The organism is Butyrivibrio hungatei NK4A153 (assembly GCF_000424465.1).
Classification (GTDB): Bacteria; Bacillota; Clostridia; order Lachnospirales; family Lachnospiraceae; genus Butyrivibrio; species Butyrivibrio hungatei_A.
Map to the genome: position 1 here is coordinate 1 of NZ_AUJY01000012.1, position 115,343 is coordinate 115,343.

A 115,343-nucleotide genomic window follows, 5' to 3' on the forward strand; every position below is an offset into this window, starting at 1 on the left:
CTCAATAGAGTACTTGGCACCGCAAGAGGGACAGAAACGAGAATGACATCGAAAAGGAACAAACTTAAAATTCCCGCATTTGGGGCAACCATACATGGCCCCGCCAAATGAAGGGTCACCACAGTTGATCATCTTGTCTATGTTTTCCATGACAGATGATCGTGGATGAAGAGTATATTGAACTTCTTCGTAATGGTCGATGAATAATTCTTGTAGAGTATTACGCTTCATAAAACTATTATGAAAGATTTATGGCAAAAAACAACCCCACCCCTCATGATTGAGGGGCAGGGGAGTTGAAGTGCCATAGGCACTTTTTTATGGATATAGAAATGATTAAGCTACTTTGCTTTCATTGCTTTTTTTCTCAGACTTCTGCTTGAGAAGAGTCTTTGCAGAAATAACTGCAAGTACAACTGAGAGTACTACGAGAAGCACAGCGATAAGTGCCTGAATAAGTGCCCAAACATCTGCAGATCCTGATGTGTAAGCTGTAAGCTTAGCAGTGATTGTCTGAATGAGTGAGCAGATTGTAACAGCAAGCATGAATACCATAGGAATGTAGAACATCTTATTGTTCTTACCTACAGCACCGAGCCATGTGCAAACTGCAAGAAGACCGATAGCTGCAAGAAGCTGGTTAGCTGCACCGAACAATGGCCAAATCTTGGTGTAACCTGTCATACCAAGTGCAACACCGAGTACAACTGTGATTGCTGTAGCAACATAAGGATTTGCAAGAACCTTCTTGTAACCTGTTGCATCTTTTGCTGTCTGTCCCTGCTCAAGGAAGAATTCCTGGAACATGTATCTTGCAAGACGAGTAGCGGTATCAAGAGATGTGAGACAGAAAACTGAAACCGCAAGGATGAGCATCTGGTACATAATGTCTTTTGCACCGGGAGCGAATGATCCGATCATTGCTGAAAGTCCGCCGGCAAATACCTGAGTAGGGCTTGCGTATGTTCCGTCTGAAGCAGCTGCCCAAACAAAGCCAACTGCAAGAAGAGAGATAACTGCAACTACACACTCGATAAGCATTGAACCGTAAGCTACAGGCTTAGCGTCTTTTTCATTATCAAGCTGCTTAGCTGTTGTTCCTGATGAAACAAGTGAGTGGAAACCTGAAATAGCACCGCAAGCGATTGTAACAAAGAGGGCAGGAAAAGCAGTACCTGTTGTAAATACGCCTGTTCCCTTAAGAGCTGCATCGCCCATAGCCGGAATCTGGAATGAACCGTTACCTGTAACAACAGCTCCAAGAACTGCGATGACACCTGCTCCAATCATGAAGTAAAGAAGGAAAGAGCTGAGGTAATCTCTTGGCTGTAACAAGATCCAAACAGGAGTAACGGATGCGATCAAAATATATACACCGATAACCCACATCCATGCATTGTAAGAAAGTGCGATAGGATGGAAGTTAAGACCGATGGCAACAACTGCAACGATTCCAAGACATCCGAAAACAGAAGCAACTCCGATGGGAGCATTCTTTCTGTAAACGAAGAATCCAAATACCATCGCAAGAAGGATGAAAAGGATTGAGATCATAGCGGTTGACTGATTAGCTGCAAGTGTAGGTCCTTCAACTGCTGCGCCTGTTGATGTTGTAACACCGAATGTGCTTGCAACAATTGAGCTGAAAGCAGCAACGACCAAAAGAAGAGTAAGGTAGCCAAATGTGATAAAGAGTCTCTTAGCTTTTTTGCCCATTGAATCATCGATGATCTCACCGATTGACTGACCCTTGTGACGAAGTGAAGCGAAGAGAGCACCAAAATCATGTACTCCTCCAAAGAAAATGCCTCCGATGATTACCCATAATAAAACGGGAATCCATCCGAAAACGGCTGCCTGAATAGGTCCGTTGATAGGGCCTGCTCCGGCGATTGATGAAAAGTGGTGACCCATGAGAACAGGTGCTTTGGCAGGAACATAGTCGATACCATCTTCGAGCTCATGCGCAGGTGTTTTCTGTGAAGGGTCAATTCCCCATTGCTTTGCGAGCCAGCTGCCGTAAAATACATATCCGGCAGCAAGAAGCGCAATGCTTACTAAAAGTATTACTGCTGCATTCATAACAATTCCTCCATTTTTTTGTATATATCAAAGAGCAGAGATTTTAGCTCTTTGCCGACGTAATTGGTAAAGACCTCCTTGGTGTCCATGGTCGCAACGGCGAGTCTTGCTTCGCTGTGACCTCTGAAGTTAAGAAGATATCCCTTATCAAAATGAAATTTCTTAATCAGTTTTTTTGTCTGAGGATCGGGAGCAGAATCGCATAACACAACAAAAGTAATGTAAGAGATCATGTGATCCTTTTCGGGATACTTATCATTCTTGCGGACAAATTCAGGTTCTATCTTTTGAATGATCAGCTCTTTTATCTCATCAATTTTTTCCGGTGAAAAAGAATTCTCTTTTATAAAAAAAACATGTTCAAAAGTTTTGACAGCCCAAAGCTGAGCTTCTTTTCTAAGAACATATTTCTCACTCATCGAATGAAAAAAGGCATAGGCAGGGAAAAGGATTTCACCAAATTTATAGTTTTCTGTGACATCGAAATTTGCCTGATACCGGCGTAGAAGTTCTTGCAAATATGCGTCGGATGATACCATTGAAGTCACCTTACAAGTAAAAATTTCTTATTGATAATAAAGACCATATATACTTTATCACTTTGACGCGGTGTTGCAAAGAGGAAAATGCACTTTATTACAGTAAATAATATATAGAAGAAACAGAATGAAAATAATTGAAAATACGACAAAGATAATGCAGAAGCGTTGATAAAGACAAACTAATATGAAACCAATCTGCAATATAATGTATAATAAATTGGGAAAGAAAGTAGACGAAGGGAGACAAAATATGCCTTTTATAAATTCAAAAATAAGCATAACAATTTCAAAGGAACAGGAGACAAAGTTAAAGACAGAACTTGGAAAAGCAATAGAGCTCATTCCGGGAAAGAGTGAGAACTGGCTTATGACAGGGTTCGAAGACGGGTATCATTTGTACTTTAGAGGAGACAATTCTCTGCCTACAGCATTCGTTGAAGTAATGATATTTGGAAAAGCAAATCCGGATGCGTTTGAAAAGCTCACAGAAAAGATAACAGAAATCTTTGGTGATGTGCTCGATATTAAACCGGACCATATCTATATAAAATATACACCCGCAGATCAGTGGGGATGGAATGGAAGTAATTTCTGATATTGTCATATCATTTTTTCTACAAAAAATCTGTATGAAAAATAAGTCTGGAGGGAAGCAATGGAGAACAGACCTGTTGGAAGAAAAAAGAATGTCACTGAAGGAGGTTCCGGAGTACACAAAAGAGGCGAGGGACTCGGAACCGGTCCTGTAGGTAATAGCAGTGGGTATTCATCGGGATCCGGACCGTCGGAAAACGGCGGTGGAATGAAGCGCTCAGGGAGAGGGGTAAATCCACTCTTTATGATAATAGTGCTTTTGTTCCTGGCCGGAGGCGGTGGACTTTCGACTATGTTGGGAGGCGGACAGACTGATATATCGCCCGCAACTCAAACACCTGCAAATACCGCACAGAATTCACAGACTTCACAGGGCGGAAATTCAGGGGCAGCCGGATCGATTCTTGGCCAGCTTTTTGGTGGCTACGGTTCATACACAGGATCGGGAGCAAATTCGGCAACCTGGAGTGACACTCCAAACACAGGAAATCTTAACACAAGTGTGGACAGCAGAGCACGTGAAAAAAGGACTGTAATTAAGGGGAACGGACAGGATAATATCACGATTATGGTCTACATGTGCGGAGCAGATCTTGAGTCCCGAAACGGAATGGCTTCAAGGGACATTCAGGAGATGATGAAAGCAGACATTGGTGATAAGATAAATCTCCTTGTTTATACAGGCGGCTGTAAGCAGTGGCAGAACAATGTAATTTCCAATGCCACAAATCAGATATATCAGATAAAGGATGGTAAGCTTAATCCTCTTGTGAATAACGTAGGTAACTTACCTATGACAAAAGCAGAGACTTTGTCGGACTATATCAAGTGGTCTGCAAAGAACTTTCCTGCGGACAGATATGAGCTTATTTTTTGGGACCACGGCGGTGGGTCTACAGGTGGATACGGATACGATGAAAAATTCCAGACCGCAGGAGCCATGTCTTTGGCAGGAATTAATAAGGCACTTAAAGACGGCGGAGTGACGTTCGATTTTGTCGGCTTTGACACATGTCTTATGGCGACTGTTGAGAACGCCCTTGTAGTGTCTAATTACGCGGATTATCTCGTGGCATCCGAAGAGACAGAACCGGGAGTCGGTTGGTACTACACAGACTGGCTTACAGAACTTGGAAAAAATACATCGATGGAGACGATAAATATCGGAAAGAATATTATCGACTCTTTTACAAGCACATGTGCGCAGACTTGTCCGGGTCAAAAAACAACACTTTCAATAACAGATCTTGCGGAGATTTCGCAGACAGTTCCGACAGAGCTTGCCGACTTCTCAAAAAGCACCTCTGAAATGATAAATAGTGACAACTATAAAACGGTTTCAAATGCGAGAGGAAATACAAGAGAATTTGCGGCTTCTTCAAAGATAGATCAGGTCGATCTTGTGGACTTTGCAAACAGGGTTGGAACAGATGATGCAAAAGAACTTGTGGCGACCTTAAAAAGCGCAATAAAATACAACAAAACAAGCTCAAATATGACCAACTCGTACGGGCTTTCCATCTACTTCCCTTATAAGAAAACACATAAGGTAGATTCGATGGTAAATACCTATGAAGATATCGGCATGGATAAAGAGTATGCAAAGTGCATTCAGAACTTTGCTTCTATGGAGGTTGCGGGACAGGTTGCAGCGGGTGGTTCACAGACACCTTTACCATCCATTTTTGGAGAGCTTTCCGGAAGCGGAAATTCGGATGCTTCTGCGGAGATGATAACACAGCTTCTTACGACCTTCCTTTCAAGTGACTTTAGCAGCGTGTCGGGACTTAATTCTTCCAACACAGCATTCCTCGGTAAAAGTCTTGATGTGGAAAAGGCAGCAAAATACATTGCTTCTAACAGGTTTGATGAGTCCGCTCTTATGTGGACAAAAAATACTGCCGGAGAAGACGTTATAAGCCTGTCAGAAGACCAGTGGAAAATGGTACATGAACTCGACCTGAATATGTTCTATGATGACGGTGAGGGATACATAGACCTTGGAATGGATAATGTTTTCGACTTTGATGAGAGTGGAAATTTGAGGTCGCAGAACGACAAGACCTGGCTTGCAATTGACGGCAATGTTGTAGCCTACTATGTGGTAGACGTTCAGGTAACTGAAGAAAGCTATGCAATAACAGGCAGAGTTCCGTGTCTTTTAAATGGACAAAAAGCGAATCTCATTCTCGTGTTTGATTCGGACAATGAAGACGGGTATGTTGCTGGTGTTTGCTATGACTACGTTGAAGGCGAGACAGAGACCATAGCAAAGAACCTCACAGAATTGCAGGCGGGAGATGAGATTGATTTTACCTGTGATTTCTACGGATATGACAGGGCTTTCAAGAAGGCTTATTTACTGGGAGAAAAATACACAGTAAAAGGGGCAATGTCCGATATGAAAATAAGCAATGTTCCCGTAGGTGACGGAGCGGTTCTTGAGACATATTGTTTCACAGATATTTACGGACAAAAATATTGGACAGAATCACTTAAACATTGATGTAATAATACGCTCTTAAAAATGAACGATACAGAGTAAATTTGAAGGTTGATTTAAGAGTTGTTTTCGAGAAAAAATACGGATAAAAAACAGAGTAAAAATCGGGATAAATTTCGGGGTGATTTTTAGATTTGTAAAAATCGCGAAAAACTGCACCGTTAGTGGGCTTCAGCATTTTTGACGATAAGAAATTCACCACAAAAACCGGGGATAAAAAGCAGGTGCGTTTTAAGCCTTTTTTTACCCTGTTATCCGATAACAAATTACACAGATAAAAAGCAAAAGATTATTCAGAGAATAAACTCAAAACCATAAACACATTACAACGGGAGTTATAAATGCACGACATACTTACAACTTTGTGTTACATCGAATGCGGTGACAGATATCTTATGCTCCACAGAGTCTCCAAAAAGAACGACATCAGCAAAGACAAATGGCTCGGAGTCGGAGGGCACTTTGAAGAGGATGAAAGTCCCGAAGAATGTATGCACAGAGAGATACTTGAAGAGACAGGTTATGACATACCAAAAGAGGAGCTTAATTTCAGAGGACTTGTGACCTTTGTTTCCGGCAAAGGAGACTACGAGCTTATGTCCCTCTTTACCGCACCTGCTCCAAACGAAGAGCCGAGTGACTGTGATGAAGGAAAACTTGAATGGATAAAAAAGAGTGAAGTTTACGGACTCAATCTATGGGAAGGAGACAAGATATTTTTTAAACTCTTGGAAGAGAGAAAAGACTTCTTTTCACTGAAGCTTGTTTACGACGGAAAAGACAACCTGACAGAGGCTGTTCTTGACGGAAAGAAAATGGATCATAAGGAATATCTGAGAAATATAAAATGAACGAAGAAAAATCACGCGATTATCTTGCGGGAAGAGCAAAGGATCTTGCTACAAGAGCTTACATGAATAATTTTGTCACTCACACGGACTTCTTGTCCGTATCCGAGCAGGCGCTTTTTTACAACATACTTGCGAGTGAAAAAATACCTGCAAATGTACACGAATATCATGGTGCGCATTTCGTTATGTACGGAGGTAATAAAGACGCTGAAAGAGCGATGGTATGTTTCCTCCCAGATTACATGGATGAAGCGAGCTTTATAATGGCGGAGCAGGAAGAGCCTTCTGTTCTTGCCTGTGTGAGAATAAAACCGGTGAATGCAAAATTCGCCGATAATCTCAGTCACAGAGACTATCTCGGAGCGGTCATGAATCTTGGAATAGAAAGAGATCAGATCGGAGATATCTTTGCAGGAGAAAATGAAGCGTATCTTTATGCCACTTGTGACATCGCAGAAATGATATGCAAAGAACTTATTAGAATTAAGCATACTTCCGTGAAGTGCGAAACAGTAAAATCTTCCGAGTGCAACATCGAACCCAAATTCGAAGAAATCGGAGGCACGGTTGCATCGGAGAGAATAGATGCAATTCTTTCTTTTGTTTATCACCTTTCTAGATCGGAAGCGCAGAGGCTTATTGAAGTGGAGTCTGTATACATAGACGGACGCACTGCATATAGCGGCGGATATGACCTCAAAGAAGGAGCCAGAGTTTCGGTAAGAGGACACGGCAAATTTATTTATCTCGGAACAGAGAATACGACCAGAAAAGGCAGACTGTTTATAAAAGTAAAAATTTTTGTATAATGGAGCCTGACAGGAAGGCGATTTTTTATGGGTAATTACATTGTATTTGACCTTGAGTGGAATCAGGGTGAAGCGCCTGTTACAATAGACGGTAAAACTCTTTCATTCGAAATAGTTGAAATAGGCGCTGTGAAATTAAATGAGAAAAGGGTTAAGATAGGCGAGTTTTCAAAACTGATAAAACCTAAGGTTCACAAGCAGATGCACAAGATAACGGGAAAGCTTATTCATCTGTCTATGGAAGACCTTGAAAACGGAGAAGATTTTTGTGATGCGGCAAAAGAGTTTTTGGAATGGTGCGGAGAGGATCCAAAATTCTGCAGTTGGGGACCTCTTGATCTTACAGAATTTCAGAGGAATTTAGACTTCTTTGGAATGCCGCTTTTATCGGACAGACCACTTGCATTTTATGATGTACAAAAACTCTATAGTCTTGCGTTTGATGACGGACGTACCAGAAAGGCACTTTCATCGGCTGTAGAAGAGCTGGGACTTAATACGGATAATCCGTTCCACAGAGCACTGGGGGATGCGGAGTACACGGCAAGGATTTTTCAGAGGTTTAAAGAAAGAGTTCTTGAGAGGATATCTTTTGACACCTATGTAACACCTAAGACCAAGAAGCAGGAAATCAAGATTGTTTTTGACAACTATGAAAAATATATTTCAAGGGAATTTGATACCAAAGAAGATATCCTTGAAAATATGGAGATAATGAGCACCAAGTGCTATATATGTCATAAGAACATAAGACGTAAGATAAAATGGTTTTCTCCAAACGGCAAACATTACTATGCAGTTGCATGTTGTGACAAGCATGGTTTTATGAAGGCAAAAGTCAGGATAAAAAAAGCTGAGAACGGAAGACTATATGTTGTCAAAACTTGCAGGTTCATTTCACCTGAAGAAGTTGAGACCATGAAACAAAGACAGAGGAAGGTAAAAAAAAGGCAGACCCCATAATATAATGGGTTCTGCTTTTTTCAGCTTTTTGTTAATGCATCAATATTGTAATTGCTATTAGAATTCCATAGTATCCATTCGTCATAACCGGCGTCATATACGGCTTGGATTTGCGCTCGTATTTCTTTTCCCTCATATTTTATATGTCCTTTTACCCAGGTTGCGGTGAACGCTTGAAGCCATGGCCGAATAACAGCATGATTATTATTTGAAATTGGCTTTAAGATTTCATTAGATTTTTCAAGTGCTTTATTAACCGTATCGTAAGGATGGGCATCGGGAACATCTAATTTAAATTCTCCGTCTGCATAATGAGATGGATAGATCATTGGACAGATGATATCTAAATTGGAGACAAGATTTACATAATCCTGGCCGACGTGTTTTGAGTCTTTGTTACTATTGATTATTGTTCCAAAAACATCAGCTGATACAGGAATGTTATGTTTATGCCCCTCTTCAGTTACTTTGGCTAAGAACTCAGTGATATAATTTCTACGGGCATCATCATCATCTGAAACGAGATCATATAAGGCATCATCAGCTTTTTGTCCAACCGGAAATCTAACATAATCAAGTTGCACTTCATCAAAACCGAGAGCACAACAACTGTTCACAAGGCTAATAATATAATTCCACACTTCTTCTTTACATGGGTTCACCCAAGCATTCCCATTGGCATCAGTTATAGGTGTATTGTCAGAAGATGTAAGAGCAAGCTCAGGATGAGCTTTTGCCAATATAGGATCTTTGAAACAAGCTATTCTTGCAATTACATATATATCATTTTCTTTTAACTTTTTTAAAAGTGCACTAATGTCTTTTATGTAGGCAATGCCGGAGTTCATTTCTATGACATTTTCATTATCCATTTTAAAGGTAATGTTTCCATTGTCATCTTTAACATCAAGAACAATTGTATTTAGTTCTGTTTCGTTTATAAGACTAATGATATCGTCAAGCTTATCTGTTCCGGCTGTTGGACCTGTGACATATATGCCTTTTACCTTTAAATGATTTTCTTTCCACACATCCATGTTATCAGCTGATTCTTCTATAACAGGTGTTTCCGGTTTAATCTCATCCGTATTTTTTGTATGAGTATCTTTTTGTGATTTGGAATTAAAAAAGATAAACAAACCGAAGCAGATAATTGCGATAACTATAACAGCTACAATAATATATATTTTTTTATACCGGATATGTCCTTTATTAAATTCTCGCTTTCTCCTGTTGTATCTAATTCGGTCGCTTCTGCTATGGAATGTTCTGTTAGCTGCAATCCTTGTTGCAACAGACGCGACTAAGGTCATTAGAACAACAAAGACTCCGGCACACATAATAAGTATCTTTACATTGATAAAAATCGAATGATACGCATTGGCTAATTGTGAGGGTGTTCCGTTCTGTTCAAAGTAGCATACATGGGCGTTTCCTATAGGGATACCTTTGTAGCTGTATATAACCTTTGCAAGAGCATTGCCTGCCTTAGCCTGTTCTTCAGGAGTAAAATCATATGAGATCTCAAAGTCGGTATCTTCAACAGATGCATTGACGGGAAGAATAACATAATCTTTTGGATTAAGATTAAGGATTGTTCCCGATTTACCAAACACATCATTATCTGACTCAAAGAAAAGAGAATCATCCGGCATATATCTTTTGTCCACATCAGCAACTTTCTCAGCACGGAAATTATTGAAGCCGTAATTGAAAAGTGTAACTGTATCATTGAACTGTTCCGGTGACTCATCTTTAAGTACAACACAGATAAGTCTCATACCGTCTCTTTCCGCGCATGTAACAAGAGTTTCACGGGCAAGATCTGTATAACCTGTTTTACCTCCAACGATGCCGTCATATTTAATCTCACCGTTTATAAGCTTATGCTTGTTGTGGACAGGGAATTCATCAGGCTGTGTTTCTGTTGCGGTAAAATGGTAGTTTGGAGTATTTCCGACTTTACATAACAGATCGTTACTAAAGAATTCTCTGGCGATAAGTGCAAGGTCATAGGCGCTGGTATAGTGATCGTCAGCTTGAATACCGTTGGTGTTTGAAAAGTGAGTATTCTTACATCCAAGTTCTTTTGCCCGGGAATTCATCATATCAACAAATTTGTCTATGCTTCCGCCTACATGTTCAGCGACCGCATTGGCAACTTCGTTTGCACTTCCAACCATAATTCCGAAAAGAGCTTCTTCAAGAGAAATTGATTCACCTTCATCTATTCCGAGATTAGATCCGTCTCTTGGAACACTAAAGACAGCATCGTGAGAGAAAACAACCTGCTCATCCAATTTGGCATTCTCCACAGCAAGAAGACAAGTCATAATTTTTGTCGTACTTGCGGGATAGAGTTTCTCATCGATATTTTTCGAATAGAGAATAGTCTTCGTATTCGCATCCATCAAAATGGCAGCTTCTGCCGGTATGACAGGTCCTTCGGGCCATCCTTGTATGGAATTACTTTGAATCGGAGCTTCTTTTTGCTTAAGTGCCTCTTCGGTGGGATCGCCTGTTTCTGCGTGGACTGCTGTTTGCAACATAAAAAAAGCTGCAAAAAACATTGAGAATGAAGCAGCGATACATCTTATTCTGTTTTTATTATGGAAGTCATTAAAAAAGTTCATAGTATGTAAATAATACAATACTTCCCATTCAAGGGCAAATGTTGTAAAATTCTTTATAAAGGATAGGTGGAATTTAAAAAATGCGATTACGTAATATAGCGGGTTCGAGAGAAGTTATTGCTGAGAGTAAGTACACTGTTAAGGACCCTGAGCAGAAAAAAGGACTTTGGAAAAAAGAAATATTTGGAAACGATAATGAGATTCATATCGAGATAGGAATGGGCAAGGGTCGTTTCATCATGGATATGGCGGCGCTTCATCCTAATATTAATTATGTAGGAATAGAAAAATATTCGAGCGTACTTCTTCGTGCGATACAGAAGCAGGAAGAGTTGCAACTTCCAAATGTTATCTTTATAAGAATGGATGCGGAAGATATTACGGAAGTATTTGATGAATCAGAAGTTGGTAGAATTTATTTGAACTTTTCAGATCCTTGGCCAAAGGACAGACATGCCAAAAGGCGACTTCCTTCCCGCGAGTTTCTGAAGCGATATGATAAAATATTAAAAGAGGACGGCGTTGTGGAATTTAAGACTGATAATGAAGGCCTTTTCACATTCGCACGCGATGAGGTAGAGCCTGCAGGATGGAATATTGATGCCATTACATACGACCTTCATAATGATGAAGTCATGAACGAAGGAAATGTGATGACTGAATATGAGGAAAAGTTTTCGTCACTTGGAAATCCGATTTTTAAGTACGTGATCAGTAGAAAGGGGGACTAACCTATGGACTACACGCTAAACAGTCAGAACTTCGAAGAAGAAGTTTTGAAAAGTAACTTGCCGGTGCTTGTTGATTTTGCAGCAGACTGGTGCGGACCATGTAAGATGATGTCACCTGTTATAGACGAACTTGCAGAGGAATACGAAGGAGAGCTCAAGGTCGGAAAGATAAATGTTGACCAGGCACCCGACATAGCTCAGAAGTACAATGTAATGTCCATTCCGATGTTCGCTTTATTCAAGAATGGAGAGCTTACTGAGACAGCAATAGGAGCTCAGAACAAGACAAAATTACAGTCTATAATCGATAAAGTGCTGGCTTAACAGTCAGCACCTTTTTAAAGAGGAGATTAAGGTTTTGCCAAAGATTACAAACTTTGAAAATTATAGGAAGAGAGATGACTACGATACATACGATCCGGACGAGAGATATTATACGGGCGATATGTATGAAGACATGCAGGATTATGACAAGCATGACTACGATAGCCGTGATTATGATGGTCAGGCTTATGATGAACAGGACTATGACGGGCATGAGGATGATCAGCAGGATTACGAAGGTCAGAATTACGGACAGAGTAACCATGATGATCAGCGTGATTATGATGACCATAACGATCATGCCAATAATCAGGACAATGTCGGTCAGACTCAGGATATACCACAGGTAAACACCGTATCTGAGAATAATCAGCATGAGGATGCGGGTGATATCGAGATTGCCGATCCCTATAATTTTTTCAATGCGGAAGAGCGCGAGGCATATTTCCGCCAAAGAGAGCAAACTGACGGACAACCTGAAGACCCTGATATGCAAAGAAGAGAGCGCGCAGATAATCGTGATGACAGTCGAATCCCAAGAAGAGACGACGATCGTCCTATGCGCCGAGATGATGGATATCCGCCGAGAAGAGATGATGATCGCGCAATGCGCCGTGATGACGGATACCCGCCGAGAAGAGATGACGAGCGTCCCATGCGTCGTGATGATGGATATCCGCCGAGAAGAGATGATGATCGCCCCATGCGTCGTGATGATGGATACCCGCCGAGAAGAGATGAGGAACGTTCTATGCGCCGAGATGATGGATACCCGCCAAGAAGAGGTGATGATCGCCCTATGCGTCGTGATGATGGATACCCGCCAAGAAGAGATGATGGCCGTCTAAGATATCGCGATGATGAATATGCACCAAGAAGAGATGATCGTTCGAGACGTCGTGATGACGAATATATGCCGAGAAGAGACGATCGTCCGAGACGCCGTGACGAGAGAGATGATTATCGTGATGATGATCGCTATCGCCGTCGTGGAAGAGATTATTACGAAGATGAATATGATGAAGATTATTATGATGATAACGGAATCGATGAGCAGACAAAGCTCTTGATGGTAAGAATCGCTTCTGTTGTTACCGGAATAATTATTCTCATGTGTCTTGTGTTTATTGTAAAGGCGAAGCTTATTAATAAGGTAGCTTCTCCTGATTCTGAAAAAACAGCTACGGAATCGCAGAAAGATAAAGATGGCGATGACGATAGTGAGGATGATAACGGGGGTGGAAAAGGTGATATTGATATCCCCGAAGGATATACGGAGACAAATGATAAAGTTGTTGTAAATTATGAGTTCCTGAATCTCAGATCTTCGCCAAGCACGAGCAGTGATATCGTTACTAAGGCAAAAGACGGAGATGAACTTAAGAGAATTGCAGTAAGCAATGACGGATCATGGGCACTTATTAATTATAAAGGTAAGGCAGTGTACGCATCTATGGATTATCTAAGCGAGAATCCTTGAGTGAAGCCAAGAGTAGAATTTATCCATTGCTTCCGATAGAGAACTTTCCGAACGTGAAAAAGTATCAGCGTGGGTGAGAATTTCATCGGAAGTGGTATCCTTGGCATAGTCTGCGATTTTTTGGGCAGAACTTGCCTCCAGCAGACGATAATCCATATTTACCAGAAGATTGTTGTGCAGGGCACTGACACAGGTATACAGAGAAGGATATTTTTTCTGTATAAGAGAGAATTCATCAAGTATCTGTTCTCTGCTCTGTAGACAAAAGAGAATATAAACAGACTCAACTACTTCATGAGGTTCAATTTCTTCCTGATAGGAGTTGTCTTCATAGTCATCTCTTGTTGCGTAATATTCGCAAATCTCCTGAACCAAGGCACCGACTTTTGAGTTGTCGTACAATTTCTGAAGTTCGTCAATTTTTTTATCATTCATAATTAAAGTATAGCATATACAGAGGAAATCAAAAATGAAGATCGGTATTTTTGATTCCGGGATAGGTGGGCTTTCTGTGCTTCATGAAGCCTATCATTACCTTCCGGAGCAAAATTACATATTTTACGCTGATACAGAGCATGTACCGTATGGATTAAAAACCCCGGAGCAGATCCTTAGTTATTCGATCGGCATCACGGAGTTTTTGCTTGAAAGGGGAGCGGAAGCGATAGTAGTAGCTTGTAATACCGCAACCAGCGTAGCAATTAAGGAACTTAGGAAAAGATACAGCATTCCTATCTTGGGAATGGAACCGGCTGTAAAGCCCGCTGTTGAGGGAACGGATAAGAAGCGTATTATGGTAATCGCGACCCCCGTGACCATTAGAGAAGATAAGTTAAAAGACCTTCTGCACAGAGTAGATGAACATCACAGAGTAGACCTTCTGCCGATGCCAAGGCTCGTTGAGTTTGCGGAAAGAGCTGAGTTTGATTCGGAAGAGGTCCTTGATTATATAAAGAAACAGTTTGAACCATATAATATGGAAGAATATTGTGCACTTGTACTTGGATGTACGCACTTTAACTACTTTAAACCTGCGTACAGACAGATTTTTGGTGATGAGACCCTTCTTATTGATGGAAATCACGGTACAGTAAAGCATTTAGCTGAGGTTCTCGGAATAGAATTATCTAAGGCACCAGATAATGTAGTTATTTTTGATGATGTACACAAGATGTTGGAACAATCGAAAACAGAATATTTTTATTCCGGAAAACCGATAACGAGTGAGACAGAGCTTGAACATTTGAAAATACTACATAATCGGTTAGAAAATGTAAGAAAAAAATAATAATTCTCCTTCTTGTTTTTTACTAGATAAAGTATTATCATAGTTATGCGACCACAATATATTGTTATTCGATTAGAAAACATCGTGATTGCGAAAACAGTTTTTTTGTAAAATAAAAGAAGGGGGTTCTTATGAAGATCATTAAGAGAAGCGGTAAAGAAGTTGCATTTGATGGCAATAAGATTCTTGCGGCTATTGAGAAGGCAAATAACGAAGTTACCGACGAGAAGAAATTAACCGCAGGCCAGATCAGCGACATCGAAAGAAGCGTGGAGAATCAGTGCGCATCTCTTACTCGTGCAGCAAGCGTTGAGGAAATCCAGGATATGGTTGAGGATGGACTCATGAAATCAGGCAAGTACGAGGTTGCCAGAAAATACATTACATACCGCTATAAACATGCTCTTGTCAGAAAGTCTAACACGACTGATGAGCAGATTATGTCTCTTATTGAGTGCAATAACGAGGAAGTTAAGCAGGAAAACTCCAATAAGAATCCTACAGTAAATAGCGTACAGAGAGATTACATGGCCGGTGAGGTTAGTAAGGACATTACCAGAAGATTTCTTTTGCCCGAAGACGTGGTAAGAGCGCATGAGGCAGGACTTATCCATTTCCATGATTCTGATTATTTCGCACAGCATATGCATAACTGTTGCCTTGTAAATCTGGAGGATATGCTTCAGAACGGAACAGTTATTTCAGAGACAATGATAGAACGTCCCAAGAGCTTCTCTACAGCATGCAACATCGCAACACAGGCGATCGCGCAGATTGCAAGCTCACAGTACGGCGGACAGAGTATCACACTTTCACACCTTGTTCCTTTTGTTGATGTCAGCAGACAGAAATTCCGTAAGGAAGTTGCTCTCGAGTTCGAGACAGCCGGAATGAAGATCAACAAGAAGCAGGTAAATGACATCGCAGAGATGCGTGTAAAAAAAGAAGTAGAGAGAGGATGTCAGGTAATCCAGTATCAGGTCATCACACTTATGACCACAAACGGACAGGCACCTTTCATAACAGTTTATATGTATCTTGATGAAGTTCCCGAAGGACAGACAAGAGAAGACCTTGCCATGGTCATCGAGGAAATGCTCAAGCAGCGTATCACCGGAGTTAAGAACGAAAAGGGACAGCTTATCACACCTGCATTCCCTAAGCTTATCTACGTTCTTGACGAGGACAACATCCATGAGGATTCCAAGTACTGGTATCTCACAGAGCTTGCTGCCAAGTGTACAGCAAAGAGACTCGTTCCCGACTACATCTCAGCTAAGAAGATGAAGGAACTTAAGGGCGGAGACGTTTATCCTTGCATGGGATGCAGAAGTTTCCTTACTCCCGACAACGAGAATGTTCCCGAAGGATTGTGCAACAAGGGCAACAAGGCTCATGCGCAGAACTACAAAGAGGGCGATCACAAATACTACGGAAGATTCAATCAAGGCGTTGTTACAATCAACCTTGTAGACGTAGCATGTACATCAAATAAGGATGAGAAAAAGTTCTGGGAGATAATGGAAGAGAGAACAGAACTCTGTAAGAGAGCACTCATGTGCAGACATGAGAGACTTCTCGGAACACCTTCCGATGTAGCTCCTATTCTTTGGCAGAACGGTGCACTTGCAAGACTTCAGAAGGGTGAGACAATCGATAATCTTCTCTTTGGAAACTATTCGACAATATCACTCGGATATGCAGGTCTTTGCGAATGTACAAGATATATGAAGGGCGTTTCCCATACAGATGCTAAGGGAAAAGACTTCGCATTAAAAGTAATGCAGTTCCTCAACGACAAGTGTGCTAAGTGGAGAGCTGAGACAAATATTTCATTCAGCCTTTACGGAACACCTCTTGAGTCAACAACATATAAATTTGCAAAATGTCTGCAGAAGCGTTTTGGAATTATTCCTGACGTTACAGACAAAAACTACATTACAAACAGCTATCATGTTCATGTTACTGAGCAGATCGATGCATTTACAAAGCTTAAGTTTGAGTCCGAGTTCCAGGCACTTTCGCCCGGCGGAGCAATAAGCTATGTAGAAGTACCTGATATGAATAGCAATATTGAAGCGGTTATTTCAGTAATGAAATATATATATGAAAACATCATGTATGCTGAGCTCAATACCAAATCAGATTTCTGTCAATGCTGCGGTTATGATGGGGAGATCAAGATTGTTACAGATACAGACGGAAAGCTTATTTGGGAGTGCCCTAATTGCGGTAACAGAGACCAGAACAAGATGAATGTAGCAAGACGTACCTGCGGTTATATCGGAACACAGTTCTGGAACCAGGGACGTACACAGGAGATCAAAGAAAGAGTGCTCCATATGGCGACACCTAAGCTTTGATTGGTTACTGATTTAGACCTACTATGTAAAAGCCGGGAGAATTATCCCGGCTTTTATTACAGTCTGGGAGATTTTTTAAGAAAGGCGAGAAATGAATTACGGACAGATATATTACAGTGATGTAGCAAACGGAATAGGATGCAGAACCTCATTTTTTGTGAGTGGATGCACACATCATTGCAAAGGTTGTTTCAATGAAATGACATGGGACTTTAATTACGGACAGAAATATACAAAAGAAGTGGAATATGAGATTGTTGAATCTCTCAAGCCAAGCTATATCGACGGCCTCACAATTCTCGGAGGAGAGCCTATGGAAATAGCCAACCAGAAAGAGATAAGACCGCTCCTTGAGCGGATAAAAAAAGAAGTTCCCAAGGCGACTATCTGGATCTATTCCGGATACACTTTGGAAGAGCTTACAGACACTGAAAACAAGAGATGTCACGGGGATGACACCGATGCCATTCTTTCCATGACAGATATACTCGTTGATGGAGAGTTTGAACTTGATAAAAAAGATCTGATGCTCAGGTTCAGAGGATCGTCCAATCAGAGAGTTATCGATATGAAGGAAACGCTGAAAGCGGGAAAAATAGTGCTTTCCAAGTATAATGACAGAGACTGCTCAAGGATCTAGATGTACAAAAAATCGAAAAAACCAGTGCAACTTTTGCAATGTTCGCCACAATGTAAGCACTTACAATACAAAAATTTTTGATATATTATAATTAACGTGAGCAGTACTTATTGAACGCGAAAGCCGTTACGGCTATGAGGAGGCAGCTATGAGAGACGAGAGATTTGATCTTCTAACTTTTGGAGAGATTATGCTTCGTCTTTCGCCGCCAAATTATGAGCGTATGACACGCGGAGATGTTTTTGACAAAAGAGCCGGCGGCTCTGAACTCAATGTAGCATCAGGCGTAGCGCTTTTGGGACTCCGTACAGGAGTCATTTCAAGACTTCCACAGAACGCACTCGGAACTTTTATTAAGAACCGAATCCGTTTCGAGGGTGTATCGGATGATTATCTTATCTATGATGAGTCACCTGAGGCAAGACTTGGAATATATTACTACGAAAACGGTGCTGCACCACGCAAACCATCCATAGTCTACGACAGAATGAATTCTTCAATAACAAGAATTTCTTTGTCAGAGATTCCTGAGAGTGTGTATACATCTACAAGAATGTTTCATACAAGCGGAATTTCACTTGCACTTAATAAGAACACTTGTGAAGTTGCAACTGAGATGATAAAGAGATTCAAGGAAGGTGGCGCCAAGGTATCATTTGATTGTAACTACCGTGCCAACCTTTGGAGCGAAGAAGACGCCAGAACTGCAATAAAGAAGATCCTCCCTTATGTAAATATTCTTTTTGTGTCGGAGGAAACATCCCGACGCATGATGCAGAAAGATGGCGAGCTCTTCGATATAATGAAGAGCTATACTGAGGAATATCCTGTCGAAGTAGTTTGCACAACTCAACGACAGGTTATAAGCCCCAGAAAGCACAACTTTACGTCTACCATATATGACGCCAAGAACGACCGGTTTTATACCGAGGCGCCATATGCGGATATAGATGTAATAGACAGGATTGGTTCCGGCGATGCTTATGTATCCGGTGTATTATACGGAATGCTTAAGTACGATGATGTTCAGAAGGCGCTTGAATACGGTAATGCAACCTCAAGTGTCAAGAATACTATTCCGGGAGACCTTCCCGCAAGCGATCTCAAAGAGATTGACGGCATCATCAGAAATCATAATGCCGGAGGTCCTACAAGCGAGCTTAATCGCTGAGGACAAATGAATTTGCCGATTTACGTTCGCCATAACGTATTTCCTTTATAAAACCTCTACAGCAGGAGCAATCCTGCGGAAAAGACCGGACCCACCGGTCTTTTTGCTTTAGGGAACTTTTATAGGGAAAACACTATGAAAAGTTCCCTAAAACATACGTACCCTTGACAATCCCGCGAAATGTTAATAAAATCATCTTTAAATAATACGACGTTGAAGAGGAATAGTAACTGCGTAAGCGTTTCAGAGAGAGAACCGTTGGTGTGAGGTTTTTACGTATAAACAGCGAACCTACCTTGGAGTCCTGTATGAAAATACAGCGTTTCCCGCGTTAAGGGTTAAATTGAGTGAGACCACAGCAGAGTATGCTGGGTTTAAATAGGGTGGTACCGCCGAGAATCTTCGGTCCCTGTTAGGGGATTTGAGGGTTCTTTTTTATATCATAGAAAAATCCTTTCTGATAAAAAAGCGTCTCTCAAAGTTCCCGGAAACACTTAATTGCAAAAAAGGAGAAAAGAAATGGCTGACAACAAGAAACTCGTATCAGAGATCACATCTATGGATGAAGATTTCACACAATGGTATACCGATGTGTGTATCAAAGCCGATCTCGTAAGTTATTCCAATATTAAGGGATGTATGGTAATCAAACCTGCGGGATATGCAATCTGGGAGCTCATTCAGAAACACCTTGATGCAAGATTCAAGGCAACAGGAGTACAGAACGCATACCTTCCCATGTTTATCCCTGAGTCACTTCTTCAGAAGGAGAAGGACCACGTAGAAGGCTTCGCACCTGAAGTTGCGTGGGTAACACACGGCGGACTCGAGCCTCTTACAGAGAGATACTGCGTACGTCCTACATCAGAGACACTTTTCTGTGATTATTACAGAGGAGAGATCCACTCATACAAAGACCTCCCCCAGGTGCTCAACCAGTGGTGCAGCGTTGTTCGTTGGGAAAAAGAAACAAGACCTTTCCTTAGAAGCAGGGAATTCCTCTGGCAGGAAGGCCACACAGCACACGCTACATTTGAAGAGGCAGAAGAGCGTACACAGCAGATGCTTAACGTATACGCTGACTTCCTTGAGAACGACATGGCTATTCCTGTTATTAAAGGACAGAAGACAGATAAAGAAAAATTTGCCGGAGCAGAGGCTACATACACAGTTGAGGCACTTATGCATGACGGAAGAGCTCTTCAGAGCGCAACCAGCCACAACTTTGGTGATGGATTTGCCAAGGCATTCGAAATCCAGTATGCGGGCAAAGATAACAAACTCCACTATGTAAATCAGACTTCATGGGGACTTACAACACGTACTATCGGAGCTATGATCATGGTACACGGCGACAACTCAGGACTTGTTGTTCCTCCTAAGATTGCTCCTATCCAGGTTGTTGTAATTCCTATCCAGCAGAAGAAAGAAGGCGTTCTTGACGTAGCTTACGATATCGCTAAGAGCCTTTCAGATTACAGAGTAAAGACAGACGATACAGACAGAACACCCGGATTCAAGTTCGCAGAGCAGGAGATGAGAGGAATCCCTGTACGTGTAGAGATTGGACCTAAGGACCTCGAGGCAGGAAAGTGCGTACTTGTAAGAAGAGATACAAGAGAAAAGATTGAGTGCGCTATCTCTGAAGTATCTGCAAAAGTCGGTGAGCTCCTCGATCAGATCCAGAAAGATATGTTCGCAAGGGCAAAGAAGCACCTTGAAGAGCATACATTTGTTGCTCACAACAAAGAAGAGTTCGCTGAGAACTTCAAGGAGACAAAGGGCTTCGTAAAGGCTATGTGGTGCGGAGACCGCGAGTGCGAAGACAAGATAAAGGAAGAATTCAACGTAACAAGCCGTTGTATACCTTTCGAGCAGGAAAACATCTCAGATGTATGTCCTATCTGCGGTAAGCCTGCTAAGAAGATGGTTTACTGGGGAAGAGCATATTGATAAATCTTTTTATCAAGTAAAAAATGATAATAGAGCGGGCGCGAGAAATCTAATTAATTTCTCGCGCCCGTTATTATTAACGCAAAAGCTAATTACTGCTCATTTAAATATGTCTGAATTCGGTTATTGATAACATCCGCAACTTCTTCGGCTGATTTCTGTCCCTCGAAGAATGCGGCAGTTTCTTCAGTAACGAAGGAATCAATCTTTGAATCAAGCCTGTGTATTGCCTTGCATGAAAGAATGCTGTCGTAGAGCTTTTGAGCTTCATCTGCGGGAAGTGGATCCAATTTTACCTCGTGAAAATTGACATACACTGTAGCGTCTTCTTCAGATTCGGCAGGTTCTGTAGCTTTTTTCAAATAAGATTCAAAAAGAGCCTTATCTGAAGGAAAAGTAGAACCGTCATTAATAGAGGGATTAGTACAATAACTTTTTATAAATTCCAGTGCACCCTCCGGGCATTTTGAAGATGCGCTAACACATAACTGGTTGTAAGGAGTTATCATTGTTGTGGTTTCGCCGCTATTGTTAGGGAAACCTACTAATGAGACCTTATCCTTTAATTCATACTGCTCTATGTCTGTAAAAGAGTTAAATCCATATACATCCTGATTACAAAGTATGCCGTTACTGTTGACGGACGGAAGCTCATCAGCGACCTCAACTTCTTCATTATCTGACGTAGCAGGTTTTTTCTTGCCGCTGTTTAACTTTTTGGCATATTCAAGAATCTCTATAAATTCAGGGCATTTAAGATTACATTTCTTGTTATTCCAATCGATGAACTTATCACCTGCTGTCTGAATACTTGTATTAATGAACTTATTTCCATCCATTGAATCTTTGAGATTCAAGTCGTCATACTCTTTTAACGAAAGAGATGTCTTACCACCTGCGGCACTTTCCTTCATTAGAAGAGTATTGTATACGAACGAAGGATAAACAGAATACACCTTGTCGCCTGTTTTCATCATCTCATATATATTAGGGAGAATTTCTACATCGCCCAGCGCTCCGCCTTTATCAAAAGCAGATGAAAGATCCATCAGTACGCCTTTATTTGCATAACTGTCAATGTTCGGAGCAAAATAATATGAAAAGCAGAAGATATCGGGAGCTTTTCCTGCGAGAATATCCTGATTAAATGCCTGCAGAATATCATCAAGCTCATCTTCAGGGTAGGAGTCAGAATAATCAATGACTTTTACCTTATATTTATCACTGGATTTGTTGAATACGTTTACTGCCATGGTTACATCAGCTGTGAAGCAGGCGCCACCCAAAGTGAGCATTGTTTTATCCGGTACATCTGCGGGATCAACTTTAGTTAAAGTAGAAAAATGGATATTTGAATTGAAATCAAGTGTTTCAGCAAATAATTCCTTATCATTTATTGCAATCCAGCCTAAAAAGTTCAGTCTGTCTATGCACGAATCATCAAGATCAAGCAGTTTGGTCATTTTATCGGATTCATAGTCGTAGCCGTATATTCCGTTATAATCTTGTGCATAAAGATCATATCCTTCACCGCTCTGATATGAGTAGTGTCTTTCAGCGCAGGCCTTACTCGTTTCGCCAAAAGTTTTATTATCAAGATCAACCTTAGCTAATATAGGGACATCTTCAGAAGATGCTCCTTCGATAAAGAACTGATCCTTTGAGCCTTTATATAGGAAAAAAGCATCTGAATCAAAGTTTTTCTGAGCATCCTCTAACTTTATTAAAATTGTAGAGTCAGCCTGATCGCTAAATGTTTCGATGCCGCGTGAAGTATTAAGAACAAGTCCGTATTTATCGCTACAGTACATATCATAGATTTCAAAATCAAGTGTTTTACTTAGGACTTCATTTCCGGTATTATCAAACTTCTTAAGACAAGATTCATTCGTATAGTAATAAGTATAGAGATTTCCGTCTTTATCCGAAGTGCAAATGATATCAGAGATCTCTTTTCCATCTAGTGGAAGGTCAAAAGATTGCGCGTCAGAACCATCCTTGTTGACAAAGAGATACTTGAATTTGGCGTCTTTACCCAAAGTAACGGCTCTTACCTTGCCTTCGATGTAGTCAAGATACTCAACATAATCGTCTTTATTGAGGATGCCTTCATAATCGGTTTGCTTAAAAATATAGTCTTTAGGCATAGTCTGAGAGTCACTTAACATAGTAGACACTTCGGGATTTAGCGGATCAGTTATCTTCCTCTCGGTATCTTTCTTGCCACAGCCTGTTACTGCGGTGGCAAGAAGGGTAAAAGAGAGAATGGAGCATATAGTTTTATTTAGTAGAGGTATTTTTTTAATCATGTTGTGGTTCTCCAAATTTGCGAAGCTTGAAGGGAGAGTAAAAAAGAACATCATCTTCTTCTGGAATTGTAATAATCTAAGTTATAGTAATAGATTACATATACTTTGTCGTCCATGGTGTCGAAGCTGAGAACATAGTTATCAAATTTATAATCATAAAAATAGCCGTTACCGGTTTTAGAGGTAGGTTCGCCGTAAGCAGAAGTAAGTTCTTTTAATGAATTACCAACGCAGATTCCTTTTGATGTTTTAGCGTTTGGTCCCATAAGACTAATCTGTCCTACAGATTCTTTGCCGTTATCAGTAAATGTAACTATAGTAAAATCAGAATCGCTGCCGTTCACATCATAGTCATATAGCTTTGAACCGGTATCTATTTCTACAGGAGTATCCGGAACAATGGTTCCTACAGCGTTTATCTTATCCAGTGTAGTCGGAAGATCATCAAGGATAGAAAATGTTTCGTCTTTATATGTAAATGAATCATCAGTTGAAGCAGTAGCAGTGTCAGCTGCTTCTGAAGAGTCTGCAGAAGCGCTGTCTGAGCTTGTATCTGCGGTTGCTTCGTTGTTGGTATCGCCGGATGTATTTGATTCTGAATCTGTATTAACTTCTGCAACAGAAGCAGCATCTGAAGATGAAGTATCTGTAGAAGCTGCGCCACATCCCATAAGAGCGAGCATCATTGTAGCCGCGAGTAAAATTGCTGTTGTTGTTTTCTTTTTCATAGGTCTCTCCTTTTTATTAGTGCAATGACAATGTCATAATGTCATCTGTGTTAATTGAATTAATACACTTATAACATGGGGGTAATTGCTGTCAACCGCAGGAGCAAAATAATTATTTTTTAGATAAAAAACATCAAGAATATAGAAAAGACGGGACTTCATGAGGAAGGCCCGTCTTAGAGTAAGGCTATATTGTAATACTTATAATGATTTGAATTTCTGCGTTGTATCGTTTAGTTGCTCGGTGATCTCATTATTTTCATTGATAGCTTCAGAAATCTTTTTAATTCCTCCGACGATTTCAGATGAGCTTTCGGCAGAAGATGTGATGGCAATAGAGCTTTCTTTTATGGATTCGGTTATCATTCTTACTGATTCGACCATCTCCTGCATGATCTGGTTGAGGTGAGAAGCTTTATCATCAAATGCGGCGAAGGAATCGCTCATGATATCCGCGGTGTGCTCATATTTTTCACCTGTTTCTACGAAGTCATCATAATCACCGAGTACTGTTCCGTTGATGTAATCAAGCGTGGACTGGGCGTTGTCTGCAAGTCTTCGAACCGCTTCTGTAACTTCTGCACTTATATCCTGGATATTTGCAGCAGTTCGTCTACTGTTTTCGGCGAGGGTGCTTATCTCTGTTGCTACTACGGAGAATCCTTTACCCGCTTCGCCTGCACGTGCGGCCTCAATCGAAGCATTGAGTGCGAGGAGATTAGTGTGTTTTGCTATATCCAAGATGACATTTGTAAGTTCATTGATCTGACTAACCTTCTCAGAATCCTGTACGGATTTACTGAGTACTTCGGATAGCTGTGATACGTGGTCGCCTGCGGCAATCTTTTTCTGATTTACGCGGTCTTTAACTTCATTGGCTTCCTGCTTAATGGTAACGGCGGTCTCGGATCCCGAAAGGGCCTGTTCTGTGATTTCCTGAGCGGCTGCCTTAACATCTTCAACGCGGTCATTGATGGATGAGACTGTTCCTGCAACCGTCTCCATATTTGCCGAGAGTTCTTCAAGGGCTGCAGAAGTGTTGGTCACGTTGTCATCCGCCATGCGAAGCTGTGAAACAACCTTTTCGGACGAACTTGTAAGGACGAGCGATCCGTTTTTTACATCCTTCATAATTCCCTGAAGTGTTTCAATGAAGTGGTTGATACCTACTGTGATGTAAAGAAGCTCGGATTTTGTTTTTGTCTTTATTCTTGCCGTGAGGTCGCCGTTTCCGCCTTCAATGTTGGTGATCATTGTGTTGACTTCGCCGCTGATGCGCTCAATCTTTTTGACAATGTTCTTATAACTTATAAGGAAGTTGAATGTGATAAGCAGCAGCATCGCAAGTATGCCTGCAATGCCGAAATAACTACCTTTTTTGAACAAGAAGTTCATTGTATCGGTGGTCTCTTTTGAGGATTTTGCAATGGCATTATCAAGGGCTTTTGACGAATGGAAGATGGCAATCTTCTGGATCTCGGCTTTGTCAAAAAGGATATTGTAAGCGGATTCCTTGTCTCCGGCATCACTTTTTTCAATAGCCGAGTCTATAAGTGTTGTAAGCCTCTGATACTGGGCTGTGATCTCTTCAAGTTGTGCGGTTGCTTCCTCGTCATTATACTGGGAAAAATTACTTTTTAGTGTTTCTATGTCAGCCGTGATGTCCTGTTTGGCTACGTTTATCTGGGGTAAAAGAGCCGTCTGTGTTTCAACGGCATTTGCAGATATGTAACCTGTTGTCTGGTCATAGAGGTTCATGACATCGGATTTTAACTTGGCTTCATGCGTTGAAAGATCCATCATCGAGTCAAACATGTTGATACTGCTTGTTGTAGATGTTTTCATGGCAGACATGACCATGTACATTACAATAAAGAATGATATGAGCATCAGCAAGTTCAAGGCAGATAACTGGAACACAATGGAATCTTTCTTTTTGATAACTACCTTAGTATTGTCCTTCATGTTTCTACCTCCTCCTTAAAGTGTCTCATACCATTTGGTTGCAATAGATTTGATCTCTTCCATGAACCCCTTGGCGTCAAGCTCGCCGGATGCATATTTTTGGAAGGCAAAAGAAAGACCTCTCTGTCCAAGTCCTGAAGGCATGTCCATCCAGTGCCAGTTCGAAGTTTTGCCGGAAGAGATATATTCAGAGATCACAGAAGCAAAAGGATCTGAGGCTACGAAGGTACAATCGGTGAACGGGCTTACGAATCCGGCTTCTTCAACGAGAATCTTCTGTGCGGATGACTCTGAGCACCATTCAAGGAATGCTTTGGCAGCTTCCACCTGACCTTCTTTGGGTATAGCCCACCAAGACGGTGCGCTTGTAAGTATTGTGTCCATGCCATCCTGAAATGCATATGGGATCATTCCGACTTTGAAGTTTCCCGCAGAAGCATATTCGCTTGCGTTGTCGCCGGTCATTGCTGCGCCGATCCATGAGCCCTGAGTGATAAATGCATATTTGCCTGAAGCAAAGTTTTTTACCTGATCGGCATATTCTCCTGTAGTTTTCAAATCGGGATCGGAGTATTCATTAAAAAGACCTATCATCGCGGCATAGTCCATGAATCTGGACTCATCGAGTTTGCCGCCGTCGTTAAGAAGGTCGATGTATGTTGTATCGGATCTGTCGAGGCCTGAGTCGATGTATGCGCCAAAGATGTGGTTACCCGCTGACCAGCCGAGGTTTTCAGCTTCGGTAAAATAGCCTATAACAGCTCTCAGTCCAAGTTCATCTTTTTTGGCATCTATTGTTTCAAAAGCAGATCTCATCGACGCGGGGCCTGTTATGGAAGAAGGATCGACTCCGCATTTAGAGAGGATATCTGCGTTATATGCAAGCCCGATTGCTTCTGTTGTGAAGGGAAAGCCAAGTGTGCCGTACTTGGAATCTACGAATTCAGCATCAGTACGGCTGACCCAGTTCTGATCGCTCAGATCGACAAGAAGTCCCTCCCAGTTTGAAAAACCGGAGGCTTCGCAAGAGATAATATCCGGCATCTGATCAGACAGATAGTAACCCTTTATCATTGCCTGAACATCTGCGCCTGCATCAACTCCCATAACTTCCACAGTTATTCCTGTTTCCTGAGTGTATTTGGAAGCAAGAGTTTCCATCTGTGTTGCGACTTCACTCTTTGTATTTAGGAGGGTGATTTTTTCGACGGGAGTGGCTTCTGAAACTTCAGATTCAGTCGAAGTTTTTTTACCGCATCCGGTTAAAACATTGTTTATTGCCAACAACGAGATTAAAAAGGCGATAAAAAGTTTTTTCATACAGACCTCTTTTCTTGATGACAGATATTAATGTTTACGATATTTCATAATATTATTATCCAATAAATAGATGTAGAAGTGATAAAAAATTTATGAAATTTTCATAATATTACAAAAGACCCGCGGAAAACCGCGAGTCTTTATCGATAAAAGCTATATTACCTTGTTTTTCCAATCTCTGCGTAGTGCTTGCGCTTTGCATCGTACATCTTCTTGTCGGCAAGCATGAATACCGAATGGACATCCTGTTCCTCTGTTTCGGAACGGAAAGCATATCCGTAAGATACGCTGTGGTTTACGTCAGGATCTTCTTCGTCAAGTTCCAGGAGAAGATCGTCTAACTTTTTAAGAAGGGCATCAAGTTCTTCGCGGCGTATACTGTCGAATATGGCGAGGAATTCGTCACCACCTGTTCTGAAGCAGTCGCCTTTTCTGCTAAATACCTTGGAAAGCGCATCCGCAAAGCTCTTGATAAGCTTATCTCCGGCGGGGTGACCGTCGTTATCGTTAACCTGTTTCAGACCGTTAAGGTCAAGGCTGACGATACAGTAGTCAAGATCGGAGCGTTCAAGGTCGTTGAGCTTCATATCACAGCTTGCTCTGTTGGGAAGTCGTGTAAGCGCATCCTCGTAGGCAAGTTGTGTAAGAGATGCATATTCTTTTCGCTGAGCATAGAACTTTGTCATGAATACAAAGTGGTTAAGCAGCTGCGTTACTACGAAGAACAGTGCGGCCGAAGGAATCAGGAATCTCATTATAAAGCTGTCTCTGCAGTCGACATTCTTGTTCAACATGTCGAAAAAGACAAGCAGCATAAAGCTCAAACTTACGAATGTGATACCAAACATGATGATCTGCGTTGAAGGATTCCGTGTTTTGCTCCTAAGGTCCTTTATGTTGTACATGATCAGCGCAAGGAACGACAGCGTTGACAATATGTAGTAAGGCATCAGGAAATGATGTATGTGCACTTTGTTCAATAAGTGAAGAACAATAAAAAGTATGCTGAATGCCAGTGTCGCAAAGCCAAGTACTGCGATGACCGAATAAACATTTTGCTTGTGCAGGTTGTATATAAGCAGATATATGCACGGGACAAGCAGGTATAGCGATATATAACTTAGGAACGTGGTCATTTCCTTGGTAATAAGGAACGTTGTGCAGTCAAATGTTGTTAAGAGCCAGAGGCCCAAAAGTATTACGATAAGCGAGCATATAATCTGTGTAAATACGCCCGAAGATCTCATGTACAGGACAAGTGAGATCAATAGGAAAATGTGTCCGAAAACGATAAGGAACATTCCCGTTAGGAGCGGATATGCCGCAGTATACAAAAGGAATCTGTATATATCGTCGTAGTTACCCAGAAGCGGGGTAATGATATTGATCTTCGTATCATTTTCAACTACGTATAGATCGATTGACAGTTTTTTTCCTTCAAAATCTCTTTTCAGAGGAATAATGTTGTAGCCTGTTCCAATGAAGGAGCCGTCTGTACGGGCATCCAGGTTCTCTTTTGCAATGGTATAACCGTCAAGAAATACTTCGTAAGCGCAGTGCTGGGTCTTAAATACAAGATAAGGGAACGGCGCATTGTTCTTAGTAAGAGGACTCGGCCTTGTCAGTGTTATCTTGTCTCCTCGTGAGAAGGTAAGACCAAGCTGGTCACTTAAGTTTGATATATCTGTGTTTAAGTACTGCTGGTTCTTATAAGTAATTACCCATCCTTTTTGAAGTTTGAACTGCGGATACCAGGGTACGACCTTGAGGAATGTGGTAAATACAAATGATATAAGCGCAATAAAAAAGATTGATGAAAGGGCGAAGGTGATATGTTTACGCATTGGCATTCACCTCCTCCATCTCGTGTTCCATTTCTTTACGTCCGTGATGTTCTTTTTTCATTTCATACATTCTTGAATCTGCGAGCATATATACTTCGTTTGAAGATGCGTTCGGAACCTCGTAGCTGTATGCGTAGCCGTAAGAAGCACTATACTGGAAGACCTGCTCCTTAAGGTTCCAGTCGGACATAAGAGAGTGGAATTCGTGTATTCTCTTGGTACAGCTTGATGCATGTTCGCCAAGCATTATAACGACAAATTCGTCTCCACCCATACGACCGATGAGGTTTGCATCCCAGAAGCAATCTGTCAAAATTGTTGCAAAGCCGGTAAGCAAGCGGTCGCCTTCGTGGTGACCGTATGTATCGTTGACCATTTTCAGCTTGTTCAGGTCGATACTGATGATTACATATATACTGCGATCCTGAGAGATAACATTCATTACCTGTTCGCAACGGGCTCTGTTTGAAAGACCCGTCAGAGGATCGGTGTAAGCGAAATCAGACAATCTCTCCTGCAGTGAAGAAATCTTGCTACTGTAGATACTGTAGAACATGTAACTGATAAGCAGGCAGGAGACGAAGATAACGGCGCCAAAAGTAAATCCGTTACCGTAGTTCTGGGAATATCCGCGGTTGCTTGAATACTTATGGATGTTGAACATAGCTATATCTATGGAGGAAGATATAATGAATGTCACAACACCTATGAGGAAGAACATATCTGAATTGAGATTTCTGTTCTGTGAGTTTCGGAAATGCTTTCTGTTTTTTACCAGAATTACCAGAACCATAATGGTCTCGCTGACAATGTAACCCTGAATAAAGGCTGTCATAGCAGAAAAACGCTTGATCGTAGACAAGTGCAGAATTGTCATTCCGGCGAAAAGAAGGAAATCAAATATTACAAGGAGTTTCAAGAATCTCTTGAGTTTGCCCCTGAATATTGAAATGAAATAGCCCAAAATAGAGATAGGCATACAAATAAACGATGAATATTCGCAAAACGAGTTAGTCATCGGGTTATTTATAAGCATATCGATGAAATCAAATCTGGCAACAATGTATGTTCCGAATAGGAGTGAAGTAAGCCCGCTGAAAAATAGTCGGGATTCCTTATTGTGATACAAGAACATATAAGGAGAAATGACTATAAGAACAAGCCCGAGCACTACAAGGAATACTCCGGCAAACAAATTAATTGTATTACTTAAAAGATGATAGGATAATATATCAACACTTGAACCTATAACAAAAGGAGACAGCGAAGAAAATGATGCTTCTCTTGTGCCGATGAAGGTGATCGTGATTTCCTCTTCAGAATAGCCTTTTACAATAGGAACGTGATTGTATCTGTTTGGAACTTCTGTGGTCTGGCTGTACAAATCTCTACCGTAAGTGTATATTTGCCAGTTTTCAAGCTTATCGGCTTTCTTGGAACGCTCGGCATAATGACGAATATTAACATCAACGATGCTGTGCATCGAATAAAAGTAGAGGCATAACGAATCATCACGAATCGGAGGAAGTACTCTGGTCAAAGAAAACGTATCGCCTTCATTGATAACAGGTACTTGTACGTCGTTAAGATTCTTGTTTGTAGCTATTTCTTTGCCGTTATAAGTAACGGTCCAACCATCATCTATCGGTATTAACTCTGAGGTATATTGGTAGGAAGAATCAATAATTTTCACAAATGAAAATATGCCCACCAAGATAAGCAGTAAGAAGCCTACTGCTATCAAATTGTTGTTAATTCTAAATTTCATTCTGATTCCCTCATAATTTCATATATTAAGTATATATCGAGATTGAGAAAATTCCTAGAGTATTATTCACATTTGATATTCTTTGGGCTATTATGAAGGTATGATTATTAAACTACCGGAAAATGCAAAAAAGATATTGGATACCATGCATAAAGCTGGTTTTGAAGCATATGTTGTCGGAGGATGTGTAAGAGATGCGCTTCTTTCAAGAGAACCGGGTGACTGGGACATAACAACAAATGCTTTGCCTGAAGATATAAAAAAGCTTTTTAAACGAACGGTCGATACGGGAATTGAACACGGAACGGTCACCGTTTTGATGGATAAAGAGGGATATGAAGTCACAACGTACAGAATAGACGGAAAGTACGAAGATAACAGACATCCAAGTGAAGTGACATTTACAAAGAGTCTCACCGAAGATATGAGACGCCGTGACTTTACCATAAATGCCATGGCTTATAACGAGGAAGAAGGGCTTATAGACAGGTTCGGAGGAATCGAAGATCTTGAGAATAAGCTGATAAGATGCGTTGGAGAGCCTGCAGAGAGGTTTTCCGAAGATGCACTTCGCATAATGAGAGCCGTCAGGTTTTCGGCCCAGCTTGATTATGATATAGAAGAGAAGACAAAAGAGGCAATAAAAGAGCTTGCGTCTACGCTTTCCAAGATAAGCGCAGAGAGAATCCAGACTGAGCTTGTAAAGCTTCTTGTTTCCGACCATCCGGAAAAAGCGCAGGTTATGTACGAACTTGGAATCACTAAGGTGATACTTCCCGAATTTGATGCGTGCATGGAGACTTCTCAGGATAATCCCCATCATATGTACAACGTCGGAGAGCACATTATCAAGTCGCTCGGATATGTGAGAAACGATAAAGTTTTAAGGCTGACAATGTTTTTGCATGATATAGCGAAGCCTTTGACGATAACAACGGATGAAGAAGGCGTTAACCATTTCCATGGCCATGCACAGCTTGGCGAGAAGATGGCACATGACATTTTCAGACGCCTTAAGTTTGACAGAAACACCATGGACAGGGTGTGCAACCTTATTAAGTACCACGATGACAGGTTCCCCGCTACCGCAAAGAATGTGCGAAGAACCATGAACAGAGTGGGAGAGGATGAGTTTCCTTTTCTTCTTGATGTGAAATATGCGGATACAATGGCTCAGAGCGAGTATTACCGCGAAGAAAAGCTCAAGAATATTGAGGATTCAAGAGCTCTTTATGAGAATATAAAAAAGGAAGGCGAGTGCGTGAGCCTTAAGAAGCTTGCGGTTAACGGCAAAGACCTTATCGCTCTGGGAGTGACTCCCGGAAAGCAGATAGGAGAAGTGCTCGGAGCTATGCTTGAAGACGTCATTGACGAGCCTTCGCACAATACTAAAGAATATCTGCTGGATTCTGAGCAGTTAAAAAAATTCTTTTAAAAGATCATGTATGAGGGGATGAACATGAGAATAATCATGAGATCTGTAAGAGCATTTACGGCAGTGTTTCTTGCGGCCGTTTTTACCTGCGTATACAGCGCAGATGTAAGTGCCGCCGTAAAAAATGAAAAGAAGAGCGTATCGCTTATCGGAAAATACGATTCTTCCGACACTGCTTCGATTCGCTCCATAGATTCGGAAAATAAGGAAATCAGATTCAGAAATCATTCTACGGGAAAGACGTATACCCTTAAATATGACAATACAAGCATGATGTACGACTTAAGGGGAACGCCCATGTCGGCGAGACTCTTAGAAGAAGGTCAGATTGTTGATGTCAATTTCCTTAAGAGCAGCAAGCATATCACTTCGCTTAAGGTATCGGATGAAGCGTGGACTATTGATGATACGCGTAGTCACGAACTTGTAAGGGGAGACGGAACCGCAAGAATACTGGGAGAAACTTACAAGCTTGATTCAAGAACGCTGATACTTGCGGACGGAGCGCCTGCCATAGCAGAAAATGTACTTACGACCGACAATATCAAGGCATACGGAATTGGAAAAGAGGTATACAGCGTTGTTGTTACAAGCGGACACGGTTATGTCAGCCTGTCATCCGACACTGTTGATGAACACAGTCTTGTCGGAGCATGGCTTGAGCTTGATAATGACGTTATTTACAAGATTTCTCCCAATATGCTCTTAAGTGCGCCCGAGGGCGATTATAATCTGCAGATCATCGGAAACGGAGCAGAGTATAAAACAAATGTTACAATAAACAGGAACCGGGAAACCGTCATTGATACGAGAAATGTCAAGATAACCAAGCCAAAAGAGGGACTTGTGTCATTTGAGGTAACTCCCGCAGATGCCGAGATTTACATCGACGGGGAGCAGGTTTTTGCCGATACTTCAAAGTCAGTAAGCTACGGTTACCACAATCTCAAGGTAATGGCCGAAGGATATATCACACAGAACAAGTATCTTAAGGTGGGTACGCCTAAATCTGTGGTAAAGATAGAACTTGAGCCTGATTCTGATAATGCGGATTCATCAAACAGCTCATCATCGGACAGTTCGTCTTTTTCTTCATCATATGATAAGACAAATAAGTCAACGAGCGCTGTTTCTGTTGCGTCACTTCCGGGAAAGAGCTCTGCCGCAACATCGGCTTCAAGCATAACCGACAAGGACAAGACGAAGAACCAGAAGAACAAGGTTATCGAAGGTTATAAGGTTTATGTGGATTCGCCTGAGGGAGCGGAGCTGTTTTTTGACGGAAATTATATTGGTGTAGTGCCGACCAGCCTTAAAAAGGTTTCAGGAAATCATGAGATAATACTTAGGAAAAATGGTTATAATACGAAGAGCCTTCGTGTAAACATAGACGCGGATGAGTCGGATGTGTCATATAACCTGGGTGAGATGGCAAAAGTGAAGGAGGATACTGAGACTAAGCCTAAGTCTGAAGAGAGCCCCACAGCCGCTTCGACTGAAAAACAGGCAGAGAATCCGTCTAAGGCAGCATCCGAATCTACAACGCATGACTTAGGTAAGAAGGAGACTCCTTCTTCATCGGAAAAGTCCGATACATCCGCAGCCACAGAGAAAACGACTGCAACCGCGCACTATGCAAGCACGGCTTCTTCCGAGGAAGATGAAAGTCCGTCAAAAAAGTCAACAGCAGACGCAGCTAATAAGAGTTCGACAAAAGAAGATGAGACAACGTCTGTAAATAAGAAAGACTCTGATAATAAAGACGGTAAAAAAGCCGGTGACAACAAAGATAAGACAGGGAAAGATAAAAATAACAACAGTGATGCGGCAAATACCGCATCAGGAGAGGAATAAATGAGATTAGATAAGTATTTAAAAGTAACAAGATTGATAAAAAGACGCACAGTAGCGAATGAAGCCTGCGATGCGGGAAGAGTTCAGATAAACGGAAGACCTGCAAAGGCTTCTGCCGATGTAAAAGTCGGAGATAAGATAACCATCGGATTTGGTAATAAAGATGTGAATGTCGAAGTGCTTGATGTGCGGGAAACAATACACAAAGAAGACGTAACAGAGCTATATCGCTACATTTGACAGGCTTTTATAGCATGTATTAAAATAAAAATATATAAAAGCATTTGAAGAGGTGCGATATGGCGACAAAAGCACGCTACAAAAGGCGTAGTTTTCAAAATAAAGCGGGCATCGCGCTCGCGTCGTGTGTGGTTATAATTCTTGCGACTGTTGTGTCCATAAAGAGCATCAGTCTTTTTGAGAAGGTTAATGAGTATGAGGAGAAGGAAGCTTACCTCAATGCCCAGATCGATGCCGAGGTTGCAAGGGGCAAGGAAATAGCCGAATTTGAAAGATATACCCAGACACGAAAATATATAGAAGAAACCGCTAAGGATAAACTTGGACTGGTTTATCCCGGTGAGATTGTTTTTAAAATTGAGGACAGGTAATTTGTTATTATTTTGCGGAGCACAGCGCAGACAATGATACGGGTACGTATAGGTCTGCGCTTTAATTTTTCAATATGAACAGATTCGAAAACACCGTACTAAACTATATAAGAGCCAATAAAATGGCAGTTTCCGGAGAAAAGATCCTTGTGGGATTTTCGGGAGGAGCGGATTCTGTCGCACTTTTGCTGGTTTTGTATAAGTTAAGAGAGCTCCTTGGCATCGGGCTTGTTGCGGTCCATGTGAATCACGGGATCAGGGAAGAAGCGGGAAAAGACGCAGAGTTTACCCGTAGCTTCTGTGAAGAACGGGGAATACGTTATTATCTGGTGGAAGAGGATGTCCCCGGAATTGCAAGAGAAAATAAGCTGACCGAAGAAGAAGCGGGACGGAATGTAAGATACGAGGCTTTTCGCAAGATAGCTGAGAAAGAGGGCGCCGTTAAGATTGCGGTTGCACATCACAGAAACGACGTGGCAGAGACACTTCTTTTAAATCTCCTTCGAGGAACGGGGCTTCATGGTGCGGGTGCCATACGTGCCGTTAGGGATAATGTGATAAGGCCCTTATTGTGCGTTACGAGACAGGAAATTGAGGAGTATCTTGCGGGAGAAGGAATATCTTTTTGCCACGATGCTACCAACGACGAGAGTATCCATACGAGGAACAAGGTCAGAAACGAGCTTATTCCTTATATGACCGATAATATAAATGCAGAGGCGGTAAAGCATCTGTGCAGAGCAGCGTCTGATTTTGCCCTCGCGGATGACTTTATATGTAAGGTCACGGGAGAGCTTTTTGACAAGGCTTGTACCTTTGACGGAAAAAGTGTCAGAATAGAGTTGAAGGTTCTTAAGAGCGTAGATCTTTTTATCCAAAAGAACGTGATCTTAAGGTGTTTCGAGATGCTTACACCAAACAGGAAAGACATAACGGCAAGTCACGTTGATGCGGTGACGGATATCATGGTATCGGAAAGCGGGACGGCGTATGTCGACCTTCCGTACGGGCTTGTCGCAAAGAGAGAGTACGACATACTTACTCTTTCGAAGAAAGTGGTGGAAAGCCTTGATAATTCGCTTGTTATAGATTTTTTTGACCGGGTAAAAAAAGACGGTGAGGCAGGTTATGACATTCCGGGACTTGGAAGGATGGAGGCAAGCGTCAGAGAGTTTGTAAAAGGCTCAAGTATTCCGCGCGGTACGTATACTAAATGGTTCGATTGTGATAGAATACAAGCAGCCGTTTTTAGATGCAGAAGACCCGATGATTATATATTTATTGAGACGGGAAGCGGCATTCATAAGAAAAAGCTGTCGAAGTTCATGACAGATGTCAAAATTCCTATAGACAGAAGAGACAGTATCTATGTAATGGCTGACGGAGACCATGTTTTGTGGGTTCCGGGGTACAGAATAAGTGCTAATACCAAGGTGAGTGAAGATACAAAAAGTATTTTGGCTATAAATTTTTTGGATGGAGGAAATTACTGTGGCTGAATCAGTTCGCGTTTTATTGACAGAAGATGAAGTTGACAAGAGGATAAAGGAGCTTGGGGAAGCAATCAGCAGAGATTATCAGGGTGAGACAGTGCACCTTGTATGTGTTTTAAAGGGCGGAGTGTTCTTTATGTGTGAGCTTGCAAAGCGTATCACAGTCCCTGTTACGATGGATTTCATGTCAGCATCAAGCTATGGCAGTTCAACTAAGTCAAGCGGTGTAGTTAAGATTGTAAAGGATCTTGATGAACCTCTTAAGGACAGACATGTTATTATAGTAGAGGATATTGTTGATTCGGGAAGAACGTTGTCTTATCTTATCAAGATGCTCGGCGACAGAGAGCCTGCAAGCATCAAGCTTTGCACACTCCTTGATAAGCCTGAGCGCAGAGTTACAGATGTAAAGGTGGACTATACGGGATTTAATATTCCCGATGAGTTTGTTGTAGGATACGGACTTGACTACGATCAGAGATATCGTAACCTTCCGTATATCGGAGTAGTAGAATTTAATTGATAAAGGCGTCATAAAAAAGCTTCCGAAAGGGGAACATAAGCAATTGAACCGGAATAAAAGTTTTAATTCAATTTTTCTATTTGTAGTAGTATTACTTGTTTGCGTGATATTCATCGAATATGGCAAGAGTTTTATTTCAAGCCAGTCAGGCGCATATTCCATGAATGAATTTGAGCGCGATCTTAATGCAGATACAGTCGCATATGTAATGATCATGCCCAATTCCGAGACACCTACAGGTTCTGTAAGAGTAAGCTTCAACAACGCGGCAGATGATGTGACATTCTACACAACTGATGTGACCAAGGTTGAGAGCATTTGTACAGAAAAGGGTGTTAAGACAGAGGTAAAAGACATTCCGTCTGAGAATGTACTTATAAATGGAATCATTCCCGTTATAGTGGGACTTATCGTAATGGTATTCGTTTTCTCGATGTTTAGCAATATGCAGGCGAGCAGTTCGGGAAACAGCCGAATGATGAACTTTGGAAAGAGCAGAGCCAAATTATCCACAGGTGATGAAAACAAGGTCAAGCTTAATGATGTAGCGGGACTTAAGGAAGAAAAAGAGCAGCTTGCTGAGATAATCGAATTCTTGAAGGATCCAGGCAAATTCACGGCTGTCGGAGCCAGAATTCCCAAGGGTGTTCTACTTGAAGGTGCACCCGGAACAGGTAAGACACTCCTTGCAAGAGCCGTTGCAGGTGAAGCGGGCGTTCCGTTCTTTAGTATTTCAGGTTCCGATTTCGTAGAAATGTTCGTTGGTGTAGGTGCATCCAGAGTAAGAGATCTTTTTACCGAGGCTAAGAAGAATGCGCCTTGCATAATCTTTATTGATGAGATTGATGCGGTTGCAAGACGCCGCGGTACAGGTATGGGCGGAGGACACGACGAGAGAGAGCAGACACTTAACCAGATGCTTGTCGAGATGGACGGCTTTGGTGTGAATGAGGGTATTATCGTAATGGCTGCCACAAACAGAGTAGATATCCTCGATCCTGCCATATTAAGACCCGGACGATTTGACAGAAAGATTACGGTAACAAGACCTGACATTGGTGAAAGAGAGGCAATCCTTAAGGTTCATGCACATAATAAGCCTCTCGGAAGCGATGTGGATCTTAAGCAGCTTGCTCAGACAACTGCCGGATTTACAGGCGCAGATCTTGAGAACCTTCTTAATGAAGCAGCTATAAATGCGGCGGTAGACAGCAGGAAGTTTATTACTCCCGCTGATATAAACAGAGCGTTTACTCAGGTTGGAATCGGAACTGAGAAGCACAGTAAGATCATTTCCGAGAAGGAAAAGAAGATAACGGCTTATCACGAGACAGGTCATGCGATCCTGTTCCACCTTCTTCCGGATGTAGGCCCTGTGCATACAATATCTATCATTCCTACAGGACTTGGCGCAGCAGGCTATACAATGCCTCTTCCCGAGAATGATGATATGTTCCTTACAAAGAACAAGATGCTTCAGGAGATCATGGTATCTCTCGGTGGAAGAATCGCAGAAGAGATCATCTTCGGTGATATTACAACAGGTGCATCAAGCGACATCAGAAAAGCTACACAGGAAGCCAGAAGCATGGTTACCAAGTACGGAATGTCAGAGACCATCGGTGTTGTAAACTACGATGATAATGAAGAAGACGTATTTATCGGCTATGATATATCTCATTCAAAGAAGCACAGTGAGCTTATGTCAGGCGAGATTGATAAAGAAGTAAAGACCATAATAGACAAGTGTTACGCAAAGGCAAAAGAGATTATTCTTAAGTATGAGGACATTCTGCACAGCAGTTCAGCACTCCTCATAGAAAAGGAGAAGATCGGAAGAGAAGAATTTGAAGCATTATTCGAAGGTCACAACGTTGATATCGATTATGCATTAGAAATCTGATTGTGAAAATTGCACAAAAACTCATAGCTGTTTTTGATAAATTTGTGAAGTGTTAGTCTTTACGCGGGTTTGGGTGGGTGTTAGTATAATATGCGTAACCCCCCAATACATTATATAGTTTTTTGCTATACCCCATAAGAAAGAAATACCTTCTCTTAGAAAAGACAGCTATGCTGTCTTTTTTGCTTTATATACGAATATTTCGGAGTCTACGCGGCCTAAATGTGCGCGAATATGACCGGTGGGAATGACTTATGAATGAGAGAGCGTTTTTCCATGATATGACCTTAGACTACCTAAGGCCTGCGGAACCGGACAAAAACAGAAAGGTAGATATACGATTCAGATGCAGGAGGGCTGAGGCATCTGAAATTATTCTCGTGTGGAAAGGCGAAAGACATCCCATGACATGTTCGGAGACATCGGGAGAGTTTGATTATTACGATGCATCCGTAAATGTAGGTGAAGAGCCTACGAGTTATTTTTTTGAAATCGAAGGAATGGACGGTAGCTTTTTTTACTATGATAAGAGAGGCGCCGTTACCAATATAATGGAAAGCATGAATTTCAAGGTATATCCCGGCCTGTCAACGCCCAAATGGGCCAAGGGTGCGGTGATATATCAGATATTCGTGGAAAGATTCTGTAACGGAGACAAGGATAACGACGTTGTTTCCGGTGAATATTCTTATAACGGAAGAAACGTGCTGAAAGTAGGTGAGTGGGAAAGATACCCCGATCCTCAGTATGATTTCGGAGAGTTCTATGGCGGCGATCTTAAGGGCGTTATGGATAAGCTTGATTATCTCAAGGATCTTGGGATAGATGCGATCTATTTTAACCCGCTGTTTGTATCGCCTTCCTGTCACAAGTATGATACCCAGGATTATGATCATATAGATCCTCATTTCGGCAAGATTGTTGAGGATGGTGGAAGCGTGCTTGGAAATAATGAGCATGATAACACAAAAGCAACCAAATATATCAAGCGTGTTACCGATCAAAAGAACCTTGAAGCGAGTGATAAGCTATTTGCAGAGCTGGTAAGCGAAGCGCATAAACGCGGTATCAAGGTTATATTGGACGGTGTGTTCAATCACTGCGGTTCATTTAATAAGTGGATGGACAGAGAGAGGATTTACGAGAACAGCAAGGGATATGAGCCGGGCGCCTATGTTTCTAAGGACAGTCCTTATCATGATTTCTTTGCTTTTACGAGAGATGCCTGGCCATATAATCCGCACTATGACGGCTGGTGGGGATATGATACGCTTCCCAAGCTAAATTACGAGGGCTCTAAGAAGCTTGAAGAATATATATTAAACATTGGAAGAAAGTGGGTTTCACCTCCGTATAACGCAGACGGATGGAGACTTGACGTTGCGGCCGATCTTGGACACTCGCAGGAATATAATCATTATTTCTGGAAGAGGTTTAGAGAAGAGGTAAAAAAAGCAAATCCTAAGGCGATAATCCTCGCTGAGCAGTATGGCCCCGCTGCGAGCTGGCTTATGGGCGATGAGTGGGATACGGTTATGAACTATGATGCTTTCATGGATCCTGTAACATGGTTCCTTACGGGAATGGACAAGCACAGCGATGAGTTTAAGCCGACGCGTATAGGAAATGCCAGGGAGTTTTTTGATACGATGTTATATATAGGAGGCGAGAATTTCACTATGCCTTCCTTGTATACGGCAATGAATGAGCTGTCCAATCACGACCACTCGAGATTCCTTACAAGGACGAGCCAAAAGGTCGGAAGGAGCAGCACGCTTATGGCGTCTTCGGCAAATACAGGAATAAGTAAGCCTGTAATGCGCGAAGCGGTGATGATCCAGATGACATGGCCCGGTGCGCCGACGATATACTACGGTGATGAGGTCGGCCTTTGCGGATTTACGGACCCCGATAACAGGAGAACTTATCCGTGGGGCAAAGAAGACCTTGAGATGCTTGAATATCACAAGAAGATGATAAAAATTCACAAGAAGCATAAGGAATTCTCGGAAGGTTCGATAAGAGAAATGTACGCAGACTTTAATTTCCTTGCATACGGAAGATTTAACAGGACAGCGGCATCTATTGTTGTGATAAACAACAATGAATATGAGGTTACCAAAGAAATCGATGTTATGCCCATAGGAATTCCGAAGGAAGCGCTTCTTACACAGCTTATGCTTACCGACGGAAAGGGATTTATCGATAAACCAAGCAATATGAGGGTAAAAGACGGTATTCTTACGGTTACGGTATCGAGAAAATCGGGACTGATCCTTAGGTACGACAGCACCGCACCTTCGTCATCAGAAGGATTCTGGGCTGACAACTTCATCAGCTTTGAATGATTGTGAAATGATTAACTTTATTTTTTAGGAAGGTAAGTATATAATAGATTTAGTCGTTCAATAAGGCGTGGGGATAATGTAGCGCCTACAAAAATATAATGTAAGGGAGATAAACTATGTTAGTATCCGCAAAAGACATGCTTGTAAAAGCAAAAGAAGGTCACTACGCAGTAGGCCAGTTTAACATCAATAACCTTGAGTGGACAAAGTCTATCCTGTTAACAGCTCAGGAGCTTAATTCTCCTGTTATCCTTGGTGTATCTGAGGGCGCAGGTAAGTACATGACAGGATTTGAGACAGTATCAGCAATGGTTAAGGCAATGGATAAGTGCCTTGGAATTACAGTTCCCGTTGCGCTTCACTTAGATCATGGTACATACGACGGATGTTATAAGTGCGTTGAGGCCGGATTCACATCAATCATGTTTGATGGCTCACATTATGATATCGAGGAGAACGTTGCTAAGACAACAGAGCTTGTAAACGTTGCTCATCATCTCGGACTTTCTATCGAGGCAGAAGTTGGTTCAATCGGTGGAGAGGAAGACGGAGTAGTTGGAATGGGTGAGTGTGCAGATCCCAACGAGTGTAAGAGAATCGCTGATCTTGGCGTAGATATGCTTGCTGCAGGTATCGGTAACATTCATGGTAAATATCCTGAAGGATGGCCGGGACTTAGATTCGACGTTCTCGATGCTATCCAGCAGAAGACAGGAGCAATGCCTCTCGTTCTTCACGGTGGTACAGGAATTCCTGCAGAAATGATCAAGAAGGCTATCTCACTTGGTGTATCAAAGATCAACGTTAACACAGAGTGCCAGCTTTCATTCGCAGAAGCAACACGTAAATATGTTGAAGCAGGTAAAGATCTTGAAGGTAAGGGATTTGACCCTCGTAAGCTTCTTGCTCCCGGTGCTGATGCTATCAAGGCTACAGTTAAGGAGAAGATGGAGCTCTTCGGATCAGTTGGAAAGGCTTGATCGTTTATTTCCGTGGGCAACTTATAAAATTAACGAGGCGAAGCCGTTTGGCTTCGCCTTTTTATCAACTACAGAGGTGAAAATATGCATAACGAACTTACAAAAAAAGATATAGAGGACATGGAAGCGGAGATTGAACACCGCAAAGTTGTTGTGAGAAAGGAACTTCTTGAGCATGTAAAGGAAGCTCGTGCACAGGGCGATCTTTCTGAGAACTTCGAGTATTACGCAGCCAAGAAAGCCAAGAACCAGAATGAGAGCAGAATCAGATTCCTTGAGAGAATGATCAAGACCGCTAAAGTAATTGATGACGACAGCAAAGAAGATCAGGTCGGAATGAACAAGTCGGTTACGGTTGTTCTTGACGAAGATAAGAGCGAAGAAACGTATAAAATAGTTACAACAATGCGACAGAATTCTCTTAAGGGACTTATCAGCATCGAGTCCCCGCTTGGAAAACAATTACTTGGACATAAAGTAGGAGACCATGTTACTATTAAAGTAAGTGAAGAATATAGTTACGGTGTAACGATAACAAAAATAGAAAATACAGGATTAACTGATAACGACAAAATAAGAGATTTCTAATCGGTATTTCCGAGATGGAGGTATTATGCACGCATTTCAACCGGTAAAACCTGAAGATATCGAAGAGGGTGCGTACAGTTTTGTTGGACAGAAGATAATTATTACCTGTAAGAATGGCGAAAAAATAAATGCAGTCTCCGCTCCTTGGGGCGGAGTGGGATACGTATGGAATAAAAGAGTCACTTTCATATTTGTTCGCGCAAACAGATATACAAGAGAGTGCATTGATAAATCAGGGGAATATTCCATAAGCTTTGTGGATCAGGAGGCTTATCGCGGAGTTCTTAAATACCTTGGAATGGTATCGGGAAGAGATGAGGATAAGATTGCCGGATCCAGGCTTAACGTCAATAGCTATGAAGGAATACCTTTTATTGATGAAGCCAATGAGGTAATACCCTGCAAAGTTTTATATGCGCATCCCTTTGATGAGAGCAGTTTTATTGATAAGAGTATAATCCGCGACCTGCATCTTGATAATGATCGGTACATTATGTATGTGGGTGAGGTACAGACGATATTGTTGAAATAACAGATCAGGCTATCTTATGAGGAATATATGAAGAACGTCAAAATGCTAAGGCTCTTTTTAGACATATTCATTTCTGTCACGGTTACGATGTCTTTTTTGTGCAGTTGTGCAGAAGTATCTGATAATGCACAACAGGTTGTTCTTGCGCCAAAAGAGGAGAATACCCGTAAAGAAATACGTATTGCTACGTGGTACGAGGATTCTTATATCACAAATTTCAAAGCCTATCTGGCTGAAAGATTTCCCAAATATGATTTTGAATATACGTATGTACAGCGAACCAACTATGAGTCTGTGATCGATTCACAGATTTCTTATGATGGTGCGGCCGATATCATCTTTGTAACAGAAAATATGGCCAAAAGATACGCAAGAGGCGGATATCTTGTGCCTCTTACAAAGATGGTCAACGGATTTGACGAAGAAGCACTCGATAAATTCAAATATATGGATGAATATTATGCGATTCCGGGTGTCAGCGCGTATGAATGTTTTTATATAAACAAAGATTATTTTGAAAAGTTCAGTTTTAAACCGCCTTCAGAATATATGGATTTCTATGATATGTGCGCAACAATACGAAAGCACGGAATGAAACCGTTGTCATCCGGATTAAAGGATAAAGAAGGCCTTGCAAGCAGTGCAATGGCAATAATGCAGGCGTCTTACTTCAGAACTCCTGAAGGTGAAGACTTTGGAGAAAGACTCGGGCAGGGAAAAGCCTCTTTTTACGAAGAGGTATATCCGCACATGGAAATGTGGTACAAGATGATCGAGGATGAGATCTTTACCAAAGACATGTGTCTTATGGATAAAAAGGCGGCGATAAAAGAGTTTGCGGATGGTAAGACAGTTCTTTTATCCGGTGGACCTGAGGATTATAACCAGATATACAAAGAAAATCCTTCAATAAATCTGGGGACGATAGCGTTCGGCGGAAAGGATGACGGAACGGAACTTTTGACGGGCGGATGCGAATATGGTTTTGCGGTGGTAAACGACGGCGATAATGTCAGTGATGTAGTGGAGGTTGCAAGGTCTTTAACCACGCTTATGGGACAGAAGGCAATCTGGAAAGATTCGCCGGGCAGCAAAACCTATCTTAAGAATGTCAAATTTGATTCGCCGCATGAGTTCGACAATTTACAAGATGCGCTTGAGAACAATCTTTATTTGCCCTATACGGGATGGGGATATTACAGCAGAGAGATTTCTGTTGAGCTTGAAAATGAGTTCCAGCAGGTGTTGCTTGGAAGGGAAAATCTTGAAGATGCTTTTAAGAGGATAGACGAGAAGGTTAAAGCGATCGTTGAAGGCAACTGATGTCTAGAGGAAAAAGTATGGACGGCTTACTTAAACTTTTAAAACTAAGAAGCATAAAGCATAAGCTTAAAGCTATTTTTGCCATGCTTGTAGTACTGCCTATTATTATCATCGGTATTTATGCATATGTGGTTTCCAAGAGCAATGTTACGGAGCTTACGAAAGCATCTATGCAGGGAAGTGCCGAGGTAATATTTAATGGCATAGAAACGGGGGTAAAAAGAGAGACTGATGTAATCAAGTTTTTTTCATATGAGGAAGCATTCAGAGGCGCCCTCGATCATGCAGATGCAGATCCATACACTCTTTCAGCCGAGATGACGGAAACAATCGAGCCGCTTATATGGTATTACATCGGAAGTGACAACGACATTGAAGAAATACATATCTATTCGGAAAAGATAAAGGAGGATAGGATAGGCGAATTCTTAAGTTATCCCGAAGATGAAGAAGTAAAAAAGTGGTATGAGATGTGCAAAAGTGAAAACGGAAGCATATGGGTTATGAACGGAAAGGGAGATGTGTATATCATAAAATCTCTCCTTGATGCGGCGACCACTTCCAAGATGATCGGAATGATAACTTTAAAGGTGGATAAAAAGAGATTTTTTTCAGCTACCACGAGTACAAGGTATATGGACAACGGACTTGCAATCGTTGATTCATCAAATAAGATAGTCACCAAAAAGGAACTTAGAAGCAGTGAACTGGACAGAAAAGTAATAGAAGATATTTTGGAAGGTAAATATGCAGAACTTGACGGGTTTAAGTCGACAGATGATTACCTGATAATCAAGGCCGGAGAAATGAATAACGGCTGGAAGCTTTATTATTATATCGACAGCAGGGAAATGCTTGCGGATGAGATCACGATTCTTTTGGGTGACCTTATCATAGCCATTACAATCCTCGTACTTGGGTTTGTTATAGCATCGCAGATGGCAAATCGTCTGTGCTCAAGAATTGAAGGACTGAATATCATTGCCGAAGACATAAAACGAGGCGACTTTGAAGTGGCCATTGTCGATGAGGAAAAAGACGAGATAGGACAGCTGTATGATGCGATGATAAGTATGGCTGCCCAGCTTAAGGCAATGGTTGATGAGATTAAGAGAAGGAACGAGAGGGAGTTGTTCCTTAAGGAAAATGATATCCATTACAGAGACTGGTTATTTGATTTCGTGGTTGAAAAAAACAACGATATTCTCGCGATTGTAAATGCCAAGAGTTTTGGTGTTGAATTTCTTACAGCCAATGCTGCGGATATTTTGGGTATTCCTTCAAAGGAACTTTTTAAGGATATAAGAAACATAAATATCGTGCAAAAACCCGGCAAAGATGACAGACTTAGTACGATATTTGAAAGGTGTGCCCAAACAGGTAAAGATGAGATCGTGGATGAGATAAAGCTGCATAACTTTATTCTCAATACGGACCTGTATTACAGAGGCGCTGTAGCCTGCACAATAGATGACAGCGGAAGAAGACTTGCGATAGCCCTGTATGACAGGACACAGGAGATGGAGAGAAACCATCAGCTTCAAGAGGCATTTAACGCGGCAGAAGCGGCTAACAAAGCGAAGACAAATTTCCTTGCAAATATGTCGCATGATTTCAGGACTCCTATGAATGCGATAACAGGCTTTACGCTTCTTATCGAAAAGCACTCGGATGAGCCCGAAAAAGTAAGGGAATATTCCAGAAAGATAAGCCTTGCGTCAAGGAGTTTGTTGGCTCTACTTAATGAAGTACTTGATATGAGTAAGATCGAGAGCGGAACGACTACACTTGATATCAAGGAAATGGCGATGGGAATACTCCTTGAAGAGATCAACTCAGTAATAGGATATCAGGCCAAGACAAAAAGGCAGAAATATATCGTTAATACAGAAGGACTTGAGCACGATGTATTTTTGGGTGACAAGCAGAGAATTAATGAGATCCTCATGAATATACTCAGCAATGCCATTAAGTATACAGGTGAGGGAGGAAGAATCGAGTTTACTATAATCGAGTCTGAATCGGCATCGGAAGGTTTTAGGGATCTGACCTTTATCGTAAAGGATAACGGCATAGGAATGAAGGCTGAGTACAAGGAGAAGATTTTCGAGGCTTTTTCAAGAGAAGAAAGTCATGTAAATAAAGAGATTCAGGGAACCGGCCTTGGAATGGCGATAACGAGAAATCTTGTAGAGCTTATGGGAGGCACTATAAGAGTAGAAAGTGAGGAAGGAAAAGGAAGTATTTTTACAGTCAATTTGAGGCTTCAGGCTGTGGATGAAGCAGACGTTGATTTCTGGAAGTGTCACGGCATAAGAAGGATTCTTTTTATCGACAGCAAACACAGTGAGTGTGAACAGCTTGCGGAGAAACTTAATATCGACGGTGTTGATGTGATGGAAGCGCCAACGGGATTTGGAGCACTTCATCTTATAGATGTCTGCCAGGCTGAGGATACACCTGTAGACCTTGTTCTTGTGGACCAGAAAGTACAGAATATGACGGCACCTGAAATTGTAAAGAATATCAGGGCAAAAGATAAGTCAAAATCAGCGACAACTTTGATCATAGTTATGGCGGATGATTTTGAGTCTATCGAAGACGAGGCAAAAGAGGCAGGGGCAAATGATCTTTTGCAGAAGCCACTCTTTATATCAAGTCTCAAGCAGTCGCTAAATGACATTGAAAAGAGGATAACGGAAGAAAAATATGAAGAGACGGAGAATCCGCTTAAAGGAATGAAATTCCTTGCTGTGGAAGACAATGATATCAACGCGGATATTCTGACAGAGCTTCTGGCTATGGAAGGAGCATCGGTTATAAGGTGCGTAAACGGACAGGATGCGGTAGAGAAAGTAAAGAGTTCAAAGGAAGGCGATTTTGACATGATCCTGATGGATATTCAGATGCCTGTTATGAACGGATACGAAGCGACTATCCTGATACGTGGCCTAAAGGACGAATGGGCGCAGAAAATACCGATAATTGCCATGACTGCAAACGCATATGCCGACGACATCCAAAAGAGTTATGATTCGGGAATGAATGCACACATTTCAAAACCTATAGATATAAGGGTTGTCGAAAAGACAATAATGGAGTTTAAAAAAGCGTGAAATTATGAGAAAATAGGGAGTACAGAGGCATACTGTAGTCCCTGTTTTTATATCATTGCAAATTATCTTTTTGAGAGGAGAGGCTTATATGAATGGCATAAAAAAAGTAATTGATGATATTTTCTGGATTGGAGGAAGTGACAGAAGACTTGCAAGATTTGAGAATATTTTTCCGATTCCCGAAGGCGTTTCATACAACAGCTATTTTATTGACGATGAGAAGACGGCAGTTTTTGACACTGCTGATATAACAATTTCAGACCAATATCTTGAGAATCTTAAGACAGTTATTTCGGGTAAAAAATTGGACTATCTTGTGGTACTTCATATGGAGCCCGATCACTGTTCTCTTATAAACACTGTAGTTACGATGTTTCCTGAGGTTACAGTGGTCAGCTCGAGCAAATCTTTTGAGTTTATGAAGCAGTTTTTTCCCGAGTCTGAAAACTATAAAAAATTGGAAGTAAAAGAGGGGGATGAACTCTCAACAGGAAAGCATACATTCAAATTTGTTGCTGCTCCCATGGTTCATTGGCCCGAGGTATTGATGGCATATGATGTTACATCGAAAGCTCTTTTCGCTGCAGATGCATTCGGTACATTCGGAGCACTCGATGGCGGACTGTTTGCGGATGAGTATGATTATGAGAACGATTTCCTTAATTCCGCAAGAAGATATTACGCGAACATTGTAGGTAAGTATGGCATGCCGGTTCAGACAGTTCTTAAGAAGGCGGCAGGACTTGATATTAAGTTGATACTTTCACTTCACGGTCCCGTATGGAGAGAAAATATAGGCTGGCTTCTCGATAAATATCAGAAGTGGAGCACATATACGGCAGAGACGGATGATATCGCAGTTGTTTACGGAAGTCTTTACGGACATACAGCGAGCGCTGCAGAGGCCGTTGCAGCTTCTGTAAGAGAAAAGACAGGAAAGAACGTTAAAGTATATGACGTTTCAGGTACAGATGTGTCATATCTTATAGGCGAAGTTTGGAGATGCAGTAAGATAGTTCTTATCTGTCCTACATATAACGGCGGAATCTATCCTCCGATGGAAGCGTTCATAAACGATATGATCGCGCTTGGAGTTCAGAACAGGATATTTGCCCTCGGACAGAACGGAACATGGGCACCTGTTACGGTTAAGCTCATGACAGATAAACTTGCAACACTTAAGAATGTCAAAATACTTGAACAGAATCTGACTATTAAGAGTGCTCTTTCTGCAGGTGATACGGATGCAGTTCAGGCATTTGCCGATGCTGTTGCAAATTCAAGCTTTTAAGTATAAACTCAAAAAAGAAATTTAATATTAGAAATATCGTAATACGATGTGGAGGAAGGTTGTGAAAAGAAGTAATACTTTTAAGATGATCATCGGTATCATAATGACAGCGGGAGCGGTTCTTGGTGCAGCTGGTACATATGATACTTTAAACGGGGAAAACGGCAGTGTTGCAGAAGCTGCAGGAAGAGTAGTAAGTATTGATTCATGTACTATTTCCGGAGACAGTGTTGTTGTTAATGTTTCTGCAAGCAGTTTGCCGGGATCTGATGACGGCAAATATTATCTTTATGCAGATGAGGTTTATCAGGACGGCGTAACAGGTAATGTTGTGGCAACAACAGAGAAGGGTAAGAGTGCTACTTTTAAGTTTGACCTTGCACTTGGAACAAAAGAGTCAAATCTTTCCAAGAAATTCCTTGTTGCTGTAAAGAGTGGCGGATCAATGGTTCAGGTGAGTGATGAACACTATATCACAAATCCCGAAGCAATCGCATCCAAAACGGTCGGAAGAAACGACCATGGTATGAAGGGTATTCTTCCAAATGATGCGGACGCTGCGACATTTAAGGATCTCGGCGTAGCACAGATGGTATATAACCTCTACATGGGTGATATAGTAGGACCTTCAACAAACGGAGCTTATCCTACAACTGAGTTTGCATATGACGGAAAGACATATCAGTTTAATACGGCTGCACTTCAGCAGTATGACGGCTTTGTAAGATGGTGTTCGATCAATAACTTCCAGCTTACTCTTACTATTTTGAATAATAAGACAGCTGCAGGGGCAGATCTTATACATCCTCTTTCAAGAGATGAGCATGTATGTCCCGGATATGCAATGAATACCAAAGAGGATGAAGGTACACAGCACCTTAAGGCTATCGCAGCATTCCTTGCGCAGAGATATTCAGGCGGACAGTTTGGAACTGTTGATAACTGGGTAATCGGAAACGAGATAAATGCCAGAACAGAATGGTACTACATGGACTCAACAAATCTTGAGCTCAACGTAAGTGAGTATGTAAAGGCATTTAGAATATTCTACAACGGTATCAAGAGTGTAAATGCGAACGCAAGAGTATATAACTCTATCGATCAGGAGTGGAACAGAAAGTCAAATCCGGGATGTTTCCTTGCAAAAGAATATCTTGATAGATTTAACTATTATATGAGGCGTGAAGGAAACGTTGACTGGTCACTTTCGGTACATCCTTACAATGCACCTTTGTTTGACCCTTACGCTTGGAAGCAGCAGTCCCAGTATGTAAGCACATCTCTTGGTACACCATATATTACGATTGAGAATATCTATCTTCTTACAGATTATATGAACCGTGAGGAGATGCTTAATCCTGCAGGAAATGTAAGGCAGATCTCACTTTCTGAGATTGGTTATACTTCAAGCTTTGGCGAGGACGCACAGCTTGCGTCAATCGTATATGCATATACGATGGCTCAGAGCAATCCATATATCACAAGCTTTATCCTGTTCAGAGAGACAGATGATGCGCATGAAATGGAGAGCCATATAGCTCAGGGACTTAAAAACCTTGACGGAAGCAAGAAACAGTCTTATGATGCTTACAAGTATATGGATACAAAAGAGGCAGGAACTTACAAGGCAAAAGCATCCAAGATAATCGGACAGGATGTAGATGCTTTGGTGGCAAACAGAACATTTATGAGCAGAAACGGTTGGTTTTTGAACGACTGAGATTAACAATAGACTGAATTAGACTCGACACATCCGTAAGGATGTGTCGTTTACTATAAGTATGGAGTATTATTTATGAGCAAAGATCTTTTGGGAAGCCTTTATGGTGATTTCTTTTCTACACCTGTTTCCATGCCTTCAGCAGGGAAAGAAAACGTTAAGAAAGAAGATAGCGCTAAAGAGGCCGTTAGTGATAAGATTGTGGAAGATAAAGTCGATGCTATGAAAAATGCGCAGAATGCGCTTGATGAAGCAAAGGCTCTTTTTGCTGCTGACGGAAACCTTAATTCTTCGGAAGAAAAGAAGGATGAGGAACCTGAAGAAGATCCCATGGAGGCGCTTGAGAAACTCATAGGCCTTGGCTCCATAAAGGATGATGTAAAAGAACTCACCGCTTTTGTTAAGGTTCAGAAAGCAAGGCAGGAGCAGGGACTTAAATCTGTACCTGTTTCACTACACCTGGTATTTACGGGGAATCCGGGAACAGGAAAGACAACCGTTGCGAGAATAATCGCAAAGATTTATAAGCAGATAGGAGTTCTTTCAAAAGGACAGCTCGTTGAGGTGGACAGATCGGGACTTGTTGCGGGATATGTCGGACAGACTGCGATCAAGACTACCGAGCAGATAAAAAAAGCTATGGGCGGAGTCCTCTTTATCGACGAGGCATATGCACTTTCCCAGAAGGATGATGCTTTTGGACAGGAAGCCATAGATACCATACTTAAGGCAATGGAAGATAACAGAAAAGACTTTGTTGTGATAGTTGCGGGCTACACAGAGCCTATGAAGAAATTCATAGAAAGTAATCCGGGATTAAAGTCGAGATTCAACAAATATATCGAGTTCCCCGATTATTCGGTGGACGAACTTGAAGAAATATTTTACATGAACTGCAATAAATATGATTACAAGGTAGAAGAGGACGTTAAGCACCAGATCAGGGCACTTATAACTTCCAGAAAGATGGGAAGTATAGACAATTTCGCCAATGCCAGAGAGATAAGAAATCTTTTCGAAGAGATCATCACCAATCAGGCAAAGCGTGTATCCACTCTCGAAGCACCTTCAAATGAAGATATGATGACGATATGCCTTGACGATCTTAAGGAACTTAGCGGGTTAGAGAAGAAAGAGGCTGAAGAGTAACAAGGTATTGAAAAATAGTAATATGACTGATATAATCAGATTTGCTGTCAGATTTTTTTCAGGCAGCACTACGGAATGTGGCTCAGTTTGGTAGAGCGCTGCGTTCGGGACGCAGAGGCCGCAGGTTCGAATCCTGTCATTCCGACTCAGTATTTTCAAGGGTTTGCAGATTTGCAACCCCTTATTTTTTTATCTCAGTTCTAACTTTTTTCTAACTTTTTCTATTTATTTATCATAATGCAATAAAGGAGGCGCATCCCTATGAGACTTGAGCTAAGCCAAAACATCAAGAAGTACCGAAAAGAAATGAGCCTTACACAGGAAGAACTAGCTGAAACTTTTGGAGTTACAGTCGGTGCGGTATCAAAATGGGAAAGCGGAAGCACAGTTCCGGATATAATGACGATGATGGAACTTGCAGACTTTTTTAATGTTTCTATGGACGTTCTTTTGGGATATAATCTTTCCTCCAAAAGTATTGATGATATTTATCATAGACTATGCAACTTGACCACGGAACAAAAATTAGATGAGGCTGTCTTAGAAGCAGAAAAGGCTTTAGTCCGCTATCCCGCTTGTTTTAAGATAATCATGGCCTGTGCGACTTTGTATAATGTCCTCTTTATCAACGGCGGAAAAGAAGACGATGCCAAACATGCGGTGCAGCTTTATGAGCGAGCACTGAAATACTTCTCACAAAATGACAATTTGAGCGTCACTGAAGTTTCGATAAGAATGGATATCGCAAGATTAAAGAGTTTTAATGATACAGATGGCGCGTTGATCGAGTTTAACAAGATAAATCATATGGGAATAGCGGATATAGAAAGTGCGCGTTTGTTGTTTTCAAAGGGGGAGACTGAGGAAGCACTGGCCAGATGTACAAAAGCAATGCTTTATAATCTCATGAGAGAACATGACATAGCACTTAATATGTCTTCCATAGTTGCATCCCGAGGAACGAAAAAGGATTTTAAAGAAGCATATGACATTCTTGACAGAGGAATTGCATACATTGAATCTGCCGAAAACGGTAATATTTGCTATGCTACTAAACTAAAAATCAATCTTCTCATAATTAAAGCCATGACTCTGTGCCTTCTAAAAGAACATGATTCTATGAAAAGGCTTATCGATGAAGCCGGTGCGCTTGCAAAGAGATATGATGCAGATCCGAATAATGCATTTCATAACGGCATGAAATTTTGGCATGCAAAAGAGGATTTTACGCCGTATGGATTTGATGATCTGGGATCTTCTGCAATAGAAACTATTGAACTGTTATTTGCCGATACTCCCGAATTATATCCGGCAAAAGAAACAAAAGAGTATAAGGAAGCAAAGAAATATTGGCATAACGAAGCCAAAGAATATTGGCACAGTATTAAGGAACAATAACGGGTAAAAACTGACGATTTATTGATAAAATTGCCCTCTTGTAGTATTATATAGTCTGCAGGGGGTGTTTTTTCTGTCTTTTTTGAAAAAATGCATCTAAATGATAGTGTCTTTTTTTGTAGAAAGGGAGGACCTAGGATGAATTTGGAAGGAACAGAAAGAATAGACAATTTATGTAGGCGACTACGAAGAGCGAATTTAATAGCATTTATATTTACTTTTATTATTATCGCTGCAGTATTCACAGGAAGTTTTTTGTATAAAAAAACTGAACATAAGATCAAGAGCGTAAAGATCAATTACGCAACAGAACAGGAAATTCAGGACATTATAGGTTTTGAGGAATATGAAGACGGAAAATGGTTTAAGGGAAACCTTAAATATGACCATTCCGAAGATCTTGACTACGGTATGAAGTTTGCAAACTATACCGGGGTCTTGTATGAGACTAAATGATAAAAGCTGGGAGTTTTCGCTCCTAGCTTTTTCTATGCACTAAATATCGTTATAATAGTAATATAGGTCGAGTCGCAGGAGGTGTGCACTATGAATGAATCGGCGCAGAAGTTAAAGGACAGCATAGAAAAGAGAATAGTCGGAAAAGGTGATGTGATCGAGAAAATCATAATCGCACTTTTGGCAGGAGGCCATGTTCTTTTGGAGGATGTGCCGGGAGTTGGTAAGACGACGCTTGCAAAGGCGCTTGCGGATTCCGTGTCGCTTTCTTTTGCAAGGATTCAGTGTACTCCTGATACGATGCCGTCAGATATAACGGGTATTTCAATCTACGATTCGAAAAAAGGAGAATTCTCTGTGATGCCGGGACCTGTTGTGAGCAATATTGTCCTTGCGGATGAGATTAACAGAACCTCGCCAAAGACGCAGTCGGCTCTCTTGGAAGTAATGGAAGAGCACAGGGTTACTATAGACGGTAAACCTATTGATGTTCCGCAGCCGTTTATGGTAATAGGAACGCAGAATCCCGTGGATATGGCGGGAACGTATCCGCTTCCCGAAGCTCAACTTGACCGTTTCATGATCAAATTGTCGGTGGGATATCCTGATACGAAAGCATCGGAAGATATGGCGGAGAGATTTCTTTTGGGGCAGCTCCATGAAGAGACTGAATCCGTTCTTTCGGGAAAAGATATCCTGGATATGAGAAAAGACGTAGCTTCGGTCGCTGTAAAAGATAATCTTCGAAGCTATGCGGTAAATATTACAGATGCGACCAGAAATAAGCCGGAGATTGCAGTAGGTGCTTCGCCGAGAGCTCTTTTGTCCATGTTAAGATGCGCTCAGGCCAAAGCATACCTTGCGGGAAGAGATTATTGCATCCCTGAAGATATCGCAGATGCGGCTAAACTTACACTTCCTCACAGACTGATACTTACGAAAGAAGCAAGGCTCAGCCATATAACGAGCGAAGATCTGATCAAGACCATTCTTGGAAAAGTAATCGTACCATGAAGATAACAATTAATAAAAAAGGACTGATCATCTATCTTACAGCACTTGTAGCCGGCATAATATTTGCAAGTTTTTATGGCGGTCCTGTTGCTTATGCGCCACTTTTTGCGCTTCTTTTGATCATTCCTGTTTCGGTAATATATATTGTCTTAAATTATGCCTTTCTGAGAGTCTATCAGGAGGTCGAAGTCCACAAGCTCACCAAAGGTGAGGATCACAAGTACCGCACGCTTATCGAAAATGCGGGGGTTCTTCCTATTCACAATATGGAGATCGGCACATTCAAAAGCCGGTGTAATCTCTATGAAATTCCGGATAAAACAAAGCTTTCACTTGATATTCATGAGAAAAAAGAGTTGTTTTCGGGCATTAATTGCCTTTTTGCGGGAGTTTATGATGTCGGAATCGAGAATGTATCTTTTACAGATCCGTTTCATATTATTTCCGCTAGATTTAATATTCCGTATTCATTTAGGGCTGTTGTAAAGCCGAGGATAACTGAGATTGCAGGGAAGGCGCTGGACCTTGAGAACCTGTACAGCAGCCGCGGGCGTAAGAGTGAGAGGATTCTTGAAGACATTCCGGGAAATGACATACGTCCGTATATAAAAGGCGACAGTCTTTCGTCTGTTAACTGGAAAGCCTCAGCCAAGGCTTCAAAGCTGATGGTCAGAGTTCCTGACAAGATGGAAAAAAGAACGTTGTCTATCCTGATGAATGCCGATAATACGCCTGAACGTGAGCAGGATACGGATTTTCTCATAAAGCGTGATTATTTCCTTGAGTTTGTGGTTTCGGCGGCATGGCTGTTTGGAAATCAGGGAATTCCCGTGACAATCGTATATCCCGCAGGAACGGTAAGAGAGAAGCTTGTTGATTCGAGAGAGAGTTTCATGGATTTTTATAACGCGGTTTCAGACGGCGTGTTCTATTCATCGGATTTGGAATATACAAAAATCTGTGATCTGGCAAAAGCTTGCAGGAGTAATAAAAATGACAGAGAAACATGGATTGTTATCACTGAAAATCCCGGGGCGGGAGAAAATTTTATCAGTATTTGCGACTGAGGCGGTATGTACACTATTTGCCTTTTCTTTTGCTGCGGTTTTTTCAGAAATCATCAGAGGGGGTATGGGTGATAATGCATTTGCCGGAGACGTTTCTTTCCCATTTTGGGCGATAGTTTTCTTTATGTTGTTTACAGGACTTTACTATATATTCCGCCTCTTTGTTTCGGGAATTGCTTCGGCTGTCCTTTCAGCTGTTCCAGCTTTTTTCTTATTCTTTTTGTTAAAAGATTTATCGGCCATTCCGGTTCTTCTGCCTTCGATGGTCTTTGGCGTGGTTCTGAGGCTGGCGATTCATTTTATACCAAGTAGGGAAAAGAAACTTCTATATGCGGTTATTTTGTTGGATATTGTTGTAATTGGGCTTTTTATTGGAAAGAGTAGCTTTACGGGAGAAAATTTAGCAGAGAAAGTTATGTGCATATGCCTTGCAGCGCTGACACTTTCGGCTGTTCAGACTTTTTTCTTCGAAAAGAACAAGGCTTCGTTTCCAATTTATTATTTCCTGATCATTGCGATGGTTACGTTGATATTTCCTATGAAAAAAGAGCCTATAGACTGGAATAAAGTTGTTGATCTGGGTCAGAGGTTTGTCTACAGGATTGAAAGTATTGCTTCTGATGTATCTTACCGCTTTGCGTCTACTTTTGGAGATAGTTATACGGCAGGCTACAGTTCTTTTACCTCAACCGGAAAAAAGATCACAGAGGGCGAAAGAACGCAGCTTATTATCGAGTCTATAGACGCGCCTTATTATACATATTTGGATGAGGAGACGGGGAAAAATACAAAGCTTAGAAAGACGCTGTATCTTGCGGGCGGAATAGGAACAGATAAGGCGCAGTTTGCCGAATTTATAGCTTTTTTGTATGCAAATGGGACAGACAGGGAAAGGGCGCTGACGTTTACTGAAGTTTCGAACATTGACCTTGAGTATGCTTATATAGACACAAAGGATGTGATAGTGCCGTCGAGAGCGCTACTGGTGACCGAGGGCGAGAAAAAAGTTCGGGAAGGCGTCAGCGAAAAAGCTCACAGAAAGGGATATAGAATAAGTGTAAAGTATCTGGATATAGACTACGCAAGTCCTGAGCTTACCTCGATGTTAAAAGATGCGCCCACAGAACTTCCAAAGCTCACATATGATGAAGTATGCGACTATGTTAGTGGGCTATGGGGAATACAATTTACCGAGATGATGAGCCGTGATGAGTATGAGGAGGCTTTGGCTGAGATTGGGAACGGCGCAAAAAGCGAGTATCTGGACGTGACGGGAGTCACCCCGGAACTTAAGGAGCTTGCGGATAAGGTTACTTCAGGAGCTGAATCAGACTATGATAAATGCAGGTTTTTGGAGGAATATCTCAGACAGTATCCGTACAGCAAGGATGCAGTCGGAGGATATAATTCCGAATCAAATATGAGTACGGCGGAGGGAATGGCGGATATCGCGGAGAGATTTCTTTTTGATACGAAAAAAGGATATTGTGTCCACTATACATCTTCCATGATAATGTTACTGCGACTTTCGGGGATTCCTGCAAGGGCAGCAAGCGGATTTAGATATGCATTTCCTTTTGACAGGAAAGATAAATATGAAGTCAGTTCAAGGTGCGCACATGTCTGGCCTGAGGCTTATATTGAGAATGTTGGATGGATTCCGTTTGAGCCGACAGGGGCTTATTACGCTTTATCAGCTACTTCCTGGCATAGGAGCGGAGTTAATGCGGATGATGGATGGACTGCAGAATATCATGGCGGAATCAATCCGTATGATTCGTCAAAAATTCCTGCTCATGGTGATGAAGAGGGAGAAGATGAGAAAGTCTCCGCACTTTTGGCATTTAAGGTTTTTCTACCGACTGTAATCTTTACCGCGGCCATTATAATCATATTGGCTCTTGGAGTATATTTGATAAAGATTTTGCGCTACAGATACGCAACTCCCGGGCAAAAACTTTTTTACGATGTTGAACAGATAAAAAAGAGCCTTCTAAAGCGCTCGGGAGGAGCACTCACAGACAAGGGACTGTTGTTTGAGTTTACGGAAGCTGCACCCGAGGATATTCGGGAGGAACTTGGCAAAGTGTTTGATGTCTTTTACCGAGTGGTATACGGAAACGGGGATGGCACAGAGCCAACGGCTGAAGAAAATGAGCTTGCTTTTGAAATGCGAAAAAAATTAATGCGATAGAGTTTGGGGCTACAAAATAGATATATTGAGGGATAGTCAAACTTTTATATGGCTTGATTATCCCTTTAAAATAAAAAAAATAAATTTTTTGCGCACATTTATCATGCGGCTTACGTCTAACATTATAGAAGGGAGGATGTGAGACGATTTCCATGGAAATAGAACAGTATTATGACAAGATATATCGATATTGCTACTTTAAAGTACATAACAAAGCACTGGCAGAAGACCTGACGCAGGAAACATTCTTACGATTCCTCGGCGCAGATTGCGAATACCCTGACAGATACTTATATACAATCGCAAGAAATCTGTGTATAGATGAGTATCGGAAAAATAGGCCAGAGCTGACAAATTTTGAGGATTGCACAGAAGAATTGTGGATTCAGAACGGATTTGAAAATACGATTGTGGATAAGTTGTCAGTGAAGCAGGCGCTCGATGAACTGTCTGATGAAGACAGGGAATTATTGATACTCAGATATGTAAATGACGAGCCTATGTCCGAGATATGTAAAGTTACCGGATTATCAAGGTTTGCGGTCTATAGAAGGTTAAAAGAGGCAAAGAGCAGGTTATCAACGCTCTTGGAAAGGGGAAACGATGAGAGATTCAGAGATGAAAAGCTTGCTGAAGAATTACTGTGAGGCTCCCGACAATATGAAAAAAGATGCGTTTATCCGCAGTATCAGAAAAAAGCAGCAATTTGAGAAAGTTGGTTTTATTAATATGCTTGCACTGCAGGCCCGTTATATACGCAAAAGAGTTTGGATAGTCTCAATCCTTATTCTGGCATGGGCGATATTTAGTATTGGCGGCCTGGAAAGTGAAAAAGTAGAAATGATAGCTAAGATAATGCCATTTTTTGCTTGCTTTGGTCTGGTCGAGGTATGCAGGGCAAAGATGCATGATATGTCAGAACTTGAAGGAACAACTCGTTTTTCCGCAAAGGGAGCATATTTTGCCAAGATGGCTGTAATTGCGATGGCACATTTTTTTACAATAATATTACTCGCAGTCTTTACGCCGGGAGCGCATGAGAAAGGGTGTCTTATAGTTATGGCAAGGCTGCTTATCCCGTATGTTGTCACAAGTATCCTTTCGATGGAGGCAGAAAGACATTGCAGAAGTTGGGGAAAAGATAATGAGAACATTCATATCGCGATTCCCTTTGGTGTTGCTTTGGCGGTATTTTGCGTGCGAGAGCTTATATACAATATGCACGTGACAGACAGTACGGATGCATCCAAAGTGATGGCATTGCTGCTCGTAGTATTGGTATTTCAGACAATTGAAGTGAAAAAGACAGTTAAGTTGGAGGAGCTTATATGGAATTAAAGATAGACAGGCTTACAAAGCAATATGAAAACAAAATTGCGGTAGACAGGATGAGTCTAAACCTTGAAAAAGGTGTAACCGGACTTCTTGGCGCAAACGGCGCAGGTAAGACAACGCTTATGCGTATGATGGTAGGATTGCTGTCACCGACAAGCGGAGAAATAACTTATGACGGTATTCCTGTCAGATCAGAGGAATTCAGAAATTTACTGGGATATTTGCCACAGGATTTTGGATATTATCCTGAGTTTTCGGGAAAAGATTTTTTGATGTATTTCTGCGCGCTGAAAGGACTCAATAAGAAAGCTGCGAAAGCAAGGACGTCAGAGCTTTTAAAGCTTGTAGGGCTTGAGGATGTTGCAGGCAAAAAGGTCAAAAATTATTCCGGAGGAATGAAACAACGCTTAGGAATAGCGCAGGCGCTTATAAATCGCCCGGAAGTGCTTGTTTTGGATGAGCCCACGGCAGGGCTTGATCCCAAGGAGAGAGTGAGATTTAGGGAGCTTATTGAGAAGCTTGGAGATGAGGCGATAGTTCTTTTGTCCACGCATATTGTATCTGATATTGAGCACATAGCTGACAGGATAGTTATGATGAATGAAGGACAGATAGTATGGCAGGGAACATGGAAAGAAGAGGATGGAAGTTTAGAGGATTTTTACCTGAATACATTTAAGCAATAAGACCGGAGGATAATTATGGAAAAAAGACATTGTTTTGGGATGCTGTACAAATATGAGCTTTTAAAAATATTGAAGAATAAAGTTGCGCTGGTAACATTTATTGTTGCGTTCTGCTTTGCATTTATTCAAGGTGAATTTGAAGTGAGTGGCAATATTACTCCGAAGGATTTGGAAAAGTACCAAGAGATTGATGATAGGGCTGTCGATCAGAGCTTATTGAATGAGTTAAAGGAAATATCCGATGATGCCGGAAATATTCAAGATGAAAACAGAAAAGGGTATGAGCAATTATCAGCTTGGATGGAGGAAACTATCGGTTACAGAGCACCGATAAAAGAACTTGATATTGATACGGTATATTCGAAAAGAGAGAAGAACATACAAGAAGGCTATGACGCCATGCGCCTTACGCAGGGAGAAATCGGCTTCTGGGCAAATAAGGAAAAAGAGGTTAATAAGCCGTTTTTGTTCCATGAGACTATCAGATCGGGCGGTATACTTGAAGGAACTACAAATTATATGTTACTTATGGCAATAATTATTGGTGCAAGTCTTTCGATGATTTTTGCATCAGAAACTCAGAGAAAAACCGATCCTATGCTTAGAGTGGCAATAAACGGGAATAAAGAGCTTTATTTTGCCAAGATACTTGCAGGAATGAGTTATATTTTCGGATGTATCATTGTCTTGCTTATTACTTTCTATGCGTATGCCGCGTGCAGGTGGGGAATTACAGGGATGGATTGCATGGTACAGTCATATTGTCCTCTTGCGCGAATTGATATGACCATAGGTGAACTGCTTGTAATTATATTAATGCTTCTTTTCTGCGGAATACTACTTATTTCATCATTTGCGCTTTTTTTATCAAATGTCACAAGAAATGGCGTAGCTACGATGACAATAGTTATTGGTTCATTTATAGGTTTGTTAGTGGCTACGCTTCATGTGCCGTTAAAGTTAAGAGTGTTATCGCAAATCCTGTATATGTTGCCCGGAACGATGGTATCTTCATCGATTCTGTACGACTATAGGTTGATAAGAATCGGAAAGTACTTTATGTCTTACCAGATCGCACCGATTGTGTATATCTTGTTTTCGATTGCATTTATTGTTGCAGGATATGTATTTTATGATAAGTATGAGATAAAGAGTAATTAAAACTATAGAAAAAGAGAAGGGATAATCAAGTGTTTAGATGGCTTGATTATCCCTTTAACAATATTATCGTACTTCTAATTTCCAGATATTGTCAGGAAATTCGGTAGCTTCAATATCATGTTTTGAAATCTTTTTAAGATGTGTAATGATCATGTTTCGCTTATCTTCCGAATCGCAGTGAAGAAAGACGGGTTTCTGGCTGATAAGTGCGGTCATTGGATTATCAAAACCATGTTCACGCGCAGAATGTAACGCTGTAGGTGATGGCAATACCCAGTTTCCGGCGTAGCATGAATTGCTGAATAAATTATTCCATTTTGCATAAGTGAGCGATGCGGGATTATTTGTTACATAAAAATCAGTCAAAATATAGAAATTTTCCGGATTTTCAGCAAATGTTTCCAAACGTCCGGATATATCCGCTTCATGTTCAACAATATGCTTGTCCTTGACGTATCTCCATTGGTATGTCATACCTACTGAATAAGCTCCGAAAAGTATCACCGCAATACAGATAAACAAAGCACGAGTCTTTTTCGACGGTACGCGGCTAATGTCTTGCTGAGCTTTGGACAGATAGAATCCGGAAAGGAATACCGCCGATAAAAATACTCCTATTTCAACTCTCCACATATATCTGTTAATGCAGGCAAAGTACCAATACATCATTACTACACAGCCTAAAATACCTAATCCGAATAATTTATCGGGATAGTTTTTTCTAAGCAGAAAAAATACAATGAAAATCCAGGTAAGGAATACGGGACCTAAGCTTTCGAAAGGATTTCGGGTGGGAATATTAAATAAGTTAATGAATGTCTGCTTTATAATGTCGACACTAAGTCTGATTTTGCAATTGTTGAAGGGCTGTTCAATAGAATATACCTTTTTGAGCCAGGAAATATCGTAAAAATCAGTATCACCAAATAACCAATTGCCGTAAAGCGCAATATCATTTTCATCAGTATTGATTGAATCATATTCTGGGGGATTGTGCGTGTAATCCAGACACATATAATCGCGCAGATTAACGCTTGCCTGATCATATTCCCAGTATTCTTTCCATTCGGGATGAAGTGCCCTAAAGGAGTGCTCGGAAACCAATAGAATAATAATTCCAAGTACAAGCGCAATTACCGGTTTTATAATGACTTTAAATTTTGGAAGATTCTGCTGTTTGTAATTCGCTAAATAGAACACTGTTATAAATACTGCGAAAAAAGGGAGTGCCATTAACATACACTTAAAGCGTTCCGAGGTTCCATATACAAAGAGCAATGCGCCCCATATCCAATGCAGATTCTCTTTGCATATCGAATGAAATATGATGATAAAGCCGGATATAATCCACAATGAAGCGGATTTGGTGTACTGCACCGCGATATAGTAGTCTCTCGCAAGTATGATATTTATAAAGACGGTTATTGCTTCAGCTAAAAAGAGATCGAATTTTTCAAGACATATGCTGCAAGATGCAGATATAGAAATTACACTGAGGCCGACCATGATCCAATAATACCAATTGATCTGCGGGAGTATCATATTTAGAAGATAAGCAGGTACTCCATAGAGTATATTGCTGTATGGCATATAGAAGTTGAAGATATCTCCGAATGCCCCGGCGCTGATAAGATTTCTAAAAGTATCATCATTTCCGGCGTAGTCAAGGCAACCGCCCATAATGCTGAAACCACACATTATTACTGTTGTAATGAAAATTAAGAGAGACTTATGCTTTGAGAATTGCGATTTCATTTTTTTCTCCATGATATTTGAATAATGTATTTAGAAGAATTAGAGATAGCGCCACCATGTAAGATGGCGCCATTTTTATTGTTTTTGTTCCAAGAGATTATCATTATCAATGTTATCAATGTTGTATTTTTCAAACCATTCGGCTCTGGGAATGGATCTGCAACTGTTTTTCCCGTAGAAAGCTGAAGTCATATAGCTATTTATGTTTTCAGGGTCTGAAAATACAGGCATATGCATAAGAGGACCCTGCTCAAAGTTTATTTCGGGTACAACGACATCAGTGACTGTGGGATCTTCCATAAGTTGTTTTTGCAATCTCATTTGATTCCTGAAATCATCGGCTTGTCCGGAAAGATAATAGTCAAGGCAGATATAATCGGTATATTCTTTTACGCCGTGCCTTCCAAGAACCATAATAAACATGATGGCAATTACGCTTAATATTGTTCCGATTGTTTCGGCATATTCCGGAAGTCGGAACTTGATACTCTTTACTGTATAAGCCCAGCCGCACAGATATATGACTATAGCGATCATACATGAAAAGCATATCCACAAGTTAAAGTTCATATAGCCTGAAGACGGTGTGTTGCCGGTATACATTCTGGGAGCATAGACGCTCGCATTTAGAAGGAACAGTGTTATAACGAATAACAGCGGATGTGCAAATACATGATTGTTTATATTAAATCTGTTTTGTTTAAAAAACGCACATGTAATAAGCACTACTATAATAAGAGCAATGAGAATAAAGCTCTTTTCCGCAAAGAAGTATGTTGCGGCATCTTGTACTGAAAAAACTATACTGCTAACTATTGTTGCGATTAAACCACCGGCAGGTTCAGCACCTTCAGCTAAATCTGCGGCTGCCCTGTTTGCATTTCCGGGAGCAATCATGCTGATTCCAAGACCAATTAATTCCAAAACATAAGGAATGATCAAGAAAAGATCTTTTTTATCGCTTCTATTCTCTATCATGTATTTGACGAGCAAAAGAATAATCCCTGACAAGAAAACCAGGAGAGAAGCAGGATATGTAGCGCCTCCCAATAAGGTATATCCAAGCGAGATCCATATCAGATCTGATAGTTTGTTAAGTGTTAAAAATCGATCTGTAAGAGCAATCGTGACAAGCGATAAGCAGAATGGCATGCAGTAATGTATACAGCCAACCCACCAGAAAAATGCTGCTTTCTGTGAAGGAACCAACTGGAAACTGAAAAGAAGGAAGATTGCAGCAACCATTAACCAATAAAAGCCGTCAATTTTCCATTTTACTTTTAAGAAATAATAAGAAAAATAGCATACTGCAGCAATCTGCATGATCATAAAAATATATGGAACAATTACGTATGCGCTGTCGGAAAAGACTTCCGGATGAAGGCAAAAGGCAAAGACATCAAACCAAGTTCCCTGCCAATTGTGCCATATGTCTACTGTGGTTTTACATGCAGCAGAAACGGCTGCCAACACGGAACCGGTAGAAAGATATGCCAAGTGAGGACCCGAGCCATAGTTATAATCGTCTCCTGATGCACAGTCATATCCTGCAATAATGCATATTGGAATAATAGAAATGAAAAAAAATGAGATGAGTAGGGACAATACAAATTTCTGATGCTTGTAGATCCAATTAAACATAGTTTCCTCACTGTAATTACGTGCACAACTATTTTGATAAAAAAGAGCAAAAAAATTCCCCGAAACCTATTCGGGGTTCTTAGAGCGATAGACGGGGCTCGAACCCGCGGTCTCGACCTTGGCAAGGTCGCGCGTTACCAACTACGCCACTATCGCATTTACGTGGTCATCACAACTGTGACAACGAATTGATTTTAGAATAAATTTACTACATTGTCAACATGTATTTGCAAAAATGTGGTATATTATCTTGCGTTGATAGAATTTTAATTATGTAAATATAGAGAGGACATAGATTTGGATATAAAAATTTCTGATGCCAAGGCATTTCTGAAAAAAGGACAGGGTCGAGAGCTTAAGGCAGGAGGACTCTGGGTTTACGATAATGAAATAGACAGAGTGGAAGGCTCTTTTGATAACGGAGACATTATAGAACTTCATGATTTTGACGGTTATTTCATGGGATATGGTTTTATCAATACTGTATCTAAGATCAGAGTCAGAATGATGTCCAGAAAGAAGGATCATCCGATTACCAAGGAGCTTATAGAAAAGAGAATTCGTGATGCCTGGGAATATAGAAAGGCTGTTATGGCAACAAATGAGCCTATTGAGCAGCTCTCTTGCAGACTTATTTTTGGAGAAGCAGATTTCTTACCCGGAATTACGATTGATAAGTTCTCGGATGTTCTTGTAATTGAGTCACTTGCTCTTGGAACGGACAGAATGAAAGAGCTTATTATCGATCTTTGTAAAAAGGTTCTTCTTGAAGACGGAGTTAAGATCCGTGGCGTTTACGAGCGAAGCGATGCAAAGGTTAGAGAACTCGAGGGGCTTGAGAGAGTTAAGGGATTTATCGGAGATCCCTTCGATACAAAAGTTATCATTACCGAGAATGGGGTCAAGTATTACGTTGATGTTGAAAATGGCCAGAAGACAGGATTTTTCCTTGATCAGAAGAATAACAGAAAAGCCATAGCTTCTTTTTGTAAGGGTAAAAAGGTGCTGGACTGCTTCACACATACAGGCTCATTTGCGCTTAACTGCGCCGCAAACGGAGCGGAGTCGGTTCTTGGTGTCGATGCATCAGATCTTGGATGCAAGCAGGCTGAAGAAAACGCTGAGCTCAACGGACTTGAGAATATAGCGAAATTCCAATGTGCCGACGTATTTGAACTTCTTCCCGACCTTGAGAAAAAAGGCGAAAAGTTTGATGTTGTTATTCTCGATCCTCCGGCATTTACAAAGTCCAGAGCTTCAGTTAAGAAAGCAACAACAGGATATAAAGAGATCAATATGCGCGGAATGAAGCTTGTTAAAGACGGTGGATATCTCGCAACATGCTCTTGTTCACACTTTATGGATGAGGAACTTTTCCTCAAAACAATTCAGGATGCAGCAAGAGATGCGCACAAGAGGCTCAAGCAGGTTGAATTCAGGCAACAGGCGGCAGACCATCCGATTCTTGTAGGCGGAGCTGCGTCATATTACCTTAAATTCGTAATATATCAGGTTTGTGATGAGATGTAATAAGAATAATTATTTTCTGTTGACATATTTTTCTGATTGGTATAACATTACTATTGCTGTCGCGCAAGCGACTTTAAATATAAGCGATAGTGGCGTAGTTGGTAACGCGCGACCTTGCCAAGGTCGAGACCGCGGGTTCGAGCCCCGTCTATCGCTCTTAAAACCTCAGATTTGATCATCTGAGGTTTTTTTCATACTTGTAAATCAGAATGGTCATCACCGGTTTACATATCACTACTTCCTACTGCCTTTGACGCGCTGAAGTATTATTTTGGCATTGCGAAAAAGTTTTCATTGACATTTGCCCATTAATCTCGATTATAATTACTATATGAGATTGTATACATGTATAAGGTATATAGGAGGAATTATCCATGAAGAAAAAGTTATTATCAATCGTGCTTGCTTCAGCACTTACGCTTAGCATGATTGGTTGCGGAAGTTCTGCAGTAAGCGGCGTGTCAGAGCAGAATGACACTACTTCAAATGAAACAGATCCGGCTGATTCAAAAAAAAGTGCGGAAGGGAATCTCAATGTTATGATTGAGACACCTGTTGAATCGCTTGATCCTCAGCAGGCTACAGACGGTACATCTTTTGAAGTTATCGCTGACTATACAGATGGCCTTATGCAGATGGATGCAGACGGAAAGGCAGTAAATGCTCTTGCTGATAGGGTAGATATTTCGGAAGATGGTCTTACCTATACCTTCCATATCCGCAATGATGCAAACTGGAGTAATGGACGTCCTGTAACTGCAGCAGACTTCGTATTTGCTTGGCAGAGAGCAGTTGATCCCGAAGTTGCTTCTGAGTATTCATATATGCTCAGTGATATCGGACAGATTGTAAATGCCCAGGAAATCATAGATGGAACAAAGGATAAGCATGAGCTTGGTGTAAAAGCAGTTGATGAAAAGACTCTTGAAGTTAAGCTTAATGTACCTGTAAGCTATTTCCTCAGTCTTATGTATTTCCCGACATTCTATCCGGTAAACCAGACGTTCTTTGAGAGCTGTGCAGATACATATGCAACGAGCCCCGAGACAACTCTTTCAAATGGAGCATTCATCCTTGATGAGTACCAGCCGGCAGCAACAACGATTCGTCTTATCAAGAACCCTGACTACTATGATTCAGACAAAGTTAAACTTGTGGCTCTTAACTATCAGGTAATTCAGGATTCACAGCAGGCTCTTATGAGTTACCAGAGCGGAGATCTTGATACTACTCTTGTTAACGGTGAGCAGGTTGATCAGGTAAAAGACGATCCTTCATATAAGGCAATCGGTGCAGGATATCTCTGGTACATCAGCCCTAACATGAAAGAAGTAAAGGAACTTCAGAATAAAAATATTCGTTATGCCATCACAATGGCACTTAACCGTGAAGCAATTACAACAGATGTTCTTAAGGATGGTTCAGCTCCTACTTATACGGCAGTCCCTATGGACTTTGCAACCGGCCCTGACGGATCGGATTTCTCAGCCAATCAGGAGAAGTTCAAAGATGTTTGCAGATATGATGCAGATGCAGCCGTAGAATATTGGAACAATGGACTTGAAGAACTTGGCGAAAAAGAAATTACTGTAACAATGATTCACGATGCAGACGATGCTCCAATCAAGGTGGCACAGGTTGTTAAGGAACAGCTTGAGACAACTCTTCCGGGACTTACTGTTGAACTTCAGCAGATGCCCAAGAAGGAAAGGGTTCAGCGTATGCAGGAAGGTGATTTTGAACTTGGTCTTACACGTTGGGGACCTGACTACGCAGATCCTATGACATACCTCGGAATGTGGGTAACAAAGAATGCCAACAACTATGGCTTCTGGAGCAATTCTGAATACGATGAGATCATTGCTGATTGTACAACAGGTTCGACAGCAATGGATCCAAAAGCACGTTGGACAGCACTATATAGGGCAGAAAAGCTTGTAATGGATGAAGCGGTTATTTTCCCGCTTTATACACAGTGCAATGCAGAGCTTATTTCAACAAACGTAAGTGGTATTGAATTCCACCCTGTAGCACTTAACAGAGTTTACAAGAATGCAGAAAAGAAATAATTAAATAAATTAAAATTATGGCGAGAGGAAGAGTAGTGTTTTTTCTACTTTTCATCTCGTTTTAATCTTTTGGGGTAGCTATGAAAAAATATGTATTAAAACGAGTGATCACAGCAATCTTTACATTGCTGGCAATTACACTGATTCTTTTTATACTGATGCAGCTTATGCCGGGCTCACCGTTTAATGATGAGAAGCTGAATGAATCTCAAAAAGCTGCGTTGTACGCCAAATATGGACTGGATAAACCGATTGTCATTCAGTTTTTTCATTATGTTGTCAATATGTTCAAAGGAGACCTTGGAGTCAGCTACAAGATTTCCAAGAATACCCCTATCACACAGCTGATCGCATCCAGACTTCCGATTTCTATCGGCGTTGGATTTGCTGCAGTATTTATAGGGGCAATAATTGGCCTTTTATTGGGACTTCTTGCGGCGTTCAAAAGAGATACCGCTTGGGATACGTTTGCAACAGTAATCTCAGTTATCGGCGTATCGGTTCCGTCATATGTTTTTGCACTGGCACTTTCTTATCAGTTCGGATTTAAGCTGGACTGGTTCCCTATGCTCTATTCGGCAAAGGATGTTGTTCGTTCAAGTGTATTACCTTCAGTATCACTTTCCATGTTTACTATGGCTTCAATTGCAAGATTCACGAGAGCAGAAATGATTGAAGTTTTGGGCTCGGATTATATGCTTCTTGCTGAATCCAAGGGACTTTCGGGAAATAAGCTTGTGTTTTCACATGCTCTCAGAAATGCCCTTATTCCTATTATTACAGTATTGGCGCCACTTGTTGTTGATCTTATGACAGGTTCGCTTGTTGTTGAAAAAATCTTTTCTATACCAGGAGTAGGTTCATTGTTAGTAAACGCAATCCAGTCTAATGACTATAACGTTGTTATAGCTCTTAGCTTTATATATTCAGCTATGTACATCGGCATCATGCTTGTTGTAGATATTCTCTACGGCGTGATAGATCCCAGAATTCGTGTGGCAAAGGAGGGAGACTGATATGGCAGAAGCAACTTTTGATAAGGCAAACTCCTATGTCCCTGTAGAAGCGGATTTCAGATTAAAAGGAAAAACAGCGGATGATTATGTTGATACAAATTTTGCGTCGCAGAATTTTTGGAAAGAAGTAGTAGCAAGATTTTGGCGTAAGAAGAGCGCTGTTATAGGTCTTGTCTTTGTTCTTATTATTTCATTTTTTGCCTTTATAGGTCCTGTGATGAATGAATATACATATTCGGGACAGAACTTAGAGAATAAGAATCTTGCACCGAGAATACCGATCATTGAGTACACAGGCTTTTTTGACGGACATGAAAATATCAAGACTACATCAGGCACCAAGACAGTGAACTATTACTTTGAAAAAAAGTTGCCTGATACATTTTACTGGTTTGGAAGCGATAACTTTGGCAGAGATATCTGGACCAGAACATGGTCGGGAGCACAGGTTTCGCTTATTATCGCTGTTGCGGCAGCTATTATCGATATGATCATCGGTATGAGTTACGGTCTTATTTCCGGATACTTTGGAGGCAAAGTGGACATGGTACTTCAGAGAATCTTAGAGATTGCCAACGGTATTCCAAGGCTTGTAATAGTTACGCTTCTTCTCCTGTTATTTAAGCCGGGTATGATCACTATAATCATAGCCCTTATGCTCACCGAGTGGGTTGGAATGAGTAGAATTGCCAGAGCAGAGATGCTTAAGTTAAAAGAGCAGGAATTTGTCCTTGCATCCAGAACTTTAGGTGCGGGAAATATGCATATCATATTTAGTGAGGTACTTCCAAACATTATCGGACCTATTATCACACAGGTTATGTTCTCTATTCCTACAGCTATTTTTACAGAAGCGTTTCTTTCGTTTGTAGGACTTGGAATCCCTGTACCTAGGTGCTCGCTGGGATCACTTATTTCTGAAGGATTTAACAGCTTTACAACACATCCTTATCAGATAATTCCGCCTATCATCGTTATGGCTCTTTTGATGCTTAGTTTTAACCTTGTGGCAGACGGGCTCAGAGAAGCGCTTGATCCAAAGTTAAAGGAGATGTGATCTGACATGAGTGAAAATAATAGAAGAGAAAAAATACTTGATGTCAAAGATCTTGACATCACCTTTAAGACTACCGCGGGAAAAGTACATGCGATCCGCGGAGTAAATTTAGAGCTTTATCAGGGCGAGACTGTTGCTATAGTTGGGGAGTCAGGTTCGGGAAAATCTGTAACGATGCGTGCTGCAATGGGTATCCTTGCCAAGAACGCCGAGGTTAATTCGGGAGAGATCATCTACAGATATCGCGATAACAAAGGCGGGATTGATTATAACCCTGACAGTGATGAGACTGCGCAGTGGAAAGAAGCAGATATTTTAAAGCAGGACAAAAAGTGGATCAGAAAGCATATCAACGGTCGAAGGATGGCAATGGTATTTCAGGATCCGATGACAAGCCTTGATCCTACAATGACTATCGGCAAGCAGATCATGGAAGGCATGATCTGGCATTACAAGCTTGATAAAGCAGATGCATATAAAAGATCGGTAGAGCTTTTAAAGGAAGTCGGTATTGAGGATGCAGAAAAGAGAATGAAGCAGTATCCGCATCAGCTATCCGGTGGTATGAGACAGCGAGTGGTTATAGCAATAGCTCTTTCCTGTAATCCGGATCTTCTTATCTGCGACGAGCCTACAACAGCTCTTGACGTTAATATTCAGGCCAAGATCCTTGAACTTATCAAAAAGGTTCAGAAGGAAAGAGATATTGCGGTTATCTATATTACCCATGATCTCGGAGTTGTGGCTAAGGTTGCGGATTACGTAAATGTTATGTATGCAGGTAAGATTGTAGAAGTCGGTAAGATCAATGAGATATTCTACGATCCGAGACATCCGTATACCTGGGGACTTTTATCGGCTATGCCCGATCTTGGAACTGACGATGACAGACTTTATACGATTCCGGGTTCACCACCGAATCTTTTGCATGAAAAAGAGGGTGATGCTTTTGCTCCAAGAAATGCTTATGCTCTGGAGATTGACGACAAGCTTGAGCCACCTATGTTCAAGATAACAGAAAGTCATTTTGCAGCAACATGGCTTCTTGATGAGAGGGCACCAAAGGTTGAGATGCCGGCAGAACTAAAGGCAAGAATTCAGAGAATGAAAAAGGAGGCACAGGCAAATGGCAGCGAATTATAATGCAGCGCCTCTCCTTGAAGTAGAGGGACTTAGGCAGTATTTTCCCGTCAGTAAGACATTTACGGTTAAGGCTGTGGAAAATGTCAGCTTTAAGGTTTATCCGGGCGAAACTTACGGTCTTGTCGGTGAGTCGGGATCGGGAAAATCTACGATTGGCAGAAGTATCATAAGACTATACGATCCGACGGACGGTAAGATCACTTTTGACGGAATGGATATTTCCGGAAAGATGAACAAAGAGACCAAGGAAAATTTAAGGGTTCAGATGCAGATGATCTTCCAGGATCCGATGGCTTCGCTCAATCCCAGAAAGAAGATCAAAGATATCATCGGAGAAGCCCTTGATATCCATCATGTTTGCAAGAGCAAAGAGGAAAGGGATAAAAAAGTAGAGGCAATCCTTAATAAGGTTGGACTTGCCAAGGAGCATGCGGACCGCTATCCTCATCAGTTTTCGGGCGGGCAGAGGCAGAGAGTCGGTATTGCAAGAGCTCTTATCTTGAATCCCAAGCTTGTTATAGCCGATGAGTGCATTTCTGCACTTGATGTTTCCATTCAGGCACAGGTCGTAAACCTTATGAAGGACATTCAGGAGGAACTTGGAACAGCATATCTTTTCATTGCACATGATCTTTCAATGGTTAAGTATATTTCGGACAGGATAGGTGTTTTGCACTTGGGACATCTTCTTGAGACAGGTACAACGGATGAAATTTTTAATAATCCGATTCATCCATATACAAAGAGTCTTTTATCGGCAATTCCTATTCCCAATCCTGAGCTTGAGAAGAATCGTGAAGCAATAAGTTACGACTACAAGACATCGGGACTTGACTACAACAAAGGAACGGAACATCTGGTTGACGGAACTCATTTTGTGAAGTGTACGGATGAAGAATTCGAGGCTTGGACAAGGGTATAATAGCATTGCGAAAATAGATTGTGCACAAGATAAAATGGTGTTAGAATCGTGGATATGGATAAAAGTTCATATCCACTTTTTTCGTTAAACAACGAAATGATTTTGTATAAGGAGTATCATACATGACAGATTACAAGTTGCTTGCTGCACAGATAAAAGTTATGGCAGAAGATGAACCTAATTTCATTCCGGTGTTGTCCAATGCCTCAGCGCTTTTATATGGCAATATGGAAGACCTGAACTGGGCAGGTTTTTACCTTATGGATAAAGGATCTCTTTTACTTGGGCCATTCCAGGGAAAAGTTGCATGCATCAGAATCCGGCTTGGAAAGGGTGTTTGCGGAACAGCGGCAGAAAACGATGAGACACAGCTTGTTGCGAATGTTCACGAATTTGCAGGACATATCGCATGTGACAGTGCGTCCAATTCGGAGATTGTTGTACCGCTTCACAAAGATGGCAAGGTTGTGGGAGTGCTTGATATAGACAGCCCCAGCCTTAACAGATTTAACGAAGATGACAAGGCAGGACTTGAACTGTTTGCAAAGACTTTGGAAGAAGTAATAGATTTTTCCACAGTTTCTTTTGATTAATAAAAGCATAAAGAGGACAAGAGTATGGATAATAGAATTTCATTTTCCAGTGATTATACAAAGGGCGCGCATCCGCAGATCTTAAAGCGCCTTACGGAGACAAATTTTGAGCAGATAGACGGTTACGGCACGGATGAGTACTGCAAGAGCGCTGCCGAGAAGATAAAGAAAGTGTGCGGATGTCCTGACGGAGAGGTCTTTTTCCTTGTAGGCGGAACGCAGACCAATCAGACAATAATCGATATGCTCCTTCAGCCATATGAGGGAATCGTTGCGGCTGAAACCGGACATATTGCGGCACATGAGGCGGGCGCCATTGAGCATGCGGGACACAAGGTACTTACGGTTCCCGGACGCGGAGAAGAGAAGGCTACTGAGAAATACGGATCGGATATAGGTAAGTTGTCCGCAGCCGAAGTGGATAAGCTTATTTCAAATTTCTATGATGACGCAAACCATGAGCACATGGTATTTCCGGGAGCGGTTTATATTTCGCATCCCACAGAATACGGAACTCTTTATACGAAAAAAGAACTTGAGAGTATCTCAAGTGTCTGCAAGAAGTATAATATTCCGCTCTTTATAGACGGAGCAAGGCTCGGATACGGTCTTATGAGCAAAAGAACCGATGTGACTATAGAGGATATCGCAAAATATGCGGATGTTTTCTATATCGGCGGTACTAAGGTCGGCGCGCTCTTTGGCGAAGCGGTTGTTTTCACCAAAGGCGTAACAACGAAGCATCCGATTCCTGTGATCAAGCAGCACGGTGCACTTCTTGCAAAGGGATGGCTTCTTGGACTTCAGTTTGACACATTGTTTACTGACAATCTCTACTTTGATATCAGCAAAAAAGCTATCGAAGCGGCAGATCTGTTAAAAGAAGGTCTTAAGAGCAAAGGATACAAGATATTCCTTGATTCTCCCACAAACCAGCAATTTGTTGTGGTTTCCAATGAAAAATTGGAGGAGCTTAGCAAGAATGTCAGATACGGATTCTGGGAGAAATACGACGAAGATCATACCGTAATCAGATTCGCAACAGATTGGGCTACCGAGACAGCCGATGTTGAGAGGCTTCTTAGCTATTTATGATAATCTGGTTAGCTTAGCAGGCTAAAAATCAGACTTGCGTATTTAGGAGATTAGTAGTAATATAATGCATTATTAAAGAAGATAAAAAAGCTATGACGAAGACAGTACGCAGTATTTGAAAGCTTTCAGAGAGCCGGTGGTCGGTGCGAACCGGTGCGAGTAGGAACTGACAGAAAATCACTTCTGAGCTGCGAAATCGAAATGACAGTAGATTTTGACGTGTATCCCGGCGTTAACGGGGAGCGTATTCAACCGGGATGTTGTATGACAGCTCTTGGCGCGTATGTGTAAACAGGTGGTATAACGAGTGTAAATTAACGACCTCGTCCTTTTTACAAAAAAGGACGAGGTCTTATTTATTTGAAAGAGAGGAGTTTTCAAATGTATAACAAAGTTGAAACAGACATGAACTTTGTCGGCAGAGAAAAGAAGATTGAAGAGTTCTGGAAAAAAGAAGACATTTTCAAAAAAAGTGTAGATACCAGAAGCAAGGGTGAAATGTATATGTTCTATGACGGCCCTCCGACAGCTAACGGAAAGCCTCATATCGGACACGTTCTTACACGTGCTATCAAGGATATGATTCCCAGATACCGTACAATGAAGGGTTATACAGTTCCTCGTAAGGCAGGCTGGGACACACACGGTCTTCCTGTTGAGCTTGAAGTTGAGAAACTCCTTAATCTTGATGGAAAAGAGCAGATTGAAGAATACGGAATGGAGCCCTTCATCCAGAAATGTAAGGAATCCGTATGGAAATATAAGGGAATGTGGGAGGATTTCTCCGGCACAGTAGGTTTCTGGGCTGATATGGAGCACCCCTACATCACATATGATGACAATTTCATCGAGTCCGAGTGGTGGGCTCTTAACGAGATCTGGAAAAAAGGTCTTCTTTACAAGGGCTTCAAGGTAGTTCCTTACTGTCCTCGTTGTGGAACACCTCTTTCATCACACGAGGTTGCTCAGGGCTATAAGCTTTTGAAAGAGCGTACAGCGGTAGTTCGTTTCAAGGTAAAGGATGAGGATGCTTATTTCCTTGCATGGACAACAACACCTTGGACACTTCCTTCAAATATCGGTCTTTGCGTTAACCCTGATGAGAAATATATCAAGGTTAAGGCTGTTGACGGCAATGTATATTATCTTGCCGAGGCACTTGCAGATAAGGTGCTTGGCTCTCTTGTAAAAGAAGAAGGTCAGAAGGCGTACGAAGTTCTCGAAACATACGTAGGAACAGACCTTGAGTACAAAGAGTATGAGCCTTTGTATCAGTGTGCGGCTGATGAAGCTCAGAAACAGCATAAGAAAGCATTCTTTATCTATTGTGATACATATGTAACCATGTCAGACGGTACAGGTATCGTACATATCGCTCCTGCATTCGGTGAAGACGATGCTCGTGTCGGACGTAAGTATGACGCTCCTCTTGTACAGATGGTAGATTCAGAGGGTAAATTAAGACCCGAGACACCTTTTGGCGGAATGAGATGTAAGCCTACTCAGAAAGAAATGGATGAGGGCGCTGTAAGTGCGGATCCCGAGGTATTAAAAGATCTTGATAAGAGAGGTCTTTTGTTCGCTGCACCTAAGATGGAGCACGATTATCCTCACTGCTGGAGATGTGGAACACCCCTTCTTTACTATGCTCGTTCATCTTGGTTCATCAAGGTTACAGAAGTTAAGGACGACCTTATCCGCAACAACAAAGAGATCAACTGGATTCCTGAGTCAATCGGTAAGGGACGTTTCGGTGACTGGCTTGAGAATATTCAGGACTGGGGTATCTCACGTGACAGATATTGGGGAACACCTCTTAATATCTGGGAGTGTGATGACTGCGGACACCAGCTTTCAGTTGGTTCAAGAAAAGAGCTCGCTGAGCTTTCCGGAGATCCTTCAGCTGAGACTACAGAACTTCACAGACCTTATATTGATAAATTTGAGATTACTTGTCCTAAGTGCGGCAAGAAAATGCACCGTGTAAAAGAAGTTATCGACTGCTGGTTCGATTCAGGAGCAATGCCTTTCGCTCAGCTCCACTATCCATTTGAGAACAAGGAACTCTTTGAGAAGCAGTTCCCTGCTCAGTTCATTTCGGAAGCTGTCGATCAGACAAGAGGATGGTTCTATTCACTTCATGCTGAGGCAACACTTCTTTTCAACAAGCCTGCGTTTAAGAACGTTATAGTTCTCGGACTTGTACAGGATGAAAACGGACAGAAGATGAGTAAGTCCAAGGGAAATGCGGTAGATCCTTTTGATGCACTTGCAAAGTACGGCGCAGATGCGATCAGATGGTACTTCTATGTAAACAGCGCGCCTTGGCTTCCAAGCCGTTTCTCAGGTGATGCGGTTCAGGAAGGACAGCGTAAGTTCCTCGGAACACTTTGGAATACATATGCATTCTTTGTGCTTTATGCAAATATCGATGGATTTGATGCGGCTAATTACAAGCTTGAGCCCGATAAGCTCACTGTAATGGATAAATGGCTTCTTTCAAAACTTAATAGCTGCGTAAAAGCGGTTGATGAAAACCTTGAAAATTACAGAATCCCTGAGGCAGGAAAAGCCCTTGATAACTTTGTTGACGAGATGTCCAACTGGTATGTTCGTCGCAGCAGAGAGCGTTTCTGGGCAAAGGGAATGGAACAGGATAAGATTTCTGCTTACATGACTCTTTACACTGCACTTGTAACAATCTGCAAGGCTGCAGCACCGATGGTTCCTTTCATGACTGAGGAAATCTATCAGAATCTTGTAAGAAAGAGTTTTGCTGATGCTCCCGAGAGTATCCATCTCTGCGACTTCCCTGTTGCGGATGAAGCGTTCATCGACAAGAAGCTTGAGAAGGATATGGAAGAAGTTCTTGATATCGTAGTTCTCGGACGTGCGGCAAGAAATGCAGCCAACATCAAGAACCGTCAGCCTATCGGAACAATGTACGTTAAGGCAGAAGAGACTGTAGGAGAGTTCTACAAAGAGATCATCAGAGAAGAGCTCAACGTTAAGGAAGTATCTTTCACAGATGATGTAAGAGACTTCACAAGCTACAGCTTCAAGCCTCAGCTTAAGACACTCGGACCTAAGTACGGCAAGAACATCGGAGCTATCAAGGCTTATCTTGAGAAGCTTGACGGAAATGCCACAATGGACGAGCTTAATACAAACGGTAGCATCAAATTCAATGTAAATGATGTTGATGTAGAGCTTGTTAAGGAAGATCTTCTTATCGAGATCGCGCAGAAGGAAGGCTTCATTTCACAGGAGAACTGGGGAATTACTGTTGTTCTTGATACAAACCTTTCAGAAGAGCTTATCAAAGAAGGATTTGTACTTGAAGTTATCAGTAAGATCCAGACAATGCGTAAGGATTCCGGCTTTGAAGTAATGGATCACATCAAAGTATCACTTAACGGAAACGATAAGCTTGCAGCAATCGTCAAGGATAATAACGACAGCATCGCAACCAAGGTTCTTGCTAATGAGATCGTATTCGGTACAGACGTTGCCAATGCAAAAGAATGGGATATCAACGGCGAGAAAGTTACTATCGGCGTAGAGAAAGTCTGATATATTATTGTTAAAACGTATAGCCTTAGGGAAACAAGATTTCTCTAAGGCTATTTTTGTGCCTTTATATGAGTGGAATAATAGTCGGTTTTGCGGTAAAATATTAACGTAACAGTCTCGATAGGAAAAATATCATCGCAATATTTTTTTAGGAGGCAGCATGAAGAAGAAAACATTACCTTTTGACAAAGAATTGTTTGTGCGAAGCGTGTTGTATAATGTGAAGACTCTTTACAGGAAAACAATGGAAGAGGCTACTCCGCAGGAAATATATCAGGCTTCGGCGTATGCTATAAAAGATGCAATCATAGATCACTGGATGACTACTCAGAAAGCTGCGGCAGAGCAGGATCCTAAGATAGTTTACTATATGTCCATGGAATTTCTCATGGGTAGGGCATTTGGGAACAATCTTATAAATCTTCAGGCTTATAAAGCGGTAAAAGAGGCTTTGGATGAGCTTGGAATAGACGTTAATGTCGTAGAGGACCAGGAACCCGATCCCGCGCTTGGAAACGGTGGTCTTGGAAGACTTGCGGCATGTTTCCTCGATTCTTTGGCAACTCTTGGGTATATGGCTTACGGTTGCGGAATCCGCTATAAGTATGGAATGTTCAAGCAGACTATCCGTGACGGTTATCAGGTCGAAGTGCCGGACGCGTGGCTTGAAAACGGCAATCCTTTTGAACTTAGAAGAAATGAATACGCCAAAGAGGTTAAGTTTGGCGGATATGTAAATGTCTATACCGATGATACCGGAAGGACAGTATTTAAACAGGAAGGATATCAGGTTGTAAGAGCAATTCCGTACGATCTTCCTATCCTCGGATACGGAAACGGTATGGTCAACACCTTGAGAATATGGGATGCGGAGCCGATACAGTGCTTCCAGCTTGATTCTTTTGATAAGGGCGATTATCAGAAAGCTGTAGAGCAGGAGAACCTTGCAAGCCAGCTTTGCGAAGTTCTTTACCCGAACGACAATCATATCGCGGGAAAAGAGCTCAGATTAAAACAGCAGTATTTCTTTATATCCGCATCGGTGCAGACTGCGCTTAAGAGATACCTAAAGGATCATGACAATATCAAGAAATTCTACACAAAAGCAGTATTCCAGCTTAACGATACACATCCGACTGTTGCGGTTGCCGAACTTATGCGTCTTCTTATGGACGAGTATTATCTCACCTGGGATGAGGCGTGGGAAGTAACTGTTAAGACATGCTGCTATACGAACCACACCATAATGTCAGAAGCGCTGGAAAAATGGCCGGTTGATTTGTTCCAGAGACTTTTGCCCAGAATATATCAGATTGTTGATGAGATAAACAGAAGATTTGTGGATCAGATAATGAGACAGTACACAAATTCTCCGGGAATGGATGTTCAGTCCAAGATAAGGAGCATGGCAATTCTCTATGACAATCAGGTAAAAATGGCGCACCTTGCGATTGTCGGAGGACATTCTGTAAACGGCGTTGCTCAGCTTCATACCGAGATTCTTAAGAAGAGAGAGCTTAAGGATTTCTATGAGATGATGCCTGAGAAGTTTAATAATAAAACAAACGGAATTACTCAGAGAAGATTCCTTCTTCATGCGAATCCTCTTTTGGCAGACTGGATTACGGCAAAGATCGGAGATGGCTGGATAACCGATCTTTCTCAGATGGATAAGCTAAAGAGTTATGCGGATGACAAGAAGGCTCAGGCTGAGTTTATGGAGATCAAGCACAAGAATAAAGAGCGTTTGGCGAAATATATTCTTGAGCACAACAATATTGAAGTCGATCCCAATTCCATATTTGATGTTCAGGTAAAAAGGCTTCATGAATATAAGAGACAGCTCCTTAATATTCTGCAGGTTATGTATAAGTATCATGACATCAAGAGCCATCCGAATAAAGACTTTTATCCCAAGACATATATCTTCGGAGCAAAGGCCGCTGCGGGGTACTTAACTGCTAAGCTAACAATTAAGTTAATTAATTCAGTGGCGGATGTCATCAACAAAGATGCTTCTATCGGAGGCAAGATAAAGGTTGTATTTATCGAGGATTACAGGGTATCAAACGCTGAACTTATCTTTGCGGCAGCGGATGTTTCCGAGCAGATCTCAACAGCAAGTAAAGAAGCTTCAGGAACGGGAAACATGAAGATGATGCTCAACGGAGCCGTTACACTTGGAACCATGGACGGTGCCAATGTCGAGATTGTAAATGAAGTGGGTGAAGAGAATGCCTTTATTTTCGGCCTTTCTTCTCAGGAAGTAATGGACTATGAGAAAAACGGCGGCTATAATCCCATGGACATTTACAATAACAATCCTAACGTAAAGACTGTTCTTAATATGCTGGTTGACGGAACGTTCTCAAAGAATAAAGAGCTCTTTAGACCGCTTTATAACTGCCTTCTTAATACAAATAATTCTTCGAAGGCCGACCAATACTTTATTTTGAAGGATTTCGAGGCATACCTTGAGGCGCAGAGAAGAATATCGGAAGCATATGCCGATAAGAAGCGCTGGGCAAGGATGGCTCTTTTGAACACCGCATGCTGCGGAAAGTTTTCATCTGACAGAACTATTCAGGAGTATGTAGACGAAGTTTGGAAGCTTGATAAAGTTGAACTTCCCGTAAAGTAAAAAAGGAATAAGTGCTATAAACAGTGGGTTTCCGGAGAGTTGACCGATTCTTCGGGAACCCATTTTGACGCATTTTTGAGAAATTGTCTTTTGTGATATAATACTGTAAAATTATATGTACGCTTGTTTTTTATTTTGATAGTTATCAGATAAAAAGTATTGGGCGTATGGAGGAACAGATGGCAAAGAATTTACCCGATGAGCTTGCGGACATGGGCAAAGATATTTTGCGAGATGTCTCAATAGCGATTGAAAAGAATGACTACAGTAAGCTTGCTTCCGACATAGCAAATACGGTAAAGGCGGTTACTGTCACATCTATAGACAGAAAAACAACTTATGCGAGCGGAAGACAGAATAGACCCGGCGGACAGAAATATGGGTATAACTATGAGCGAAAGACCGGCTATGTACCTTATACACAGGCCAAACCGTTAAAGCAGATACCTTTTTTAATGAAAAGAGTTTCCAGATATAACGGAACCGGTTCGATATTATTTGGAAGTATCGGCACGGTATGCCTGATGCCGGTGTCACTTGCCGTGTTACTTGCCGCAGGTGCGCATCCTGTTGCTGTACTTCCGGCTTTTCTTTTATTATTTTGTGTTTATCAGGTTTTTAAAGGGGCCAAAAAGCTTAGTCTCACCAAGAAATTTTATGAATACGGACAACTCGTCGGAGATGTGGAGTATTTTGAGATAAGTAAACTTGCTGCAAAGTTGCTTAAGACAGATAAAGAGGTTGTCAGGGAACTTAAAGAGATGATAAAAGCAGGGTTCCTTCCCAGAGCCAGATTTGATGCCAAAGAGAAAAATCTGATGATCACCGATAATGCATATAATCTCTACATCGGTGCAGAACAGGACAAACTCGAAAGAGAAAAGAGAGCACTTGAAAAAGATGCGGCAAAGAAAGCAGACCTTGAAGGCATGACGTCTGAAGTCAGAAGTATTCTGGAAGAAGGCGATGACTATATTAAATTTGTAAGAAAGATAAATGATGTTATTCCCGATACCGAGGAGATGTCCGATAAGTTGTATCGTTTGGAAGAAATCATGAACAGGATTTTTGCTCAGGTTAAAAAAGACAACCAGAGCGCGGACGATCTTCACAAATTGATGAATTATTATCTTCCTACCACCAGAAAACTTCTTTCTGCTTATGTTGAACTTGATAAGCAGCCTGATGCCGGGGAGAATATAGTTCAGACCAAGAAAGAAATAAGCCAGGCAATGGATACCATAAATATGGCATTTGAGAAACTTCTTGATAGTATGTTCCAGGATATGGCATGGGATATTTCTTCGGATATTTCAGTTATGAAAACAATGATGGCACAGGACGGATTGACTGAGAGTGGTGTTGCCATGCAGATGAAAGAGTAATTAGGGTAATGATTTTAAGGAGGATTTATGAGCGAAGAATTTAATTTCGATGCAGCACCTGCTGCACCTACTTTGTCTTTTGGCGCGGAAGAAGCACAGGCTACGCAGGAAGAACCCAAAGAAAACGCTAAGGATAACGGAAATGTAGCTATGGAAGCGCAGCTTTCAGCCGAAGAACTAAAGCAGGTTGAAGAATTCAGCAAGCAGATAGATATTTCGAATTCATCGGGAATTATGAATTACGGCGTTGGAACGCAGAAGAAACTTGCAGATTTTTCCGAGAAAGCGCTTGATAACGTAAAAACTAAGGATATGGGCGAAGTTGGCGGAATGATCACTGACCTTGTTACACAGCTCAAGGACTTTGAGATAGCTGAAGATGAGAAGGGACTTAAAGCGTTGTTTAAGAGAGGCGCCAACAAGTTCGAAGCAATCAAGGCTAAATACAGCAAAGTTGAGACAAATGTTCAGACCATAAGTAACGAGCTTGAGAAGCATCAGGTTACACTTATGAAAGACGTTGAGATTCTCGACAGAATGTATGAGCTCAATCTCAATTATTTCAAAGAGCTCTCTATGTATATTCTTGCTGGAAAGAAGAAACTTGAAGAAGAGAGAAACAATACACTTGTAGATCTTCAGAAAAAAGCAGCAGAATCGGGACTTCCCGAAGATGCTGAAAAAGCGAAGGATTTTGCAAGTCTTTGCGATAGATTTGAGAAAAAAATCTACGATCTTGAACTTACAAGGACAATTGCAATGCAGACAGGTCCTCAGATCAGAATGGTACAGAGTTCAAATACCGTTATGGCTGAGAAAATCCAGTCAACCATCGTAAATACAATTCCTCTTTGGAAGAATCAGATGGTAATCGCAATCGGTATAGAGCATTCAACACAGGCTGCAAAGGCTGAAAGAGAAGTTAACGATATGACGAACAAGCTTTTAAAGAAGAATGCTGATGCACTTAAGGTTGCTACAATTGAGAGTGCGAAAGAAGCTGAACGCGGAATCGTGGATATTGATACATTAAAACATACAAACGAATCTCTTATTTCTACACTCGATGAGGTTCTTAAAATTCAAACAGAAGGAAAAGAAAAGCGTCGAGAAGCCGAAGCTGAGCTTACACAAATTGAAAATCAGTTAAAAGATAAACTACTTCAGGCAGCTAAAAATTAGTCGAAATTTAGATTAACGTTATTCCGCAAAATATAAAAAATAGAAAAGCATCTTTTCAGATTTTTATCAAACAGATCTGAAAAGATGCTTTTTTGATTCGCAAGGATTATATTAGTCGTTGAAAATGTTTAACCTGATGACGATTAAAATAATTTTTCTAATGCTAATATTAATGAAAAGGAGTCATAATTGAATGAGTTTCTTCCTATTAATATAGTGTTTTAAAAACATATTATTTTGCAATCAATTAAGTGGCATTAATCTTATGAGCAGAAGCATGTTTTTTATCGGTTGTCACATCACATCCGAGAAGCTTAAGAATTGTTAGTCTGCTAAGTGAGTTAAGATTATCTGCTATAGGAATTAATGAATTAATCTTCTTTTCAATCTCGGGAGCACTAAGAAATAATTTTGTCTTGTACATGTCGATCAGGAGTTTATAGGTTGCAGTGATATCCGATCTGGTTTTTACGGCAAACTCAAGAACTTTGGCAGAGTCCTCGTAGCGGCCTGCATCGTAAAGTGCTTTGCCCCAGTTTTGAAGTGCGCGAACAAGAGCGGTATAGTTTTGATCGTAGAGCGAAAGCTCAGTAATATTGGCGGTTCCGTACTCCAGCTTTAGATCGGTGTTGGTGATTCCCGTGAGATTGACAATCTTTTCATCCTTCAATGCGAGCACATTTTGTTCAGAATTTTCAAGTTCTTTGTTGCTTCCGGATGTTCCGAACGGAAGAACGTCTACGGGAATGCAGATATAATCGAGATTTTCGAGACTTTTTCTTCTGACATTGTTGGATTTTCGTTCTTTTTCCCAGAAGCTCATCTCGCGAGCCTCTTCTTTTCTGCTAACTCGACGCATGCTAACATTAAAAAAAAATGCGACAATAATAATACTTGCTAAAAAGGGAAATTTCATCTATAATTACCTTCCATAAACACATTTGATAGTTTTTCACGTACAATTTTAGCACAAAATAACGCTTATAGGACAAATTAGGACAAAAGGAAAGTAGGAAGTGGAAGTATTATGAAGAGATTTTTTTGCGGACTCGCTCTTTCGGTACTTACTTTAGCAGCTATTCCGGTGGAACAGGTTTCGGCTGCAAGCAACACGATAGCAAAGGGCGTAATGATTGGGGACATCGATGCGTCTGGGATGACGATCGAAGAAGCTAAGGAGGCTGTTGCCAGCAAGGTAAAAGAAGTAGTTGATGGTGAATTGATTCTCACAGGTGGAAACGGAAAAAAGATTCCGGTTAAGGGCTCAGATTTGGGAATATCATGGGGAAACCCTGATGTTGTCAAGGATGCGTATGCTGTTGGACACGAAGGCAACGTAGTAGAGAGATACAAAGAAGGCAAGGATGTTGAAGAGAATGCCGTTAAGTTCGATATCGATTATGGTATTGATGACGAAGCCCTTACAACGATAATCCGTAAATGTAATACGGAATTCAATGAAAATCTGGAAAAGATAGACCTTGAGAAGGAAAAAGAGAAAGAAGAAAAAGCTAAAAAGGTCAACAAGGATAAGAGAGAACAGGCTCGTAAGGAAGGTGAAGGCGATAAGCAGACATCAGGAATGACAGCATACATCGTAAATTCTGATGAATCCAAAGCAATCATTAAGGACTTTATTGCCAATTCATGGACTCCTGAAAACAATGAGGTTGAGCTTGCAGTAAAGACTGTTGATGCTTTCAAAAATTTAGATGAATTGCAGAAGATGAGTGATGTTCTCGGAACATACACTACAGGATACAGAGATTCAGGTGCCGCAAGAAGTGCGAATATTGAAAATGCGTGCGCCCGTTTGGATGGAATCAGACTTGAGCCCGGACAGGAGCTTTCAGTTCTTGATACAATCACACCATTCAGTGAGGAAAATGGTTATTATCCGGCCGGTTCATACTTGAACGGTCTTGTTGTTGAGAGTATCGGTGGTGGTATCTGTCAGGTATCATCAACTCTTTATAACGCAGTTCTTTTGGCAGAACTTGACGTTACAGAGAGACACAATCATTCAATGATCGTGTCTTACGTTGAGCCTTCTGCAGATGCTGCTATTGCGCAGTCAGGCGGTAAGGATTTCAAGTTTAGAAACAATACAGATTCGCCTATTTACATTGAGGCTGTCTGCACACCTGATAAGCATGTCACATTTACAATTTATGGACATGACAACAGACCTGCAGGAAGAAAAGTTACATACAAGAGCATTATTCTTGATAAGACTCCTGCTTCAGAAGACAAGTACATGACAGATCCTTCACAGGCACTTGGCTATGTTGGAATGCAGTCTGCACACCTTGGATATAAGTCTCAGCTTTGCAAGGTTGTTGAGGAAGATGGTGTTGAATCTGCAACTAAGATAATCAATACAAGCACATACAACATGGTTCCCAGAATCATCATGGTTGGAACAAAGGGTGCAACACAGGCAGATATTGATGAGCTTAAGTTAGCAATGGAGTCTAAAGAAATTAAGACTGTACGTAATGTTGCACAGGAGCTTGGTAAGAAGAAGTCTGTAACAGCAAGCGTAAGTACAGAGTCAGATTCTGATAAAAAGAAGACTGCTACTACAGAATCAGAGCTTGATGGTGCAGAAGCAAGAAATGATAAGCCTGTAGCTGAAGGAACGAAAAAGAAAAAGAGCGTATTAAGCGAAGGCTAAAAAACTGATCAATACTCGGAGAAGGCATGAAGATAGGCAAAATTTCAGAGAATACTCTTAAGAGATCCGTGTTGAAATTGATAAAAACAGAACATAGAAAAGAGACTAGCGCAGCTGTAGGGACAGACTGCGCTTTTTCTGAGTCTGAGAAGGTTTACTCCGCAGTATGTCCGGTTACTGAAAATGTCGCATGTGCAGGTTATTATGCGGCTATGAAAGCAATCGGTAATATTGTCATTCATGGAATCGAGCCTTCACATGTGACAGTGTCAATTCTTCTTCCCGAGGAGACTGAGGAAAAACAGTTAAAAGCAATCGTAAGGGACATAATAGCGGCATGCAATGAATATGGAGTTACCTATGCGGGTGGACACACAGAGGTGACAAGTGCAGTTACAAGACCTGTTATAACAGCAAACTGCGTAGGAACTACGAAGGATGCCGGTTTTGATATAGGCAAGAATGACAATCTTAAAGATGGTCTGGCACTTGTTATTACAAAGTGGATAGGGCTTGAAGGAACAGCAATGTTGGCGCAGCAGGGACATGATGAGCTCTGCGTCAAATACCCGGATCCATTTATCAGAGATGCGATTGATTTTAAAAATTATCTTAGCGTCGCGAAAGAGGCTGCAGTCGCCATTAAGTCCGGCGCAGTTGCTGTTACCGATATTTCGAACGGGGGAGTATACGCCTCACTTTGGGATATCGCAGAGCGTGCTGGAACCGGACTTTGCGTGGATTTAAAAAGTATTCCGATACGACAGGAAACGGTAGAAATCTGCGAGTTTTATGAGATTAATCCATATCAGCTTTTGTCGGGAGGTGCACTTCTTTTTGCGTGTGAAGATGGTGACAGACTGGTCGCAGAGCTGGAAAAAGAGGGAATACCCGCGAAAGTTGTCGGATATTTAAAAAGTGGAAACGACAAGATTATCACAAATGCAGATGAATCAAGGTTTCTGGATATGCCGGGATGCGATATGATACATAAAATACTGGGATAAATGCTCAGAAACCGATTTTTGTAGTATTATATATATCGGGATGAATAACAGGAGGATGGAGATAAGTTATGAGCATCAGAGAAGAAATTTTAACGATTATTGAGAAAAACAGCCGTATAGATGTTAAGGAACTTAGCATTCTTATCGGTTCAGAAGAAATAACAGTCGCAAATGAGCTTAAAGCCCTTGAGGACGAAGGTGTAATTTGCGGTTATCATACAATGGTTGACTGGTCAAAAACAAGCATTGATAAGGTGAATGCCCTTATAGAAGTTAAGGTTACACCTCAGAGAGGCCTTGGTTTTGATAGCATCGCTGAGAGAATATACAAATATCCCGAAGTTAAGAGTGTCTATCTCATGAGCGGAGGTTTTGACCTTATGGTAATTCTTGAAGGCAAAACTCTGCAGGAAGTGGCGGGCTTTGTAAACAATAAGCTTGCTACACTTGATACTGTGCTCAGTACCGCGACACACTTTATTCTCAAGAAATACAAGGATCACGGAACAATACTGACCAGAAAGTACGAAGACACAAGGGAGAAGATAACACCATGAGAAATCCGATAGGTAAGAAGATTGTTGATATAAAGCCCTCGGGCATCAGAAAGTTTTTTGACATTGTTCAGGAAACAGAAGGGGCAATATCACTGGGGGTGGGAGAGCCTGATTTTGATACACCTTGGCATATAAGAGATGAGGGCATCTATTCACTGGAGAAGGGAAGAACATTCTATACTTCCAACTCCGGATTAAAGGAGCTTAGGACGGAAATTTCTGAGTATATCAAGAGAACTCAGGGAGTGACCTATGATCCGATAAAAGAGATTTTTGTAACGGTAGGTGGATCTGAAGCAATCGACCTTGCACTTAGAGCAATGATAGATCCGGGAGATGAGGTTCTCATTCCTCAGCCCAGCTATGTTTCATACGAGCCCTGCGCAATACTTGCCGATGCAAAGCCTGTTATAATAGAGCTTAAGGAAGAAAATGAGTTCAGACTTACAGCGGAAGAAGTTCTTGAGAAGGTAACGGATAAGACCAAGATTCTGGTGCTTCCATTCCCAAATAACCCGACAGGTGCGGTTATGGAAAAAGAGGATCTTGAAAAGATCGCAGAAGTTGTAAGAGAAAAAGATCTTTATATCATTTCCGACGAAATATACGGAGAACTTACATACAAGGGAAAGCATGTATCTATTGTTTCACTTCCCGGAATGAAAGAGAGAACTATTTTGATAAACGGTTTCTCTAAGGCATATGCCATGACCGGTTGGAGACTTGGATACGCTTGCGGACCTGAAGAAATCATGGCGCAGATGGTCAAGATTCATCAGTTCGCAATCATGTGTGCTCCGACAACCAGCCAGTATGCTGCTGTAGAGGCACTCAAAAACGGCGATGATGATGTTAAGATGATGCGTGAGCAGTACAACCACAGAAGAAGATATCTTCTTAACGAGTTTAAGCGCATTGGACTTCCTTGTTTTGAGCCATATGGAGCATTTTATGTGTTCCCTTGCATTAAGAAATTTGGAATGACAAGTGATGACTTCTGTACGAGACTACTCAAAGAAGAGAAGCTTGCGGTTGTTCCCGGAACAGCTTTTGGTGACTGCGGAGAAGGATATATCAGAATATCATATGCATATTCGCTGGAGAATCTTAAGGCTGCAATGGAGAGACTTGAAAACTTTATATCAAGATTATAAAAAAATACCCCGAAGGAAGGTTCCTTCGGGGTTTTGCTCTATCATGATCAGATATCTAATTTCGAATCATAAAGATTTGTTTCAAATAACTTGTTGTATCCCTGCCAACCGGGCTCTGTTATGTTGTTCAGGATTTCTGTGAATGTCTCCATCTTGGCGTCGGTATTATCTGCAAGGTTGAGCGCTACAGCCTCGATAATTGAAGGCTTCTTGGGTGAACCGTACTCGTATTCCCCGTGGTGAGCAAGAATGCAGTGTATGATCTCCTGCTTTAAGAGAGTGGGGAAGCCATTAATGTTTTTCACCTTATCGTTTATCATCTCGGCACCGATAACGATATGTCCAAGGAACTGACCTTCATCCGTGTAATCGTTTGTGGGGAAAAGGCTAAGCTCTCTTGTTTTACCGATATCGTGGCACATTGCTGCAGTAAGGAGCAGGTCCCTTTTAAGAACGGGATAAGACTTGCAGTAGTAATCGCAAAGTTTTGTTACGCTGAGAGTGTGTTCCAAAAGTCCGCCGATAAAGCCGTGGTGAACAGTTTTTGCTGCGCTTGATTTGCGGAACTTGTTTATAAAATCCTCGTCCTGTACAAAGAATTCTTCCAGGAGCTTCTTGAGATAAGGATTTTCAATGGTTCCGATTATTCCGAGTAGTTCTTTGTACATTACGTCGTTGTCTTTAGATGATACGGGAAGGTACAGCGCGGGATCGTACTCGCCTTCGTGGCATTTTCTTGCACGTTTAACGTTGATCTGAATTGCGCCGTTAAAACTTGTTACTTCGCCGAAAATATCAAGATAGTCTGCGTCGTCGAAGTCGTCGATTCCTTCACTGTTGGGCTCCCAGATCTTGGCATCCACGGTGCCTGTTTTGTCCTGAAGAGTAACGGAGAAATACTCTTTTCCGTTCTTAGTGGTGGCACTTAACTTGTGTTTGCACATGTAGATATCTGCTATTCTGTCGCCGGGTCTTAAGTCTTTTAAAAATTTCATTGAAAGCCTCTTTCTAAAAATTAATCGTGAGTTGCGCTTTCAAGCGTAACCTGCGTTTTAATCTCTGTATAACCTTTGGTTGATTGTCTCATTACAGTAACTGATATTATATCATCCGGGGCGCAATCAGCAAGCTTTTTCACAAAAGCGTCAAAAGAGATAATGTCTTCGTTGTTGAGCTTTGTTATGATGTCGCCGCTCTGGATCAGAGCTTTTCTTGCAGGTGAAGATTCTTCCGTGGAAGTAACATAGGCTCCCTGCGGCATGTTCATTTCATCACGTATTGCAGCAGGAATATTTTTGCCATAGACTCCGAAATAAGCGCGAGGTTTCTTGTTGGAAAGGTCCTCTATGAGGTTTCTCAACTCGGTTATTGCTATCGCAGATATGTGATTTTCCAAAACTTTGCGATTTTTCTTGTTCTCTTCACTGTTGTGAGTCATATCGATGATACCGAGAAGCTTACCGTTTAAATCAATAATGGCGCCTGTGCTGTCGCTGTTTCCGGGCATATCGGTTGTAATTATCTTATAATTTGAGTCTGCCAGATAAAGTGGAGACTTATCAGAAGTTATCAGTCCGATAGAAACAGATCTTTGAATACCTGTGGGGCTTCCAATCGCAATAACAGGGACTGCAGTCAGATTGGTGAAATTGGTATTTGCAAAATCTGCAGTTTTTATCGTTTCCTTGGTGGATTCTTGCATGGATGAGAGTTTGACGCTGATAACGCACAGTTTCGTTACGTTGTCGGTTAGGCACATCTCAGCATCAGCCATGGATTCATCACTAAATGTTACTCTGATGTTCTTGGCATTTTTTACTGCAGATGACGGAACAAGGATAAAAAGAGCCGTTCCGTTGTCCGCAACGATAACTCCCGATGCACCGTTGTTCTCAAAAGAGTCGCTGAACCAGTCGGTGTTGTTGGAAACGCCGGTTACTCTTACAATGCTTCTGGATGCTTCATCTGCTACGCCTTTAAGAGAAGACGTCATTATTTTTGCAAAGTCAGATCCGTTTAAAGCGTAAGAAGCAATAGCCTCTTCCAGCTGGTTTTTCTGATTTTCTTCATTGATCTGAGCCTCATTTTCAGCAATTTCATTATCGTCTGCAAACATTTCTTCGGGAGTCAGCTCGTCACTGGCGGATTCTTCCGGGAGCGTGATCGGCTCGGGCTGGCTTTCGGGATATAGTTTGTCACTCAAAAGAGGCTGTAGCAGAAGAAATGTAAGACACGAAACAAGTCCGAATACGACTGCCATTGAAGCAGTTATTATCGTTCTTTGTATAAGTTTCTTTCTGTTTATGGGGCGCTGTTTTATCTTTTCGCTTATAAACGAGGTATCTTTTTTGTTTTCGTCCTGATCATTAAAAGGCATATCATTTCCTCCGTTTTACTCTCCAATTATATCCGCTTTTACGGCTGAATACTAGTAGGGCACTAAGGACACTAGCCACAGGGTCTTATAAATGATAAACTGTAATTTGGATAATTGTGTAAAAGATGTGGTATTAAGGACTATAGGATGAATCAGAAAGCACTTCACGTACTCGAGTACGATAAAATAACAGAGAAACTTACGGAACATGCAAGCTCAGAACCCGGAAAGAAGCTTTGCAGGGAGCTTGAGCCGTCGTCTGATATAAAAGAGATCAGAAAAAATCTACAGAAGACAAAAGACGGAATCGACAGGATATTCAAAAAAGGTTCGGTTTCTTTTGGAGATAACAAGGATTTTACAGGTGTTCTCAAGGCACTCAAGATCGGAAGCTCTTTGGACGCGGCCAATCTTCTCAAGGTAGCGGCTTTTTTGGATAACGTAAACAGGGTAAAGTCATACGGAAGACCGCAGAGAGACGGCGAATCAAGAGATTCTCTTTCAGAGAGCTTTGAACTTTTGGAGCCTCTTACTTTTGTTGCGCAGGAAATTAGAAGGTGCATTGTTTCGGAAGATGAGATAAGTTCCGATGCGAGCCCTGCGCTCAAGCATATCAGACGCGATATTATGCTTACCAACGACAGGATACATGAGCAGCTCGGCAGGATGATTAACGGATCCATGAGGACATATCTTCAGGATGCGGTCGTTACCATGCGTGGAGACAGATATTGTATTCCTGTTAAGGCGGAGTATAAGTCACAGATAAACGGACTTGTTCACGACCAGTCGTCTTCGGGATCGACTCTTTTTATCGAGCCTGCGGCAGTGGTTGAGCTCAACAACAAGTTAAAAGAGCTTATGCTTCATGAAAGTGCTGAGATTGATAAGATTCTTGCTGAGCTTAGCGTAAAAGTTTCGGAGCATGTAAATGATATCAGATATAACTCTGAGATAATGACGGATCTTGATTTTGTTTTTGCCAAGGCATCTTATGCGCTTGAGATCAATGCGATTCCGCCTGTGTTCAACGACCGTCACTATTTTGATATCAGGAAGGGCAGACATCCTCTTATCGACAAGAACAAGGTTGTTCCGATAGATGTTTATGCCGGAAAAGACTTTGGAATGCTCATAATCACGGGCCCCAATACCGGTGGTAAGACTGTAACGCTTAAGACAGTAGGTCTTTTGACCATAATGGGACAGGCGGGACTTGCGATACCGGCAGGTGACAGGTCTGAGCTTTCGGTGTTCGATGAAGTGTATGCGGATATTGGAGACGAGCAGAGTATTGAGCAGTCTCTTTCAACGTTCTCATCACATATGACAAATACAGTTTCGATCCTCAAAAACGCAGACGAGAATTCGCTGTGTCTTTTTGATGAGCTTGGTGCGGGAACGGATCCCACTGAGGGAGCGGCTCTTGCCATTTCGATACTTAACGATCTTCATAAGAGAAATATCAGGACGCTTGCAACGACGCACTATAGTGAGCTTAAAGTTTATGCGCTCAATACTGAGGGCGTGCAGAATGCAAGCTGCGAGTTTGATGTGGAGTCACTTAAGCCCACATACAGGCTTCTTATCGGTATTCCCGGAAAGAGTAACGCTTTTGCAATCTCTTCTAAGCTTGGTCTTTCGGAAGAAATTATCGATGCGGCAAAAGAGCAGATAAGCACTGAGGATAAAAAGTTTGAGGATCTTCTTGCGGATCTTGAAATGAGCAGAAAGACGATCGAGTCCGAGAGGCTTGAGATCGCGGAATACAAAAAAGAGGTTGAAGAGCTCAAGAAGCGCCTTGAAGAGAAATCTGACAAGCTTGATAAGCAGCGCGATGACATTATCAGGGAAGCTAACGAGCAGGCAAGGGATATTCTGCAGGAAGCCAAGAATGTTGCGGATGAGACTATAAGAGTATTTAGAAAAGCCGGTCCCGGAGCGTCAATGCAGGATCTTGAGAGAGCCAGAACCGGTGTAGGTCAGAAGATTTCTGACAAGAATAAAGTGATATCTGCAAAAAAAGAGAAGGCAAAAGAGACACATCCTATCCTGAAAGAATCACAACTTAAGCTCGGTGAATCCGTAAAGATAGTATCCATGGGGCTTAAAGGCACAATAAGCTCAAAGCCTGATAAGGACGGAAATCTCTATGTGCAGTGTGGAATTATGCGTACTAAGGCAAACATCAGAGATCTTGTTCTCATAAAAGAGGATGATGGAAAGGCTGCAATGAAGAAATTTTACGGAAGATCTTCGGGAAGCGGTAAGATGGATCTTTCGCGCGCAGCAAGCATAAAAACAGAGGTGAATCTTATCGGCAAGAACAGTGATGATGCGATCGCCGCTCTTGATAAATATCTGGACGATGCATATATGTCACATCTTAACAATGTGAGAGTCGTGCACGGAAAAGGTGCGGGAATTTTAAGACAGGCAGTTCATGCTCATCTTAAGTCGGTTCCGTATGTTAAATCTTTTAAATTGGGAGAATTCGGCGAGGGAGATGCAGGAGTTACCGTAGTTACGTTTATAAAGTGAGGGAAATAATAAGACATGGTTAGTAAACAGAAAATTCTGATAGTTGATGATGATAATAATATTGCGGAGCTTATTTCGTTGTATCTTGTAAAAGAGTGTTTTGAAACAAGGATATGCAACGACGGTGAGTCTGCGATAAATGCTTTTGACAGTTTCAAGCCCAATCTGGTGCTTCTTGACCTGATGCTTCCGGGAATTGACGGATATCAGGTGTGCAGAGAGCTCAGGGCAACTTCGCAGGTTCCGATAATCATGCTTTCCGCAAAAGGAGAGGTTTTTGATAAGGTTCTGGGACTTGAGATGGGTGCGGACGACTATATGGAAAAGCCGTTTGATTCAAAAGAACTTGTCGCAAGAGTTAAGGCGGTTCTTAGAAGATACAAACCGCAGACGCAGGAGACCACAGAGTCGGACGACAAGGTTGTGAGATATCCTAACCTTGAGATCAATATGACCAATTATTCTGTGACATACATGGGAGAAAGAGTCGATATGCCGCCGAAGGAAATGGAACTTTTGTATTTCCTTGCCGCTTCGCCGAACCATGTTTTTACAAGAGAGCAGCTTCTTGATCAGATCTGGGGATATGAGTACGTCGGTGACACAAGAACGGTTGACGTGCATATCAAAAGACTCAGAGAGAAGATCAATGACCATGATAACTGGAGAATAGCAACGATCTGGGGAATCGGTTACAAATTTGAGGTGCAACAGTAAATGAAACGGACACTTTATTTAAAGTTTCTTTTAGCATATTTGCTGTTTGGTATTTTCGGATTTATTGTTGTGGCGACATTTGTGTACAGCATGACTTTTGAGCGTTTGAGGCGTGATAAGGCCGACAACATGTACCGCGTCGCAACGCAGATAGCAAATACATACGCGGCGGATCTTTATACAAATATGGCTTCGCTTGAGACGGTTCATCAGCAGCTGGTGTCTTTGTCCATGTACATGGATAAATCTGTAATCTGGATAGTTAACCCTTCGGGAAGACTTGTGCTTGATTCTTCAAGGGTTTTTAAGCAGAACGAGGAAATTGCGATAAAGGACTTTGATCCGACGGTTATCGGAAATTCTTATTACACGATAGGAGATTTCTGGGGACAGTTGAGCGAGGAAAACTTAAGCGTTTTTGCTCCGATAACGGCTAACTGGAAGGTTCAGGCGTATGTTGTTATTCATGAACCTTTGTCGGAAATAAAGGCGTCGGCGAATGCGTTTCTTGATATTTCGTATCTGATGCTGCTTGTGTTATTTCTTTTGTCCCTGATAATCCTTATCTTCTTCACTGAGCTTGTGTATATGCCGCTTAGGAAGATCACGACCGCGACCGAGCAGTACGCGGTGGGAAATATGAGCTACGAGTTCTCTGTTGAGTCAGAGGATGAGATGGGATATCTTGCGGCTTCGCTTTCATATATGGCGGGTGAGATAGCAAGGCAGGAGGACGATCAGAGGAAATTCATCGCCAATGTTTCGCATGATTTCAGATCGCCGCTTACGTCCATAAAAGGGTATCTTGTTGCAATGCAGGACGGAACGATACCGCCTGAGATGCATGACAGATATCTGGGAATAGTTATCAACGAAACGGACAGACTTACCAAGCTCACAAACGAGATGCTTACTCTTAACAATCTGAATACAACGGGGATGCTTCTTGATAAGAGCGATTTTGACATAAACAGCATTATCAGGACGGTTGCGGAGTCTTTCGAAGGAACATGCCTTAACAAGAATATCGCGATCAATCTGGTGCTCACAGATGACAAGATGCTTGTAAGTGCGGATATGAGCAAGATACAGCAGGTTCTTTACAATCTTGTTGATAACGCGATCAAGTTCAGCAATAAGAATTCTGCGATCAAGATCGAGACTACAGAGAAGCACAGCAAGGTATTTGTTTCCGTAAAAGACAGCGGAATAGGAATCCCGAAGGACGATCAGAAGCTTATTTTCGACAGATTCTACAAATCGGATCTTTCGAGAGGTAAGGATAAGAAGGGCACGGGCCTTGGCCTTGCCATTGTAAAAGAGATAATCAAAGCACACGAAGAAAATATAAATGTCATCAGTACAGAGGGCGTCGGAACGGAATTTATCTTTTCCCTTCCGAAGGCAAAATCCATGGATGCGGATGACGAGGAGTAATAGAAAGATATGCATATAGTTTTACATCAGCCGGAGATACCGCAGAATACAGGAAATATCGGAAGGACATGTGTTGCTACGGGAACTTCGCTGCATCTTATAGAGCCGCTTGGATTCAGGCTCAATGAAAAAGAGCTAAAGCGCGCGGGAATGGACTACTGGGAAAGACTCGACGTTACAAGGTACATGGACTTTAATGATTTCAAGGAAAAGCACCCCGGGGCAAAGATCTGGATGGCTACCACAAAGGCAAAGCGCTCTTATACCGAGGTCTCTTTTGGCATGGATGATTTCATCATGTTTGGGAAAGAGAGCGCCGGAATTCCTGAGGAGATTCTTGTGGAGAACGAGGAGAACTGTATCAGGATTCCTATGGGAAATGATATCAGATCTTTGAATCTGTCCAATTCTGTGGCGATTGTTTTGTACGAGGCGCTTAGACAGAATGATTTTAAGGGACTTGAGAAAGAAGGCGAACTTCACAGGCTTCATTGGAAGTAAAATCAGGTGGGATATATGAGTGGTAAAAAAGATATTGCGACTGCGGGCTACAAAAAGGATGACATCCTGACAGTCGATATAACCGATATTGGAAATGATGGAGAGGGCATAGGCAAAATAAATGGCTATACCCTTTTTATTAAGGACGCAGTTATCGGAGATAAAGTTAAAGCGAAGATAATGAAGGCGAAGAAGAACTATGCCTATGCGCATCTAGAAGAGGTTCTTGAGCCTTCGGAGCATCGTATAACGCCGAAGTGTCCCGTGGCGAGGCAGTGCGGCGGATGTCAGATTCAGAGCATGTCTTATGAGAGACAGCTTGAATTCAAGCAGAACAAGGTAAGAAACAATATCGTAAGACTCGGCGGATTTGATTCGGAGATTGTTGATAGTGTGATGAAGCCTATCATCGGAATGGATGAGCCTTGGGAGTACAGGAATAAAGCGCAGTTCCCTGTCGGCTGTGACAAAGAGGGCAAGGTTGTTACGGGCTTTTATGCGGGAAGATCGCACAATATCATTCCAATGACGTCCTGCTGTATCGGAGTTAAAGAGAATGAAGAGATCATGGAGATTATCAGATCTCACATGGTCGATAATCGCGTGCGCCCGTATGATGAAGTTTCCGGAAAAGGCCTTGTGCGCCATGTTCTGATCCGAAAGGGATTTACGAGTGGCGAGATAATGGTGTGTCTTGTTATCAATTATCGCGCGGCTTCAGGCTCTGCGAAGAAAGCAGGAGTAGGTGGTGCGCAGGTAGAATATATCGACGGACAGAAGGCACTTGTCGAGAAGCTTTCTAAAGTTAAAGGCATGAGCAGTATTTCAGTTAGTATCAATACAGAAAAGACCAACGTTATCATGGGGCTTGAAGTTCATACTATCTGGGGAAAAGATACAATAAGCGATACTTTGTGCGGACTTAAATTTGAGATATCGCCGCTTTCTTTTTATCAGGTTAATCCTGTGCAGACAAAGAAATTGTATGAGCAGGCGATTGAATATGCTTCGCTTACGGGAAAAGAAACTGTGTGGGATCTATACTGCGGAATAGGAACCATTACTTTGTCTATGGCAAAGACTGCAGGCAGAGTCTACGGTATCGAGGTTATTCCTGAAGCAATCGAGGATGCAAAGCGAAATGCCGAGCGAAACGGAATATCTAATGCAGAGTTCTACTGCGGCAAAGCTGAAGAAGTCCTTCCTGAGTTTTATGAGAAAAAGAGAAAGACTGTATCCGGTGGAGACGACGGCTCCAGCCTTCATCCCGATGTGATCGTAGTCGATCCGCCAAGAAAAGGCTGCGACTTGGTCTGCCTTGAAACAATGCTTAAGATGCAGCCTGAGAGGATTGTGTACGTAAGTTGCGACTCCGCAACACTCGCAAGAGATCTTCGCATTCTTGCAGACGGCGGGTATGAGATAAAAGCAATTCGTCCCTGCGATATGTTTCCTTGGACTGTGCATGTGGAAAGCTGTGTGCTCCTTGAGCGTGTGAGCAACCGAAAAGCAGATTTCTATGTGAAACTGAATGTGAAGATGGAGGATTACTATCGGATTAAAGACTCGAAAGGCGGTGAAGTGGATGGATAAGGAAAGTATTATATACGATACGGCAACAATAAGCGATATTCCGGAACTTGTAAGGCTTAGAATTCTATATATGACAGATGATTTTGGCTCATTAACCGATGAAGAAAGAGAAGGTATGGAAAAACAGCTTCCGGGATATTTTGAGAGAGAACTTGGGAAAAAGCTGATTGCGTTTGTAGCAAGAGCAGAGGGCAGGCTTGTTGCTGCGGCTTATCTGTTGATTATCGAGAAGCCGGCAAATCCATTTTTTCTAAATGGATTGGATTCAGAAGTTCTAAGCGTATACACAGAAGAAGAATACCGTGGTAAAGGAATCTGTACGAGCCTTATGAGCAATATGATTGAATATGCCAAAGAGCATCAGATATGCCGCATTGATCTGGTAGCAACGGATGAAGGATATCCTATATATAAAAAACTGGGGTTTGAAGATAAGGTTCAGAAGTATACAGATATGCGATTAAAACTTTAGGATCCACGCATTGCGATAACTAGCGTTACGTGATATACTACGATCACAAGCACGCAATGCGAGGTGATGATATGGATATAGCCAAATCGATAAGAGACTTGAGAGAAAGCACAGGGATGTCACGTAAAGAGTTTTCAGAGCATACGGGTATCCCTGTTCGTACATTGGAAGACTGGGAGGCGGGGCGAAGAACTCCTCCGGAGTATATTCCGAGGCTTATTGCCTATCAGTTGAAATATGAAGAACTGATGAAGGTAAAGGGGGAGAAACTTTTATGAGAGATTTTGATAAGCAGATGGAAATGGTTCTCTATCATTCCGATGAAGGGGATGTTTCTGTTGATGCATATATTAAAGATGAAAGTATCTGGATAACACAGAAGGCGATGGCAGAGCTTTTTGGTGTCAAAGTGCCTGACATATCGAAGCACCTTTCGAATATATACGATGAAGGTGAATTGGTGAAGGAGGCAACTATTTCCAAAATGGAAATAGTTCAAAGAGAAGGAAACAGGGATGTAAAGAGAACGCCGGTTTTCTATAATCTGGACGCAATTATTTCTGTTGGATATCGTGTAAATTCAATTAAAGCAACTAAATTTCGCATCTGGGCAACTACCGTTCTTAAGGAATACATGACAAAAGGTTTTGTTCTGGATGACGACCGTCTGAAGCAAGGGAAAACTGCTTTCGGAAAAGATTACTTCCGCGAGTTATTGGAGCGTGTTCGTTCAATCCGAGCCAGCGAACGGCGTATCTGGCAGCAGATTACAGATATTTTTGCTGAGTGTAGCATTGATTACACAAAGGATTCCGAAGTGGCTTATCATTTTTATGCAACGATACAGAACAAGTTTCATTATGCGATCACAAATCATACCGCTGCAGAGATAGTATATGAATCAGCAGATCATGAGAAAGAGCATATGGGACTTACAACCTGGAAGAATGCTCCGGATGGCAGAATACTGAAATCAGATGTTTCGATTGCAAAGAATTATCTGGAGGAGAAGCAGATTCGCAGGCTGGAACGTGCGGTCACAGGATATTTTGATTATATCGAGGATCTGATTGAGCGTGAGAATGTATTCACGATGGAAGAGTTTGAAAAGAGCGTAAATGCTTTTCTTGAATTCCGTCAGTACAAGATTCTTAATGATAATGGAAGAATATCTCATAAGCAGGCGATGGATAAGGCAAATGCTGAATATGAGATATTTAACAAGACTCAGCCTATTGAATCAGATTTTGATAAGGCGGTAAAGAAAATGCTCAAGGAGCAAAACTAAACCGGACTAGAACAGCTAAGTGATTAAAGACTAAGAGGGGAGGAGTGTTTTAGAAATGCCGATTTACAGGATAATGAACATAGATGATTATGAAGCTGCTTATGCCCTTTGGATCAAATGCGGGAACGGGCTTAATGATAAGGATGATTCCAGAGAGGGCATCGATAAATATTTAAAAAGAAATCCGGGAACATCCTTTGTCGCGATAATTGACGAAAAGGTCGTTGGAGTAATTCTCTGTGGGCATGACGGAAGGCGCGGTATCATACAGCATGCCTGTGTATCCCCTGATTGCAGACGTATGGGTATAGGCACAGAGTTGGTAAATCTGGCACTCACGGCTCTGAAAGAAGAAGGAATTAATAAAGTTTTGCTTGTAGCATTTAAAAAGAATGAAAAAGGCAATGCTTTTTGGGAATCACAGGGATTTACGCTTCGTGACGACATGAATTACAGAAACAAAGCGCTTGCTGAGATGGTCAGAATCGATCCTGATTATTTGAATGATTGATATGAACCGAAGGCAGATAAGTAATAATCAGTAGTTGCTATTGTGATGGAAATTCGGTTGCTCAGTCGGACGACAGTCGAAACTGTATGTTTATTGTCCAAACTTCATGAGGCTAAGCATCATATCAACGTAAAGGTAGATATGGACGAGCTTGATCTCACAAGTGCAGAGGCTAAGGCGACGTACAAAGAGATTGTGGAGTGGGTGCAAGAACACTATGGATTTCATGTGACAAATCTGAAGATAGCAGACAGCCGGGATGCCCGGAATATAATTATATTAGTATTTACGCGTGCTTATAGCATTGTATACAATATCTTTGTTGTGACAATCTGGATAAACAGATGTCGCATAGGAGGTAATCATGAGAATGCGAGGCGACAGAAATGGGGCGACCTCTATATGAGAAATATGGCTTTGTTAAGATGGAATCTGAAATGGAACTGATTTAGGAGGCAACGTTGAACATCAAATATACAGATAAACATGATTTTACTAAAAATGAATTGGAAGAATTATTTCTTTCAGTTAACTGGTCATCAGGTCATTATCCGGAGAAATTATGTATCGCAATGAAAAACTTTAATACCGTCTTTTCTGCTTATGACGGGGATAAACTGGTTGGGATGGTATGTGCTATGGATGATGGAATAATGAATGCATATGTGCATTATCTGTTGGTGAATCCTGAATACCATAATCAAAAGATTGGCAGAACACTGATCGATATGATTAAAGAGAAGTATCATAGCTATCTTAGAATAGCAGTAATTGCCTATGACAAAGAAATGCATTTTTACCAAAACTGTGGGTTTGAGAAAAGTGATGATGCTTCGCCAATGTTTATAACTTCTCTATGGACATAAGAAATGCACTACTAAATTCTTGCATCCTATGTTATCGGTGCGGTAGTGTATTACATCAGTTTTTTTGTAGAAATAAAAAAAGCTAACAAATTTTTTTCGGGCTTAGAATGAATATAGAGAGTCGTACAGCGATTGGGAGGCATTTGATATGCTGAAAAATAAGGAAATCGGATATATGATCTGTGCAGCAGCTGTATTTACGGTTGCTGCGTCTGTATGCGGATATGTTTTATGTGGCATAGCCGCTTTTATTTTATTGGTGATATTGGGAATTGCTTTGGGGAGCGGATTTATTTTTTTCACAAAACGCAGGTATAACGATATAGACAAACTCAATTCGTACTTGGTAAGAGTTCTTGAGGGAGATGAAACAGTGGGGATCCTCGATCAGGAAGAAGGAGAGCTGTCGCTTCTTAAAACGAACATCTATAAAACCACATCTACGCTCAGCTACCAGAAAGATCTTTTGGCAAAAGACAAAGTGGCGCTGGCAGATGCCATTGCGGATATAAGTCATCAGTTAAAAACTCCGCTTACGTCCATGATAGTAATGAACGATCTGCTCGAAATTGAGGATGATAAGAATAAGCGCGATGAATTTCTTACGACACAATCAAATCAGTTGGATAGGATGAACTGGCTGATCCAGACTCTTTTAAAGCTATCTAAGATCGATGCCGGAACAATAATCATGAAGCCTGAAGAAACAGAAGTTGACGAACTTATCAGAGAAGTCATAAAACCTTTTGAGATACAGATGGAGCTTAAGAATATAAGCTATACACACGACGTTTTTAATATGTCTGTTAAGTGCGATAAAAACTGGACCATAGAAGCCATTCAGAATATTGTGAAAAACTGCATCGAACATATGGAGAGCGGCGGCATGCTTTCAATAAAAACATCCGACACAAACATCTATAAGGAGATATCCGTTGAAGATACGGGCTGCGGAATAGCGGAAGAAGATCTGCCGCATGTTTTTGAACGTTTCTATAAAGGGAAAAATGCAGGAAAAGACAGTGTTGGCATAGGACTTGCTCTTGCAAAGACAATCATTACGGGACAGCGCGGAGATATTGTCGTAGAAAGCACGGAAGGTGTGGGAACGAGGTTCTGTTTGAGATTTTACAAAACACTTATCTAAAATGACAAATCTGTAATTGTATAGTCACTTGATTGTAAGATGGAAGCTATATTCTATTCTCATGAATAAGATATTCGACATGTTTTTTGCATGAGAAGGGAGACAAAAGAAAAATGAACATTCTGGAAATCAGAAACCTTTGTAAAGTATATGGAACAGGGGAGACAAGAGTTGACGCTCTTAAAGATGTCTCTTTTGATATAGAGCAGGGAGAGTTTGTGGCAATAGTAGGACCTTCCGGTTCAGGAAAATCAACACTTCTTCACATCCTTGGAGGAGTGGATGTTCCTACATCGGGTACTTGCACTATCGCAGGGACAGATATCGGCAAGCTTGATGAGACCAAGCTTGCAATCTTTCGCAGAAGAAATATAGGTCTTATCTATCAGTTTTATAATCTTATTCCTATCCTGAACGTAGAAGAGAATATGACACTTCCAATTTTACTGGATGGAAAAAAGGCTGATAAAAAGCTTCTTAACGATCTGGTTGAAAAGCTTGGATTAAAAGAAAGATTATCTCATCTTCCGAATCAGCTCTCAGGAGGCCAGCAACAGAGAGTGTCTATAGGAAGGGCGCTTATGAATCATCCTGCGCTGCTTCTTGCTGATGAGCCTACAGGTAACCTGGATTCAGAGAACAGTAAGGAAATCATAGCACTGCTTCGCAAGTTCAATAAAGAAAATAATCAGACTGTTATCATCATAACTCATGATGAGAGAATAGCTCTTTCTGCTGACAGAGTCATCACGATCGAAGATGGTAAGATCACACGCGACAGTAAGAAGGAAGGGGTGATGGTGTCATGAATATTATATCAACCCTGACATTAAGACACCTTCTTGGAAACAAGAAAAGATCCATCGTTACAATTCTTGGAATTGCAGCATCTACGGCACTTATAAGTGCTATTGTTCTGGGCGTTTTTTCTTTCTTTAAGTTCTTTGGGCTTCTGGCAATACAGACAGAAGGAAATGTACATGCGCGGTTTAGTGAGATTACGCATGAGCAGTATGTTTCTTTGAAAGAAGATAAAAGGATAGCTTCGGTAGGAATTTGTGATGCAGAAGAAAAAATAACCGGCGTCAGACTTTTAAATGATAAAGAAGACAGATTCCGAATTGGAAATATCGATCATGTGGATAATGGCTATTTATCCATGGGAGTAGTAGCGGATTATGACGGAGTGCTCCCTAAAAATTCTTCTGAAATAGCGGTTGAAGAGCAGTTTCTAATTGATAATGGCCTGGATGATCTTAAGATAGGTGATTCTCTTACCTTTGATCAGGGATACAGGTATATTGATAACGGGCTTGAAGATTTTGCTTATCTGGCAGGTAATTACAGGTCGGACGAACAGTTTAAGGCTGAGTCAACAGAAACCTGTACAGTAACAGCAATTCTTCATGGGAACAGGCCGACCGGTAATTGGGACATTCTGCGAGGAATGGATGATGACTATTTTCCTGAAAAAGCTCAAGTGCTGATTTTACTTAAGAAATGCGATCATACAGCGATTAAGCAACTTAACAGCATTACAGCAGAATATGGAATCGACAAGTGTGAATATAATACAGAGTATCTAATTAGTTGCTTTGCGTTTGAAGACAGTAGCGGTTCATACAAGGCATTTTTTGCCATGATGGCTGTTGCCCTTGCAATAGTCATAGCTACATCAATTATCTTAATATTCAATTCCATAGGAATGTCCCTCACAGAGAGAATGCGCTATCTTGGAATGCTGGCAAGTGTCGGAGCTACATCTAAGCAAAAGAGATTTTCAATATACTACGAGGGAATTGTTCTAGGTGGAATAGGGATCCCTTTAGGGCTTTTGCTTGGCTATATCGGTACGAAGATGACTTTGGCGGTTCTTGGAAAAAAGATACTCGAGGCGGATTTACTGGCCGGTGCTGAAGGTATGAGCGGTGGCATTCCTGTAGTATGCAATCACTATGTAATAGCTGCCATCGTATTTTTTGCGGCACTCACAATATTTGTTTCATCATTTATTCCGGCAATCAAGGCGTCAAAAGTTATGCCGATTGAAGCTCTGCGCCAAAACAATGTGGTGAAAGTTAAAGCAAGGAGCCTTCGCGTAAATCCCTTGATAGGAAAAATCTTTGGATATGAAGGCGAGCTGGCTTACAAAAACTTAAAAAGGAACGGTGTAAAAGGTAAAGTTATAACCGCAACCTTAGCGGTTTCAGTAATTTTGTTCCTGACAACAAACTTTTTTTGCAATTCCTTAGCAAGAGCCAATAAGTTTGAAATCGATATCCCTTATCAGATCGTGGCATCATGTTCGCTTTCGGAGAGTGACAGGCTTCGAAGTGACATTAGCAAGATAGAGGGAGTAGATAATGTGTACAGTGCAAGTATGATCCAGTTTTGGTTTAATAAAGCTCCGGATTCAACCACCGAGCTTGCCAATACAGATATTGCAGATCCAAAATTTCTTTTACCCGGATTTGCGGATATAAGCCTCGCTGGAATGGCTGTATGCATAGTGGATGATAAGGACTTTGACAGGATACTTGAAGATAATGGCCTGGATAAAAGTGCTTACTATGGCGATACATTGCGCGGAGTGTTGTTAAATGATTTTTTTCACGAGAGAAAGTCCAGTGAAGTATTTAATGACGGGATAATAGGGCAGGTCCTTCACTACGATAATGCGATGGGGAATCCTCCGGCCATAGAGATTTCGGGATTAGTCAAATATGACGAAAACAATCGCATTTTAAACCTGGCACCTAAGAATGGCATTGAGGTGTTTGTACCCGCATCCATGTACTATGACAAGGCAAAAGAAGTGCTTCCCGAAGATAAGCTTACGGTTGATCTGGGGGTTGAAACCTCGAAGCATAAAGAAGTCCATGACAAGATATATTCTATTTTGGAAAATTATGGATATCACAACTATTATTGCGCTGATATTGCGGATTCATTACAGATATTTGATACGGTCACGCTTATACTGAAAACTGCAATGTATGGCTTTACGATTCTCCTTACGCTTATTGCGATTGCAAATATAGTAAATACGATTTCAACCGGAATGCTCTTTAGGAGAAAAGAGTTTGCCATGTATAAGTCGGTGGGCCTTGAAAATAGCGGATTTAAGAAGATGATAAGACTAGAAACACTTCTTTACGGAATTAGGGCACTTATACTGGGAATTCCGATATCTCTTTTGCTGAGCTATTTTATGTATAGCACGTTTAATTCGAATCTGTTCATCTTTAATCCGGATCCGGTCATGTATGGCGCGGTTACGGCTTCGGTATTTGGAATTCTTGGAATCAGCATGGCGCTTAGTGTAAACAAGATTAAGAACGACAATATCATTGAGGTTCTTAAAGAGGATGCTGTGTAAAGAGTGAGGCATGATATGATACGACTTGAAAAAGTGAATGGAAAAAATGTTTGGGATCTTTTGAAATTACAAGTTTCGGAAGATCAGAAAAGTTTTGTGGCATCTAATGATGTTAGTATTATCGAGGCTTATACGGCGATAACAGGAAATGGATATGGAAAAGAAGCTGTAAAGCTGGCATTAGAGTTTATAAGAACGTATCCGTGCGGCGAGGCAGAGTATTGCTGGCTTTTGTATGAGCCAGAGAATACAGTGGCTTCAAAGAAAACGGAGATAAGGACGGCGAAGAGCTTATTGCAATATTAAAATTGTGAAAAAACATAGATATTCCGATACGTGTATATGTAAGTCAGTTCCACTCAGAAGAAAAAGAATTCTTTTGAGTGGAACTTTTTTTAAAAAGAAGCAGGATGAGATTAATTTATAGAGATAACTTGCCTTTGCGGTAGCGTCCAAACAAAATACCGTCGTCAACAAATTGATCTGTTTCTGAGATCCATATGGGGAATTTATCGGTGGCTACAGCAGTTTGTCCATTTAACATTCCGGTATGGAAGGAGAGGTGTCTGTATTGGCGAAGTACAAGTTCCATACGGGTATAGATGCAGTTTTCCGGTTTTTCATAGAGCATATTATCCGTAAGGGAATCCAGATAATTCATGGTTTTCTTTTCTATCAGATCAAGATATGACAGGAGCTGGGCATCGGATAAAATAACGCTTGTCGGATTTTCGGGATTGTCCATTCCGTTTTCGTGGAAGATAGGCTCTTCGTAAACGAATGGATTGATAAACCATTTGTCGGCTGAGTGAAGAGCGTGATATGCCCATCTCCAGCAAGGAGCTCCGCAGCATAGGGCGTCTCTGTCATAGGTACGTATGGAAGTGCGAATATTTAAAAAGTTTGGCTTTACTGTATCTTTAATTATTTTACATAGTTCATTCATAAGAAAACCTCCTTGCGCTTAATTGGATATGACCGTATAATATCATTGGATTTGATATCAGTAAAATTGAAATAAATAATTATATAATTCAAATATATTGAATGATTGGAAATGTATAGCATTAATAGTAATAAATGAAAAAGGACAAAGAGTAATTCAGATTGAAACAATCATGTAATAGACATAAAAAAAGAAACGTAGTACCCCGCATAGGTATTAAACCGTACGGCACAAAACCACATTTCTATGATGCTACATTATAACGAAGTATCATATGTGTCAAGGAGTATATATTCTCGTAAATTATTTAATATGGAGATTGAGTATGACAATTACACAGTTAAGTACTTTTTTGAAAATATCAGAAATGAAAAGTTTTTCTGCGGCGGCAAGTAGCCTGGGGTATGCGCAGTCTACTGTTACAACGCAGATTAAGCAGTTGGAGGATGAACTGGGATGTGTGTTGTTTGAGCGTCTTGGGAAAACTATTTCAATCACTTCGTCGGGGGAACGTCTAATAGCATATGCAGAGAAGATGCTTCAGTTAGAGAGAGAAATTCGTCTTGATGTAACAGATGAAGAAAATCCTGCAGGCGTATTGAAATTGGGCGTATCTGAGTCTCTTTGTGTAAGTAGATTCCCACGAATTTTGATGGAGTATACCAAGAATAATCCACGAACAGAAATTAGGATACAGTTTGTTACACATGATGATATTCCCGAGCTTCTTCAGAAGGGAGAGCTTGATATGGTATATACTCTAAACCCGCTAATTGAGGATGAAAGGGTTAAAATTCTGCATAAGAAACGGGAAAGTCTGGGCTTTTACGCATCACCAACAAATCCTGTTGTAGATAAAACTATTCGAGAAAAAGATCTAAAGAATGTTCCGCTTTTATTGACTGGGCATAACTGTAATTTTAGACATATGTTGATTTCTGATCTTGATAGGCATGAAATTTCTCCGAATATAGTTCTGGAAACAAGCAGTAAAGAAATATTGAAACAATTTGCAATCAACGGATTAGGCGTAGCGTTTATACCGGATATTACTTCGGAAAATGAAATAAAAACAGGCAAACTCAAGCGTCTTACGTGGAAGGGAGAAGATTTTCCCATATATTCACAGGTTTTAATCCATAAGGATAAAAAACAGAACAAAGCAATAAAAGCTTTGGCTGAAATTATTATGAGAGATAAGGAAAATTATGGGGAAAAGTAGTAGAGAAAGAAACGTGTCTGTAATAAAGGATGCAAATGGAAACAACATTGTTGTAATAAATGACATTATTTTTAAAGGGAAAAGGTCAATTGATTGGGATTATGTTGAAGAGTATTTAAAGGATCATGTTGGAGATGTTTATAAAAATGCAGAGATAAACGACGTTGTTTATTTTGGCAAAGATCTTCCAGATGAATATGCGCACTCAGAGTATTCCAATTCTTTGAAAGGTGCTTATGCCAAAGCAAAAGCTAATGCAGCGCAGGGGCTTGGTGAGATGATTGAAATTGCCTTTAATGGCTGTTATACAGAAAATAAGAAACGGAAGCATGCAATTGATGCAGCTAAAGGTTGGTATCGTTTTGAATCACGATTTGCATTACCTGTTTATGAAGATAATGGTGAAATTGAAAGATACAATGTTTTCCATATTTATCTGATTATTAGACACGATCAAAATGGTAAGAAGTATCTTTATGATCTTATAAACATAAAAAAAGAAACGAGCAACCCGCTTGGCTGTCGATAGCGACACGTACGGTAAAAAACCCATTTCTTGATTCATATCTTAAAGAAGTTAGACTTAATTGTCAACATAAAAAATAATAGTTACATAAATATAGGCGGGTTTCGATTATAAAAAATGATTATTAGATGCTCTCACTATGGAAATAAATATCTTTGAAATCCCTGTAGCAATAGTTACAATTGCGGTTCTAATGATAAGATCTTTTATCATACCTTGGAAAGTGTTCATGTTATGCATACAATCTCCGTATAACGTAGTAAGATAAATTGCGGCGATGGAAATAAACCATCCCCAATGGACAGCTTCGTCATGCTTTTCGTATCTATACATTTGGATGATCAGTAATATCAGGTTTACAGTGAACGTTATTACTAAGATGTTATTCATAAATGGCCCTATTGATGATGGATCTATTCCGAAAGGGATTGAGCCATTTGCGGTCTTTAGCATAATAATCCACGCTGATAAAACGCTGCCCAAAAGAGTTAGCGTTGAAAGTAGCTTTGAAATTGTGGAAAACTTATTTAAATTGTCATGTGATTGTTGATTTGAGAAGTAGACGATCACTACCGTGATAAATGTAATTACCATAAATAGTACATATTCCCAAGTAGGTTTACTGTCAAAGATAAAGCTGTTATTTCCTAGCGCCGAAAATCCGGATAATATGCAACAAAGAAGGGGCACGATTTGTAAACAGTGCCTGATATTTTTCATTTTATTCTCGCGTTGTTGAAGCTTTGCAGCTCTGACAATCTCAATCAATGCAGCTTCATCGTGTTCGTCTTTGATTCCGGTAACAATTTCTTGAATTCGTAGATCAAGAGTAGTTGCCAGGTTTTCCAACAATCCAACATCAGGAAAACTTTCTCCTTTTTCCCATCTCGAAACAGCTTTGTTACTGACGCCAAGTAAATCGCCTAACTCACTTTGTGTATAGTTCTTTTTTATTCTTGCTTCTTTGATTAGAGTACCGTTTTTCATTTTATCCATGTGTACCGCCTCCCTTTTGCACTTTAAGTGTATCAGTCGGAATGGCGATTATCAATCTATCGTAACGAGAACGTTGTTATATTGATGCTGGGAGCGGACGGAAGATCTGTTGCTGGTATTTAAAAAATATTTTAAATAGCTCTTGACGAAGAGATGGCGTGGTCATACTATTGCTATAGTATTTAAAAAAAATTTTAAATAGCATGTGAGAGTGAGTATATTTATGGGTGAAACAAATATATTTAAGGTGCTTGCCGATAAGCAGCGTCGAGATATTCTTGTGATGCTAAAGGATGGCAGGATGAATGCCGGAGAGATTGCGGAAAAACTTGAAATAACTCCGGCGGCGTTGTCTTATCATTTAAAGCTTCTTAAAGGAGCAGACCTAATCATGGAGTATAAGCAGAAAAATTTTATCTATTACGAAATCAACGCAACAGTTTTTGAGGAGCTGATTTTGTGGATTGGACAGTTTGGAGGTGGAAAGCGATGAAAAAACTAATGTGGAGTATTTCTCTTTTTTCTTTAATCGGAACAGCTGTTGCGATTCAGTTTATTCCTGAAAGAGTTCCGATGCATTATGATGCGGCCGGAAATGTTACACGGTGGGGCTCTAAGAATGAAAACTTCATCTTTCCGATTATGATTCTGTTTATGTCTCTTATCTGGGCAATATGTATTGGTTATTATGAGAAAAAGGCTTTAAAAAACACTGATGAAAAAGAATGCGCTGAAGCAAAATCTAACGCTAAAGTAATCAGTTATGTTGGTGTTGGAATGGCTTTAATGTATGCGGTAATGCAGGGATTTATCTTGTATGGAGAATATAAAGGGGCTATCTTAGGAGCGACGAAACAAGTGGTTGATATCGGGAAAGTGACAGTAATAATGATGGGGCTGCTATTTATTTGGCTGGGAAATGCCATGCCCAAAACGCGAATCAACGGGACGGTCGGTGTTAGGATAAGCTGGAGCATGTATAATGACACTACTTGGAGAAAGAGTAATCATTTCGGTGGTGTAGCATTTGTTGTTGCCGGAGTTCTTACGATTATCACTTCATTTATAGTACAAAACTCGTCCGTCGCAATGGCGATTTCGGTGGGATATGTAAGCGTAGCAGCTGTCGCAAGCTTTGCCTATGTGCATAAAGTATATAAAGCTGAAAAGAGAGAAAACTAATTCAATTAAAAAGACGAGCCCTACGCGAAAATGCCTAAAATCCACGTAGGGCTCTTTTGTTTGCAAATAATTTTGACAAAAATAGTATTTGGAATTATACTGTACTAACAGAACTAATACGCATAATCAACATGGGAGTAATATTATGACTAAAAAATATTTATCTGCATCAATATTGTCATGTATATGCATGACGGTGACGGGCTGCGGAGCAGGGGCTTCAAACGCGGCTGTAAGTCCGGCTGAATCAATCGGAAAAGAAGTGATTTCAGCAGATGCTTCTGCAGAATATACAACGCCGGAGGCTTCAACGGAAGATGCATCCCTGGTTCCTATAGATGAGTGGGAAGAGAACTGGAAAGAGATTATGGGCGAGGAAGAAGAGGTCGAAGCAGACTATGATGAATCGCAGTATGATGAGGAAATTGTAAAATCTAAGGTTGATGAAGTAATAAAGAACAGTAAATCAATTGCTGAAGAAATAGAGGGAATAGAAAAGATTGCAAATTACTATAACGGATATCATTTCGACGCAGATATCAGTCAGATGGAGATGAACGCTGTAAGCGGGGCTGAGCCGTATACATGGGAACTTGAACTTGACAGTCTTTTGAAAAGGGCTCTTGAAGAAGCCGATGCATCAAAAAAAGAAGAGATTCAGGCTGAACAGAAAAAATGGAAAGCTGACTTTGATCGTTGCTACGATGTCCTTGAATATGAGGAAGGCTCATGGGTGCCTATGCAAAATTGTGAATTGGATGCAAGATTTTTGAAGAATCGTTGTTATATGCTGGCAAAGACTCTTTCTGACATAAAAGGTGATAATTACGAATTGCCAAAAAGATATTTCATGGATAATGCATATGTGAGCGATAACGGTATGCTTGATATATCTGAAGGAATGGAAGGCGGTTCAATTGCGATAACAGTAGTTGTAGACGGAAAAGAAGTAGGGCAGCTTGCGTACGACCCGCTTATCAACGATACAACAATTGAGTTTAAGGCACAATCAGGTATTGAAGGTAAGATTACCTATGGATGGGATGGAGCTACGCTTAGTATTACCAAGTCGGTAAATAAGGTGATTCCTAAGGGAACGGAATTAAAGTTCCCCACCGCATTGTAAGAAAAAACCAACACACCTAAGGGAGAAAGGGAGAAAAAATGAAAAAGAGTAAATTGGTATGTATGGCAATTCCGCTTGTATCGATGTTTTTTGTCGGATGTACTCCGATCGATATGAGCAATCTTGGCATTGGTGAACAGCAAGAAGAGAGCACAGCGGAAGTATCCGAAGTGGAAATATCCGATGCTACGGGTGCATCATCGGAGGCGGATTCAGCGGCAGATGCAACAGACAGTGCTGCTAATGACAGTGAATTCTACTATGAGCAATTAAAAGAAAATGAAAAGAAAGAAGTAGACCTTGGAAATGATGGCAAGCAGGATACACTTCTTTTTGAGTTTAAAGATACAACCTGCAAGATGAAAATAAATGAGCAGGTTATAGATGTTGAGGTTTATGCAGATGGCGATATTGTGTTCGGAGGCGCAGATGCGTTATTTGTCCATAAAACCGGCGCGGATTATCTTATATTGGAAAACTATGGAGATGCATACTACGGAACAGTAACGCTTTATAAGTGGGACAATGGTTCTATGAAAGAGCTCGATAAGCTTGATGATTATATGAGAGTAGATAGTAATTACGATGAGAAAACAGATTCTTCAACTTATTGCATTTATGCTGATAAGATAGTACTTGCAAAGAGATACGATATTTTTGGAAGCTGGATCGGCACTAAGAACTATACATATGGTGATGACGGATTTGCAACGGAAGAAAAGACTGAAAAGCTTCAGCCCATTATTATGGGATCTGACGGCGGTCTGATATTGAAAAAAGATGTTACATTTACAGATGAATCGGGAGATGCGCCTAAAACTGCCAAGGCCGGAGAAACAATTTATCCATGTGAAATAAAGCAGAATGTTATGGGATTTAATTCAAAGAGTGGCGAATTCTTGGGATATCTTCCATTTGAGCCTGATGAAAACGGAGTTTTTTATTCCAGTAACGGAGTAAACGAACAGGATTTATTTGAAAATGATCTGCATGTAGGATAAAGTAAACACAGCAAAGGAGGATCGAAATAATGAGTAAATACAAAAAGCTATTTGGTTTTGTTTTTGCAATTAGTATTTGTTTATCATCTTTAACAGCTTGCGGTGCTGCGAGTGAGCAAGAGTCTGCAGAGAATGAAACAAGTATTGAAGCCGCCTCTGATGATGCGGTACCTGAAAATACAGAAGATGAAAGTGGTCTTGATGATCAGGACGATTCGGATATGCAAATAGCGGGAGAATTGAAAGAGGGCGATGCGGCTCCTGAATTTACAGCAACGCTCGTCGACGGATCTGAGTTTAAAATGTCAGATCACAAAGATGATGTCGTTATTCTCAATTTCTTTGCATCATGGTGCGGTCCTTGCATGCGTGAGATGCCTGCTTTTGAGATGCTTAAGAACGATGCGTATTCAAATCTTTCGATTCTGTGTGTAAACTGTGAGGAAGACAAAACAACTGTCGATGCACTTGTGGAAAATCATGGATTCACGTTCCCGATTGCTTATGATGAAGACGGAGCTATCGGGGCAAAATATCCTACAGACGGCATTCCTTACACTCTTATTATTAAAAACGGCGTTATAGAAAAAACATTCCTTGGTGCACAGGATGCCGATACTCAGTACAAAGAGTACAAGGATGCAATTGATGCGTGCATGAACTGACGTGATAAGAAATGAGGGGCACATGAAAGTTGGAGAGCATTTAAAAAAGTTTTCAAGACGCTATGTGCAGCTGATTACAGCCGTTTTATATAACTGTAACGTGAAAGGCTTTGCGACCGGAACGATCTGGAAAGGTGGCAGCAAGGGAGTTTGCGTTCCGGGGCTGAATTGTTATTCCTGCCCCGGAGCGATTGCTTCGTGTCCGCTTGGGAGCCTTCAGACTGCTCTTGTCTCTTCGAGATATAAATTTCCCTACTACATCCTTGGAACGCTCTTACTTATGGGATTATTTCTCGGAAGATTTATTTGCGGCTTTTTGTGTCCGTTTGGGATGATTCAGGAATTTTTACACAAGATACCTACACCCAAACTTAAAAAGAGTAAGACCACGCGAGGGCTTACCTGTATAAAATATGTTTTGCTTGTCCTATTTGCAGTCATGATTCCCATATTTTATTCAGCGCCCGGTTTTTGTAAATATATATGCCCTGCAGGCACGCTCGAGGCAGGGATTCCACTTACATTTATGCAAAAGAAATTGCGTTCCCTTATTGGGATTTTATTTAGCTGGAAAGTCGTGCTATTATTAACAATTATTACAATCTGCATATTTGCTTATCGTGGCTTTTGCAGGTTTATATGTCCGCTTGGTGCGATATATTCTTTTTTTCAACCGGTTTCGTTCTTCGGAGTGCAGGTTGATGAAGCAAAATGCATTCATTGTGATGCGTGCGTAAGAAATTGTAAGATGGATGTAAAAAAAGTCTGTGACAGAGAGTGTATACAGTGCGGCGAGTGCATGCAGCACTGTCCCGTAGATGCAATACATATAGGTATACGAAGAATTGACAGGAAGAAGATGCCATTGCAGGCAGTTTTTATAGTGCTTGCGGTGATTCTTATTGTTGTCGGGCTAAACAGCAAAGGGTTCCATGATATAAAGAGCAAGGCGATCCGCTTGTGCTACGAATGTATGGGAATAGGATGAGTTTTTGGAGGAGAAATGAGAAAAGTAGGTCTAATGATAATAAAGTGATGGAGTCATTTAAGGGGATTAACTTTGTAAAATAAAATCAGCAACCCAAGATTTTGAGGTTGCTGATTTTTTATGTATATATGAATTTGAATATCGTTGGCTTAGTGTGGTGATAGTCCGAGGAATGAGCGAATCATAAATTCCGTATCGTCGGAATCGCAATCCTCGAACCATATATTTCCGTCATCAACGCAGGCCCCATGGCTGTCAAACCATATTTCATCCACAGACCATTTGCTGAGTGAATCGATATAAGATTTATCAAAGCCCGTATCTGAAACATATTTAACAAAATCTTCTTTTGACTTTATAACTTTGCCGTTACGGTTCTTTACCGGATAGCAGATCATATCACCGATTGCATTCCAGTCTTCGGCAATTGTAAGATCTTTAATCTTCTTGGCATATTCACATACTTCGGAATAATTTGCTGCGGTAAATACCGAGCAATCAAAGTCGGATGCTTTGCTGCCTGAAGAATCGTCCGTACCTTCATCAATATTATCGTTATTTGCGCTTTCGGTGGAGTCCATAGGGGCTTCATCGGAAACGGGTGCAATATCTTTATTTGTATCATTTTGTGTTACATATTCCGAAGGATCTGCGACCTCGACCGTTTCCGGCTCGGAGCTGCTTCCGCAAGCCATACCGATCGCCGATAAAGAAATTGCTAAGCATAGTGCCAATACTCTCTTTTTCATGAGTAAGTTTCCTCCCTTTGACAACAGAAGTACTTTAACACAAAAAGTTACAAATGTAAACGTTTTATGAAATATAAATATGCAGAACTTGATAAAAGACGGGAGATACTATGGCAAAACAGCGTGAAAACACACTATTCTGCCAATTCAAAGAAAAAGTTAAAAATGTTAAGAAAACTCTTCACTTTTTTACTGAAGTGTGGTAAAGTATTCTCATGAGGCCGTTATAATATATACATCAACCAACAAAGAAAAGAAAAGGAGAGAACAGAAAAGAAATGCAGATGAAAGATATTCTTAAAGTAGTTGCATCATGTACATTCATTGCATGTCTGTCGCTCTACAGCGATATGGGGACTGTTCCCGTGAATGCAAAAGAACCTATCCGCGTTGGTTCGCAAGGGGCTAAAACTATTGAAGATGCTATCGAGAAGGCGAATGAAGGGGATACGATCATCATTCCTAAAGGGGAATACAAGGAACAGATCAGTGTAGAGACCGACGGGTTAACGATTGTAGGTGAAGATGGCGCAGTGCTTGAGGGATCAAAGATCACTCCTACATCTAGCGATGATTCAATGATCTATGTATGCGCATCGGATGTAACTATTGAAAATCTTGAAATCAGAGGTTTCACATTAAATAAACCTTCAGGAAGTGTAGCTCCAAAGGGTATATGCGTAGATGAAGGCTCACAGAATGTTACAATTAAGGACTGTGAGATTCATGATATGGGATGTAAGTATTCAAAAAAATCAGATGATTATAATGCACATGGTATTCTTGTAGACGGAAGTTTAAAGGAGCCTACAAAGAACATTACTATCACAAATTGTGAGGTGTACGGCCTGCGCCTTGGAAACAGTGAAGCAGTTGTAGTAAACGGAAATGTTGAAGGATTTGAGATTTCAAATAACAAAGTGCATGACTGTGACAACATCGGTATTGATGCAATTGGCTTTGAGAAGTCAACTAAGGATGACAGAGATAGAGCAAGAGCCGGAAAAATCTTTAATAATGTGGTTTATAATATTTCCTCAAAAGAAAACGTGACATATGATGATGCTTGTGCCGACGG

At 41.2% G+C, this 115,343-nt stretch carries 96 protein-coding genes, 3 tRNA genes, 1 pseudogene and 2 other annotated features (1 of these 102 running past the window's edge); of the genes and pseudogenes, 80 read left to right on the forward strand and 20 right to left on the reverse strand.

Annotated elements, in window-relative coordinates:
* The 3 genes from G628_RS19330 to G628_RS16785 all read right to left on the reverse strand — a co-directional run.
* On the reverse strand, positions 1–231 hold a 231-nt coding region (locus G628_RS19330; RefSeq protein ID WP_196803732.1), incomplete at its 3' end, for a transposase zinc-binding domain-containing protein.
* Positions 232–336: 105 nt separating this feature from the next.
* Positions 337–2,082 (reverse strand): carbon starvation protein A, encoded by a 1,746-nt coding sequence (locus G628_RS0107850; RefSeq protein WP_027208882.1) that lies wholly within the window; start codon positions 2,080–2,082, stop codon positions 337–339.
* Positions 2,079–2,501 (reverse strand): hypothetical protein, encoded by a 423-nt coding sequence (locus tag G628_RS16785; protein ID WP_196803733.1) that lies wholly within the window; start codon positions 2,499–2,501, stop codon positions 2,079–2,081. Before G628_RS16785 ends, G628_RS0107850 begins: the two co-directional genes overlap by 4 nt.
* Before the next feature lie 373 nt (positions 2,502–2,874).
* Here G628_RS16785 and G628_RS0107860 point away from each other — a divergent pair, with 373 nt between their 5' ends.
* The 5 genes from G628_RS0107860 to G628_RS0107880 all read left to right on the forward strand — a co-directional run bounded on the left by G628_RS0107860 (position 2,875) and on the right by G628_RS0107880 (position 8,344).
* Positions 2,875–3,219, forward strand: coding sequence for a phenylpyruvate tautomerase MIF-related protein (locus G628_RS0107860; RefSeq protein ID WP_026513415.1), 345 nt, complete (start codon positions 2,875–2,877; stop codon positions 3,217–3,219).
* A 60-nt stretch (positions 3,220–3,279) separates the two neighbouring features.
* Entirely contained in the window at positions 3,280–5,724 is a 2,445-nt protein-coding gene (locus G628_RS0107865) for a clostripain-related cysteine peptidase (RefSeq protein ID WP_026656319.1), read from the forward strand.
* Between the two features lie 338 nt (positions 5,725–6,062).
* Entirely contained in the window at positions 6,063–6,572 is a 510-nt protein-coding gene (locus G628_RS0107870; protein WP_026656321.1) for an NUDIX hydrolase, read from the forward strand.
* Complete coding sequence (locus G628_RS0107875; RefSeq protein WP_027208883.1) at positions 6,569–7,381, forward strand: YlmH/Sll1252 family protein; 813 nt, start codon at positions 6,569–6,571, stop codon at positions 7,379–7,381. Before G628_RS0107870 ends, G628_RS0107875 begins: the two co-directional genes overlap by 4 nt.
* A gap of 27 nt (positions 7,382–7,408) precedes the next feature.
* A complete protein-coding gene (locus G628_RS0107880; protein WP_027208884.1) occupies positions 7,409–8,344 on the forward strand; it encodes a 3'-5' exonuclease in 936 nt (311 codons plus the stop codon).
* 20 nt (positions 8,345–8,364) lie between these two features.
* Here the strand turns inward: G628_RS0107880 and G628_RS18490 are convergent, their stop codons facing one another.
* Positions 8,365–10,977, reverse strand: a complete 2,613-nt coding sequence (locus G628_RS18490; RefSeq protein WP_196803734.1) for a putative glycoside hydrolase — start codon at positions 10,975–10,977, stop codon at positions 8,365–8,367.
* Between the two features lie 80 nt (positions 10,978–11,057).
* Between G628_RS18490 and trmB the strand changes: the two genes are divergently transcribed.
* From trmB to G628_RS0107905, 3 genes are read left to right on the forward strand one after another with little or no spacing between them, the layout of a single operon-like run.
* Positions 11,058–11,708 (forward strand): tRNA (guanosine(46)-N7)-methyltransferase TrmB, encoded by a 651-nt coding sequence (trmB, locus tag G628_RS0107895; RefSeq protein WP_026656324.1) that lies wholly within the window; start codon positions 11,058–11,060, stop codon positions 11,706–11,708.
* 3 nt (positions 11,709–11,711) lie between these two features.
* Positions 11,712–12,032 (forward strand): thioredoxin, encoded by a 321-nt coding sequence (trxA, locus tag G628_RS0107900; RefSeq protein WP_026656325.1) that lies wholly within the window; start codon positions 11,712–11,714, stop codon positions 12,030–12,032.
* 34 nt (positions 12,033–12,066) lie between these two features.
* Positions 12,067–13,512 (forward strand): SH3 domain-containing protein, encoded by a 1,446-nt coding sequence (locus tag G628_RS0107905; RefSeq protein ID WP_027208885.1) that lies wholly within the window; start codon positions 12,067–12,069, stop codon positions 13,510–13,512.
* Here G628_RS0107905 and G628_RS0107910 read toward each other — a convergent pair.
* Entirely contained in the window at positions 13,495–13,947 is a 453-nt protein-coding gene (locus G628_RS0107910; RefSeq protein ID WP_026667297.1) for a hypothetical protein, read from the reverse strand. The two genes, G628_RS0107905 and G628_RS0107910, sit on opposite strands and share 18 nt — an antisense overlap.
* Before the next feature lie 34 nt (positions 13,948–13,981).
* Here G628_RS0107910 and murI point away from each other — a divergent pair, with 34 nt between their 5' ends.
* The 5 genes from murI to proS all read left to right on the forward strand — a co-directional run bounded on the left by murI (position 13,982) and on the right by proS (position 20,927).
* Positions 13,982–14,800 carry a glutamate racemase gene (gene murI, locus G628_RS0107915; protein WP_026667296.1) on the forward strand — a complete coding sequence of 273 codons (819 nt, stop codon included), beginning with the start codon at positions 13,982–13,984 and terminating at the stop codon, positions 14,798–14,800.
* A gap of 131 nt (positions 14,801–14,931) precedes the next feature.
* Complete coding sequence (nrdD, locus tag G628_RS0107920) at positions 14,932–17,163, forward strand: anaerobic ribonucleoside-triphosphate reductase (protein ID WP_026656330.1); 2,232 nt, start codon at positions 14,932–14,934, stop codon at positions 17,161–17,163.
* 91 nt (positions 17,164–17,254) lie between these two features.
* Positions 17,255–17,803 (forward strand): anaerobic ribonucleoside-triphosphate reductase activating protein, encoded by a 549-nt coding sequence (gene nrdG / locus G628_RS16800; RefSeq protein ID WP_026667295.1) that lies wholly within the window; start codon positions 17,255–17,257, stop codon positions 17,801–17,803.
* A 148-nt stretch (positions 17,804–17,951) separates the two neighbouring features.
* Entirely contained in the window at positions 17,952–18,974 is a 1,023-nt protein-coding gene (locus G628_RS0107930) for a sugar kinase (RefSeq protein ID WP_027208886.1), read from the forward strand.
* Between the two features lie 204 nt (positions 18,975–19,178).
* Positions 19,179–19,388, forward strand: a binding site (T-box leader).
* Between the two features lie 105 nt (positions 19,389–19,493).
* Positions 19,494–20,927: a proline--tRNA ligase gene (gene proS, locus G628_RS0107935; RefSeq protein WP_027208887.1), complete on the forward strand. Its 1,434-nt coding sequence runs from the start codon at positions 19,494–19,496 to the stop codon at positions 20,925–20,927.
* A 92-nt stretch (positions 20,928–21,019) separates the two neighbouring features.
* On the opposite strand, the gene G628_RS0107940 is transcribed toward proS, so the two are convergent.
* From G628_RS0107940 to G628_RS0107965, 6 genes are all read right to left on the reverse strand, one after another.
* Positions 21,020–23,236, reverse strand: coding sequence for a hypothetical protein (locus G628_RS0107940; protein ID WP_027208888.1), 2,217 nt, complete (start codon positions 23,234–23,236; stop codon positions 21,020–21,022).
* 50 nt (positions 23,237–23,286) lie between these two features.
* Positions 23,287–23,964, reverse strand: a complete 678-nt coding sequence (locus G628_RS0107945; RefSeq protein WP_027208889.1) for a hypothetical protein — start codon at positions 23,962–23,964, stop codon at positions 23,287–23,289.
* 201 nt (positions 23,965–24,165) lie between these two features.
* Positions 24,166–25,929, reverse strand: coding sequence for a methyl-accepting chemotaxis protein (locus G628_RS0107950; protein WP_027208890.1), 1,764 nt, complete (start codon positions 25,927–25,929; stop codon positions 24,166–24,168).
* A gap of 15 nt (positions 25,930–25,944) precedes the next feature.
* A complete protein-coding gene (locus G628_RS0107955) occupies positions 25,945–27,249 on the reverse strand; it encodes an ABC transporter substrate-binding protein (RefSeq protein ID WP_026667293.1) in 1,305 nt (434 codons plus the stop codon).
* 158 nt (positions 27,250–27,407) lie between these two features.
* Positions 27,408–29,093 (reverse strand): GGDEF domain-containing protein, encoded by a 1,686-nt coding sequence (locus G628_RS0107960; RefSeq protein ID WP_026656341.1) that lies wholly within the window; start codon positions 29,091–29,093, stop codon positions 27,408–27,410.
* Positions 29,086–30,861, reverse strand: coding sequence for a GGDEF domain-containing protein (locus tag G628_RS0107965; RefSeq protein ID WP_026656342.1), 1,776 nt, complete (start codon positions 30,859–30,861; stop codon positions 29,086–29,088). The genes G628_RS0107960 and G628_RS0107965 overlap by 8 nt, the downstream gene beginning before the upstream one ends.
* Before the next feature lie 100 nt (positions 30,862–30,961).
* On the opposite strand from G628_RS0107965, the gene G628_RS0107970 reads away from it, so the two are divergent.
* The 26 genes from G628_RS0107970 to G628_RS0108095 all read left to right on the forward strand — a co-directional run bounded on the left by G628_RS0107970 (position 30,962) and on the right by G628_RS0108095 (position 61,038).
* Positions 30,962–32,296, forward strand: coding sequence for a CCA tRNA nucleotidyltransferase (locus G628_RS0107970; RefSeq protein WP_026667291.1), 1,335 nt, complete (start codon positions 30,962–30,964; stop codon positions 32,294–32,296).
* Between the two features lie 24 nt (positions 32,297–32,320).
* On the forward strand, positions 32,321–34,150 hold the full coding sequence (locus tag G628_RS0107975; RefSeq protein ID WP_026656344.1) for a PEGA domain-containing protein: 1,830 nt from the start codon (positions 32,321–32,323) through the stop codon (positions 34,148–34,150).
* A complete protein-coding gene (locus G628_RS0107980; protein ID WP_026656346.1) occupies positions 34,151–34,390 on the forward strand; it encodes an RNA-binding S4 domain-containing protein in 240 nt (79 codons plus the stop codon).
* A 59-nt stretch (positions 34,391–34,449) separates the two neighbouring features.
* Positions 34,450–34,761 (forward strand): FtsB family cell division protein, encoded by a 312-nt coding sequence (locus G628_RS0107985; protein WP_026656347.1) that lies wholly within the window; start codon positions 34,450–34,452, stop codon positions 34,759–34,761.
* A 74-nt stretch (positions 34,762–34,835) separates the two neighbouring features.
* On the forward strand, positions 34,836–36,260 hold the full coding sequence (tilS, locus tag G628_RS0107990; RefSeq protein WP_027208891.1) for a tRNA lysidine(34) synthetase TilS: 1,425 nt from the start codon (positions 34,836–34,838) through the stop codon (positions 36,258–36,260).
* Entirely contained in the window at positions 36,253–36,777 is a 525-nt protein-coding gene (gene hpt, locus G628_RS0107995) for a hypoxanthine phosphoribosyltransferase (RefSeq protein ID WP_026656349.1), read from the forward strand. The genes tilS and hpt overlap by 8 nt, the downstream gene beginning before the upstream one ends.
* Before the next feature lie 43 nt (positions 36,778–36,820).
* The gene (gene ftsH, locus G628_RS0108000) at positions 36,821–38,680 is read left to right on the forward strand and encodes an ATP-dependent zinc metalloprotease FtsH (protein ID WP_026656350.1); all 1,860 of its coding nucleotides are present in this window, start codon (positions 36,821–36,823) and stop codon (positions 38,678–38,680) included.
* A 254-nt stretch (positions 38,681–38,934) separates the two neighbouring features.
* The gene (locus tag G628_RS16805) at positions 38,935–41,028 is read left to right on the forward strand and encodes a glycoside hydrolase family 13 protein (protein ID WP_026667289.1); all 2,094 of its coding nucleotides are present in this window, start codon (positions 38,935–38,937) and stop codon (positions 41,026–41,028) included.
* Between the two features lie 116 nt (positions 41,029–41,144).
* The gene (gene fba / locus G628_RS0108010; RefSeq protein ID WP_026656351.1) at positions 41,145–42,008 is read left to right on the forward strand and encodes a class II fructose-1,6-bisphosphate aldolase; all 864 of its coding nucleotides are present in this window, start codon (positions 41,145–41,147) and stop codon (positions 42,006–42,008) included.
* Positions 42,009–42,092: 84 nt separating this feature from the next.
* Complete coding sequence (locus G628_RS0108015; protein ID WP_026656352.1) at positions 42,093–42,596, forward strand: GreA/GreB family elongation factor; 504 nt, start codon at positions 42,093–42,095, stop codon at positions 42,594–42,596.
* A 25-nt stretch (positions 42,597–42,621) separates the two neighbouring features.
* Complete coding sequence (locus G628_RS0108020; protein WP_027208892.1) at positions 42,622–43,128, forward strand: flavin reductase; 507 nt, start codon at positions 42,622–42,624, stop codon at positions 43,126–43,128.
* A 27-nt stretch (positions 43,129–43,155) separates the two neighbouring features.
* The gene (locus G628_RS0108025; RefSeq protein WP_026656354.1) at positions 43,156–44,451 is read left to right on the forward strand and encodes an ABC transporter substrate-binding protein; all 1,296 of its coding nucleotides are present in this window, start codon (positions 43,156–43,158) and stop codon (positions 44,449–44,451) included.
* 17 nt (positions 44,452–44,468) lie between these two features.
* The gene (locus G628_RS18110; protein WP_051199094.1) at positions 44,469–47,567 is read left to right on the forward strand and encodes a response regulator; all 3,099 of its coding nucleotides are present in this window, start codon (positions 44,469–44,471) and stop codon (positions 47,565–47,567) included.
* Between the two features lie 88 nt (positions 47,568–47,655).
* A complete protein-coding gene (locus G628_RS0108035; RefSeq protein ID WP_026656355.1) occupies positions 47,656–48,858 on the forward strand; it encodes an FprA family A-type flavoprotein in 1,203 nt (400 codons plus the stop codon).
* A 61-nt stretch (positions 48,859–48,919) separates the two neighbouring features.
* A complete protein-coding gene (locus G628_RS0108040) occupies positions 48,920–50,578 on the forward strand; it encodes a DUF5722 domain-containing protein (RefSeq protein ID WP_026667286.1) in 1,659 nt (552 codons plus the stop codon).
* A 75-nt stretch (positions 50,579–50,653) separates the two neighbouring features.
* Positions 50,654–51,727: an AAA family ATPase gene (locus G628_RS16815; protein WP_051199095.1), complete on the forward strand. Its 1,074-nt coding sequence runs from the start codon at positions 50,654–50,656 to the stop codon at positions 51,725–51,727.
* 71 nt (positions 51,728–51,798) lie between these two features.
* Positions 51,799–51,872, forward strand: a tRNA-Pro gene (locus G628_RS0108050).
* A gap of 116 nt (positions 51,873–51,988) precedes the next feature.
* Positions 51,989–53,125 carry a helix-turn-helix domain-containing protein gene (locus G628_RS18115; RefSeq protein WP_027208893.1) on the forward strand — a complete coding sequence of 379 codons (1,137 nt, stop codon included), beginning with the start codon at positions 51,989–51,991 and terminating at the stop codon, positions 53,123–53,125.
* Between the two features lie 138 nt (positions 53,126–53,263).
* Positions 53,264–53,581, forward strand: a complete 318-nt coding sequence (locus G628_RS0108060; RefSeq protein WP_027208894.1) for a hypothetical protein — start codon at positions 53,264–53,266, stop codon at positions 53,579–53,581.
* Between the two features lie 90 nt (positions 53,582–53,671).
* Positions 53,672–54,595 carry an AAA family ATPase gene (locus tag G628_RS0108065; RefSeq protein WP_027208895.1) on the forward strand — a complete coding sequence of 308 codons (924 nt, stop codon included), beginning with the start codon at positions 53,672–53,674 and terminating at the stop codon, positions 54,593–54,595.
* The gene (locus tag G628_RS0108070) at positions 54,592–55,662 is read left to right on the forward strand and encodes a DUF58 domain-containing protein (RefSeq protein WP_027208896.1); all 1,071 of its coding nucleotides are present in this window, start codon (positions 54,592–54,594) and stop codon (positions 55,660–55,662) included. Before G628_RS0108065 ends, G628_RS0108070 begins: the two co-directional genes overlap by 4 nt.
* Positions 55,663–55,726: 64 nt before the next feature.
* On the forward strand, positions 55,727–57,856 hold the full coding sequence (locus G628_RS0108075; protein ID WP_027208897.1) for a transglutaminase-like domain-containing protein: 2,130 nt from the start codon (positions 55,727–55,729) through the stop codon (positions 57,854–57,856).
* A 152-nt stretch (positions 57,857–58,008) separates the two neighbouring features.
* Positions 58,009–58,503 carry an RNA polymerase sigma factor gene (locus tag G628_RS16825; protein ID WP_051199096.1) on the forward strand — a complete coding sequence of 165 codons (495 nt, stop codon included), beginning with the start codon at positions 58,009–58,011 and terminating at the stop codon, positions 58,501–58,503.
* The gene (locus tag G628_RS0108085) at positions 58,475–59,194 is read left to right on the forward strand and encodes a hypothetical protein (protein ID WP_155833790.1); all 720 of its coding nucleotides are present in this window, start codon (positions 58,475–58,477) and stop codon (positions 59,192–59,194) included. The genes G628_RS16825 and G628_RS0108085 overlap by 29 nt, the downstream gene beginning before the upstream one ends.
* The gene (locus tag G628_RS0108090) at positions 59,185–59,877 is read left to right on the forward strand and encodes an ABC transporter ATP-binding protein (protein WP_027208899.1); all 693 of its coding nucleotides are present in this window, start codon (positions 59,185–59,187) and stop codon (positions 59,875–59,877) included. The genes G628_RS0108085 and G628_RS0108090 overlap by 10 nt, the downstream gene beginning before the upstream one ends.
* 15 nt (positions 59,878–59,892) lie before the next feature.
* On the forward strand, positions 59,893–61,038 hold the full coding sequence (locus G628_RS0108095; protein ID WP_027208900.1) for an ABC transporter permease: 1,146 nt from the start codon (positions 59,893–59,895) through the stop codon (positions 61,036–61,038).
* A gap of 63 nt (positions 61,039–61,101) precedes the next feature.
* Here G628_RS0108095 and G628_RS0108100 read toward each other — a convergent pair whose 3' ends face one another.
* From G628_RS0108100 to G628_RS0108110, 3 genes are all read right to left on the reverse strand, one after another.
* On the reverse strand, positions 61,102–62,793 hold the full coding sequence (locus tag G628_RS0108100; protein WP_027208901.1) for a hypothetical protein: 1,692 nt from the start codon (positions 62,791–62,793) through the stop codon (positions 61,102–61,104).
* Positions 62,794–62,868: 75 nt separating this feature from the next.
* Positions 62,869–64,434 (reverse strand): hypothetical protein, encoded by a 1,566-nt coding sequence (locus G628_RS0108105; RefSeq protein ID WP_027208902.1) that lies wholly within the window; start codon positions 64,432–64,434, stop codon positions 62,869–62,871.
* 83 nt (positions 64,435–64,517) lie between these two features.
* A tRNA-Gly gene (locus G628_RS0108110) sits at positions 64,518–64,590 on the reverse strand.
* 153 nt (positions 64,591–64,743) lie between these two features.
* Between G628_RS0108110 and G628_RS0108115 the strand changes: the two genes are divergently transcribed.
* The 13 genes from G628_RS0108115 to G628_RS0108175 all read left to right on the forward strand — a co-directional run bounded on the left by G628_RS0108115 (position 64,744) and on the right by G628_RS0108175 (position 82,640).
* Positions 64,744–65,964 (forward strand): class I SAM-dependent rRNA methyltransferase, encoded by a 1,221-nt coding sequence (locus G628_RS0108115; RefSeq protein WP_027208903.1) that lies wholly within the window; start codon positions 64,744–64,746, stop codon positions 65,962–65,964.
* An 83-nt stretch (positions 65,965–66,047) separates the two neighbouring features.
* A tRNA-Gly gene (locus tag G628_RS0108120) sits at positions 66,048–66,120 on the forward strand.
* A 218-nt stretch (positions 66,121–66,338) separates the two neighbouring features.
* On the forward strand, positions 66,339–68,033 hold the full coding sequence (locus G628_RS0108125) for a peptide ABC transporter substrate-binding protein (RefSeq protein WP_027208904.1): 1,695 nt from the start codon (positions 66,339–66,341) through the stop codon (positions 68,031–68,033).
* A gap of 80 nt (positions 68,034–68,113) precedes the next feature.
* Entirely contained in the window at positions 68,114–69,049 is a 936-nt protein-coding gene (locus G628_RS0108130; protein WP_026656368.1) for an ABC transporter permease, read from the forward strand.
* Position 69,050: 1 nt separating this feature from the next.
* The gene (locus G628_RS0108135; protein WP_026656369.1) at positions 69,051–70,106 is read left to right on the forward strand and encodes an ABC transporter permease; all 1,056 of its coding nucleotides are present in this window, start codon (positions 69,051–69,053) and stop codon (positions 70,104–70,106) included.
* A gap of 6 nt (positions 70,107–70,112) precedes the next feature.
* Positions 70,113–71,249, forward strand: a complete 1,137-nt coding sequence (locus G628_RS0108140) for an ABC transporter ATP-binding protein (protein ID WP_027208905.1) — start codon at positions 70,113–70,115, stop codon at positions 71,247–71,249.
* On the forward strand, positions 71,233–72,171 hold the full coding sequence (locus tag G628_RS0108145; RefSeq protein WP_026656371.1) for an ABC transporter ATP-binding protein: 939 nt from the start codon (positions 71,233–71,235) through the stop codon (positions 72,169–72,171). The genes G628_RS0108140 and G628_RS0108145 overlap by 17 nt, the downstream gene beginning before the upstream one ends.
* Before the next feature lie 122 nt (positions 72,172–72,293).
* Entirely contained in the window at positions 72,294–72,764 is a 471-nt protein-coding gene (locus tag G628_RS0108150) for a GAF domain-containing protein (protein ID WP_026656372.1), read from the forward strand.
* 24 nt (positions 72,765–72,788) lie between these two features.
* Positions 72,789–73,859, forward strand: a complete 1,071-nt coding sequence (locus G628_RS0108155) for a threonine aldolase family protein (RefSeq protein WP_027208906.1) — start codon at positions 72,789–72,791, stop codon at positions 73,857–73,859.
* A gap of 83 nt (positions 73,860–73,942) precedes the next feature.
* Positions 73,943–74,193: a binding site (T-box leader), on the forward strand.
* A 47-nt stretch (positions 74,194–74,240) separates the two neighbouring features.
* Positions 74,241–77,432 carry an isoleucine--tRNA ligase gene (gene ileS, locus G628_RS0108160; protein WP_027208907.1) on the forward strand — a complete coding sequence of 1,064 codons (3,192 nt, stop codon included), beginning with the start codon at positions 74,241–74,243 and terminating at the stop codon, positions 77,430–77,432.
* Positions 77,433–77,592: 160 nt separating this feature from the next.
* Positions 77,593–80,073, forward strand: coding sequence for a glycogen/starch/alpha-glucan phosphorylase (locus G628_RS0108165; protein WP_027208908.1), 2,481 nt, complete (start codon positions 77,593–77,595; stop codon positions 80,071–80,073).
* 179 nt (positions 80,074–80,252) lie between these two features.
* Entirely contained in the window at positions 80,253–81,458 is a 1,206-nt protein-coding gene (locus tag G628_RS18120) for a 5-bromo-4-chloroindolyl phosphate hydrolysis family protein (RefSeq protein ID WP_051199097.1), read from the forward strand.
* Between the two features lie 27 nt (positions 81,459–81,485).
* A complete protein-coding gene (locus G628_RS0108175; RefSeq protein ID WP_027208909.1) occupies positions 81,486–82,640 on the forward strand; it encodes a toxic anion resistance protein in 1,155 nt (384 codons plus the stop codon).
* Positions 82,641–82,887: 247 nt separating this feature from the next.
* On the opposite strand, the gene G628_RS0108180 is transcribed toward G628_RS0108175, so the two are convergent.
* Positions 82,888–83,499 (reverse strand): hypothetical protein, encoded by a 612-nt coding sequence (locus tag G628_RS0108180; RefSeq protein ID WP_196803735.1) that lies wholly within the window; start codon positions 83,497–83,499, stop codon positions 82,888–82,890.
* A gap of 168 nt (positions 83,500–83,667) precedes the next feature.
* Here G628_RS0108180 and G628_RS0108185 point away from each other — a divergent pair, with 168 nt between their 5' ends.
* From G628_RS0108185 to G628_RS0108200, 4 genes are all read left to right on the forward strand, one after another.
* On the forward strand, positions 83,668–85,317 hold the full coding sequence (locus G628_RS0108185) for a VanW family protein (RefSeq protein ID WP_026656378.1): 1,650 nt from the start codon (positions 83,668–83,670) through the stop codon (positions 85,315–85,317).
* Between the two features lie 26 nt (positions 85,318–85,343).
* Complete coding sequence (locus G628_RS0108190) at positions 85,344–86,324, forward strand: AIR synthase-related protein (RefSeq protein ID WP_026667269.1); 981 nt, start codon at positions 85,344–85,346, stop codon at positions 86,322–86,324.
* 74 nt (positions 86,325–86,398) lie between these two features.
* Complete coding sequence (locus G628_RS0108195) at positions 86,399–86,881, forward strand: Lrp/AsnC family transcriptional regulator (RefSeq protein WP_027208910.1); 483 nt, start codon at positions 86,399–86,401, stop codon at positions 86,879–86,881.
* Positions 86,878–88,035, forward strand: a complete 1,158-nt coding sequence (locus tag G628_RS0108200) for a pyridoxal phosphate-dependent aminotransferase (protein WP_026656381.1) — start codon at positions 86,878–86,880, stop codon at positions 88,033–88,035. Before G628_RS0108195 ends, G628_RS0108200 begins: the two co-directional genes overlap by 4 nt.
* Positions 88,036–88,082: 47 nt before the next feature.
* On the opposite strand, the gene G628_RS0108205 is transcribed toward G628_RS0108200, so the two are convergent.
* Complete coding sequence (locus tag G628_RS0108205; protein WP_026667268.1) at positions 88,083–89,030, reverse strand: 3'-5' exoribonuclease YhaM family protein; 948 nt, start codon at positions 89,028–89,030, stop codon at positions 88,083–88,085.
* Between the two features lie 20 nt (positions 89,031–89,050).
* Complete coding sequence (locus G628_RS16835) at positions 89,051–90,412, reverse strand: S1C family serine protease (RefSeq protein WP_051199098.1); 1,362 nt, start codon at positions 90,410–90,412, stop codon at positions 89,051–89,053.
* A 147-nt stretch (positions 90,413–90,559) separates the two neighbouring features.
* On the opposite strand from G628_RS16835, the gene G628_RS0108215 reads away from it, so the two are divergent.
* The 15 genes and pseudogenes from G628_RS0108215 (at position 90,560) to G628_RS16850 (ending at position 105,170) form a co-directional block, all read left to right on the forward strand.
* A complete protein-coding gene (locus G628_RS0108215; RefSeq protein ID WP_026656383.1) occupies positions 90,560–92,953 on the forward strand; it encodes an endonuclease MutS2 in 2,394 nt (797 codons plus the stop codon).
* A 15-nt stretch (positions 92,954–92,968) separates the two neighbouring features.
* Positions 92,969–93,670, forward strand: coding sequence for a response regulator transcription factor (locus G628_RS0108220; RefSeq protein ID WP_026656384.1), 702 nt, complete (start codon positions 92,969–92,971; stop codon positions 93,668–93,670).
* Entirely contained in the window at positions 93,671–95,107 is a 1,437-nt protein-coding gene (locus G628_RS0108225) for a sensor histidine kinase (RefSeq protein ID WP_026656385.1), read from the forward strand.
* Between the two features lie 9 nt (positions 95,108–95,116).
* The gene (gene trmL / locus G628_RS0108230; RefSeq protein WP_027208911.1) at positions 95,117–95,608 is read left to right on the forward strand and encodes a tRNA (uridine(34)/cytosine(34)/5-carboxymethylaminomethyluridine(34)-2'-O)-methyltransferase TrmL; all 492 of its coding nucleotides are present in this window, start codon (positions 95,117–95,119) and stop codon (positions 95,606–95,608) included.
* 15 nt (positions 95,609–95,623) lie between these two features.
* On the forward strand, positions 95,624–97,201 hold the full coding sequence (gene rlmD, locus G628_RS16840) for a 23S rRNA (uracil(1939)-C(5))-methyltransferase RlmD (protein ID WP_081670616.1): 1,578 nt from the start codon (positions 95,624–95,626) through the stop codon (positions 97,199–97,201).
* Positions 97,194–97,673, forward strand: a complete 480-nt coding sequence (locus G628_RS0108240; protein WP_026667265.1) for a GNAT family N-acetyltransferase — start codon at positions 97,194–97,196, stop codon at positions 97,671–97,673. Before rlmD ends, G628_RS0108240 begins: the two co-directional genes overlap by 8 nt.
* Before the next feature lie 71 nt (positions 97,674–97,744).
* Positions 97,745–97,951 (forward strand): helix-turn-helix domain-containing protein, encoded by a 207-nt coding sequence (locus tag G628_RS0108245; protein WP_026667264.1) that lies wholly within the window; start codon positions 97,745–97,747, stop codon positions 97,949–97,951.
* A complete protein-coding gene (locus G628_RS0108250; RefSeq protein WP_027208912.1) occupies positions 97,948–98,961 on the forward strand; it encodes a virulence RhuM family protein in 1,014 nt (337 codons plus the stop codon). Before G628_RS0108245 ends, G628_RS0108250 begins: the two co-directional genes overlap by 4 nt.
* A gap of 55 nt (positions 98,962–99,016) precedes the next feature.
* Positions 99,017–99,472, forward strand: a complete 456-nt coding sequence (locus G628_RS0108255; protein WP_027208913.1) for a GNAT family N-acetyltransferase — start codon at positions 99,017–99,019, stop codon at positions 99,470–99,472.
* Between the two features lie 374 nt (positions 99,473–99,846).
* Positions 99,847–99,924 (forward strand): annotated as a pseudogene (locus tag G628_RS19335) (GNAT family N-acetyltransferase); the annotation flags it as partial.
* Between the two features lie 9 nt (positions 99,925–99,933).
* Positions 99,934–100,338, forward strand: a complete 405-nt coding sequence (locus G628_RS0108265) for a GNAT family N-acetyltransferase (protein WP_027208914.1) — start codon at positions 99,934–99,936, stop codon at positions 100,336–100,338.
* 148 nt (positions 100,339–100,486) lie between these two features.
* Positions 100,487–101,485, forward strand: coding sequence for a sensor histidine kinase (locus G628_RS0108270; protein WP_027208915.1), 999 nt, complete (start codon positions 100,487–100,489; stop codon positions 101,483–101,485).
* 113 nt (positions 101,486–101,598) lie between these two features.
* The gene (locus tag G628_RS0108275; RefSeq protein WP_026656391.1) at positions 101,599–102,294 is read left to right on the forward strand and encodes an ABC transporter ATP-binding protein; all 696 of its coding nucleotides are present in this window, start codon (positions 101,599–101,601) and stop codon (positions 102,292–102,294) included.
* Positions 102,291–104,864 (forward strand): ABC transporter permease, encoded by a 2,574-nt coding sequence (locus tag G628_RS0108280; RefSeq protein ID WP_027208916.1) that lies wholly within the window; start codon positions 102,291–102,293, stop codon positions 104,862–104,864. The genes G628_RS0108275 and G628_RS0108280 overlap by 4 nt, the downstream gene beginning before the upstream one ends.
* A 15-nt stretch (positions 104,865–104,879) precedes the next feature.
* Entirely contained in the window at positions 104,880–105,170 is a 291-nt protein-coding gene (locus G628_RS16850; RefSeq protein WP_051199100.1) for a hypothetical protein, read from the forward strand.
* Between the two features lie 115 nt (positions 105,171–105,285).
* Here the strand turns inward: G628_RS16850 and G628_RS0108290 are convergent, their stop codons facing one another.
* Entirely contained in the window at positions 105,286–105,810 is a 525-nt protein-coding gene (locus G628_RS0108290; RefSeq protein WP_026656394.1) for a hypothetical protein, read from the reverse strand.
* A gap of 325 nt (positions 105,811–106,135) precedes the next feature.
* Here G628_RS0108290 and G628_RS0108295 point away from each other — a divergent pair, with 325 nt between their 5' ends.
* Complete coding sequence (locus G628_RS0108295; RefSeq protein ID WP_026667260.1) at positions 106,136–107,032, forward strand: LysR family transcriptional regulator; 897 nt, start codon at positions 106,136–106,138, stop codon at positions 107,030–107,032.
* Positions 107,019–107,561 (forward strand): hypothetical protein, encoded by a 543-nt coding sequence (locus tag G628_RS0108300; protein ID WP_034462134.1) that lies wholly within the window; start codon positions 107,019–107,021, stop codon positions 107,559–107,561. The genes G628_RS0108295 and G628_RS0108300 overlap by 14 nt, the downstream gene beginning before the upstream one ends.
* A gap of 105 nt (positions 107,562–107,666) precedes the next feature.
* Here G628_RS0108300 and G628_RS18125 read toward each other — a convergent pair whose 3' ends face one another.
* Positions 107,667–108,554, reverse strand: coding sequence for a helix-turn-helix domain-containing protein (locus tag G628_RS18125; protein ID WP_051199101.1), 888 nt, complete (start codon positions 108,552–108,554; stop codon positions 107,667–107,669).
* Positions 108,555–108,777: 223 nt separating this feature from the next.
* On the opposite strand from G628_RS18125, the gene G628_RS0108310 reads away from it, so the two are divergent.
* From G628_RS0108310 to G628_RS16865, 6 genes are all read left to right on the forward strand, one after another.
* Entirely contained in the window at positions 108,778–109,047 is a 270-nt protein-coding gene (locus tag G628_RS0108310) for an autorepressor SdpR family transcription factor (protein WP_027208917.1), read from the forward strand.
* Complete coding sequence (locus tag G628_RS0108315) at positions 109,044–109,736, forward strand: SdpI family protein (RefSeq protein ID WP_027208918.1); 693 nt, start codon at positions 109,044–109,046, stop codon at positions 109,734–109,736. The genes G628_RS0108310 and G628_RS0108315 overlap by 4 nt, the downstream gene beginning before the upstream one ends.
* A 145-nt stretch (positions 109,737–109,881) precedes the next feature.
* Positions 109,882–110,862: a lysozyme inhibitor LprI family protein gene (locus G628_RS0108320; protein ID WP_026668111.1), complete on the forward strand. Its 981-nt coding sequence runs from the start codon at positions 109,882–109,884 to the stop codon at positions 110,860–110,862.
* A 38-nt stretch (positions 110,863–110,900) separates the two neighbouring features.
* Entirely contained in the window at positions 110,901–111,863 is a 963-nt protein-coding gene (locus tag G628_RS0108325) for a hypothetical protein (RefSeq protein WP_027208919.1), read from the forward strand.
* A 29-nt stretch (positions 111,864–111,892) separates the two neighbouring features.
* Positions 111,893–112,528, forward strand: a complete 636-nt coding sequence (locus G628_RS16860) for a TlpA family protein disulfide reductase (protein WP_051199102.1) — start codon at positions 111,893–111,895, stop codon at positions 112,526–112,528.
* Positions 112,529–112,550: 22 nt separating this feature from the next.
* The gene (locus G628_RS16865) at positions 112,551–113,516 is read left to right on the forward strand and encodes a 4Fe-4S binding protein (protein WP_081670621.1); all 966 of its coding nucleotides are present in this window, start codon (positions 112,551–112,553) and stop codon (positions 113,514–113,516) included.
* Positions 113,517–113,665: 149 nt separating this feature from the next.
* On the opposite strand, the gene G628_RS0108340 is transcribed toward G628_RS16865, so the two are convergent.
* Positions 113,666–114,265 carry a hypothetical protein gene (locus tag G628_RS0108340; RefSeq protein ID WP_027208920.1) on the reverse strand — a complete coding sequence of 200 codons (600 nt, stop codon included), beginning with the start codon at positions 114,263–114,265 and terminating at the stop codon, positions 113,666–113,668.
* A 278-nt stretch (positions 114,266–114,543) separates the two neighbouring features.
* Between G628_RS0108340 and G628_RS16870 the strand changes: the two genes are divergently transcribed.
* A protein-coding gene (locus G628_RS16870; protein ID WP_034500730.1) for a right-handed parallel beta-helix repeat-containing protein crosses the window boundary here: on the forward strand, positions 114,544–115,343 show its 5' portion. The gene runs 520 nt beyond the window's last position; only the first 800 of its 1,320 coding nucleotides appear in the window; it begins with the start codon at positions 114,544–114,546; its stop codon lies off the right edge, out of view.

Excerpts from the sequence above, each read along its gene's own strand:
- G628_RS0108290 (WP_026656394.1), bottom strand. The coding sequence starts at position 105,810 with ATGAATGAACTATGTAAAATAATTAAAGATACAGTAAAGCCAAACTTT.
- G628_RS0108190 (WP_026667269.1), top strand. The coding sequence starts at position 85,344 with ATGAAGATAGGCAAAATTTCAGAGAATACTCTTAAGAGATCCGTGTTG.
- G628_RS0108185 (WP_026656378.1), top strand. The coding sequence starts at position 83,668 with ATGAAGAGATTTTTTTGCGGACTCGCTCTTTCGGTACTTACTTTAGCA.
- G628_RS0108025 (WP_026656354.1), top strand. The coding sequence starts at position 43,156 with ATGAAGAACGTCAAAATGCTAAGGCTCTTTTTAGACATATTCATTTCT.
- G628_RS0108070 (WP_027208896.1), top strand. The coding sequence starts at position 54,592 with ATGAAGATAACAATTAATAAAAAAGGACTGATCATCTATCTTACAGCA.
- nrdD (WP_026656330.1), top strand. The coding sequence starts at position 14,932 with ATGAAGATCATTAAGAGAAGCGGTAAAGAAGTTGCATTTGATGGCAAT.
- G628_RS16850 (WP_051199100.1), top strand. The coding sequence starts at position 104,880 with ATGATACGACTTGAAAAAGTGAATGGAAAAAATGTTTGGGATCTTTTG.
- G628_RS0107950 (WP_027208890.1), bottom strand. The coding sequence starts at position 25,929 with ATGAAGGACAATACTAAGGTAGTTATCAAAAAGAAAGATTCCATTGTG.
- G628_RS0107980 (WP_026656346.1), top strand. The coding sequence starts at position 34,151 with ATGAGATTAGATAAGTATTTAAAAGTAACAAGATTGATAAAAAGACGC.
- G628_RS0107960 (WP_026656341.1), bottom strand. The coding sequence starts at position 29,093 with ATGCGTAAACATATCACCTTCGCCCTTTCATCAATCTTTTTTATTGCG.
- G628_RS0107965 (WP_026656342.1), bottom strand. The coding sequence starts at position 30,861 with ATGAAATTTAGAATTAACAACAATTTGATAGCAGTAGGCTTCTTACTG.
- G628_RS0107970 (WP_026667291.1), top strand. The coding sequence starts at position 30,962 with ATGATTATTAAACTACCGGAAAATGCAAAAAAGATATTGGATACCATG.
- G628_RS18125 (WP_051199101.1), bottom strand. The coding sequence starts at position 108,554 with ATGGATAAAATGAAAAACGGTACTCTAATCAAAGAAGCAAGAATAAAA.
- trmL (WP_027208911.1), top strand. The coding sequence starts at position 95,117 with ATGCATATAGTTTTACATCAGCCGGAGATACCGCAGAATACAGGAAAT.
- G628_RS0107910 (WP_026667297.1), bottom strand. The coding sequence starts at position 13,947 with ATGAATGATAAAAAAATTGACGAACTTCAGAAATTGTACGACAACTCA.
- G628_RS0108310 (WP_027208917.1), top strand. The coding sequence starts at position 108,778 with ATGGGTGAAACAAATATATTTAAGGTGCTTGCCGATAAGCAGCGTCGA.
- G628_RS0108015 (WP_026656352.1), top strand. The coding sequence starts at position 42,093 with ATGCATAACGAACTTACAAAAAAAGATATAGAGGACATGGAAGCGGAG.
- G628_RS0108205 (WP_026667268.1), bottom strand. The coding sequence starts at position 89,030 with ATGAAATTTTTAAAAGACTTAAGACCCGGCGACAGAATAGCAGATATC.
- G628_RS0108200 (WP_026656381.1), top strand. The coding sequence starts at position 86,878 with ATGAGAAATCCGATAGGTAAGAAGATTGTTGATATAAAGCCCTCGGGC.
- G628_RS0107870 (WP_026656321.1), top strand. The coding sequence starts at position 6,063 with ATGCACGACATACTTACAACTTTGTGTTACATCGAATGCGGTGACAGA.
- G628_RS0108135 (WP_026656369.1), top strand. The coding sequence starts at position 69,051 with ATGGCAGAAGCAACTTTTGATAAGGCAAACTCCTATGTCCCTGTAGAA.
- G628_RS0108280 (WP_027208916.1), top strand. The coding sequence starts at position 102,291 with ATGAATATTATATCAACCCTGACATTAAGACACCTTCTTGGAAACAAG.
- G628_RS0108225 (WP_026656385.1), top strand. The coding sequence starts at position 93,671 with ATGAAACGGACACTTTATTTAAAGTTTCTTTTAGCATATTTGCTGTTT.
- G628_RS0108065 (WP_027208895.1), top strand. The coding sequence starts at position 53,672 with ATGAATGAATCGGCGCAGAAGTTAAAGGACAGCATAGAAAAGAGAATA.
- G628_RS0108155 (WP_027208906.1), top strand. The coding sequence starts at position 72,789 with ATGGATAATAGAATTTCATTTTCCAGTGATTATACAAAGGGCGCGCAT.
- G628_RS0107850 (WP_027208882.1), bottom strand. The coding sequence starts at position 2,082 with ATGAATGCAGCAGTAATACTTTTAGTAAGCATTGCGCTTCTTGCTGCC.
- G628_RS0108095 (WP_027208900.1), top strand. The coding sequence starts at position 59,893 with ATGGAAAAAAGACATTGTTTTGGGATGCTGTACAAATATGAGCTTTTA.
- G628_RS0107880 (WP_027208884.1), top strand. The coding sequence starts at position 7,409 with ATGGGTAATTACATTGTATTTGACCTTGAGTGGAATCAGGGTGAAGCG.
- G628_RS0108075 (WP_027208897.1), top strand. The coding sequence starts at position 55,727 with ATGGGTGATAATGCATTTGCCGGAGACGTTTCTTTCCCATTTTGGGCG.
- G628_RS0108020 (WP_027208892.1), top strand. The coding sequence starts at position 42,622 with ATGCACGCATTTCAACCGGTAAAACCTGAAGATATCGAAGAGGGTGCG.
- G628_RS16860 (WP_051199102.1), top strand. The coding sequence starts at position 111,893 with ATGAGTAAATACAAAAAGCTATTTGGTTTTGTTTTTGCAATTAGTATT.
- G628_RS0108165 (WP_027208908.1), top strand. The coding sequence starts at position 77,593 with ATGAAGAAGAAAACATTACCTTTTGACAAAGAATTGTTTGTGCGAAGC.
- G628_RS0108275 (WP_026656391.1), top strand. The coding sequence starts at position 101,599 with ATGAACATTCTGGAAATCAGAAACCTTTGTAAAGTATATGGAACAGGG.
- G628_RS0108340 (WP_027208920.1), bottom strand. The coding sequence starts at position 114,265 with ATGAAAAAGAGAGTATTGGCACTATGCTTAGCAATTTCTTTATCGGCG.
- G628_RS0108215 (WP_026656383.1), top strand. The coding sequence starts at position 90,560 with ATGAATCAGAAAGCACTTCACGTACTCGAGTACGATAAAATAACAGAG.
- G628_RS18490 (WP_196803734.1), bottom strand. The coding sequence starts at position 10,977 with ATGAACTTTTTTAATGACTTCCATAATAAAAACAGAATAAGATGTATC.
- trxA (WP_026656325.1), top strand. The coding sequence starts at position 11,712 with ATGGACTACACGCTAAACAGTCAGAACTTCGAAGAAGAAGTTTTGAAA.
- nrdG (WP_026667295.1), top strand. The coding sequence starts at position 17,255 with ATGAATTACGGACAGATATATTACAGTGATGTAGCAAACGGAATAGGA.
- rlmD (WP_081670616.1), top strand. The coding sequence starts at position 95,624 with ATGAGTGGTAAAAAAGATATTGCGACTGCGGGCTACAAAAAGGATGAC.
- G628_RS0108060 (WP_027208894.1), top strand. The coding sequence starts at position 53,264 with ATGAATTTGGAAGGAACAGAAAGAATAGACAATTTATGTAGGCGACTA.
- murI (WP_026667296.1), top strand. The coding sequence starts at position 13,982 with ATGAAGATCGGTATTTTTGATTCCGGGATAGGTGGGCTTTCTGTGCTT.
- G628_RS18115 (WP_027208893.1), top strand. The coding sequence starts at position 51,989 with ATGAGACTTGAGCTAAGCCAAAACATCAAGAAGTACCGAAAAGAAATG.
- G628_RS16865 (WP_081670621.1), top strand. The coding sequence starts at position 112,551 with ATGAAAGTTGGAGAGCATTTAAAAAAGTTTTCAAGACGCTATGTGCAG.
- G628_RS0107975 (WP_026656344.1), top strand. The coding sequence starts at position 32,321 with ATGAGAATAATCATGAGATCTGTAAGAGCATTTACGGCAGTGTTTCTT.
- fba (WP_026656351.1), top strand. The coding sequence starts at position 41,145 with ATGTTAGTATCCGCAAAAGACATGCTTGTAAAAGCAAAAGAAGGTCAC.
- trmB (WP_026656324.1), top strand. The coding sequence starts at position 11,058 with ATGCGATTACGTAATATAGCGGGTTCGAGAGAAGTTATTGCTGAGAGT.
- G628_RS0108315 (WP_027208918.1), top strand. The coding sequence starts at position 109,044 with ATGAAAAAACTAATGTGGAGTATTTCTCTTTTTTCTTTAATCGGAACA.
- G628_RS0108090 (WP_027208899.1), top strand. The coding sequence starts at position 59,185 with ATGGAATTAAAGATAGACAGGCTTACAAAGCAATATGAAAACAAAATT.
- G628_RS0108085 (WP_155833790.1), top strand. The coding sequence starts at position 58,475 with ATGAAAAGCTTGCTGAAGAATTACTGTGAGGCTCCCGACAATATGAAA.
- ileS (WP_027208907.1), top strand. The coding sequence starts at position 74,241 with ATGTATAACAAAGTTGAAACAGACATGAACTTTGTCGGCAGAGAAAAG.
- G628_RS0108130 (WP_026656368.1), top strand. The coding sequence starts at position 68,114 with ATGAAAAAATATGTATTAAAACGAGTGATCACAGCAATCTTTACATTG.
- G628_RS0108295 (WP_026667260.1), top strand. The coding sequence starts at position 106,136 with ATGACAATTACACAGTTAAGTACTTTTTTGAAAATATCAGAAATGAAA.
- G628_RS0108320 (WP_026668111.1), top strand. The coding sequence starts at position 109,882 with ATGACTAAAAAATATTTATCTGCATCAATATTGTCATGTATATGCATG.
- G628_RS16805 (WP_026667289.1), top strand. The coding sequence starts at position 38,935 with ATGAATGAGAGAGCGTTTTTCCATGATATGACCTTAGACTACCTAAGG.
- G628_RS0108300 (WP_034462134.1), top strand. The coding sequence starts at position 107,019 with ATGGGGAAAAGTAGTAGAGAAAGAAACGTGTCTGTAATAAAGGATGCA.
- G628_RS0108145 (WP_026656371.1), top strand. The coding sequence starts at position 71,233 with ATGGCAGCGAATTATAATGCAGCGCCTCTCCTTGAAGTAGAGGGACTT.
- G628_RS0108245 (WP_026667264.1), top strand. The coding sequence starts at position 97,745 with ATGGATATAGCCAAATCGATAAGAGACTTGAGAGAAAGCACAGGGATG.
- G628_RS0107945 (WP_027208889.1), bottom strand. The coding sequence starts at position 23,964 with ATGAAAAAGAAAACAACAACAGCAATTTTACTCGCGGCTACAATGATG.
- G628_RS16785 (WP_196803733.1), bottom strand. The coding sequence starts at position 2,501 with ATGAGTGAGAAATATGTTCTTAGAAAAGAAGCTCAGCTTTGGGCTGTC.
- G628_RS0108150 (WP_026656372.1), top strand. The coding sequence starts at position 72,294 with ATGACAGATTACAAGTTGCTTGCTGCACAGATAAAAGTTATGGCAGAA.
- G628_RS0108255 (WP_027208913.1), top strand. The coding sequence starts at position 99,017 with ATGCCGATTTACAGGATAATGAACATAGATGATTATGAAGCTGCTTAT.
- G628_RS18110 (WP_051199094.1), top strand. The coding sequence starts at position 44,469 with ATGGACGGCTTACTTAAACTTTTAAAACTAAGAAGCATAAAGCATAAG.
- G628_RS0107985 (WP_026656347.1), top strand. The coding sequence starts at position 34,450 with ATGGCGACAAAAGCACGCTACAAAAGGCGTAGTTTTCAAAATAAAGCG.
- G628_RS0108240 (WP_026667265.1), top strand. The coding sequence starts at position 97,194 with ATGGATAAGGAAAGTATTATATACGATACGGCAACAATAAGCGATATT.
- G628_RS0107875 (WP_027208883.1), top strand. The coding sequence starts at position 6,569 with ATGAACGAAGAAAAATCACGCGATTATCTTGCGGGAAGAGCAAAGGAT.
- G628_RS0108270 (WP_027208915.1), top strand. The coding sequence starts at position 100,487 with ATGCTGAAAAATAAGGAAATCGGATATATGATCTGTGCAGCAGCTGTA.
- G628_RS0108325 (WP_027208919.1), top strand. The coding sequence starts at position 110,901 with ATGAAAAAGAGTAAATTGGTATGTATGGCAATTCCGCTTGTATCGATG.
- G628_RS16825 (WP_051199096.1), top strand. The coding sequence starts at position 58,009 with ATGGAAATAGAACAGTATTATGACAAGATATATCGATATTGCTACTTT.
- G628_RS0108180 (WP_196803735.1), bottom strand. The coding sequence starts at position 83,499 with ATGCGTCGAGTTAGCAGAAAAGAAGAGGCTCGCGAGATGAGCTTCTGG.
- G628_RS16835 (WP_051199098.1), bottom strand. The coding sequence starts at position 90,412 with ATGCCTTTTAATGATCAGGACGAAAACAAAAAAGATACCTCGTTTATA.
- G628_RS16815 (WP_051199095.1), top strand. The coding sequence starts at position 50,654 with ATGAGCAAAGATCTTTTGGGAAGCCTTTATGGTGATTTCTTTTCTACA.
- proS (WP_027208887.1), top strand. The coding sequence starts at position 19,494 with ATGGCTGACAACAAGAAACTCGTATCAGAGATCACATCTATGGATGAA.
- G628_RS0107955 (WP_026667293.1), bottom strand. The coding sequence starts at position 27,249 with ATGAAAAAACTTTTTATCGCCTTTTTAATCTCGTTGTTGGCAATAAAC.
- G628_RS0108175 (WP_027208909.1), top strand. The coding sequence starts at position 81,486 with ATGAGCGAAGAATTTAATTTCGATGCAGCACCTGCTGCACCTACTTTG.
- G628_RS0107940 (WP_027208888.1), bottom strand. The coding sequence starts at position 23,236 with ATGATTAAAAAAATACCTCTACTAAATAAAACTATATGCTCCATTCTC.
- G628_RS0107865 (WP_026656319.1), top strand. The coding sequence starts at position 3,280 with ATGGAGAACAGACCTGTTGGAAGAAAAAAGAATGTCACTGAAGGAGGT.
- G628_RS0107930 (WP_027208886.1), top strand. The coding sequence starts at position 17,952 with ATGAGAGACGAGAGATTTGATCTTCTAACTTTTGGAGAGATTATGCTT.
- tilS (WP_027208891.1), top strand. The coding sequence starts at position 34,836 with ATGAACAGATTCGAAAACACCGTACTAAACTATATAAGAGCCAATAAA.
- G628_RS0108140 (WP_027208905.1), top strand. The coding sequence starts at position 70,113 with ATGAGTGAAAATAATAGAAGAGAAAAAATACTTGATGTCAAAGATCTT.
- G628_RS0108250 (WP_027208912.1), top strand. The coding sequence starts at position 97,948 with ATGAGAGATTTTGATAAGCAGATGGAAATGGTTCTCTATCATTCCGAT.
- G628_RS0108100 (WP_027208901.1), bottom strand. The coding sequence starts at position 62,793 with ATGAAATCGCAATTCTCAAAGCATAAGTCTCTCTTAATTTTCATTACA.
- G628_RS0108105 (WP_027208902.1), bottom strand. The coding sequence starts at position 64,434 with ATGTTTAATTGGATCTACAAGCATCAGAAATTTGTATTGTCCCTACTC.
- G628_RS0108035 (WP_026656355.1), top strand. The coding sequence starts at position 47,656 with ATGAATGGCATAAAAAAAGTAATTGATGATATTTTCTGGATTGGAGGA.
- G628_RS0108220 (WP_026656384.1), top strand. The coding sequence starts at position 92,969 with ATGGTTAGTAAACAGAAAATTCTGATAGTTGATGATGATAATAATATT.
- G628_RS0108125 (WP_027208904.1), top strand. The coding sequence starts at position 66,339 with ATGAAGAAAAAGTTATTATCAATCGTGCTTGCTTCAGCACTTACGCTT.
- G628_RS0107860 (WP_026513415.1), top strand. The coding sequence starts at position 2,875 with ATGCCTTTTATAAATTCAAAAATAAGCATAACAATTTCAAAGGAACAG.
- G628_RS18120 (WP_051199097.1), top strand. The coding sequence starts at position 80,253 with ATGGCAAAGAATTTACCCGATGAGCTTGCGGACATGGGCAAAGATATT.